105 protein-coding genes and 1 riboswitch (1 of these 106 running past the window's edge) are annotated in these 115,343 nt (G+C 46.6%); of the genes, 81 read left to right on the top strand and 24 right to left on the bottom strand.

What is annotated here, in order from left to right:
• The 28 genes from HFD99_RS18710 to HFD99_RS18575 all read left to right on the top strand — a co-directional run.
• Nucleotides 1-537 carry the 3' portion of a DUF1836 domain-containing protein gene (locus tag HFD99_RS18710; protein WP_025365859.1) on the top strand. 264 nt of this gene lie to the left of the window's left edge, so the window shows 537 of its 801 coding nt (coding positions 265-801); its start codon lies off the left edge, out of view; the stop codon is at nt 535-537.
• A 204-nt stretch (nt 538-741) separates the two neighbouring features.
• Nucleotides 742-1,683: a glycosyltransferase family 2 protein gene (locus tag HFD99_RS18705; protein WP_017425545.1), complete on the top strand. Its 942-nt coding sequence runs from the start codon at nt 742-744 to the stop codon at nt 1,681-1,683.
• A 39-nt stretch (nt 1,684-1,722) separates the two neighbouring features.
• Nucleotides 1,723-2,676, top strand: coding sequence for a glycosyltransferase family 2 protein (locus tag HFD99_RS18700; protein WP_019688637.1), 954 nt, complete (start codon nt 1,723-1,725; stop codon nt 2,674-2,676).
• 73 nt (nt 2,677-2,749) lie between these two features.
• A complete protein-coding gene (locus tag HFD99_RS18695) occupies nt 2,750-4,129 on the top strand; it encodes a lipopolysaccharide biosynthesis protein (protein ID WP_013373123.1) in 1,380 nt (459 codons plus the stop codon).
• Nucleotides 4,104-5,078, top strand: a complete 975-nt coding sequence (locus HFD99_RS18690) for a polysaccharide pyruvyl transferase family protein (protein WP_025365858.1) — start codon at nt 4,104-4,106, stop codon at nt 5,076-5,078. Before HFD99_RS18695 ends, HFD99_RS18690 begins: the two co-directional genes overlap by 26 nt.
• Nucleotides 5,079-5,378: 300 nt before the next feature.
• Nucleotides 5,379-5,960: a peptide deformylase gene (def, locus tag HFD99_RS18685; RefSeq protein ID WP_016820341.1), complete on the top strand. Its 582-nt coding sequence runs from the start codon at nt 5,379-5,381 to the stop codon at nt 5,958-5,960.
• A gap of 125 nt (nt 5,961-6,085) precedes the next feature.
• Nucleotides 6,086-7,876, top strand: coding sequence for a cache domain-containing sensor histidine kinase (locus HFD99_RS18680; protein ID WP_031462255.1), 1,791 nt, complete (start codon nt 6,086-6,088; stop codon nt 7,874-7,876).
• Nucleotides 7,869-9,518, top strand: a complete 1,650-nt coding sequence (locus tag HFD99_RS18675) for a response regulator transcription factor (RefSeq protein ID WP_031462254.1) — start codon at nt 7,869-7,871, stop codon at nt 9,516-9,518. Before HFD99_RS18680 ends, HFD99_RS18675 begins: the two co-directional genes overlap by 8 nt.
• 404 nt (nt 9,519-9,922) lie before the next feature.
• A complete protein-coding gene (locus tag HFD99_RS18670) occupies nt 9,923-11,329 on the top strand; it encodes a cytochrome ubiquinol oxidase subunit I (protein WP_103042585.1) in 1,407 nt (468 codons plus the stop codon).
• Nucleotides 11,316-12,329, top strand: coding sequence for a cytochrome d ubiquinol oxidase subunit II (cydB, locus tag HFD99_RS18665; protein WP_016820336.1), 1,014 nt, complete (start codon nt 11,316-11,318; stop codon nt 12,327-12,329). The genes HFD99_RS18670 and cydB overlap by 14 nt, the downstream gene beginning before the upstream one ends.
• Complete coding sequence (gene cydD, locus HFD99_RS18660) at nt 12,329-14,089, top strand: thiol reductant ABC exporter subunit CydD (RefSeq protein ID WP_103042584.1); 1,761 nt, start codon at nt 12,329-12,331, stop codon at nt 14,087-14,089. Before cydB ends, cydD begins: the two co-directional genes overlap by 1 nt.
• The gene (gene cydC / locus HFD99_RS18655) at nt 14,070-15,872 is read left to right on the top strand and encodes a thiol reductant ABC exporter subunit CydC (protein WP_103042583.1); all 1,803 of its coding nucleotides are present in this window, start codon (nt 14,070-14,072) and stop codon (nt 15,870-15,872) included. Before cydD ends, cydC begins: the two co-directional genes overlap by 20 nt.
• Before the next feature lie 141 nt (nt 15,873-16,013).
• A complete protein-coding gene (locus tag HFD99_RS18650; protein WP_016820333.1) occupies nt 16,014-16,430 on the top strand; it encodes a cupredoxin domain-containing protein in 417 nt (138 codons plus the stop codon).
• A 462-nt stretch (nt 16,431-16,892) separates the two neighbouring features.
• On the top strand, nt 16,893-17,906 hold the full coding sequence (locus HFD99_RS18645; protein ID WP_025365852.1) for an ABC transporter permease: 1,014 nt from the start codon (nt 16,893-16,895) through the stop codon (nt 17,904-17,906).
• A 15-nt stretch (nt 17,907-17,921) separates the two neighbouring features.
• Nucleotides 17,922-18,824, top strand: a complete 903-nt coding sequence (locus HFD99_RS18640; RefSeq protein WP_016820331.1) for a carbohydrate ABC transporter permease — start codon at nt 17,922-17,924, stop codon at nt 18,822-18,824.
• Between the two features lie 62 nt (nt 18,825-18,886).
• Nucleotides 18,887-20,581, top strand: a complete 1,695-nt coding sequence (locus HFD99_RS18635) for an ABC transporter substrate-binding protein (RefSeq protein ID WP_117290018.1) — start codon at nt 18,887-18,889, stop codon at nt 20,579-20,581.
• A gap of 106 nt (nt 20,582-20,687) precedes the next feature.
• Nucleotides 20,688-23,159 (top strand): glycoside hydrolase family 95 protein, encoded by a 2,472-nt coding sequence (locus HFD99_RS18630; RefSeq protein WP_167440974.1) that lies wholly within the window; start codon nt 20,688-20,690, stop codon nt 23,157-23,159.
• A complete protein-coding gene (locus HFD99_RS18625; protein ID WP_123797660.1) occupies nt 23,156-24,502 on the top strand; it encodes a GH1 family beta-glucosidase in 1,347 nt (448 codons plus the stop codon). Before HFD99_RS18630 ends, HFD99_RS18625 begins: the two co-directional genes overlap by 4 nt.
• A gap of 220 nt (nt 24,503-24,722) precedes the next feature.
• Nucleotides 24,723-24,971, top strand: coding sequence for a hypothetical protein (locus HFD99_RS18620; protein WP_016820327.1), 249 nt, complete (start codon nt 24,723-24,725; stop codon nt 24,969-24,971).
• Between the two features lie 352 nt (nt 24,972-25,323).
• Nucleotides 25,324-26,307: a ubiquinol oxidase subunit II gene (gene cyoA, locus HFD99_RS18615; RefSeq protein ID WP_016820326.1), complete on the top strand. Its 984-nt coding sequence runs from the start codon at nt 25,324-25,326 to the stop codon at nt 26,305-26,307.
• 26 nt (nt 26,308-26,333) lie between these two features.
• A complete protein-coding gene (locus tag HFD99_RS18610) occupies nt 26,334-28,310 on the top strand; it encodes a cbb3-type cytochrome c oxidase subunit I (RefSeq protein WP_123797659.1) in 1,977 nt (658 codons plus the stop codon).
• Nucleotides 28,310-28,918 (top strand): cytochrome o ubiquinol oxidase subunit III, encoded by a 609-nt coding sequence (gene cyoC / locus HFD99_RS18605; protein ID WP_016820325.1) that lies wholly within the window; start codon nt 28,310-28,312, stop codon nt 28,916-28,918. Before HFD99_RS18610 ends, cyoC begins: the two co-directional genes overlap by 1 nt.
• Nucleotides 28,919-29,254 carry a cytochrome o ubiquinol oxidase subunit IV gene (gene cyoD, locus HFD99_RS18600; protein ID WP_016820324.1) on the top strand — a complete coding sequence of 112 codons (336 nt, stop codon included), beginning with the start codon at nt 28,919-28,921 and terminating at the stop codon, nt 29,252-29,254.
• A 167-nt stretch (nt 29,255-29,421) separates the two neighbouring features.
• On the top strand, nt 29,422-30,546 hold the full coding sequence (locus HFD99_RS18595; protein ID WP_185094047.1) for an NADH:flavin oxidoreductase: 1,125 nt from the start codon (nt 29,422-29,424) through the stop codon (nt 30,544-30,546).
• 101 nt (nt 30,547-30,647) lie between these two features.
• Nucleotides 30,648-31,016, top strand: a complete 369-nt coding sequence (locus HFD99_RS18590; RefSeq protein ID WP_007432172.1) for an ArsR/SmtB family transcription factor — start codon at nt 30,648-30,650, stop codon at nt 31,014-31,016.
• 186 nt (nt 31,017-31,202) lie between these two features.
• Nucleotides 31,203-33,632 carry a heavy metal translocating P-type ATPase gene (locus tag HFD99_RS18585; protein WP_016820322.1) on the top strand — a complete coding sequence of 810 codons (2,430 nt, stop codon included), beginning with the start codon at nt 31,203-31,205 and terminating at the stop codon, nt 33,630-33,632.
• 305 nt (nt 33,633-33,937) lie between these two features.
• Nucleotides 33,938-35,386, top strand: coding sequence for a hypothetical protein (locus HFD99_RS18580; RefSeq protein WP_016820321.1), 1,449 nt, complete (start codon nt 33,938-33,940; stop codon nt 35,384-35,386).
• Nucleotides 35,387-35,821: 435 nt separating this feature from the next.
• Nucleotides 35,822-37,804: a heavy metal translocating P-type ATPase gene (locus HFD99_RS18575; protein ID WP_039269306.1), complete on the top strand. Its 1,983-nt coding sequence runs from the start codon at nt 35,822-35,824 to the stop codon at nt 37,802-37,804.
• Between the two features lie 163 nt (nt 37,805-37,967).
• Here HFD99_RS18575 and HFD99_RS18570 read toward each other — a convergent pair whose 3' ends face one another.
• Nucleotides 37,968-39,491, bottom strand: coding sequence for a DHA2 family efflux MFS transporter permease subunit (locus HFD99_RS18570; protein ID WP_016820319.1), 1,524 nt, complete (start codon nt 39,489-39,491; stop codon nt 37,968-37,970).
• Nucleotides 39,492-39,500: 9 nt separating this feature from the next.
• Nucleotides 39,501-40,136 carry an HlyD family secretion protein gene (locus tag HFD99_RS18565; RefSeq protein ID WP_016820318.1) on the bottom strand — a complete coding sequence of 212 codons (636 nt, stop codon included), beginning with the start codon at nt 40,134-40,136 and terminating at the stop codon, nt 39,501-39,503.
• 135 nt (nt 40,137-40,271) lie between these two features.
• On the opposite strand from HFD99_RS18565, the gene HFD99_RS18560 reads away from it, so the two are divergent.
• Complete coding sequence (locus HFD99_RS18560; protein ID WP_019688620.1) at nt 40,272-40,826, top strand: NAD(P)H-dependent oxidoreductase; 555 nt, start codon at nt 40,272-40,274, stop codon at nt 40,824-40,826.
• Nucleotides 40,827-40,836: 10 nt separating this feature from the next.
• Nucleotides 40,837-41,298, top strand: coding sequence for a hypothetical protein (locus HFD99_RS18555; RefSeq protein WP_017425975.1), 462 nt, complete (start codon nt 40,837-40,839; stop codon nt 41,296-41,298).
• An 81-nt stretch (nt 41,299-41,379) separates the two neighbouring features.
• Here the strand turns inward: HFD99_RS18555 and HFD99_RS18550 are convergent, their stop codons facing one another.
• Nucleotides 41,380-42,111 (bottom strand): ZIP family metal transporter, encoded by a 732-nt coding sequence (locus HFD99_RS18550; RefSeq protein WP_013373094.1) that lies wholly within the window; start codon nt 42,109-42,111, stop codon nt 41,380-41,382.
• A 281-nt stretch (nt 42,112-42,392) separates the two neighbouring features.
• Here HFD99_RS18550 and trxB point away from each other — a divergent pair, with 281 nt between their 5' ends.
• Complete coding sequence (gene trxB, locus HFD99_RS18545; RefSeq protein WP_016820315.1) at nt 42,393-43,334, top strand: thioredoxin-disulfide reductase; 942 nt, start codon at nt 42,393-42,395, stop codon at nt 43,332-43,334.
• Nucleotides 43,335-43,389: 55 nt separating this feature from the next.
• Entirely contained in the window at nt 43,390-43,620 is a 231-nt protein-coding gene (locus tag HFD99_RS18540) for a glutaredoxin family protein (RefSeq protein ID WP_013373091.1), read from the top strand.
• 89 nt (nt 43,621-43,709) lie between these two features.
• Here HFD99_RS18540 and HFD99_RS18535 read toward each other — a convergent pair whose 3' ends face one another.
• Nucleotides 43,710-44,882 carry an ROK family transcriptional regulator gene (locus tag HFD99_RS18535; RefSeq protein WP_025365847.1) on the bottom strand — a complete coding sequence of 391 codons (1,173 nt, stop codon included), beginning with the start codon at nt 44,880-44,882 and terminating at the stop codon, nt 43,710-43,712.
• 135 nt (nt 44,883-45,017) lie between these two features.
• Between HFD99_RS18535 and xylA the strand changes: the two genes are divergently transcribed.
• A complete protein-coding gene (gene xylA, locus HFD99_RS18530) occupies nt 45,018-46,334 on the top strand; it encodes a xylose isomerase (RefSeq protein WP_025365846.1) in 1,317 nt (438 codons plus the stop codon).
• Between the two features lie 56 nt (nt 46,335-46,390).
• Nucleotides 46,391-47,914, top strand: coding sequence for a xylulokinase (gene xylB / locus HFD99_RS18525; protein ID WP_025365845.1), 1,524 nt, complete (start codon nt 46,391-46,393; stop codon nt 47,912-47,914).
• 85 nt (nt 47,915-47,999) lie between these two features.
• On the opposite strand, the gene HFD99_RS18520 is transcribed toward xylB, so the two are convergent.
• Genes HFD99_RS18520 through HFD99_RS18510 form a run of 3 tightly spaced genes read right to left on the bottom strand, consistent with a single transcriptional unit; the run spans nt 48,000 to nt 50,458 of the window.
• Nucleotides 48,000-48,176: a FeoB-associated Cys-rich membrane protein gene (locus HFD99_RS18520; RefSeq protein ID WP_080690751.1), complete on the bottom strand. Its 177-nt coding sequence runs from the start codon at nt 48,174-48,176 to the stop codon at nt 48,000-48,002.
• A 36-nt stretch (nt 48,177-48,212) separates the two neighbouring features.
• On the bottom strand, nt 48,213-50,222 hold the full coding sequence (gene feoB / locus HFD99_RS18515; RefSeq protein ID WP_123797658.1) for a ferrous iron transport protein B: 2,010 nt from the start codon (nt 50,220-50,222) through the stop codon (nt 48,213-48,215).
• The gene (locus HFD99_RS18510; RefSeq protein ID WP_016820309.1) at nt 50,213-50,458 is read right to left on the bottom strand and encodes a FeoA family protein; all 246 of its coding nucleotides are present in this window, start codon (nt 50,456-50,458) and stop codon (nt 50,213-50,215) included. The genes feoB and HFD99_RS18510 overlap by 10 nt, the downstream gene beginning before the upstream one ends.
• Before the next feature lie 280 nt (nt 50,459-50,738).
• Here HFD99_RS18510 and HFD99_RS18505 point away from each other — a divergent pair, with 280 nt between their 5' ends.
• Both HFD99_RS18505 and HFD99_RS18500 read left to right on the top strand, forming a co-directional pair.
• Nucleotides 50,739-51,866, top strand: a complete 1,128-nt coding sequence (locus HFD99_RS18505; RefSeq protein WP_017425971.1) for a transglutaminase domain-containing protein — start codon at nt 50,739-50,741, stop codon at nt 51,864-51,866.
• 48 nt (nt 51,867-51,914) lie between these two features.
• Nucleotides 51,915-53,291, top strand: a complete 1,377-nt coding sequence (locus HFD99_RS18500) for an MFS transporter (RefSeq protein ID WP_025365843.1) — start codon at nt 51,915-51,917, stop codon at nt 53,289-53,291.
• Between the two features lie 122 nt (nt 53,292-53,413).
• Here HFD99_RS18500 and HFD99_RS18495 read toward each other — a convergent pair whose 3' ends face one another.
• From HFD99_RS18495 to HFD99_RS18480, 4 genes are all read right to left on the bottom strand, one after another.
• Nucleotides 53,414-54,880 (bottom strand): amino acid permease, encoded by a 1,467-nt coding sequence (locus HFD99_RS18495; protein ID WP_016820306.1) that lies wholly within the window; start codon nt 54,878-54,880, stop codon nt 53,414-53,416.
• Nucleotides 54,881-55,014: 134 nt separating this feature from the next.
• Nucleotides 55,015-55,217, bottom strand: a riboswitch (Lysine riboswitch).
• A gap of 121 nt (nt 55,218-55,338) precedes the next feature.
• Complete coding sequence (locus tag HFD99_RS18490; RefSeq protein WP_016820305.1) at nt 55,339-56,472, bottom strand: virulence factor; 1,134 nt, start codon at nt 56,470-56,472, stop codon at nt 55,339-55,341.
• Nucleotides 56,473-56,867: 395 nt separating this feature from the next.
• Nucleotides 56,868-58,100, bottom strand: a complete 1,233-nt coding sequence (locus HFD99_RS18485) for an MFS transporter (RefSeq protein ID WP_025365842.1) — start codon at nt 58,098-58,100, stop codon at nt 56,868-56,870.
• 89 nt (nt 58,101-58,189) lie between these two features.
• Entirely contained in the window at nt 58,190-58,738 is a 549-nt protein-coding gene (locus tag HFD99_RS18480) for a MarR family winged helix-turn-helix transcriptional regulator (protein ID WP_025365841.1), read from the bottom strand.
• A gap of 359 nt (nt 58,739-59,097) precedes the next feature.
• Here HFD99_RS18480 and HFD99_RS18475 point away from each other — a divergent pair, with 359 nt between their 5' ends.
• The 4 genes from HFD99_RS18475 (at nt 59,098) to HFD99_RS18465 (ending at nt 62,809) form a co-directional block, all read left to right on the top strand.
• Entirely contained in the window at nt 59,098-60,444 is a 1,347-nt protein-coding gene (locus tag HFD99_RS18475; RefSeq protein WP_025365840.1) for a cytochrome ubiquinol oxidase subunit I, read from the top strand.
• Nucleotides 60,441-61,472 carry a cytochrome d ubiquinol oxidase subunit II gene (locus HFD99_RS18470; protein ID WP_025365839.1) on the top strand — a complete coding sequence of 344 codons (1,032 nt, stop codon included), beginning with the start codon at nt 60,441-60,443 and terminating at the stop codon, nt 61,470-61,472. The genes HFD99_RS18475 and HFD99_RS18470 overlap by 4 nt, the downstream gene beginning before the upstream one ends.
• A 6-nt stretch (nt 61,473-61,478) precedes the next feature.
• A complete protein-coding gene (gene cydS, locus HFD99_RS26095) occupies nt 61,479-61,589 on the top strand; it encodes a cytochrome bd oxidase small subunit CydS (protein ID WP_014278118.1) in 111 nt (36 codons plus the stop codon).
• A gap of 209 nt (nt 61,590-61,798) precedes the next feature.
• The gene (locus tag HFD99_RS18465) at nt 61,799-62,809 is read left to right on the top strand and encodes an MBL fold metallo-hydrolase (protein WP_019688607.1); all 1,011 of its coding nucleotides are present in this window, start codon (nt 61,799-61,801) and stop codon (nt 62,807-62,809) included.
• Between the two features lie 92 nt (nt 62,810-62,901).
• On the opposite strand, the gene isdG is transcribed toward HFD99_RS18465, so the two are convergent.
• Genes isdG through HFD99_RS18445 form a run of 4 tightly spaced genes read right to left on the bottom strand, consistent with a single transcriptional unit; the run spans nt 62,902 to nt 66,027 of the window.
• Nucleotides 62,902-63,252: a heme oxygenase gene (gene isdG / locus HFD99_RS18460; RefSeq protein WP_016820299.1), complete on the bottom strand. Its 351-nt coding sequence runs from the start codon at nt 63,250-63,252 to the stop codon at nt 62,902-62,904.
• Nucleotide 63,253: 1 nt separating this feature from the next.
• Nucleotides 63,254-64,045, bottom strand: coding sequence for an ABC transporter ATP-binding protein (locus HFD99_RS18455; protein WP_016820298.1), 792 nt, complete (start codon nt 64,043-64,045; stop codon nt 63,254-63,256).
• Nucleotides 64,042-65,040 (bottom strand): FecCD family ABC transporter permease, encoded by a 999-nt coding sequence (locus HFD99_RS18450; RefSeq protein WP_025365838.1) that lies wholly within the window; start codon nt 65,038-65,040, stop codon nt 64,042-64,044. Before HFD99_RS18450 ends, HFD99_RS18455 begins: the two co-directional genes overlap by 4 nt.
• A 9-nt stretch (nt 65,041-65,049) precedes the next feature.
• Nucleotides 65,050-66,027, bottom strand: coding sequence for an ABC transporter substrate-binding protein (locus tag HFD99_RS18445; protein WP_025365837.1), 978 nt, complete (start codon nt 66,025-66,027; stop codon nt 65,050-65,052).
• 398 nt (nt 66,028-66,425) lie between these two features.
• Between HFD99_RS18445 and isdC the strand changes: the two genes are divergently transcribed.
• From isdC to HFD99_RS18405, 8 genes are all read left to right on the top strand, one after another.
• A complete protein-coding gene (gene isdC, locus HFD99_RS18440) occupies nt 66,426-66,941 on the top strand; it encodes a heme uptake protein IsdC (protein WP_025365836.1) in 516 nt (171 codons plus the stop codon).
• Between the two features lie 72 nt (nt 66,942-67,013).
• Nucleotides 67,014-67,481, top strand: coding sequence for an NEAT domain-containing protein (locus HFD99_RS18435; protein WP_025365835.1), 468 nt, complete (start codon nt 67,014-67,016; stop codon nt 67,479-67,481).
• Nucleotides 67,482-67,512: 31 nt separating this feature from the next.
• Nucleotides 67,513-68,010, top strand: coding sequence for an NEAT domain-containing protein (locus HFD99_RS18430; protein ID WP_167440973.1), 498 nt, complete (start codon nt 67,513-67,515; stop codon nt 68,008-68,010).
• 99 nt (nt 68,011-68,109) lie between these two features.
• Nucleotides 68,110-72,477, top strand: coding sequence for an NEAT domain-containing protein (locus HFD99_RS18425; RefSeq protein WP_123797657.1), 4,368 nt, complete (start codon nt 68,110-68,112; stop codon nt 72,475-72,477).
• Nucleotides 72,478-72,634: 157 nt separating this feature from the next.
• Entirely contained in the window at nt 72,635-73,594 is a 960-nt protein-coding gene (isdE, locus tag HFD99_RS18420; protein ID WP_025365833.1) for a heme ABC transporter substrate-binding protein IsdE, read from the top strand.
• 14 nt (nt 73,595-73,608) lie between these two features.
• Nucleotides 73,609-74,592: a FecCD family ABC transporter permease gene (locus HFD99_RS18415; RefSeq protein ID WP_025365832.1), complete on the top strand. Its 984-nt coding sequence runs from the start codon at nt 73,609-73,611 to the stop codon at nt 74,590-74,592.
• A complete protein-coding gene (locus tag HFD99_RS18410; protein WP_025365831.1) occupies nt 74,582-75,415 on the top strand; it encodes an ABC transporter ATP-binding protein in 834 nt (277 codons plus the stop codon). The genes HFD99_RS18415 and HFD99_RS18410 overlap by 11 nt, the downstream gene beginning before the upstream one ends.
• 214 nt (nt 75,416-75,629) lie before the next feature.
• Nucleotides 75,630-77,258 (top strand): ABC-F family ATP-binding cassette domain-containing protein, encoded by a 1,629-nt coding sequence (locus HFD99_RS18405; RefSeq protein WP_016820289.1) that lies wholly within the window; start codon nt 75,630-75,632, stop codon nt 77,256-77,258.
• A 181-nt stretch (nt 77,259-77,439) separates the two neighbouring features.
• On the opposite strand, the gene HFD99_RS18400 is transcribed toward HFD99_RS18405, so the two are convergent.
• Entirely contained in the window at nt 77,440-77,625 is a 186-nt protein-coding gene (locus HFD99_RS18400) for a hypothetical protein (protein ID WP_016820288.1), read from the bottom strand.
• A 509-nt stretch (nt 77,626-78,134) separates the two neighbouring features.
• Here HFD99_RS18400 and HFD99_RS18395 point away from each other — a divergent pair.
• Both HFD99_RS18395 and HFD99_RS18390 read left to right on the top strand, forming a co-directional pair.
• Nucleotides 78,135-79,004 (top strand): cation diffusion facilitator family transporter, encoded by an 870-nt coding sequence (locus HFD99_RS18395; RefSeq protein WP_025365830.1) that lies wholly within the window; start codon nt 78,135-78,137, stop codon nt 79,002-79,004.
• A gap of 188 nt (nt 79,005-79,192) precedes the next feature.
• Nucleotides 79,193-80,380, top strand: a complete 1,188-nt coding sequence (locus HFD99_RS18390; protein WP_025365829.1) for a C40 family peptidase — start codon at nt 79,193-79,195, stop codon at nt 80,378-80,380.
• Between the two features lie 129 nt (nt 80,381-80,509).
• On the opposite strand, the gene HFD99_RS18385 is transcribed toward HFD99_RS18390, so the two are convergent.
• The gene (locus tag HFD99_RS18385) at nt 80,510-80,677 is read right to left on the bottom strand and encodes a DUF1328 domain-containing protein (protein WP_013373051.1); all 168 of its coding nucleotides are present in this window, start codon (nt 80,675-80,677) and stop codon (nt 80,510-80,512) included.
• A 261-nt stretch (nt 80,678-80,938) separates the two neighbouring features.
• On the opposite strand from HFD99_RS18385, the gene HFD99_RS18380 reads away from it, so the two are divergent.
• The 11 genes from HFD99_RS18380 to HFD99_RS18330 all read left to right on the top strand — a co-directional run bounded on the left by HFD99_RS18380 (nt 80,939) and on the right by HFD99_RS18330 (nt 92,981).
• Nucleotides 80,939-81,460, top strand: a complete 522-nt coding sequence (locus tag HFD99_RS18380) for a DUF948 domain-containing protein (RefSeq protein ID WP_016820285.1) — start codon at nt 80,939-80,941, stop codon at nt 81,458-81,460.
• Between the two features lie 50 nt (nt 81,461-81,510).
• A complete protein-coding gene (locus HFD99_RS18375) occupies nt 81,511-82,029 on the top strand; it encodes a hypothetical protein (RefSeq protein WP_016820284.1) in 519 nt (172 codons plus the stop codon).
• Between the two features lie 96 nt (nt 82,030-82,125).
• Nucleotides 82,126-82,467 (top strand): general stress protein, encoded by a 342-nt coding sequence (locus HFD99_RS18370; RefSeq protein WP_013373048.1) that lies wholly within the window; start codon nt 82,126-82,128, stop codon nt 82,465-82,467.
• A 234-nt stretch (nt 82,468-82,701) separates the two neighbouring features.
• Nucleotides 82,702-83,883, top strand: coding sequence for a PP2C family protein-serine/threonine phosphatase (locus HFD99_RS18365; protein WP_016820282.1), 1,182 nt, complete (start codon nt 82,702-82,704; stop codon nt 83,881-83,883).
• Entirely contained in the window at nt 83,867-87,583 is a 3,717-nt protein-coding gene (locus HFD99_RS18360; protein WP_123797656.1) for a response regulator, read from the top strand. The genes HFD99_RS18365 and HFD99_RS18360 overlap by 17 nt, the downstream gene beginning before the upstream one ends.
• 80 nt (nt 87,584-87,663) lie before the next feature.
• On the top strand, nt 87,664-88,533 hold the full coding sequence (locus HFD99_RS18355) for a CheR family methyltransferase (protein WP_016820280.1): 870 nt from the start codon (nt 87,664-87,666) through the stop codon (nt 88,531-88,533).
• Nucleotides 88,534-88,552: 19 nt separating this feature from the next.
• Complete coding sequence (locus HFD99_RS18350) at nt 88,553-90,223, top strand: response regulator (RefSeq protein WP_123797655.1); 1,671 nt, start codon at nt 88,553-88,555, stop codon at nt 90,221-90,223.
• 100 nt (nt 90,224-90,323) lie between these two features.
• Complete coding sequence (locus HFD99_RS18345) at nt 90,324-90,662, top strand: STAS domain-containing protein (RefSeq protein WP_013373043.1); 339 nt, start codon at nt 90,324-90,326, stop codon at nt 90,660-90,662.
• Between the two features lie 18 nt (nt 90,663-90,680).
• Nucleotides 90,681-91,133, top strand: a complete 453-nt coding sequence (gene rsbW / locus HFD99_RS18340) for an anti-sigma B factor RsbW (protein WP_016820278.1) — start codon at nt 90,681-90,683, stop codon at nt 91,131-91,133.
• A complete protein-coding gene (locus tag HFD99_RS18335) occupies nt 91,130-91,903 on the top strand; it encodes a sigma-70 family RNA polymerase sigma factor (RefSeq protein WP_013373041.1) in 774 nt (257 codons plus the stop codon). The genes rsbW and HFD99_RS18335 overlap by 4 nt, the downstream gene beginning before the upstream one ends.
• A gap of 118 nt (nt 91,904-92,021) precedes the next feature.
• On the top strand, nt 92,022-92,981 hold the full coding sequence (locus HFD99_RS18330; RefSeq protein ID WP_016820277.1) for a magnesium transporter CorA family protein: 960 nt from the start codon (nt 92,022-92,024) through the stop codon (nt 92,979-92,981).
• Nucleotides 92,982-93,095: 114 nt separating this feature from the next.
• Here HFD99_RS18330 and HFD99_RS18325 read toward each other — a convergent pair whose 3' ends face one another.
• The 4 genes from HFD99_RS18325 to HFD99_RS18310 all read right to left on the bottom strand — a co-directional run bounded on the left by HFD99_RS18325 (nt 93,096) and on the right by HFD99_RS18310 (nt 95,216).
• Nucleotides 93,096-93,566 carry a DUF5665 domain-containing protein gene (locus tag HFD99_RS18325; protein WP_017425948.1) on the bottom strand — a complete coding sequence of 157 codons (471 nt, stop codon included), beginning with the start codon at nt 93,564-93,566 and terminating at the stop codon, nt 93,096-93,098.
• A gap of 95 nt (nt 93,567-93,661) precedes the next feature.
• Complete coding sequence (locus HFD99_RS18320; RefSeq protein WP_016820275.1) at nt 93,662-94,063, bottom strand: YtxH domain-containing protein; 402 nt, start codon at nt 94,061-94,063, stop codon at nt 93,662-93,664.
• Between the two features lie 42 nt (nt 94,064-94,105).
• Nucleotides 94,106-94,363, bottom strand: coding sequence for a GlsB/YeaQ/YmgE family stress response membrane protein (locus tag HFD99_RS18315; RefSeq protein WP_016820274.1), 258 nt, complete (start codon nt 94,361-94,363; stop codon nt 94,106-94,108).
• Nucleotides 94,364-94,502: 139 nt separating this feature from the next.
• Nucleotides 94,503-95,216: a phosphatase PAP2 family protein gene (locus HFD99_RS18310; protein ID WP_016820273.1), complete on the bottom strand. Its 714-nt coding sequence runs from the start codon at nt 95,214-95,216 to the stop codon at nt 94,503-94,505.
• Between the two features lie 232 nt (nt 95,217-95,448).
• On the opposite strand from HFD99_RS18310, the gene HFD99_RS18305 reads away from it, so the two are divergent.
• On the top strand, nt 95,449-96,168 hold the full coding sequence (locus tag HFD99_RS18305) for a pirin family protein (protein ID WP_016820272.1): 720 nt from the start codon (nt 95,449-95,451) through the stop codon (nt 96,166-96,168).
• A gap of 158 nt (nt 96,169-96,326) precedes the next feature.
• On the opposite strand, the gene HFD99_RS18300 is transcribed toward HFD99_RS18305, so the two are convergent.
• Complete coding sequence (locus tag HFD99_RS18300; RefSeq protein ID WP_013373034.1) at nt 96,327-96,554, bottom strand: DUF1128 domain-containing protein; 228 nt, start codon at nt 96,552-96,554, stop codon at nt 96,327-96,329.
• Between the two features lie 96 nt (nt 96,555-96,650).
• On the opposite strand from HFD99_RS18300, the gene yyaC reads away from it, so the two are divergent.
• Nucleotides 96,651-97,265 (top strand): spore protease YyaC, encoded by a 615-nt coding sequence (gene yyaC / locus HFD99_RS18295; RefSeq protein ID WP_225164915.1) that lies wholly within the window; start codon nt 96,651-96,653, stop codon nt 97,263-97,265.
• Between the two features lie 88 nt (nt 97,266-97,353).
• A complete protein-coding gene (locus HFD99_RS18290; RefSeq protein ID WP_123797654.1) occupies nt 97,354-98,148 on the top strand; it encodes an alpha/beta fold hydrolase in 795 nt (264 codons plus the stop codon).
• A 100-nt stretch (nt 98,149-98,248) separates the two neighbouring features.
• On the opposite strand, the gene HFD99_RS18285 is transcribed toward HFD99_RS18290, so the two are convergent.
• A complete protein-coding gene (locus tag HFD99_RS18285) occupies nt 98,249-98,815 on the bottom strand; it encodes a pyridoxamine 5'-phosphate oxidase family protein (RefSeq protein ID WP_031462227.1) in 567 nt (188 codons plus the stop codon).
• Between the two features lie 393 nt (nt 98,816-99,208).
• On the opposite strand from HFD99_RS18285, the gene HFD99_RS18280 reads away from it, so the two are divergent.
• Complete coding sequence (locus tag HFD99_RS18280) at nt 99,209-99,865, top strand: DUF6483 family protein (RefSeq protein WP_016820268.1); 657 nt, start codon at nt 99,209-99,211, stop codon at nt 99,863-99,865.
• Complete coding sequence (locus HFD99_RS18275; protein WP_019688593.1) at nt 99,852-101,066, top strand: class I SAM-dependent methyltransferase; 1,215 nt, start codon at nt 99,852-99,854, stop codon at nt 101,064-101,066. Before HFD99_RS18280 ends, HFD99_RS18275 begins: the two co-directional genes overlap by 14 nt.
• Nucleotides 101,067-101,146: 80 nt before the next feature.
• Here HFD99_RS18275 and HFD99_RS18270 read toward each other — a convergent pair whose 3' ends face one another.
• Complete coding sequence (locus tag HFD99_RS18270; RefSeq protein WP_016820266.1) at nt 101,147-101,470, bottom strand: hypothetical protein; 324 nt, start codon at nt 101,468-101,470, stop codon at nt 101,147-101,149.
• A gap of 145 nt (nt 101,471-101,615) precedes the next feature.
• Between HFD99_RS18270 and HFD99_RS18265 the strand changes: the two genes are divergently transcribed.
• From HFD99_RS18265 to HFD99_RS18195, 15 genes are all read left to right on the top strand, one after another.
• Nucleotides 101,616-102,230 (top strand): DedA family protein, encoded by a 615-nt coding sequence (locus HFD99_RS18265; protein ID WP_013373027.1) that lies wholly within the window; start codon nt 101,616-101,618, stop codon nt 102,228-102,230.
• Between the two features lies 1 nt (nt 102,231).
• Complete coding sequence (locus HFD99_RS18260) at nt 102,232-102,801, top strand: thioredoxin family protein (RefSeq protein WP_017425942.1); 570 nt, start codon at nt 102,232-102,234, stop codon at nt 102,799-102,801.
• Between the two features lie 3 nt (nt 102,802-102,804).
• Nucleotides 102,805-103,434 carry an MBL fold metallo-hydrolase gene (locus HFD99_RS18255; RefSeq protein WP_016820263.1) on the top strand — a complete coding sequence of 210 codons (630 nt, stop codon included), beginning with the start codon at nt 102,805-102,807 and terminating at the stop codon, nt 103,432-103,434.
• Between the two features lie 243 nt (nt 103,435-103,677).
• Nucleotides 103,678-103,887 carry a hypothetical protein gene (locus tag HFD99_RS18250; protein ID WP_031462226.1) on the top strand — a complete coding sequence of 70 codons (210 nt, stop codon included), beginning with the start codon at nt 103,678-103,680 and terminating at the stop codon, nt 103,885-103,887.
• An 80-nt stretch (nt 103,888-103,967) separates the two neighbouring features.
• Nucleotides 103,968-104,354: a hypothetical protein gene (locus tag HFD99_RS18245; RefSeq protein WP_016324719.1), complete on the top strand. Its 387-nt coding sequence runs from the start codon at nt 103,968-103,970 to the stop codon at nt 104,352-104,354.
• A gap of 292 nt (nt 104,355-104,646) precedes the next feature.
• Nucleotides 104,647-104,934: an Asp-tRNA(Asn)/Glu-tRNA(Gln) amidotransferase subunit GatC gene (gene gatC, locus HFD99_RS18240; RefSeq protein ID WP_016820261.1), complete on the top strand. Its 288-nt coding sequence runs from the start codon at nt 104,647-104,649 to the stop codon at nt 104,932-104,934.
• A 27-nt stretch (nt 104,935-104,961) separates the two neighbouring features.
• Complete coding sequence (gatA, locus tag HFD99_RS18235) at nt 104,962-106,419, top strand: Asp-tRNA(Asn)/Glu-tRNA(Gln) amidotransferase subunit GatA (RefSeq protein WP_039276213.1); 1,458 nt, start codon at nt 104,962-104,964, stop codon at nt 106,417-106,419.
• A 26-nt stretch (nt 106,420-106,445) separates the two neighbouring features.
• Complete coding sequence (gatB, locus tag HFD99_RS18230; protein WP_025365821.1) at nt 106,446-107,891, top strand: Asp-tRNA(Asn)/Glu-tRNA(Gln) amidotransferase subunit GatB; 1,446 nt, start codon at nt 106,446-106,448, stop codon at nt 107,889-107,891.
• Between the two features lie 134 nt (nt 107,892-108,025).
• Entirely contained in the window at nt 108,026-108,487 is a 462-nt protein-coding gene (locus tag HFD99_RS18225) for a GNAT family N-acetyltransferase (protein ID WP_017425940.1), read from the top strand.
• Between the two features lie 59 nt (nt 108,488-108,546).
• Nucleotides 108,547-109,260 carry an MgtC/SapB family protein gene (locus HFD99_RS18220; protein WP_016820257.1) on the top strand — a complete coding sequence of 238 codons (714 nt, stop codon included), beginning with the start codon at nt 108,547-108,549 and terminating at the stop codon, nt 109,258-109,260.
• A gap of 83 nt (nt 109,261-109,343) precedes the next feature.
• Nucleotides 109,344-109,988 carry a hypothetical protein gene (locus HFD99_RS18215; RefSeq protein ID WP_025365819.1) on the top strand — a complete coding sequence of 215 codons (645 nt, stop codon included), beginning with the start codon at nt 109,344-109,346 and terminating at the stop codon, nt 109,986-109,988.
• A 7-nt stretch (nt 109,989-109,995) separates the two neighbouring features.
• Nucleotides 109,996-111,399 (top strand): DUF4097 family beta strand repeat-containing protein, encoded by a 1,404-nt coding sequence (locus HFD99_RS18210; protein ID WP_031462223.1) that lies wholly within the window; start codon nt 109,996-109,998, stop codon nt 111,397-111,399.
• 108 nt (nt 111,400-111,507) lie between these two features.
• Nucleotides 111,508-111,939, top strand: a complete 432-nt coding sequence (locus HFD99_RS18205; protein ID WP_013373015.1) for a Fur family transcriptional regulator — start codon at nt 111,508-111,510, stop codon at nt 111,937-111,939.
• A 186-nt stretch (nt 111,940-112,125) separates the two neighbouring features.
• The gene (locus tag HFD99_RS18200; RefSeq protein WP_031462222.1) at nt 112,126-113,844 is read left to right on the top strand and encodes a glycosyl hydrolase family 18 protein; all 1,719 of its coding nucleotides are present in this window, start codon (nt 112,126-112,128) and stop codon (nt 113,842-113,844) included.
• 56 nt (nt 113,845-113,900) lie between these two features.
• Complete coding sequence (locus HFD99_RS18195; RefSeq protein ID WP_167440972.1) at nt 113,901-114,836, top strand: nucleotidyltransferase-like protein; 936 nt, start codon at nt 113,901-113,903, stop codon at nt 114,834-114,836.
• Nucleotides 114,837-115,343: the final 507 nt, after the last annotated feature.

The raw sequence follows: 115,343 nt of genomic DNA, 5'->3' as shown, positions 1-115,343 counted from the left end.
GTCTCACTGGCCTCTATGCAAAATTGGGTCAAACGTGATTTCAAGGAGTTCCTCGGCGCTCCGAAAATCGGCAAAAAATACTCAGTCAACCAGGCTGCTATATTGCTCATCGTGGAAGATTTAAAATCATGTCTTGATTTTGAATCTATCCGTCAGCTATTTTATATCCTGTTCCAACAGCCAGAAGATGATACGGATGATCTGATTCAGCCGGTCGATTTGTACGCTGCATATTCAACTTTATTTGAAGAGCTGGATGCGAACGGAGACCAACTGCTTGATGTGGCAGGAGCAGGGTATGCAAAAGACAACGGAAATTCTGCTACAGGACAGAAACGTCAGGAAGCTGCGACAGAAGAACTGCTGGTACAAGCCGCAGATCAATATACTTGTCGTTTGCAGCATTTGACCCCTAACCAGTGTGAAGCAGTGCGTAATACTTTGCTGGTGGCAGCGGTATCGGTGCAAAATAGTTATTTTTTGTCGATGGCACGTCGATATGTGAATGCCACATTATTTTTGGATTTTCAAGGGTAGATTAGGATTGGCATAAGAAGCCGATCCTATTTTTTTGCTCTTTTTTGAGGATTGTCTACCCTTTTGGAGACTGAAAAAGTATACAAAAGAGGTATATACACTCAAACGCTGTCAAAGATACAATAAACATATATAATCCAGCAATTGGAAAAACTTTGAATATCTCTTCCAAAGCATCTGGATACACACACAGGAGGTAATGGCATGTCCGATGTCTCCATCATCATTTGTACCCGCAACCGGATCGAAGACCTGACACGCTGTATACAATCTATTGCTGCACAGCAACAATTGGAGCATACAGCTGTAGAACTGCTGATTGTTGATGACGGCGATATTTCCGACCAACAGATTGAACAGTACCGTCACATGGTGTCCGGATTGCCTCAAGGTGTTCTCAAATATTATAAAAAAAGTCGTCCCGGCGTTTGGTTATCCCGCTATGAGGCCTTGTCTCTCGTACGGTATGATATTGTGCTGTATTTTGACGATGATGCCGAACTGGACGATAAACTCTATATCCGGCGCTTGCTCGATACCTACGAACAGGATGACACGATTGTAGGTGTTGGAGGGATTGCAAAGGGACTACATTCAAGCCGGGCAGGAAAGCTGCTTGGCGTTTTGACTTTTCAGATGTCTTCTTCCCTTGGCAAGCTCTCGCCCAGTAGTCTGGCAGGTTCTTTGCTGCGTTGGAGCGAAGCAACCGAGACTTTTGACACTGAATTTTTCCATGGCTGCAATATGTCATTTCGGAGGGATGCGCTTCGGGACATGAAGCCGTATCCGTGGATGACCAGCTATGCGGTGGCTGACGATTTGTACATGTGCCAGTTAGCGAGTCGTTACGGCAAACTGGTGATTAATCCCGACTTAATGATCATCCATCATGAATCTCCAAGCTCGCGCGATAAGGCGGGCAAAGTAGCCAAGGCCACAGCGATTAACCACTATTATTTTCTTGCCCTGAAAAAGGCAGGATTTATCCAGTATGGAGCTCTTTTATGGACCTTAACCTACTTGATGCTCAAAGAAACGCTGCGCCGTAATTTTAACGCAGCAGATGGATACAAGCAGGGGGTGTTGTTCATTCTGAACCCGCGTAAGCAAAAATATAACGAATATTTAGGCCCGGCGGTTCAGTAATCTGCTTAATACACATTGACAGGATAAAGGGGGAGTATGATGTTAAGCTTGTCCATTGCTCTGTGCACCCGCAATCGGGTTGACGATCTGACCCGATGCATCAATTCAATTGCCATGGGGGGAGCACCAGAGGCATGTGAAACCGAGCTGTGGATTATTGATGACGGAAAACTGCCAAAGCATGTGCTGGAACGTTATGAGCATCAGTTGAGCAGAGCGGGAATTGCCTACCGATATCATCGTAAGGAGCAGCCCGGACTATGGTTATCACGTGTAAAGACGGTGGAGCTTGCGCAAGGTGACATCATTTTGTTCCTTGACGATGATGTTGAGCTGCCGAGTAACTACTTGAATGAGTTAATACGCACCTATGAGGCGTACCCGCAGGCAGTTGGTGTTGGCGGCATAGCACAGGGAATGAGTAACAGCTTCATGGGTACAATTCGCTGCTTGCTTTCGTTCCAGCAATCTTTGTCCAAAGGGAGATTGTCCCTCAGCGGTCAATCCGGCTCGATGTACAACTGGCATAAGGCCAAGAAGACGTTTAAGACCCAGTTTTTTCATGGTTGTAATATGTCATTTCGCCGTGATGCGATTCTAAGTCTGGAGCCGGTACCTTGGTTGCAAAGCTATAGCGTCGGCGAGGATTTATTACTTTCCCGTATCGCCATGAAAAGCGGTCCATTGTATATTAATCCGGCCCTTACGCTGCTTCACCATGAATCGCCGTCCTCGCGCGACAATATGGAACAGGTTACTTATATGCGGGTGATGAATCATATTCATCTACTACGTGACGAGGGATCTGGGCCGATCGGTTATGCAGCACTATATTGGACGACGTTGTATCAGATTTTAAGGGAGAGACCCAAAAAAAATCATAAAGCCATTCAAGGCTATAGAAGAGCACTGAAAGAGATTTTCTCAAGTACGAAGGAGCCTGTTAGCGGAGGACAGTTGTCTGAACGCAATTCCAAAAAAACGGTAGGCTGATGGAGGTGCGTCAAAAGACGCGATGTGAGCATAGAGACGAGAGGCTTAATAAGGAACAGGAGTTGGACGTAACATGAGCACATGGACAGCAGCAAGGAAAGTATTCACGGGTGACAGTCTCGCCAAAACGATCATGCGCACGAGCTTTAACAATTTTTTTGTGCTAATCGTCACGACCCTGACTTCCATCCTGACCGCACGTATGCTCGGAGTAGAGGGGAAAGGTGAACTGGCGGCTGTTCTGTTCTGGCCTACGCTGATCGGCAGTGTATTGAGCTTCGGCTTGCCAACCTCGTTAATTTATAACCTTAAGAAGAAAACAGGCACGACGGAAGAACTGCTGGCGTTGTCGCTCTGGATTCAGTTGCCTGCCAGTCTGTTGGCGGGAGCGGTGGCCTGGATATGTATGCCGCTGTGGCTGAATGGCTATGGTGCAGACATTATCCAACTGTCGCAGATTTATTGTGCGGCAGCAGTACCGTTAGCTGTGCTTACAGCACTTACGACGGCATTATCGCAAGGACTGGATCGGTTTAGCGTATATAACGGCCTGCTGTTTTACTATCCGTTACTGAATTTCATCGGTCTAGTGACCCTGTGGCTGATGGGCTTACTCAATGTGCAACTGGCGGGGGCAGTGAATTTTGCCGCGAGTTTCCTTGCGCTCATGTGGGCGTTCCTCCGATTGCGCAAGCATATGAACCTACGCGCATTTCGTCCGTTGACCAGCCGCCAAGTGCTGCGCCCTTATTATAGCTATGGAGCGCGGGTGTATGGGATGGAGTTGATGGGAACGCTGTCCACACAAACGGACAAAATCGTCATTGTGGCGCTGCTGTCACCCAAAGCGTTCGGTCTGTACTCTGTTGTCTACGCCTTGTCCCGTGTGTTCAATGTGGTGCAAAATGCCGTCACTAATGTAACCTTCCCGAAAGTGACAGGGATGGAACACAGCAAAATTGTCGAAACGGTGGGTCGTGCTTTTCGCATCTCCATGGCTGCGATGCTCATCGTCATTGTGCCAGCTCTCTTTATTGGTCGATACATGCTGGGTTTGCTGTACGGGCCCGCTTTTCTGGAAGCATCGCTAACGTTCTACCTGCTATCACTGGAATGTATTATCGGTGGTGGCTCATGGATTCTGGCTTCGGCTTTTAACGCACTCGGTCGTCCGGGACTGGTATTGTTCCGGCAAATTGTGGCCTATGCGATCACCGTCGGTCTGTTTTTTATTTGTACACCGATCTTCGGTCTGGACGGCATTGCTATTGCTTTGCTTGTAGGTGCTTGTGTACGGTTGGCGTTCTCGCTGTTCTCGTTCCCAATGTTTTTCAATGTTCCGCTATCCCGGATCATTTTTGATAAAAGTGATATTACATTTGTCTTGCAGACTATACAAAAGAAGCGCAGGAAGGGAGAACTGAAAGATGCCGAATTCGCATCCCATGGCTAAACTGAAAAATAAGCTGAGCGTCATTCTCGACGTAGTCCCTCAAGGTTCGAACATTATTTATGTCGATTATCCCGTCTATAATAACGGTGGGGACGTACTGATCATGAAAGGCACCGAAGCGTTCTTTAAGGATAATGGCATTCGTGTCCGTGCCCGTTATAGCGCCATGGATATTCCCGATCAGCTTCATATTCCGGGCGACTGGATTATCGTATGCCACGGCGGTGGCAACTTTGGCGATCTATATTCAAATCACCAAAATTTGCGGGAACGCATCGTTCGTGATTTCCCTAACCACCGAATTGTAATCATGCCGCAGACGATCCACTTCCAGTCTGAACAGAAGGCTAATGAGGTGGCGGCTCTGTTTAATGCCCACCCGGATCTACATATGTTTGTGCGGGATACACGCTCTTATCAGTGGGCTAAGGATAAACTGAACCAGTGCAGTATCACATTATGTCCAGATATGGCACACCAGCTTTGGCCATTGAAGCCGACTACGGAAACCGTGAAGGACGTATTGTACTTCCTGCGTACAGATATTGAAACGGTAGGAGGACAAAAGAAATTCGATGACGAGGCTGATGCCTCTCACCGTCTGGACTGGGATACTTTATTCACTCCGCTGGAAGTGAAGGGGATTGTCTATTTCCAAAAGTTTTACCGTCTGAATAAGAAAATCGGCGGCCCGTTGCCTACGCGTACATTCTGGTACAAGTACACCGACCATCTCATGAACAAGGCGGTTACGCTGTTCAGCTCTTACCGCGAGGTTCGCACTTCACGGCTGCATGGTCATATTCTGGCCTGCCTGCTTGATATGCCGCATGTTGTCATCGATAATTCTTACGGCAAGAATTCGCAATATTATAATACCTGGACACAGCCGAATCCGAAGGCGAAGCTGTTCAGTGAAGCACCCGAAGCATTAGAGCAACCGTCTTAATCGTAAGAAAAGCTATGTAAAAACCTCCTGAACACTTCAGTTTAGGAGGTTTTTGGTTCAGTGCTATAAGAACATAAGTATAATTTAATTAGATAAACAATTAAGGCAGTGAATATTTAATGGCTTTATATAGAGAGGGCGCATCATGGCTTCTCTCTCCCATACCGCTCTATTTTGACAATTCATTTCATGAATAGATATAATTTATGGGATAAAACTTGCAGAAAAGCGGGGAATTCTCCAGCTTTTGCTGTACATCACATGATCGTAATATTTATTTAAATGAATCGAGGCTGACGAATGAGCAATCAATCGATGGACATGCTTCTCACGAAGGATATCGTGCGTGAAGGGGAACCGATTTTGCGCACAAAGGTTGATCCGGTATGTCTGCCGCTGTCTGAAGAGGATCTTCAACAGATGCAATGGATGCTGGATTACCTGAAAAATAGCCAAAATGAAGAGCTGGCCACCCGCTATGAGCTGCGCCCGGGTGTAGGGCTATCCGCCAACCAGGTTGGGTTGAATAAAAGAATGTGTGCTATTTATTATGAAGATGGAGACAAAACGGTAGAATATGGCCTATTTAATCCGAAGCTGGTCAGTCACTCTACATCCATGATTTACTTGGAACAGGGTGAGGGATGCTTGTCTGTAGATCGGTACATACCCGGATATGTACCACGTTACGAGAAGATTCGCATCAAGGCCAATTTACCGGACGGAACTCAGGAACTGTTAACGTTTAAGGGTTATGCAGCGATTGTCGTGCAGCATGAAATGGACCATCTGGATGGCATTATGTTCTATGACCGTATCAACCCGGAAGATCCGTATAAGCTGCCACAGGGAGTGCATATCGAACCTTTTGTACGTAAATAGTTCGTGATCCGTAAAGTGTGGTGACTCCGTTCACCACCTTTTTATTTGGCAAGAAAATATGGATATAAATGTTGTGAAGCTTTAAACTGAAAACATGTAAGCGCTTATCTCACAGGAGGGATGGCATGTATCGTGGAGTAAGGCATCTGATGAATAATATGCGTATGCGGAATAAGTTGCTCTTCTCCTACGTACTGATTGTCATGATCCCAGTGCTGTTGGTGGGCGGCTGCGTTATTTTTTATTTGCGGGAGCAGGCACTGGACAGTGCGATTGCCCAGACGGTAAATAATGTGGAAAAGATTAAGAGCCAGACAGCAAATTTATTACGTGTACCAACAGATATTTCAAATGGGCTAATGTTCGATAAAAGGCTAAAGGAGATGGCGAACCGCCGTTATCCCGGCATGGTGGAGCTCATGAATGCGTACCATCAGTACAAGGATTTTAATGAGTACACCCAGCAATATAGAGAGGTTGCTACTATCCGGTTCTATTCTTACAATCCGACGTTGGTCAACAATCTGGAGTTTATTCCTGTGGACGCTAACATTGAGCGGCAGCCGTGGTTCCAGGAGGCTTTGAAGGGGACGGCGATTAACTGGTTTTACATTCAGGATAAGGAGGATAACCCAGTTAATCGCCTCAGCCTGGTACGGCAAATTCCTTTTCCCGAATACAATTCTAAGGGAGTTCTGATGATTGCACTGAGTCAGACCGAGTTGAATCATATGCTGAGCAAGGAGCCCTTTGAAACCTTGATTACGGATCGTAACGGAATTGTGGTCGCAGCTACCCATCCGCAGTCAGTAGGTCGGACGTTGACGGATTTACATTTAGGCTTTGATGTCCAGCGTGCAGGTAAGGGGATATATGAAGCAAAAATTAACGGAACCCCCTCGAACATTATTGTGGATGAGCTGCTGCCAACCTCAAGTGTGAGCGGATTGACGATTATTTCGGTGTTTTCAACGGAACATATCGTGCAGGGGGCAAACCGGGTCAGCCTGATTGGTGCATTATGTGTACTAGCGGTACTCATCATGGCGCTGATTCTGATTACCATCATTTCCTGGCTTATTACCAAACGGCTTCAGCGGCTGAGCTATGAGCTGGGTCAGGTAGCTGCGGGTGATTTTCATGTGGTATCAAGTGTGGAGGGAAGGGACGAGATCGGTGATTTATCCCGCCGTTTCAACTATATGGTGAGCAGTATCCGCCAGCTTATGGCCCAGGTCTATGAGACGAGTGAGCATAATAATAAGCTTGAATTGGCACAAAAGGATATCAAGTTAAAAATGATGGCAAGCCAAATTAATCCGCATTTTCTGTTTAACGCCTTAGAATCCATTCGAATGAAAGCACACCTGAATGGGGAAGCGGAGATAGCAACGACGGTTCGTTTGCTTGGCAGGCTGATGCGCAGGAATCTGGAGATTGGCAGTGGTAAAACAACCGTATTACAGGAGCTGGATATGGTGCGATCCTATTTGCAAATTCAGCAGTTCAGGTTTGGAAATCGTTTGGTCTATGAAGTGAATTTGGAAGAAAGCGCGAAGGACATGTCGATTCCTCCCTTAATCATACAACCGTTAGTGGAAAATGCAGTCATTCATGGCCTAGAAAATAAGGAAGAACCAGTTACCGTAAAGGTAGATATCACAATAGAACAAAGAGAGCTGCACATTAAAGTGGCTGATGATGGAATTGGCATGGAGGAAGAGCAACTGACCCGTCTGTTGGATCGGATCACGGGTGCGGAGGAGCCGGAAGGGAGCAGTATTGGTCTACGCAATGTTCATCAACGTCTGACATTGATGTATGGTGAACGTTATGGTCTGCATATTGAAAGCGCATTACAGGTAGGAACAACCGTATACTTTTCCATACCAAGGGAGGAAGCGCCGAATGTATAAAGCGATGATTGTAGATGATGAGCCTGCGATCCGTGAAGGACTGTCTTCCATTATTGACTGGGGAGATTGTGGCTTTCGCATCGTCGATACGGCTGAGAACGGACGCGAGGCTTTGGAAAAGTTCGGAGAGCATCGACCGGAACTGGTCATTGTAGATATTCGTATGCCTGGGATGAGTGGGTTGGAGGTTATACAAAGCATACGCCAAATGAATGGGGAGCCGTATCACTTTCTCATTTTAAGCGGATATGCAGACTTTAATTATGCTAGGCAAGCCATGGGATTCGGGGTGGATGGTTATTTATTGAAGCCCGTTGATGAGGAAGAAATGACGCTGGAGCTAAAGCGAGTACGGCAAAGCATTGAAAACGAAAAGGGAGATGGAAAGTGGGGGAGTCCGTCTTCGCATGAGCGCGATTGGATCGAAGCATTGCTGTTTCCGGTTCATGGAGAACATGCTCGTAATGCTGTAGAACCCAGCCATCGTGCATCCAAGCAGGCTGAACACCAAAACGGCGGTGGAAAACACGGACAACAGCCAGCGTTACCAGCCTTGGACTGGAGTAGCTATCAGGTGATTCTGCTGGATTTGCGTATACCTGACTGGGATCGGCAAGCCCGGCAGTTGGCAGCAAAGCAGCGGCTGGCCGAATTGTGTCGTGAGCAGGGTAGAGGCATTGTGTTTGAGGCTGGAATATATACGGGCCTATTGCTTCCCGCCATGTTAAAAACGGAAAAAGATGCTGTTCAGTTGCTGGCTGCATGGCGACAGGAGCTAAAACCGTGGGTAAATGAAATCTATGGGGCTGCCGGCGCTCCGGTAGACATTCTTAAGGAGATCCCCAAATCTTTTGAGCAGGCGTTACGATTATTGGAGCGTACGTTTTTGTTCCGGGCAGAAAGAGTCATGCTTCCCGGCGACCTACATGAATGGGAGACAGTCCCTGCTGAAATGGATGAAGCGTCTGACAGAGCATCAGATGATCCCATGCGTTATGCAGAAAAGCTGTACTACGCGCTGGATATGGCTAATGGTAAAGCGGCGACCCGTGTCATTAAGGACATGGAAGTCCAATTTCCCCAGATTTATCGTACAGAATCTGCAATTAAGGCGGCCTTCGCTCAGACGTTCACACTCGCACTGAACAAATATGCAGCTGGACAGGAACACAGCCGGACCGTGCTGGAGGAGCATTCCAACTTGATTACCAATGTATATGCCTATTCAACATTGGGCGAGCTGGTGGATCACTCGCTCGAACATGTGTTGCAGTGGATTGGCCAGACTGATACGGGTGGCAAGGAGATCATCATGAAGCAAATGATTGACTTTATACATGGTCATTATGATGAAAATTTGCGACTGGAGTTACTGGCAGATATGTTCAATTACAATAGTGGGTATTTGGGCAAACTGTTCAAAAGTCATACAGGCGAGGCTTTTAATGCCTACCTGGATAAGGTAAGGATTGAGCGAGCAAGGGAATTGCTTGCACAGGGGATTAAGGTACACCAAGTGGCGGGCCGTGTGGGATATGCGAATGCAGATTATTTTCATAGTAAATTTAAAAAGTATGTTGGAATGTCACCTTCCTCCTACCGTAATCAGGTCCAAAAGAACGGAGGAACAGATGGCTGTTGATCGATTCCCTAGGTTTAACGTTATGAAGTCTCTCTTGCAGATGTCGGAGGTATATCCTCCGCATGAAGAGAGGCTCTTTTTTTATATATTGAAAAAAGACGAATCAATAGAAAATGTCACATTGATTATGGATTTTAGGGCATTTTCATAAAAATGCCATCGTTATGACACAACTTTGACACGATGTTCACATTTTTGATTCTATTTCATTTAAATTTATTCTATATAATGGGGATAATCTGAAGCCCGGTTATGGCAACCATGGGGAAGTTAGCTAAGTGAGTCATTTCCTAAAAAAGTGACGGTTTCATATGTAACAATGTGAATACAATCACAAATATAAAAGACTTCAGATCACAAACATTAAATCATTGTTAAGGGAAGTACAGAGGAGGAGCAGCATCATGGACGTATTGGATTTGGCACGGTTGCAGTTTGCAACCACTACGATTCTTCATTTTGTTTATGTGCCAATCTCCATTGGATTGTCATTGTTGGTGGCAATTATGGAGACTATGTATGTTATCAAGAAAAAAGACTTGTACAAAAAAATGGCTCAATTCTGGGGAACGTTTCTGCTGATTAACTTTGCGCTGGGCGTAGTTACCGGAATTTTGCAGGAGTTCCAGTTCGGAATGAATTGGTCGGACTTTTCCCGTTTTGTCGGTGATGTATTTGGTACACCGCTAGCGATTGAAGCATTGCTTGCATTTTTTCTGGAATCAACCTTTATCGGCCTATGGGTATTCGGCTGGGAAAGACTATCCAAAACTGTCCATTTAGTTTGCATGTGGCTAGTAGCGATTGGTACGATGCTCTCGGCTTTGTGGATTTTGGCTGCTAATTCATTCATGCAACGTCCCGTAGGATATGGGGTTGTAAATGGCCGTGCAGAAATGCAAGATTTTGCTGCTTTGTTAACGAACGAGCAGCTTTTGTGGGAGTATCCTCACACCATCTTTGCTGCTATTGCAACTGGAGCTTTCCTCGTAGCTGGGATTAGTGCTTGGAAGCTGATGCATAAAAAGAATATGGACTTCTTTAAACCTTCTTTTAAATTGAGCATTATTGTTGCATTAATCTGTGCCATTGCTATTCCTTTGTTTGGTCATGGACAGGCTCAATATTTGATCAAAACACAGCCCATGAAGATGGCAGCCAGTGAAGCTCTGTGGGGAGACAGTGGCGATCCAGCGCCTTGGACGATTATTGCCAATATTGATCCTGATAAGCAGGAAAATACCTTTGAGATTAAGGTTCCGTTTGCACTGAGCTTTCTGTCGTATAGCAAGTTTTCCGGCTCTGTGCCTGGTATGAAGGAGCTTCAAGCACAGTATGAAAAGACCTACGGTCCGGGTGATTATATTCCGCCTGTCCGTACGACCTTCTGGAGCTTCCGCATTATGATTGCGGCAGGCTGTGCCATGATTGCACTTGCTCTGTACGGAGCTTATCTGAGTTTTCGACAAAAATTGGAGGGCTCCCATCGTTGGTTCTTCCATCTTATGCTGTGGGGGATATCGCTCCCATTCATTGGCAATACCGCGGGCTGGATCATGACAGAAATGGGACGTCAGCCGTGGACTGTATTTGGTTTGCTGCAAACAAAAGATTCTGTTTCACCTACCGTTGTAGCAGGAGAAGTGTTGTTCTCACTGATTGCATTTACGACGTTGTATCTCATTTTAACGGGTGTATTGGCATTCCTGTTTGCTCGTACCGCTCGTAAAGGCCCAGATATGGAGCCGCATCAGCATACGGTAATTCATGATCCATTTGCTCAAGGGGGTGACAGCATTGTCGTTAAATGATTTATGGTTCTTATTGATCGCTGTGCTGTTTACAGGCTTCTTTTTTCTAGAGGGCTTTGATTTTGGCGTAGGGATGGCTACGGGATTAGTGCCGCGTAATGACCAACAAAAACGTTTGATGATCAATACGATTGGTCCATTCTGGGATGCCAACGAAGTGTGGCTGATTACAGCAGCAGGTGCGATGTTTGCCGCTTTTCCGCATTTTTATGCAACGATGTTTAGCGGATATTATCTGGTATTTGTATTTATTTTGCTAGGTTTGATCTTGCGAGGAGTCTCCTTTGAGTTCCGTGGCAAGGCCGAAGGGAAAGGGTGGACAGGAACGTGGGATGCTTGCATTCTGATTGGCAGCTTCCTGCCGCCGATGCTGTTTGGCATGGCCTTTGCGGCTTTGGTGAAGGGTGTACCTATTCAGCAAAACATGGATCTGAAAGCCGGATTCTTGGATGTGTTCAATGGATACACCGTATGGATTGGACTGACCGTGGTCGGAATGTGCCTTATGCACGGGCTGACGTTCATTTCTCTGCGGACGATTGGTGAAGTAAGGGATCGTGCTCGTGTGATCGCGTCCAAATTTCTTCCGGTGTTGGGGATTTTGCTTGCTGGTATGGTGGTATGGACTTATTTTGCAACGGATTTATTTGCACGTCGCGGTCCCTTTATGTATGTTGCGGTTGCAGTGGGGATGGTTGCCTATGTGCTAACATGGTATTTCCTGAAGCAGCGCCGTGAAGGATGGGCTTTCGGGATGACCGGTGTCATCATTTTGCTAAGCTTCGTTTCGTTATTCGTTGGCTTGTTCCCAAGATTTATGGTGAGCTCGATCAACAGTGCTTTTGATTTGACGATATATAATGCAAGCTCCAGTCATTACACACTGAAAGCCATGACGATTGTTGCAGCAACGCTTTTACCCTTTGTGTTGGCTTATCAGGCGTGGAGCTATTTTGTTTTCCATAAGCGTCTCAGTGAAAAGGATCATCTGGAATACTAATGGATAAAGCCTGGTTTGAATTAAAGGGCATTCGGCCAGTAATGCTGCTGCTGGCCGCCCTTTCCCTGCTCCAGGGAGCAGCGGTAATTGCACAAGCCATCTTTTTGGCAAAGGCTATTACGATTTTATTTAAACAAAATCCCCTAGTAATGGCTTGGCCATCGCTGGCGTTGTTTTTCGCGGCTTTTGCAGTGAGGCATACGATGATCTGGCTGCAACGCCGGACAGCCGGTTGTTTCGCCGAAGCAGCAGGCGCTTCCTTACGGGAGCGTCTGCTTGCGCGTTTGTTTGAGCGAGGCCCGGGTTTTGCTGCGCGGGAAGGAAGCGGCAAGTTGGTGACGCTAGCGCTGGATGGCGTGGATCGGGTTCGCAATTATTTGGAAATATCCATTCCTCGTATGATAGACATGATGGCTGTAACCTTACTTGTACTTGTGTATGTTTTCACATTAGATCTGATTTCAGGTGTGATTTTGACGACTACGATGCCGATTTTGGTGGGCTTCTTTATTTTGCTCGGCTTGGCGGCGCGCAAGCAGGCAGACAAGCAGTGGCGTTCCTATCGTCTGTTATCACATCATTTTACGGATTCGTTGCGTGGACTACAGACACTAAGGTTTTTGGGACGCAGTCGGGCGCATGGGGAAACCGTAGGGAAGGTCAGCGACCAGTATCGTACAGCCACGATGCGTACGCTGCGGGTAGCGTTTCTTTCTTCATTTGCCCTCGATTTTTTCAGTATGCTGTCGGTCGCTTTTGTAGCGGTAGGCTTGGGTCTGCGTCTGATTAGTGGTTCAGTGGGACTGGAGGCAGCGCTTGCGGTGCTTATTCTGGCACCGGAATATTTTATGCCTATACGCCAGTTGGGATCAGACTATCACGCCTCATTGGATGGTAAAGAGGCTTGGGGAGCGATTCGCTCGATTCTCGGTGCAGAAGAAGAAGCGACGGAGACGAATGCACAGACAGCTAATGATAAAGGATTAGACATCACGGGGCAGGACATCCTTATGCTGTCTGATGTGTGTTTACTGAATGAAGACGGCTCTACCCGGCTTGAACATGTGTCTGCAAGTGTTGAACCGCACATGAACATGATCGGCATCGTCGGAGCGAGTGGTGCAGGCAAAACGACATTGCTTAGTCTGCTTGGCGGCTTTTCTGACCCGACTTCAGGTGAGGTGATCCTTAATGGATGCCGATTATCTGCGGATACCAAAGCTGAATGGCAGCGGCATATTGCCTATATTCCACAGCATCCTTACCTGTTTAGCGCTACTTTGGCAGATAATATTCGCTTTTATGAGCCGGAGGCATCCAACCAGCAGGTAGAGTGGGCGATTGACGCGGTTGGACTGCGTGAGCTGGTGGACGGTCTTCCGAGTGGGTTGAATGAGCCTATTGGTGAAGCAGGCCGGACATTGAGCGGAGGACAGGCGCAGCGGATTGCCTTGGCGCGCGCTTTGCTCAGTGACCGTCCGATTATTTTATTGGATGAGCCTACGGCACATTTGGATATTGAGACAGAATGGGAATTAAAACAGACCATTTTGTCCGTATTGAAACACAAGAGGATGTTTCTTGCCACCCATCGACTGCATTGGATGCCGGATATGGACTGTGTCTGGATGATGAATCAAGGTCGTCTGGAAGAGGTAGGTTCCCATCAGCAACTGGTTGCCCAGAAGGGAGAATATTATAGATTGCTGACGGGAATGTCGGAAGGAGGGGGCGGGCGATATGAGAGCAACGGACAATAGTAGCCAAGGCTGGTTTTTACCTTATCTGAAACACTATTTTTGGGTCTTTCTAGCAGCAGCTCTTTTGGGGGCGCTGTCCATTGGGTGTGCAGGCGCGCTGCTCTTTACGTCCGGCCATCTGATTACTCGTTCGGCCTTAAAGCCTGAAAATATATTAATGGTGTATGTGCCCATTGTGCTTGTGCGAACGTTTGGTTTTAGTAAAGCCGTTATTCAGTATCTGGAACGCTTGGTAGGTCATGATGCTGCGCTGCGGCTTGTGTCTCGTATGCGGGTACGCTTGTATCGGGCAGTGGAACCGCAGGCGCTGATGATTCGCAGCAAATTTCGTACAGGGGATCTATTGGGATTGCTGGCAGAGGATATTGAGCAGCTTCAAAATATCTATCTGAAGCTGGTTCTGCCTGCGTTATCGGCTTTGCTGATATATGCAACAGGCATCTTGGCGCTTGGCTGGATGGATGGAACATTTGCCTTGCTGATGGCGCTATATGGGGGATTTTTGCTTTTTATCGCCCCAGCTATCTCACTTTGGACCTCACTCGCCAAACGGCGTACGTTCAAGCAGGAACGGAGTAAATCTTATCAGGAACTGACGGATGCTTTGTTCGGCATGAGTGATCTGGTGCTGAGCGGACGAACTGGGCATTTCCTTAGCACCTTTACACAACGGCACAAGAGGGCTGCCATGGTGGAAAATTCACTTCGCCGGAACGAGTGGTGTTCTCATTGGATCGCACAATGCTTTGTAGGTGGAGGAATTGTAATTATGACTGTGTGGGCCGGAGGACTGGTAGCACAGGGTCGCATTGAAGCGACATGGCTGGCATCCTTTGCGCTAGTAACTTTTCCGTTGCTGGATGCTTTCGTTCGCGCTGGGGAAGCGGTGGTTCATGCGCCGGAGTATCAGGATTCACTTCGACGGCTAAAGGATTCCGAGAAAGGTACATCTGCACTTGCAGCAGGATCAGATGCAGGACAACCAGCAGTAGACGATGTAGCAGATACTAAAAAGGAACAGGCTACCGCTCAGCGATTAAGCCACGGGGGAGACCTTCTGCTGAACAACGTAAGCTACCGCTATGCGGCAACGCAGGAATGGAGTGTGCGTAATATCTCCCTACACGTACCACAGGGGGGCAAGGTTGCATTGCTTGGCCGCAGTGGTGCGGGTAAGTCTACGCTGCTGAATCTGATTCAAGGAGCATTGCAGCCTGATGAAGGCAGCGTCACTGTCGCAGGAGTGCCTGTATTTACAGGTGGAGCATACTCCAGTCTATTTGCGGTGCTAAACCAGCAACCGTATTTGTTCGATACGACGGTAGCAAACAATATTCGATTGGGACGACCCGACGCCACGCTGGATGAGGTTCGTGCAGTGACGGAGCAGGTAGGGCTTGGAACCCTGATTGATTCTTTACCAGAGGGTTACGATACAAGAATGCAGGAGACGGGTCTTCGCTTTTCCGGTGGAGAAAGACAGCGCATTGCACTGGCGCGGATTTTGTTGCAAAATCACCCGATTGTTTTGCTGGATGAGCCGACCGTGGGGCTTGATCCGCTGACGGAGCATGAACTTATGCAGACGATGTTTCGCGTGCTGGAAGGCAAAACATTGATCTGGATCACTCATCATCTCACAGGAATGAAGCATATGGATGAGGTGATCTTTATGGAACAAGGCACCATCTCCATGCGAGGCAGTCATGATGAGCTGTGGCGAGATCATACCCGATACCGTAATCTGTATAAGCTGGATCATCCGGGTCTGGAAAAACAGTAATGATCACCGTGTCGGATAATATGGTTCATCTGCTATAAGCTTTGAAACAAGGTATTTAAAATTTCGATTAACTTTTATATACTGGTTAGAGTTGATGCGTCACATGCTCATTAGACATTCAACTGGAGGGGGCTGAAAGAAATGAAAACACTCATCTCTAAACATTGGCATTTGATGCTGATTGGTTTTGTAGCCCTGATCATGGGCGGGTTTGTCTTGTTTTATTTTCAAGGGAGCGTGTCGTCGTTTCCGGCCAATCAATCTCAACAAGCTCAGGAAGAGCCAGATAAAACCAAATACGAGATTGTTACAGTGGGTGTAAAAGGGGACGGTTTCTATCCTAAAAATATTGAAGTGAAAGCCGGCGTTCCAACCAAGATCAATTTCAAAAAAATGACATCCTTTACTTGCATCGATGAAGTACAGTCGTTGAAGATCGGAATGGACGTTTACCTGGATCACGAAAATAATTATTTTACCGTCAAGGATTTAAAACCGGGGGTATATGAGTACAATTGCGGCATGTATATGTACTACGGGACGATCACGGTAAAATAAATCAAAAAAGCTTTCTGGCACATGGGGACTGACCCCATGGATGCTAGAAAGCTTTTTTCTTCCAACTAGGTGAATTGCGACAGTAAGTGTATATATACCATCACCCACCTGTGGTGCAATAAGCATTATCCTTTACCTCTGATCAGCTTACATTGCTGATCTTTTGTTTTTTACAAGACTTCTCTCAGAGAATTTACATGAGAACGGAGCAGGCGGAATGGTGCTGGACAAGCGATAGCGGTCGCCTTTGTCCCTGGATTTCTACCTTTGTCTGCTTATTCAAGAAATCCGGGGACAACAGCGATGGGAAGCACCATCCGCATGTGTAGTGGCACGAGTGTAATTCTTAATCCACTCCCCATATATCTAATTTTGAACTGATTTTTCTCCTAATTCGTCGGGTACCCGCTTTTGAGCCAGCAAAGTATGATAATAGTATCTAGAGATGAGGAGGAGCTTGTTATGGGATCTTCAACTGAAACCGCTTCCAATGCTGATGCTGTGATTCCTGAATCCAATCGGGGAAGACCGCGTAAGGCTCGCGGATCGAAGCCCGAACGCGGTGAAAAAGGCCTGTGGAACAGTGTGAAACAGCAAAAGTACCTTTATTTTATGTCCATTCCTTTCGTCATATGGGTGTTTGTTTTCAGTTATTTTCCACTATGGGGATGGACAATGGCGTTTCAAAAATATAAGCCAGCCAAATCGTTTTGGGATCAAAAGTGGGTAGGGTTAGACAACTTTATTGAGCTTTTTCAGGATGAACGTTTTTATCTGGTATTACGAAATACGCTGGCAATGAGCCTGATGGGTATTGTTTTTGGTTTTGTTGTACCGATCTTTTTTGCAATTCTGCTAAATGAGTTGCGTGGTATGCTGTTCAAGCGAGTTGTGCAGACAGTATCCTACCTCCCGCATTTTGTATCCTGGGTAGTTGTGGCCGGATTGGTGACGAAAATGCTGTCCATTGACGGTGGAATTGTTAACGATATTTTGGTAGCGCTTCATATTGTGGATGAACCGATTCAGTTTATGGCTAAGGGGAGTTGGTTTTGGTACATTGTAACCGCTTCCGACATATGGAAAGAGACAGGTTGGAATACGATTATTTATTTAGCTGCCATCACCGGAATTGACCAGGAACAATATGAAGCTTCACGTGTGGATGGGGCCAGCCGCTGGAGACAGATGTGGCATATTACATTGCCAGGTATCCGCTCGACCATCGCCATTCTGTTTATTATGGCGATTGGACATCTGGTCAGCAATGGTTTTGAAAAGCAGTTCTTACTTGGCAACAGTCTCGTAACGGATTATTCGGAAGTGCTGGATTTGTATGCACTGAATTACGGGATTAATCTGGGCCGCTTCTCTTACGGGACGGCAATAGGCATTTTCAACTCACTGGTTAGCATTCTGTTGTTGTTTACGGCGAACGGTATATTCAAAAAACTGACCAAAGAAAGCATCATGTAGGGAGGGAGAAGCGAAATGACGAATAAGGCATTTAATGCTACACGGTCAGAAAAGCTGTTTGACCTGTTCAACTATATCCTCATGGCTCTGATCGTGGTGTTGACGCTGTACCCGTTTCTGAACGTACTAGCGATTTCCCTGAACAATTCGACGGACACGGTTCGTGGCGGTATTTATATATGGCCTCGTCAGTTTACACTCGAAAATTACAAAACGATTTTCCAGTACGATGGCCTGCTTCGGGGTCTGCAGGTATCGATTTTACGTACAGTAGTTGGAACGGTGCTGGGACTCATCTGTGCTTCTATGCTTGCATTTACGCTGAGTCGGGTCGATTTCCGCGCGCGCAAGTTCATATCCACGTTTCTGGCGTTGACGATGTATTTTTCCGGCGGAATGGTGCCTGTGTTTATTTTGATGCGTGATTTGCATTTGCTGGGCACGTTCTGGGTGTATATTTTTCCGGGGCTGATCAGCGCGTTTAATGTTTTTGTCATTCGTTCCTTTATGGATGGTTTGCCGTATGCGCTACAAGAGTCTGCCAAGCTGGATGGAGCCAATGACTTTACAATATATTGGAAGATTATTTTACCGCTGTGCAAGCCTGTGCTGGCGACAATTGCCCTTTTTTTAGCGGTAAATCAATGGAACGCATGGTTTGATACGTACTTGTACAATGGAACCGCCGCGCAGTGGACAACGCTGCAATTTGAGCTGATGAAGATACTGCAAAGTACGCAGCAAGGCGGCGCCAATATGGCGAATAGCAACGATATGGCTAAGCAAATGGCTCAAATTTCGCCAGAGTCGATTAAAATGGCAATCACGATTACCGTCACGCTTCCTATTTTGCTCGTATATCCATTCCTACAAAAGTATTTTGTAGGCGGTATGACACTGGGAGCTGTTAAATCATAACAATCAAATCGTTACAGTCCATTCACAACGGTAAAATCCTACAAATGCAGGAGGTCTTGAACATGAAAAAACACTGGTCCAGATTTGCACTGATTCCCTTGCTCGCCGTATCGCTTGCAGCACTCGCAGGTTGCGGTGGAAGCGATAAAGCAGCAAAGGAAGGCTCATCCAGCGGCACAGATCCGATTACGTTTAGCTTCTTCGGAGCAGATACAAGCCCGCAATGGAATGGAATGAAAGATGAAATAGGCAAGGAAATCACCAAGAAAACAGGTGTAACTTTGAATGCGGAATTTGATGTCAGCGGCGGAGGTGGAGATGACCGAATTGCTTTGATGGCAGCAAGTGGGGAATACCCAGACCTGGTCTCTCCTAAAGCAAATATTAACAAGCTTGTGGATGCGGGGGCCATGATTGATCTGACCGATCTGATCAACGATCACGCACCCAATCTCAAAAAGCTATACGGCCCCTATATGGATCGGCTGAAATACAGCAATAAGGATCAAGCCATCTATGTTATTCCTACGTATGCAGGGGTGGGACAGGAGAGTTTTGACGCGACGGGGGGATTTGAAATTCAGCATAAGGTGCTCAAGGAACTGGGATATCCCAAGGTAAGAACATTGCAGGATTTTGAAAACGTGCTCAAAACCTATGTAGCCAAACATCCGACGATTAATGGCAAAAAAACGATCCCTCTCACGCTGGATGCGGACGACTGGAGAATTATGATTACCGTAACGAACCCTGCCTTCCAGACAACTGGAGCGCCGGATGATGGTGAATATTTTATTGATCCCAAAACTTTTGAAGCCAAGCTTCATTACAAACGTCCGGAAGAAAAAGAATATTTCCGTTGGTTAAACCACATGTACAATGAAGGGCTGCTCGATAAAGATTCGTTTGTGCAAAAAAGCGATCAATACAAATCCAAAATTGCCAGCGGTCGTGTTCTGGGTCTGATCGACCAGGAGTGGGGTTATCAGGATGCCGAAAATGCATTAAAAGCGTCAGGCAAGGCTGATGCCAGCTACGCGCATTTTCCAGTTACACTCTCAGAGGAGTACAAGGATCATTCCTTTCAGGATACGGGCTTCGCGTCCGGTTATGGTGTAGGTATTACGGAAAGTTGCAAGGACCCGGTGCGGGCTATTAAATTCCTGGATTATTTAGCTTCCGATGAAGGACAGGTGCTAGTGAACTGGGGGATTGAAGGCAAGCACTATGAAATCAAAGACGGCAAACGCGTCATTCCTGCCGATGTATTGGATCAAAAAACGAACAATACAACCAGCTTCAATAAATCCACTGGAATAGACTTGTACACATTAATGAGCGGACACTATGGGGACGGAGTGAAGGACTCTACGGGTAACTACTACACTGCCAAATTCCCGGAACAAATTATCGCGGCTTATTCGAAGCCGGAGAAAGAATCACTGAAAGCGTATGGCGTAAAAACGTGGAAGGAACTGTTTCCAGGAAAAGAAGAATTTGATGTGAAGCCTTGGGGCGCAGCCTATAACCTGACGACAGACAATGAATCCAACTATAACGTTACATTTAAAAAGACGACAGACATAATCCGCAAACGTATACCGGAAGCCATTTTAACACCAGTTTCCAATTTTGATACGGTATACGACAACATGATTAAAGAACTGGATGCCGCCGGAGCTGTCCAAATGGAACAGCAATACACGCAACTGGTAAAGGACAGAGTGGAGTTATGGAGCGGGAAGGCTGCTAAATAACGAGTCCATATTTTCCAAACTTTGAAATCTCGGAGTGACAGAGCGCATGCGCCATGGGCAATATGGGTTCAGCGCTTTGTCTGACCTTGATGAGGGAGGGTTTGAGTTGACGAAAGGCGAAAGACCACAGTCCCTACGGTTATGGTATCGCCAGCCTGCTGAGGTATGGGAGGAAGCATTGCCAGTCGGCAATGGACGGCTGGGAGCTATGGTATTTGGCGGAATCAGAGAGGAGCATTTGCAATTAAACGAGGATACGCTCTGGTCCGGATTTCCCAGAGATGGCGTTCAGTATGATGCATTGCGATATTTAGAGCCTGCCAGAAAGCTGATTGCAGATGGAAAATACAAGGAAGCAGAGCAGCTGATTACTTCGAACATGCTGGGTCGAGATACAGAAGCCTACCAGCCTTTAGGAGATTTGTGGATTACACAGGAGAACCTAGGGGAGATTGCGCATTATGAACGGGAACTGGATATGCAGACCGGAACGGCAGTGGTCACTTTTCAGAGTGATGGAGTCCACTATACTCGTGAAGTTATCGCTAGTGCACCTGATGGAGTCATAATGGTGTCACTGACTGCGAATAAGGTCGGAAAAATCCATGCATCTGTGCGTATGACTACCCCCCATCCTTGTGAGGATGAAGTTGGAGAGGATGCGCTTGGTGATTCCTCCAAAGGGGCCAACGATAACGATCCATCCGAGGAACCGACCAGGGACTTCATTACGTTGACTGGACGAGCGCCCAGTCATGTGGAATCTAATTATCACGGTGATCATCCACAGTCTGTCGTTTACGAAAATGATTTGGGGATGGCTTTTGCAGTTCAGGCGAGGGTTATTCCCGAGGGAGGAACCTTGACGACGAGGGATGACGGAGCGTTGATCATCTCGGACGCGGATAAAATCACGGTGTATTTGGCAGCGGCTACCGGATTTCGGGGATTTCAGGCTATGCCGAATAGTGATGCAACAGAGTCGGCAGAAGCATGCAAAGTCATTCTAGACGGAGCGATTTCGCTAGGAAGTGAGCAGGTGCGGCAACGCCATGAGCAGGATCACCGGAAGCTGTTTGACCGTGTTGCATTAGAACTGGGAAGTGACACGCTAACTGACGAGTCCGTTCTCCCGACGGATCTGCGATTAGAACGCTATCAGAAAGGTCAGGCAGACCAGGGGCTGGAAGTGCTGTTATTCCAATATGGACGTTATTTGCTAATGGGCAGTTCACGTCCGGGCAGTCAGCCCGCCAATCTTCAGGGCATCTGGAATGACCGGGTACAGCCGCCGTGGAACAGTAACTATACAACCAATATTAATACACAGATGAACTATTGGCCCGCAGAGGTGTGTAATCTTGCCGAGTGCCATGAGCCATTGCTGCACATGATTGGAGAAGTCGGTCGTACGGGACGCAGGGTCGCTTCCATCAATTATGGGGCTCAAGGATGGACAGCTCACCACAATATTGATGTGTGGCGAAACGCCGGACCGTCAGGTGGCCATGCCAGTTGGGCATTTTGGCCGCTTGGGGGTGTATGGCTAACCGCTCACCTATGGGAGCGTTATCTGTTCACCTTGGATACAACCTATTTGGCAGAACAGGCTTATCCGCTTATGAAGGGGGCGGCGGCCTTTTGCTTAGACTGGCTTGTGGAGGGCCCGGATGGTCGGCTTGTAACGTCCCCCTCCACTTCGCCTGAAAATAAATTCATCACGCCCGAAGGCGAGGATTGCAGTATATCCATGGGCTCTACGATGGACATGACGCTGATTCGGGAGCTATTGAGCAACTGTATTCAGGCCGCGGAACTGTTGGAGTTAGACGATGAGTTCCGTAGACGCTGCGAAGAGACACGGGAACGATTAATACCCTATCAAATCGGCCGTCACGGTCAGTTACAGGAGTGGATGGTCGATTTTGAGGAAGCGGAGCCTGGGCATCGACATGTTTCGCATCTTTTCGGGCTTTACCCCGGCCGACAGATCCATATCCGCGATACTCCAGAGCTGGCTGAGGCGGCTCGCATATCGCTACGCCGCCGGCTCGATCATGGTGGCGGTCATACCGGGTGGAGCTGTGCCTGGTTGATTAACCTGTACGCCCGGCTGGAAGATGGCGACACTGCGCATCGGTATGTTCGCACGTTGCTGTCGCGATCGACCTACCCTAATTTATTCGACGCTCACCCGCCTTTTCAGATCGACGGTAACTTTGGTGCGACGGCAGGCATCGCAGAAATGCTGCTGCAAAGCCGCCCGGGCGAGCTGACGCTATTGCCTGCCCTGCCATCGGCATGGCCTGAAGGACGGGTCAGCGGCTTGAAAGGGCGTGGCGGAATTACGGTCAGCATGGAATGGTCCGGTTCGCGGCTCGTCCGTGCGGAGCTTACCACATCGGTCCAGACGGGAAGCTGTACGATTCGCAGTGCACATCCGTTTAGCGTTGATGATCGTCGGGCTCAGCCTGATCCCAAGCACGGAGGATTTATTTTGTCATGGACTTTTACCAAAAAGCAGGAAACAACCAATGAATATACGATTATAATTGAGGGAGAGGAAGAGACACAATGACTATTTTTCAATTTCCGCAGGACTTTATGTGGGGTACCGCAACGGCCGCCTACCAAATCGAGGGGGCTTACCAGGAGGATGGAAGAGGGTTGTCGATCTGGGATACCTTTGCCCATACGCCTGGCAAAGTGTTCAACGGTGATAACGGCAATGTAGCTTGTGACAGCTATCATCGTTACGAAGAAGATATCCGTCTCATGAAGGAGCTGGGCATTCGTACATATCGTTTCTCGGTGTCCTGGCCACGTATATTCCCTAGTGGTGATGGTGAAGTCAATCAAGAGGGATTGGACTATTATCATCGTGTAGTTGATTTGTTGAATGACAACGGAATTGAACCGTTTTGTACACTGTATCACTGGGATCTGCCTCAGGCGCTACAGGATGCCGGAGGATGGGGAAATCGTCGCACAATTCAGGCATTTGTCCAGTTTGCGGAAACGATGTTCCGTGAGTTTCACGGTAAAATACAGCATTGGCTGACATTCAATGAACCGTGGTGTATCGCCTTTTTATCCAATATGCTGGGAGTTCATGCCCCGGGTCTGACGAATCTCCAGACTGCGATTGATGTAGGACATCATCTGCTGGTTGCGCATGGCCTATCTGTACGCCGATTCCGCGAGCTTGGCACCAGTGGCCAGATCGGTATCGCCCCAAATGTCTCCTGGGCTGTTCCTTACAGCACTTCTGAGGAAGATAAAGCGGCTTGTGCACGCACGATTTCCCTGCACAGTGACTGGTTTCTCCAGCCTATTTATCAAGGCTCGTATCCTCAGTTTTTGGTAGACTGGTTTGCGGAGCAGGGAGCCACCGTACCTATACAAGATGGAGATATGGACATTATCGGTGAGCCAATTGATATGATTGGTATCAATTATTATAGTATGTCGGTTAATCGATTTAATCCGGAGGCAGGATTTCTTCAATCTGAAGAAATCAATATGGGACTACCTGTAACAGATATCGGCTGGCCGGTGGAGTCACGTGGGCTGTATGAGGTACTACATTATTTGCAAAAATACGGTAACATCGATATTTACATCACAGAGAACGGGGCTTGTATCAATGATGAGGTCGTAAACGGAAAGGTGCAAGATGATCGTCGAATTTCCTACATGCAGCAGCATTTGGTGCAGGTGCACCGGGCAATTCATGATGGTCTTCATGTTAAAGGCTATATGGCATGGTCACTTTTGGACAATTTTGAGTGGGCAGAGGGGTATAATATGAGATTTGGCATGATTCATGTCGATTTTCGCACACAGGTCCGCACCCCCAAGGAAAGTTACTATTGGTATCGAAATGTAGTAAGTAATAACTGGTTGGAGACTAGACGCTAAACAAAGAGAAATGATCTGAATATAAAGCAAATTTAGGTCTGCCTCCGCTCCCGTTTGTTTAAATAGGAGGTCCTCTGGGGTAATAATAGCCAAGATGAATTACAGATGGTTCTAGTATATAGAGACCGGCAGGAATAAAAAAATAAAAAATGTGCATACTGAAAAAAATACCTGACGAGGGCACTTTTTAAACCATTTTAGACTAGAGGGAGTGGAGGGTATGGCTTCGAATTTTAGAAAATCAGGATCAAGGGATAACCAAATGAGCCGCACGGTATCTGTTATTTCTTTGATCGCTTGCATTGTAGGTATTATTCTTATTTTGCTTGATATAGGGAATTTAACTGATCGTAATATCTATCTAATGACAGGCATTGGCGCCTTTGCTGCCGGAATTTTCATTTTTCTAATCGGGAAATCATTTGTCATTGCCCGCAAGAAGGAAGACCAAGAGAACGGACATCGTTAATACAATTGAAAAGATGATGTAAAACTGATAACGAAAACAACAGCGCGGGGCTTCGAGCAGTGTAGCATGATAACTGTAAGGAGTCCCGATTTTTGCTTTAGTATAGCTTTTTTAAGATACTTCAAGATGCATAATTAACGTTTTTATATGTCATTTTTGAATTAAAAAGAAATTTTGAATTTGCAAGAGAAATTTTATTTTTAGAGATGTTTTTCACAAAAATCGGACAAATAATCGACAATTCTGTTAACAATAAAAAAAGTGGCCGCTTTTCTGCTATCTTATATAAGGGCAACATTACAGGAGTTCGTTAGTTTTGAGTAATTTACTATTTTAAGGAGAGGGGAACAACATGAACAAAAAACCAAAAGCGATTATTGCGTTGGTTTTGACCGTGCTCACGGTAGCATTGCTCATCTGGACGTGTTTTTATGCTGGCGGAAAATACGTTGTTTTCGATCCGAAAGGACCAATTGGGCAAGCACAAAAAGAGCTGATCATTCTTACAACTGCATTGTCTGCGCTTATAATTGTACCGGTTATGATTTTGACCTTCTTCATCGTTTGGCGGTATCGCGACACCCCAACAAACAAGGTGAAGTATCAACCCCATTGGGATGACAGCAAAAAGCTGGAAACCACATGGTGGGCTATTCCGATTATCGTTATCTGTATTATTGCGGTCATCACTGCGAGATATACCTACATGCTAGAGCCTTCCAAGCCGATTGCAAGCACGCAAAAGCCAGTAACGATTCAAGTAACCTCATTGGACTGGAAATGGCTCTTTATGTACCCAGAGGAAGGTATAGCTACAGTTAACCAAGTTCACATTCCTAAAGGTGTTCCAGTCCGTTTTGAACTGACTGCTGACGCTCCGATGAACTCGTTCTGGATTCCGCAATTGGGCGGTCAAATCTACACCATGTCAGGCATGGCCATGAAACTGCATTTGCAGGCCGATCACGAAGGAACTTACTTTGGCTCGGGTGCAAACTTTAGCGGTGAGCATTTTGGACAAATGCGTTTTGATGTAGAAGTCCAGTCGGATGAAGAGTATAAAAACTGGGTCGCTGACATCAAGAAGCAGTCTAAGCCGCTGACGAAAGACGGCTATTTGGCGCTTGCAAAACCAGGTTTGTCCCAGCCTGATGAGTATTCTTCGATTCCAGACGGCTTGTTCAAAGAGATTGTCAACAAGTATGTAGTGGAAGGCTCTTCTAACCCCCATGCTGGACATGGTGAAGCTACATCCACAGAAGATTCATCCAAGACCGGCACAGAAGAGCATGCCGAAATGGATATGAGTCATATGAATATGAGCGGACACAATTAAAATGATTATAGGGAAGGAGGCCCCCAATGCTTGACAAAATAAAAGAGTTTGCATCCACTTTCTTCGTTACTGGAGACCCGATGATCTATGGAGCGGACGTTTCCATCGCACTAGCAACGATCGGGATCGTGTTTGTGCTCACTTATTTCAAAAAATGGGGCTGGCTTTGGAAAAACTGGTTGACTACGGTTGACCATAAAAAAGTCGGTATTATGTATATTCTTGCGGCCATCTTGATGTTATTCCGCGGAGGCGTGGATGCATTATTGATGCGTATTCAACTTGCTACACCTGATGTGACACTCTTACATCCTGAGCATTACAACCAGATTTTTACAACTCACGGCACAATCATGATCTTGTTTATGGCGATGCCGTTGATGTTTGGTTTGTTTAACATCGCCGTACCCCTTCAAATTGGTGCGCGCGACGTTGCGTTTCCTTTCCTGAACGCATTGAGCTTCTGGCTTTTCTTTATGGGTGCGATGTTGTTCAACTTGTCCTTCGTTATTGGCGGTTCGCCAGATGCAGGCTGGTTGAGTTATCCACCGCTCTCAGAACTGCAATTTAGTCCTGGCGTCGGTCAGAACTTCTATATCTGGGGTATTCAGATTTCCGGTATAGGTTCATTGGCTACAGGGATCAACTTTATTGTTACCATCATTAAAATGCGCGCACCTGGTATGACTTGGATGAAAATGCCTGTCTTTACGTGGTCCGTATTTTCATCATGTGTTATTATCATTTTCGCGTTCCCGATTCTGACGGTTACTTTAGCTTTGCTATTCCTTGACCGCTTTGGAGGAGGACACTTCTTTACCCTTGATTTCGGCGGTAACCCGATGATGTATATCAACTTGATCTGGATGTGGGGTCACCCTGAGGTATACATTGTAGTATTGCCAGCCTTCGGTATTTATTCCGAGGTTATCAGCGTATTCTCTAAAAAGAAATTGTTTGGTTACAAATCCATGGTTTACGCCATGTTCATTATTGCGATCCTGTCCTTCTTCACGTGGGCGCATCACTTCTTCACAATGGGATCAGGCGCAGATGTTAATGCATTTTTTGCGATTTCGACGATGGTTATCGCAATACCGACAGGGGTTAAAGTATTTAACTGGCTGTTCACGATGTACCGGGGTAAACTCGAATTTAAAACTCCGATGATGTGGTCTATTGCATTTATTCCGAACTTCCTGATTGCAGGTTTGACGGGCGTCATGTTATCTGTAGCGCCTGCGGACTTCCAGTTCCATAACAGTTACTTCCTGATCGCTCACTTTCACTCTGCTCTGATTGGTGGGGTAGTGTTCGGTTACCTGGCAGGTCTGTACTACTGGTGGCCAAAAATGTTCGGTTTCACATTGCCTGAAGCGCCTGGTAAATGGGCTTTCTGGTTCTGGAATATCGGGTTCTATGTATGTTTCATTCCGCAATATTCCCTCGGTCTGATGGGTATGACACGTCGTCTGAGCACTTACGGCTGGGATACTGGCTGGCAGCCGCTTAACATGGTGTCAACCGTTGGGGCATTCCTGATGGGGATTGGTTTCTTGTTCCAGGTTCTTCAAATTCTTCTGGGTATCAAAAATTACCGCAAGCTGAAGGATACAACTGGCGACCCTTGGGGTGGTCACACGTTGGAATGGTCAATTCCTTCACCTGCACCGGAATACAATTTTGCTACCATTCCGCAAGTAGAAGAACGCGATGACTGGTGGGCAGAAAAAGATAAACGTGCAAAAGGTATCTTCAGAAAGCAACCGCCAATTGAAGCGATTCATATGCCGAAAAACTCGGCGATTCCATTCATTATGTCGGTATTCTTTTTCATTGCAGGTTTCGGTTTCGTATTTGGATGGTCGTTCTTCTATATTCCAGGGCTGATCGGCGTAGCAATTTGTATGATTTGCCGTTCGTTCTTCTCTTATGATGGCGACTACTATATCCCTGCGGATGAAGTAAAACGCACGGAAGCGGCAATAAGGGGGTCTGTATAATGGCACAAGCAGCAGCACATCACAGCCATGATCATGACCACGGGCATCACGATCCGCAAGAATTGAAGATGCTTGGTTTTTGGATCTTCCTCGTAACGGACGTAATCCTGTTCAGTACCTTGTTCGCAACCTTCGTCGTCCTTCGGAACAACACAGCCGGAGGACCAGGTGGCGCAGAGCTGTTTAACATGACGGGCGTTATTATTGAAACGTTCCTCTTGCTCACAAGCAGCTTCACAAGTGGTCTGGCTGTGTTGGCTATGAACAAAGGAAGCATGAAGGGATTAATCAACTGGTTAATCGTGACGGCAATCCTGGGTCTTGGTTTTATCGGTTTTGAAGTTTACGAGTTTGTTGAAATCGTACATGAAGGTGCTAATTTTGGAACCAGTGCGTTCTTGTCGGCATTCTTCACCTTGGTCGGAACACACGGACTTCACGTTTCGTTAGGTCTGGTTTGGATGATTGGACTTATGTTCCAGTTGAAAAAACGCGGACTTACTCCAGAGACGAAGGGCAAAGTTTCGGCATTGAGCTTGTACTGGCACTTTTTGGACGCTGTCTGGATCTTCTTGCTGACAGTTGTCTATTTGATGGGGGTGATGTAGATGGCACAGCATCAATCAGGAGCAGGTTCGCATGGTCATGATGATTCTCACGGTTCAGTGAAATCCTATGTTATCGGATTTATTCTGTCCATCGTACTGACCATCATTCCTCTCGGCGTGGTTATGAATCATATGTTGAGCCGCACTTCGACGATGGTTGTTATTTTAGCCGCGGCAGTGCTGCAATTTCTGGTTCAGCTATTCTTCTTTATGCACATCCGTGAAAGCAATGGACCACGTTGGAATGTGATGACTTTAATCTTTGGTATAGTGATCCTGTTGACCGTCGTTGGCGGTTCTGTATGGATTATGGAATACAACATGGTAGCACACTAATAAATAACACAAAGAGGAAGCGGCTCTATGCCGCTTCTTCTTTTTTTGTAAAGGGCCTGCTGAAATTAAACTGTGGCTTCTTGAACTCAAGTTTGCATGTGTGTAAAATGGAATTGTATAACAGAAGAGTGAAAAAGATAATACTAATGGAGAGTGAGGAAAACGTCATGAACACCGAAATATTGTTTAAACCTTTTAAGATAGGTAACTTATCGCTTCCCAATCGGATCGTTATGGCTCCCATGACACGAAATTTTTCTCCCCAAGGTGTTCCAGGACCTGAGGTTGCTGCGTATTATCGTCGTCGTGCGGAAAATGCTGTTGGATTGATTATTACGGAGGGAACGGCTATCAATCATCCCGCAGCTGTGGAGCACACAGGCATCCCTAACTTTTATGGTGAAGGGTTAAAGGGGTGGGCCAAGGTAGTAGAGGAGGTCCATGCGGCAGGTGGAAAAATTATACCGCAGCTTTGGCATGTGGGTACGGCCCGGAAAATAGGTGCGGATAACCAACCGAATCCCGAGGCATTGCCTGTCGGTCCTTCGGGTATTTCTCCCGCCGGTGAAAAGGTAGTTGAGCCATTGACGGAGGCGGAAATTGCGGATATCATCGCAGCCTTTGCTCAGGCCGCTACCGATGCCAAGCAGGTGGGGTTTGACGGCATTGAACTTCATGGAGCGCATGGCTATTTAATAGATCAATTTTTTTGGGATAAAACCAATAAGCGTACCGATCAATATGGAGGCGATTTGGTTCAGCGGACCCGGTTTGCGGTCGAGGTTATTGAAGCTTGTCGCCGTGCAGTGGGTCCGGATTTTCCAATTGTACTGCGATTCTCCCAGTGGAAGATGTACCATTATGGAGAAAAGCTGGCACAGACACCACAGGAACTTGAACAGTTTCTTGCACCATTGGTACGAGCCGGGGTGGATGTATTCCATTGCTCAAGCCGCCGTTTCTGGGAACCAGAATTTGAAGGATCAGATCTAAACCTAGCAGCTTGGACCAAAAAGATAACCGGCAAGCCAGTGATTACAGTGGGATCAATTGGCTTGGAGAAGGCCTTTTTAAGTGATTTGGAGAAAAATGATAATCGTCAGACTGAGCAATCCAGTAATGTAGAGGCCAGATTAGAGCAGCTCGTGGAGTTACTAGAACGAGAGGAATTTGATTTGGTTGCAGTTGGACGTGCATTGCTGGTTGATCCGGCATTTGCAGTAAAATTGCGTGATCAACAGATAAAAGAAATAATTCCTTACAGTGATGAAGTATTAAAAACGTTGAAATAAGAAAATTTCCGTTACAGGGCAAGCTGTAATATAAGCTATTCGTAAATTCTACGAATTTGCTATAATAGAAGCATCAAGTCGAAATACACGGGGTGAAAAGGATGAATTCTGAAACGGAAGCTTTGGATTGCGAGCCGGCTTGTCACGGTTCAGATCAGGAAATTGAGCGCATAAAATCTTCCCTTGTTGAGGATTCCATCGCATACAAAATGTCGGAGCTGTTTAAGGCGCTAGGTGACCCGACACGGATTAAGCTGATTTATGCCCTGGCCCAAAAGGAACTGTGTGTTCATGATTTAACACAGGTGTTGAACATGGGCCAATCTGCGGTATCCCACCAGCTTCGTTATTTGCGCAACCTGCGTATTGTCAAACGACGCAAGGAAGGCAAGACAGTGTTTTATTCATTGGATGATAATCATGTGGAGCAGATTTTTTTGCAAACCCATCAGCACATATCACATCAATGATTTTTGACAAACCAACAGCAGGGCGCCAAGCAATTGGCGCTCTTTTGGTGCTTGTCCATTGAAGTCGATTTTTTTTGTTAATAAGGGCTATGATCATTGACTTTTACCCCTAAACCTGAATATAATGACCTTAACAAATAATATATGAACAGTTGCTCATATATAGCTAATTGGAGGCCAATTATTATGGATGCTCTAAAAAGAAATGAACGGCATGAATGGATTTTGGAAGGTTTGGATTGCGCCAACTGTGCTCTTAAGATTGAAAATGGAGTCAGTAAAATAGAAGGGGTCTTGGATTGCTCGGTCAATTTTGTAACAAAAACGTTGACGATGACCACAACTTCGGATCAAAAAGAAGAGGTTTTTCGCCAAACGGAACGGAAGGTTCATAGACTTGAGCCTCATGTTCGGATGGTTGCCAAAAGTGCCGGTGGACGCCTGCGCGAAGACAGCCGAAGCAGCGTTGGTGCCGCACAGGCAAGCTGCACAGAGGATTGCGCATGTGGTCATGAGCATGATGGTGAAGGACATAATCACAATGATGGACAGCATGGTGCTCACAGTCATGGTGGCCACAGCCATGAAGCGCATGGCGCGCACGATGGGCACGACCACGGTAATCATACACACGTACATCACAATCACCATGCAGTGCACGATCATGGTGAAGCTACCCATGCTCACTCACATTCGCACTCGCATGATGATGATAGCCATGCCGGGCATACGCATGATCATGGTACGGACGGTATGCGCCGTATGATTGCGCGTCTGTCCATAGGAGCGGTTATTGCAGCTGTTGCCTGGTGGTTACCTGTTGAAGGTGTGGGCAAGCTGGCTCTATTTTTAGTGGCATATATCATCGTTGGCGGTGATGTTGTCTTGCAGGCTGCACGTAGCTTGGTGCGTGGAATGGCCTTTGACGAGTATTTCCTGATGACGCTGGCTACGGTGGGTGCATTTGCTATTGGGGAATACCCCGAAGGCGTAGCTGTCATGTTCTTTTATCAAATCGGAGAGCTATTCCAAGGCATTGCGGTTAACCGTTCACGCAAGTCCATCAGTGATCTGATGGATATTAGACCAGACTATGCCAACCTGAAGACCGCTGAGTCCGTACGGAGGGTGTCTCCAGAAGAGGTCCGTATTGGAGATTTGATAGTGATCAAGCCGGGTGAGAAGATCCCGCTGGATGGTAAGGTTGTAGAAGGTAAATCGCATGTTGATACCTCGGCGTTGACCGGTGAATCTGTGCCTCGTACCGTTGAGCCGGGAAGCAGTGTGATGAGTGGATTTGTGAACACGAATGGACTTCTGACGGTAGAGGTCAGCAAGGAATTTAGTGAATCTGCGGTCTCCAAAATTTTGGAACTGGTGCAAAATGCGAGTGCCAAAAAAGCGCCGACTGAAAAGTTTATCACGAAATTTTCCAGATATTATACTCCTGTAGTAGTTATTGTAGCGTTGTTGTTGGCAGTTGTTCCTCCGCTTGTTGTGCCGGGTGCACAGTTTGCAGATTGGTTATATCGTGCGCTTGTCTTCCTCGTTATTTCTTGTCCGTGTGCGCTGGTGGTGTCCATTCCACTGGGCTTCTTTGGCGGAATCGGGGCAGCCTCCCGTTCAGGTGTGCTGATCAAGGGCGGTAATTATCTTGAAGCCCTGAATCATGTAAAATACGCTGTTTTTGATAAAACAGGTACGCTCACCAAAGGTGTGTTCCACGTGACCGGGATTTATCCTGCCGAAGCTTTTGCGAAGGAAAGTCTGCTGGAGACTGCTGCATTGGCCGAGATGCACTCCACGCATCCTATCGCAGCTTCCTTGCGTGAAGCTTATGGCAATGAACTTCTAACGGAGCGAGTGCAGCAATATAGCGAAATATCCGGCCACGGGATTCAGGCCCAGATCGACGGGCACAAGGTATTGGCCGGAAACGCTAAGCTGATGGAGCGGGAGCGTATTGCTTTTAATGTGGCGCAGCAAGCAGGGCCAATGGATGAAGGAACGGTCGTACATGTGGCTGTAGACGGAACGTATGCTGGCTGCATTCTGATATCGGATGAGGTTAAGGAGGATGCGGCCAAAACGATTGCTTCGCTGAAAAAGCTGGGGGTGGTCAAAACCATCATGCTAACAGGTGACAATCGGACAGTTGCCGAGGCTGTAGGACGTCAGTTAGGTCTGGATGAAGTACGGGCAGAACTGTTGCCTCAGCATAAAGCCGAAGCCATTGAGCAGTTGTCTGCAAGTAAAAAACCGAGCGATAAAATCTTGTTTGTAGGCGATGGAATTAATGATACACCTGTACTTGCCTTGGCAGATGTTGGTGTAGCGATGGGCGGTTTGGGTTCGGACGCTGCGATTGAAGCAGCAGATATCGTAATCATGAACGACGAGCCTTCAAGGCTGGTGACGGCGATTCATATTGCCCAACGCACACGCTGTATCGTATGGCAAAACATTATATTTGCGCTAGGTGTCAAAGCAGTATTTCTCACATTGGGCGCGTTTGGTATTGCTACTATGTGGGAGGCTGTATTCTCCGACGTAGGTGTAACATTGCTAGCCGTATTAAATGTGATGCGTGTGCTGAAGGTTGGTTCTGACGAATAAAAAGGGAACACCCCCGTTAACATTGGATGTAGACATCCTATGAAAACAGGGGGTGTTTTTATAGCAGCCTTTTTTGTGTAGACATGTGCTTTCAGCAGTATAGAGACCTATTTTTCTCATATATCGTAGTTGTGCAGAGATGTATAAATGTGGGGAGGGTCTAATACGTTTAAGGTAGGGACTTTATAAGTAAGACCCATGTAACATTCGGTTGGTCAGTAATTAGTAAGCGTTTTCTTTATTTGGAGGGGTACTCGAATTCGTGTGTGCCAACTTGCTGACGAAAGAAAGGATGGATTACTAGCATGGAGGCTAAACTGATGCATGTATTCGCAGAGCTGTTGGGTGGCATAAACAGCCGGGATTGCAACGTTCCAGAGCCAGGTATGGAGTCTACTACACGGAGATTGGCTATGGAGACGCTAAGAGCAGGAAGCCATCAAGTATCTGCTGCACAGGAGGAAGATCCATTGGGCTGGCTTGTTAGTTTAGCCGAGCAGGGTGCAATCAGTCGAGCGGAGGCATTGCTGGCTGCAAACCCGGAATTACTTGGAGAACCGATGCTGAGTAACGGCAATGATACAGTGCAAGCCATGGACACACTACTAAAATGGAGCGATGAATACAGCGATACCTCCATACGGCTTTATGCGGATGCTCCTGCAAGTGTGAGTCGTAAAAGTACAGAAGAAGCATCAGGAATAGGCAGTCTTGACGGTTATAGTCTGCTGCATGGTCCATTGTCACTGGCATCCGGCCGCGTGAGGGAATTATGCTATGCCTATTTGGAAGCGGCAGAGTCTGGACAAAAGGTTTATGCCCCTGATGGTGAGCCCGATCCCATCCTTGTCCCCGGTTCCCGTGCATCCGAGACGTACACATCATTTAATAAAGCATCTGGTTTGCCTGGATTGTGTGAGCATCTGTCCCGACGAATCATTGGCCTGCTGGAAACAGAGTACGAGGGCTTGTTTGAGTTGCTGGGCGGATTGCCGCTGACTATAGCTTTGACTGAGCAGAATAATACAGTGGGCATCGGAAGCCTGCAGGATATGCAGCTGGAGGCATTACTGCGTGCAGCGTTGCGGAGTATGCGACAAGGGGGAGAACCACGGCTGGAGATTATGGTGCGCAATCCGGCTGACGTAAACCAGTTTCAGACTATCCGAGACTGGATTGACGGCGTTGCCGAGCAAACGTTGTGTGGGCGCCTGCGGTGCGTTCCATATCGGGTAGGCGTACTTTTGACGATTGATGCAAGTTTGGTGCCTGATGCAGGCCATACATGGAGTGAGCAATCCGCACAGTCCGAGAAGTCGGCCAACGCCGATAACATGTTCGAAGTGAGCGTACGACAGACCAAGCAGGCGGCTCAAGCTGCAGATTTGGCACGCTTTGCCGATATGATCATTTTAGAAGTCATACCAGTTCCATCTGATGACAACAGAGCTGGGGATTCGCTGATTCCATCCGTTGTTGATGGTCATGAGAATGCTAATGATACGATAAAACGCATAATGGAAGCTGTTCGGCGTGTAAAGCCCGAGCTTCCTATATGGGTGGCGATAGATGAAATTCACCAGTCCCTGGATGGGAATTGGATTTGGGAGAACAAACTGACGGGGGTCATTTGCTCGGATTCAACAGTTCCTGTTGTACGCCTCGCGGCTGCGCGTTGGAGACTGCAACAGCAAGCCAATCGTCAACACACTTCAGAAACTGCACACACCCATGCGTGGAAGTTTCCACTATAGTCTGAAGATAACCTGAATTCATGTAATAGAGGATTTTGCAAAGATCCAGTAAGCGACTTTCAATGAACAATATATAGATCGAAATGGTCTAGTTCGTCTATATATTACACTTTGGAGCGACTGGAATCGAATTTTGCAAATCCTGAATAAAACGCTTTGTAATATAGAGGATACCTGCGTTGTTTGCGCGGGTATCTTTTTTTATTTAGGCTATTAGCAGTTTACAAGTGGAAAAGAAAGGGTATATAATAAAACAAAAGTTTCTCTAAAGCAAAATAATTGTATAGATGCAAAAATGATTATCATTCTCATTGCCAAACATGCTGCTTCGGGCTTCCCGAAGCAGCATGTGCTATTTTAGGGCACTTAACAATGGATATCATTCTCAATGAGATGCAAGTACAAGGAACCAAAAATGGAAAGGAACGTGACAAGATGCAAGCAGTTCAACGATTACAAGATACGTTGTCTCCCTCTAACCGAACACTTTCAAAAAACAGTGGCAGCGGACGACCCGGTCCCAATCGCAAACCGCAATTTCAGCTCAAAAGCATGCTGAAAAATAAGGAGATGCAGGCTGCTCTAGGCAGTGGAATGCTAATGCTGATGGCATGGGGAGTCTCACATTGGTGGCAATGGCTATCCATCATTCTCTATGTAGTGTCTTATGCCCTTGGAGGCTGGTCCAAAGCCAGAGAAGGGATTGAAACCCTGATCCGAGAACATGATCTGGATGTTAATTTACTTATGATCGCTGCGTCTTTAGGAGCTGCGGCCATTGGCTACTGGAATGAAGGAGCCATGCTGATCTTTATTTTTGCACTCAGCGGTGCGCTTGAGAGCTATACCACCGAGCGCAGCAGTAAGGATATTTCCGAGCTCATGGCGTTGAAACCGGAAACGGCTTTGCGCTTGTCTCACGACGGAACAGAAACGGTTGGCATTGAGCAGCTGTTACCAGGCGACCTGCTGCTGGTTAAGCCCGGCGAACTAATTCCGGCGGACGGTCGAATCTCCAAGGGCGTGTCAGCCGTGAATCAGGCATCCATTACCGGGGAATCTGTTCCGGTAAACAAAGAGGCAGGTGACGAAGTATATGCAGGCACCATTAATGGAGAAGGCGTGCTATATGTAGAGGTCAGCCAGTCCTCGGAAGATACTTTATTTTCAAAAATCATTCGTATGGTAGAAGAGGCCCGGACCGAGGTTCCCGATTCCCAGCGGTTTATTAAAACATTCGAATCGGTATACGCCCGAATTGTTGTTGCCGTCACGCTGATCGTCATTGTGGGTGCACCCCTAGCATTAGGCTGGACGTGGGCAGCGGCTTTTTACAAGGCGATGGTGTTCCTTGTCGTAGCCTCACCTTGTGCGCTCGTGTCATCCATTATGCCGGTGATGCTATCGGCCATTTCCAATCGTGCCCGGCGGGGCATCCTGTTCAAAGGTGGCGCGCATGTGGAGAATATGGCATTAACTTCGGTTGTTGCTTTTGACAAAACGGGCACGTTAACGAAGGGCTCACCTGTGGTCACGGATTGGATTGTCGCCCCAGATTACGATGCTGATGAGCTATTGCACATTGTCGCGACAATCGAAAGCTATTCCTTACATCCGCTGGCGCGAGCGATTGTAGCCAAAGCCGAAGCTGAATTGGGACAGAGAGAGCTGCTCACAGCCGAGCAAGTGCAGGCCCTTACCGGATGGGGGATGGAAGGCATTATAGGTGGGGTAAAATGGAAAATCGGTCGCACGAACGTGCTGGATGAACCTGGTCTTCTGACTGAGCCAGAGTGGGTGGAGAGTCGAGCACGACTGGAAGCCGAGGGCAAAACCGTATCCATCATTCTCGCGGATGATCGGATTGTCGGAATGCTGGCGCTACGTGACGAGCTGCGTCCACAGGCACGAGAATCTGTGAAACGCCTGCAAGCACAGGGGATTCGGGTCGTCATGTTGACCGGAGACCGCCCGGAAACGGCAGCCGTGATCGCGGCACAGGCTGGAGTCGACGCCGTATATGCCGGCTTAATGCCGGAGGGCAAAGTCAGTCATATTCGCATGTTGCGGGAGCAATACGGGCATGTCGTCATGGTCGGCGACGGTGTGAACGACGCTCCGGCCTTGACCGCAGCAACCGTAGGGCTAGGCATGGGGATGCATGGCAGTGGAGCAGCGCTAGAGGTTGCAGACGTGGTGCTAATGAACGACGGAATTGAGGAGATTGCTCCGACGATATCACTGGCGCGCAAGGCGCAGCGAGTGATCAAACAAAATATGATCTTCGCGGTAAGTGTCATTGTGCTGCTGGTGATCAGTAATTTTGTGCAAAATATAGCCCTGCCATTTGGGGTCATTGGGCATGAAGGTAGTACACTGCTTGTCATTTTGAACGGCCTGCGCTTATTGCGGTCATAAGACTATAAACCAATTCACAAATCACAAGATTACAAACAGTCAGGAGCATTCAACCCTCTTACATCCAAGGGGGATGAATGCTCCTTCTTTCTTTGGTAGTGTTAGTCTATTTTGTATGCAAGGCAAAGTTTATCTCATACTTCTAATCGCGACTGCTGTACGCCTATCTACGACGCGGTGTAGACCGCCGCAAGAACAGGGAAAACAGTAATCCCGCCAGTGCAATTCCGGTTGCAATGATGAAGGCATCATTAATACCATGGATCGTCGATTCTGTAACAGCCCTTCCGTATACCTGTTGTATCGCGAGTGCAGAGCCGCTTTCCGCAGAAATACCCGCTGTTTGTGCGAGGGTTTGTCCCAGTTGTGATACGCCTTCCGTTACAGAGGCATTGGCTGTGGTAGCGACATTCGCATAATCTGCCATATGAACCGTAGTCCGGCTGCTCATTACAGTAATGAGCCAAGCGGTACCGATAGATCCGGCGATTTGCCGTACTGTATTGGACATGGCAGTACCATGGCTGCCGAGATGTGGAGGCAACTGGTTGAGCCCTTCCGTCTGGACGGACATCATCAGCAGTGACATCCCGAAGCTGCGAATCGTATAGATGATCATAATATGTCCATAGGTGGTGGCATCGGTCAGCAGACTGAATTCCCATGTCGTGACTGCCGTAATGATTAGCCCGATGATCGCCAACGGTCTCGCGCCAATACGATCGAATACTGCCCCTGATATCGGTGACATCACACCCATCAGCAGTGCACCCGGCAACAGCAGCAGACCGGATTGCAGCGGTGTAAAGGCGCGTATATTTTGCAAATAGATCGGCAGTAGCAGCATCCCGCCGAACATGGTCATATTGACCGTAGCCCCAACCAGCGTAGATACGGTAAAAATATCATATTTAAATACACGGAATTCCAGCATAGGCTCCAACATGTTCAGCTCACGCACGACAAAAAACACAATAAATACGATCCCAAAAGCGAGCGAGAGTATAACTGTATTGCTGCTCCAGCCCTTGTCTCCAGCTGAACTAAAGCCATACAACAGAAGGCCAAAACCAAGGGTGGAAAAAATGGTTCCCAGCAGGTCAAAATGCGGTTTTGTCAGCTTGGACACATTTTTGAGCCAGCGCACAGCAAACAGAATATCAATGATCGCCAGCGGAATTACTAACAAAAATAGCAGCCGCCAACTGTAGTGCTCCACAATCCAGCCAGATAAAGTGGGTCCTACCGCCGGAGCAAACATCATGGCGATCCCCATGGTTCCCATAGCAGCCCCCCGTTTTTCGGGAGGAAATACAGTCAGGAACACGTTCATCACCACAGGCATGATGATGCCCGCACCGCTGGCTTGAATCACGCGTCCAACCAGCATAGGCGCGAAGCCGGTGCTGGCAGCGCAGACGACAGACCCGGCAGTAAATAACCCCATCGCGGATATGAACAGGGCACGTGTCCCGAATGACTCAATGAGAAAAGCGGTGATTGGAATCAAAATCCCGTTGGTCAGCATATATCCGGTGGATAGCCATTGAACGGTTGTGGCAGACACATTGAAGTCATTCATCAAGTGCGGAATCGCCACGTTTAGCAACGTTTGATTCAAAATCGAAATGAAGGCGCCTAGCAGCAGCACGGACAGAATGCGTCCGACGGACATTTTTTGATCCATGACAGCCTCCTACTTGTGAACTCTGATCGTCGCACTCATTCCCGGGATAATTCCCAGCCCCTTGTAACCTTGAATGGAAATGGTAACAGGCACGACCTGCGTCACCTTGGTATAGTTGGCAGTGGTATTGGAAGTAGGCAGCAGTGAAAAGGTGGAGGCGGTCGCCAGACCGATCTTTTCGAGCTTACCGCTCAGGGACGTATCCGGGTAAGCATCAATATACACGTCTACGGTCTGACCTACCTGGAGATCCTGCACGGCCGTTTCGTCTATATTGGCAGTAATCCAAAGATTGTTCAGATCAAAGGCTTTCGCTAAAGGTGTACCCGCCCCGACTATCGAGTTGTTGACAGCCGTTTGCTGCACAACGGTACCATCAGTTGGAATCGTAACGCTAATTCGGCTTCCGCCTCCTTCAACACTGCCCAGCGTGCTGCCAGCGGTGTACGTCTTACCAACTTCAGCATTCCAACCTGTGAGCTTGCCTGCGCTTGGAGAGGCAACGGTAACCGCTTGTCCGCTCACTTGGGCATTATCGGTTTTTATGTAGTTGGCGGACTGATTGTAGTAATAGGCGGCGGCTCCACCTCCTGCCAGAATAATGATGATTACCAGCAGGTTAACTAATATGGCGCGCGAATTCATATTGTGCATGCCTCCCTAGTATTTTTGGATGTTCAAAGTATGCGTCAAACGATTCATAATATTCAGATGGGTTTTGGGAAAGGTTAAGAGCGTATGCCAAAAGGATGATCTTGCTGACAAAGGATGATGTGCATAATGACGACCAGAATTATGATTGTATATGACAGTGAAAATGGACATACCGAACGTCTTGCTCGCTCGATCGCAGAAGGGGCACGCCTGGATCACACAGAAGTGATGCTAAAACATGTGAATGAGGCCGATGTGAATGAGCTTGTAAGCGTAGATGCGATCATATGGGGGTGCCCGGGTCATTTTGGTACCATCAGTAGCGGTCTGAAGAGCTGGATTGATAGGCTGGGGTATCTGTGGGCGCAGGGCAAGCTAGTGGACAAAATCGGGGCTGTGTTTTGCACAACCGCTACCGTCCATGGTGGATTGGAATCAACGCTACTGAATTTGATTACTCCAATGCTTCATCAAGGTATGATTATTGTAGGCCTGCCCGCTAGCATCACAGAGAATGCGCTCTACGGCTCCTATTACGGCGTAGGGGTAACATGTCCGGTGGAGACAGACCCCGATGGGCCGCCCAACCTTCCAACGGGGGATGATCTTGCGTTAGGTCGCTCTTTGGGCAAACGGGTCGCTGAGATGGCGGGACGGTACCGTAACGCCGAAAGAGAATAGGAGGCCGCCGATGACCATTGCTTTTATTGTAGTAGCTGTGGTTGCCTTTATCTTTTTGCTGGTATTTAATACGAAGATGACGCGCAAGTCCTCGGCCAAGAATCGCCCCAACCAAGAGGAATCCCGGCAAAGAAGCAAACGTCCTTATCCTGTGCAGGTGGAACCCAAGGCGCATGAATTGACGGAGCATACGGGAGAGATCCAGCCTAAGAATTCGAGCGTTGAAGAACATCGTGCAGAGGAGCAGCACAAATTGCCTGATATCCAAACGGATATAAAGGTGGAGAAAGATCGCGAGAATACAGAAGGTGCCTACGGGGACCAGGATTATCGTGCGGCTTTGCGTGGTTTTGCTGGAAAGGACGAAGAAAAGGATGGACATTCCCGACTCTCTAATGGAGAGAAGGAGAATTCCAAAAGTGAGGACGAGCAGTATCGTGAAGCACTGCGTTCCATGAACCGAAAAAAATGAGATCCCTTCATTTGAACATGACGAAAAGGCTGCTTTACTGTCTGGAATACAGGCAGAAGACAGCCTTTTTGTGTTGCACGGCTATAGCCATTCGGTTAGCCCGATCATCGTAATCAAGCCGAGAATAAAGGAGAATGTAGCGATTCGCTGATTACCGTCCCCGTGACTTTCGGGAATCAGTTCCTTGTAAACGATAAACATCATAGCCCCGGCGGCAAAAGCAAGGCCATACGGCACCAGTCCGTTCACCCAGCTGCTCAAGTAAAAACCGATCAGACTGGTGATGATTTCCACAGCCCCGGTTAGGGTAGCAATGCCCAATGCCTTGAAACGCCCAATGTTTTGATTCACCAGGAATAACGCTACAATAAAGCCTTCCGGGGCATTTTGCAGACCGATAGAGAAGGCAATGAGATTGCCTAGATTCTGAGTCTCACTCGCGTAGCTGACCCCAACAGAGAGCCCTTCCGGCAAGTTGTGCAACGTAATAGCTGCGATGATGAGAAAAGATTTGGACTCCAATTGAAAAGTTTTGGAATCCGGGTCCTCCAAATCGGCATGGGGGATATACATTTCCATCACCAGTAATACGAGGCAACCGAGCAAAATCCCCGCAGTCAGCACGAACCAATTGGAATGCTGTATCGCTTCTGGAATCAGGTTATACACCGATGCAGAGGTCATAATTCCTGCGGCATAAGCCAGCAGAACATCACGAAGCCGGTGTGTGATATTACGCATAAACAGAATAGGCACGGCGCCGAGTCCAGTGGACAAGGCAGAAATTAAGCTACCTACGAAAACGTCATTCATAATCGGGATAATCCCTCCATACCTCATTTATCTTTAAGCTTCGCTTCATGAAAACTTCATTTGACTGTTTACAGCTCTTTCCGCATAATGAAATTAGGATTTAGAATCAGTCTAAGTCATAAAAAGCTATAAAACAAGTGATTCGTTTTTACAACATCCGGGTGTCCACTTTTTGGGATGAGCTTCTGCCAGCAGTACTTTTAGAGTATATGCAGCAGCCCAGCGCCCGGTACCGAAAACTCGCTATATAATACTTATGATATTTTAGGAGGAACCAAGATATGTACAAGTCCATTATTATAGGTACCGGCCCTGCCGGTTTGACCGCCGCTATTTACCTGGCACGTGCTAATATGAACCCGCTGGTGATCGAAGGACCGCAGCCAGGCGGACAATTAACCACGACTACAGAAGTTGAGAATTTTCCAGGCTTTCCTGAAGGAATCATGGGACCCGATTTGATGGATAATATGCGTAAGCAAGCGGAGCGTTTTGGCGCTGAATTCCGCACAGGCTGGGTGAACAAGGTAGACACAACTGCTCGTCCATTTACACTGGATGTAGAAGGTTTGGGTGAACTGGTTACCGATACGCTGATTATTTCCACAGGGGCGACTGCCAAATACCTGGGGATTCCCGGTGAACAGGATAACATCGGACGCGGCGTGAGCACTTGCGCTACCTGTGACGGGTTCTTCTTCCGTGGCAAAGAAATCGTTGTTATCGGTGGTGGGGACTCTGCACTGGAAGAAGCTAATTTCCTGACTCGTTTTGCCTCCAAAGTAACGTTGGTACATCGTCGTGAAGAATTGAGAGCTTCTAAAATTATGCAGGATCGTGCTCGTGCGAACAGCAAAATTGAATGGGCGCTCAATCGTACTCCTGTAGAAGTAGTTGCAGACGAAAACGGAGTAACTGGCTTGAAAGTGCTGAACAATGCAACAGGTGAAGAGGAAATCATTACAGTGAGCGGCGTATTCGTGGCGATTGGACATCATCCGAATACAGGCTTCCTTGAGGGACAAATTACAACGGATGCGAACGGTTATATCGTCGTTAATCCGGGTACTTCCGAAACAAACGTGCCTGGCGTATTCGCTTGTGGCGACGTACAGGATACACGCTACAGACAAGCGATTACCGCAGCAGGTAGTGGTTGTATGGCTGCTATGGACAGCGAGAAATACATTGAAAGTCTGGAGCACAGTGCACTGGCCCTGTAATACTTGCAAGTGTGTATAAATATGATGTAACAAAATAAATGATGAGGTGATATTCATGGAAAAAGCAATAGTTTACACATCTACAAACTGCCCGCATTGTCGTCAAGTAAAAAGCTACCTGGCTGAAAAAGGCGTCGAATACGAAGAACGCAACATTGAAACCAATGAAGCTTTTGCGCAAGAGGTTTGGGATATGGGCATTCGTGCCGTTCCATTGACTCTGATTGGGGAAGAACGTATTTCCGGTATGAACAAAACCAAGTTTGAAAAAGTGTTGAACGCTTAATCCAGCCTAACAGCATGTGATTTTCATATGGTTTAAACAAGGCCCTCGCCGCAGTTGCATACTGCGACGGGGGCCTGTTTTTTGGTCTTTTACAAAGATACACGTACACGCCCGAGAAAAGGAGCCGTTGCAGCATAGGCAGCACCTAGCATCGTCGAACGGCTGCCAAGCGTGGAGAAACGAATCTGTAATTGCCGACGGTGATAGGGCAGGGCCCGCTCTTCGATCACTGTACGCATACTTTGCTCCAACCAAGGTCTGGCTTCCGCAAGTGGACCGCCAATGATAAGCATGCCGGGGTTGAGGCTGTTCACAATATTGGTAATACCTACACCTAAATAGCGCCCTATTTCACCAAGGACGCTTAATGTACTCGCATCACCTTGCCGGGCAAACGGGAGTAATTCCGCTGTATTATGTGCAGGCAATTTCAATGCGGATGCTACATACGCTTTCTCCGAAGCATACAGCTCCCAGCAGCCTCGGCTGCCGCACGAGCAGAGGCGCCCGTTCCAGTCTATGGACATATGTCCACTCTCGCCCGCGTATCCCCAAGCCCCTTGATACGGCTTGCCATCAATAATAATTCCGGCCCCGATCCCAGAGCCTGCACTGATGTAGACCAGATCCCGCACAAGCTGCCGATGATCGGCGTCCATACCATAGTACAATTCACCTTGTGCACCGACGTTGGCCTCATTATCCACCACTACGGGAAGACCCAGCTCTGTCTCAAGCTGTTGACGCAGCGGAACCTCTTCCCAGCCCAGATTGGGTGCGAATAAAACATTTCCGGTTTCATCCACCATACCCGGTACCCCCAACCCAATGCCAACAATACCGTGAGGGGAGGGAGGAGTGACCTGCATGAGCTTCTGAACGAGCTTACGGATTTGTTCGATGACAAAGTCAGGATCATGCTGGGTTAGAGAAAGGGTAAGCTCTGTTTCAATGGTACCTGCCAGATCGGTCAGAGCACCCTTGATGTACTGTACGCTAACTTCGATACCGAGCACAAAGCCTGCACGGCTGTTGAACAGCAGCATTAAAGGTTTACGCCCACCGCTGGATTCTCCTAATCCTGTCTCATACACCAATCCATCGGTGATAAGCTCTGCAACCAGGTTGGACACGGTGGCCTTGTTTAATCCGGTTTGACTGGATAACTGTGCCCGGGATAGAGGGGCATGAAGGCGGATTCGCTCCAATACAATGGATTTATTCAGCTTTTTGACAAGCGCCTGATCGCCAGTAACATTCACGGTTATTTTCACTTCCTGTTGATGTAATTCCCGTTATTATATCATAAAAATAAACTTAGTTTAAGCAATAGACAAAGTTTCTTGGCTGTGCTAGAATCGTTTTTGTAAACGTTTACTATAAAGGAGGAACTTATAATGGCTTATTTCGAACAAGTATCTAAAATTAAATTCGAGGGCAAGCAATCCGATAATCCTTTTGCATTTAAATTTTATAATCCTCAGGAAATGGTAGCGGGAAAAACGATGGAGGAGCATCTGCGTTTTAGTATGGCTTATTGGCATACGCTGGTTGCAGGTGGCTCTGATCCTTTTGGAGTAGAGACTGCGGAACGTCCATGGTCCAAGTTTACCGGACTAGATTTGGCGAAGGCACGTGTGGAAGCTGCCTTTGAACTGCTGGATAAGCTGAATTTACCTTATTTCGCCTTCCACGATGTGGATATTGCACCTGAAGGCGCGTCACTGAAGGAATTTTACAGCAATCTGGATACCATCGTGGATCTGATTGAGGAGCACATGAAGGCTACGGGGAAAAAGCTGCTGTGGAACACGGCGAACATGTTTAGCCATCCACGTTATTTGCATGGAGCTGCGACAACTTGCAATGCAGATGTATACGCACACGCAGCTGCTCAAATTAAAAAAGGACTGGAAGTGGGCAAACGTCTGGGCGCAGATAACTATGTATTCTGGGGAGGCCGTGAAGGCTACGAAACACTGCTGAATACAGATTTGAAGTTGGAACAGGACAATCTGGGACGGATGTTCCATATGGCTGTGGACTACGCGCGTGAAATCGGTTTTGACGCTCAGTTCCTGATTGAGCCAAAACCGAAGGAGCCAACCAAGCATCAGTATGACTTTGATGCAGCGACGACGATTGCCTTCCTGCAAAAATATGATCTGGATCAGCATTTCAAGCTGAATCTGGAAGCTAACCACGCAACCTTGGCGGGTCATACTTTTGATCATGAAGTACGTGTAGCACGGGTTAACGGCATGTTGGGTTCCCTAGATGCCAACCAAGGCGATTTGCTGCTGGGCTGGGATACGGATGAATTCCCGGTTGATCTGTATGATGCCACACTAACCATGTATGAAGTGTTGCAAAATGAAGGTCTGGGCCGTGGCGGTATCAACTTTGATGCCAAGGTGCGCAGAGCATCGTTTGAGCCAGAAGACTTGTTCCTCGCTCACATCGCAGGTATGGATACGTATGCGAAAGGGCTAAAGGTAGCCGCCAAACTGATCGAGGATCGTGTGTTTGAGGACTTTATTGAGAAGCGGTATAGCAGCTTTAAGGAAGGCATTGGAGCAGATATCGTATCTGGAAAAGCAACGCTTGCTTCCTTGGCTGAATATGCTCTGGCGAACGAAGCACCACGCAAAAACGTATCCGGTCGTCAGGAATATCTGAAAGCAACATTAAATCAATACATTTTGGCTGATTAATGCCAGAGCTTATATATGAAATAAGGATTTCACGATAAAGGGAAGGAGGAACTCCAATGCAGGAGAAGCTAAATCAGGAGCAGGAGCGTTATGTCATCGGCGTGGATTTGGGTACCAGCGCAGTTAAAACGGTGCTGGTCAACCGCAAGGGGCAAGTGGCTTATGAAACCTCACAGTCCTATCCTCTCCATCAGCCGAAAGCAGGGTATAGCGAACAGCATCCTGAGGACTGGGTCAGTGGCACGTTAGCATCACTGAAACAGCTTGTGGAGAAGGCTGGAATCGCCGGAACAGATGCTGTGGACGGCATTAGCTTTTCGGGGCAGATGCACGGGCTTGTGCTGACTGACAAGGAAGGCCAAGTGCTTCGTCCGGCTATTCTGTGGAATGACACGCGCACAACGGCACAATGCCGCCGTATTGAAGAACAGCTCGGGCCAGCGCTGCTAAGTATTGCGCGCAACCGCGCGCTGGAAGGCTTCACGCTGCCCAAGCTGCTGTGGGTGCAGGAGCATGAGCCAGACGTGCTGGCTCGTGCGGCCCATTTTATGCTGCCCAAAGATTATGTACGCTACTGTCTCACAGGAGAACTGGCGATGGAGTATTCGGATGCGGCGGGCACATTACTGCTGGACATCGCGAACAAGCAGTGGAGCGAAGAGATCGCTGCTGCGTTTGATCTGCCGCTGTCGCTGTTCCCGCCACTGGTGGAATCCTTTGACCAGACGGGTACACTATTGCCGGAGATTGCGGAGCAGAGCGGGCTTTCGTCTGAGACCAAGGTCTATGCAGGTGGAGCAGACAACGCATGTGGCGCGATTGGCGCTGGCATTTTGAGCGAAGGCCGCACCTTGTGCAGCATCGGCACCTCAGGAGTTGTGCTTTCCTATGAGGAACGCAAGGATATCGACGTTCAGGGGCGAGCCCATTTTTTTAATCATAGTGAGCAGGATGCTTATTATATCATGGGAGTTACACTCGCGGCTGGATACAGCTTGACCTGGTTTAAGGATACCTTTGCGCCAGAACATTCCTTTGACGCATTGTTGGAAGATGTGAACTCGGTCGAGCCGGGCAGCCGCGGGCTGCTGTTCACGCCTTATATCGTAGGCGAACGTACGCCTCATCCGGATGCAACTATTCGAGGCAGCTTTATCGGGATGGATGCAGGGCATAAGCTTGCGCATTTTACACGAGCGGTACTGGAGGGAATTACGTTTTCACTCAAGGAATCCATTGATATTCTTAGAGGCACAGGCAAAACGGTGAATGAAGTGATTTCCATCGGCGGCGGAGCGCGTAATGAGGCATGGCTGCAAATGCAGGCCGATATTTTTAACACGGATATCGTCAAGCTGGAAAGTGAGCAGGGACCTGCCTTGGGAGCAGCTATGCTGGCTGCCTATGGTAGCGGGTGGTTTGAATCGCTGCAAGCGTGCGCTCAAGCTTTTCTGCGTGAAGCAGCAAGATATTCGCCGAACCCAGAACGTGTGGCACAATATGAAGGCTTATACGAGCTATACCGTGAAGTGTATCTACACACACGGGAGCTAAGTGAGCATTTGGCGGTCTATCGGTAATATGGTAAGCTTTGAGCGTAAATGAGAAGCGGCTTCGGGTGTAGAAATCCCCGAAGCCGCTTTTTACATGTAATGATGTTATGAATTAAATACTTTTCTTCGTTATCGCATGATCCTCATTCACTGAACTCACGGCACAGCCCGGACATGACTTGCTTGATGAACAGCCGGCACAGGCGCCTTGGCGGCTTTTTCGCAAAAATCGTACCAACACCCACGCACTATAACCGAGGATCGCCAATAAAATAATTACATTGATCATGGAATCCACTTCCTTCTATATACTGTAGGGCCTGAATTAACCCCAACCTAATAATCTGCCACACTGATAGATCAAGACGGCGATGATATATGCCACGGTCAAAGGATAGATCACAGAAAATGCAGTCCATCGCCAAGAGAGTGTCTCTTTGCGAATAACCGCTACCGTGGCCAGACACGGCACATACAACAGAATGAACACCATAAAGCTAAATGAGGCAAGCGGTGTAAAAGCATGACTGACTTGCAGTTCCAATCCCTGCATATCGGGAACGTGGTAAATGATATTCATAGTCGATACGACTACCTCCTTGGCCATAAAACCTGTGAGCAGGGACGCGCCTGCTTGCCAGGTACCAAAACCAAGAGGGGCCAATAGAGGTGCAAACCATCCTCCAATTGTAGCGAGCAGGCTGTCATCCATTTCTACCCCGAAGCCCTGCGGACCGAAATTGGACAAGAGCCAGATGCAAACGGAGCCTGCAAGAATAATCGTTCCGGCTTTACGGACGAAGCCTTTGACCTTTTCCCATGTGCTGCGAAATAAGGTAAGAGCCTGCGGTACCCGATAGGGAGGGAGCTCCACGATGAAGAGGGAAGGCTCACCTGATAAAATAGATACTTTGGAAAAAATTTTGGCAAGTACAAGCGATACGGTGATCCCTAGCACATACATCAGCATGATAATGCTTGCCGCATGTGACGGGAAAAACACACCTGCAAACAACGCATAGACTGGCAAGCGGGCCGAGCATGACATAAAGGGTACCAGCAACGTTGTAATGAGGCGTTCTCTTGGTTGTTCGATGGTGCGTGCCGCCATAATGGCCGGAACATTACAACCAAATCCAATAATGAAGGGAATGAAGCTTTTCCCGTTCAAGCCAACAGCCTGCATCAAGCGATCCATGAGTATCGTGACCCGTGCCATATACCCAGAGTCTTCAATCACCGAGATAATCAGAAATAAAATAGCAATTTGAGGCAGAAAAACTAGCACACCCCCGACTCCAGCCACGATGCCGTCCACGACTAGACTTTGCGTAAAAGCGGACGCGTTCAGGTGAACGAGTAATTCAGAAATCCAGCTGCTGAGTGTCCCTGAAAAAAATTCATCTAGCATATCTGAAAGAATTGTACCCGCCCAATCGAAGGTAAACTTGAAAGTAGCGTACATCAGCAGTAAAAAGATCGGTATCCCCAAGTACCGATGAGTTAGCAGTGCATCCAGCTTATCAGTCAGACTGTGAGGTCTGAGTTTGGATGTATCAATTGCCTTGCTGCACAGATCAGCAATCCATGCTGTTCGTACAGAACGAATATGCTGAGCAGGGGGGATGGCATACCCTTCCCTGAGAAGCTCTTGTTCGCAACGCTGGATGCGTGCCATTACTTGTTCACGCTGTGTCTCATTCGTCATCCATTCCATGACGACCGGATTGTTTTCCAAACATTGTAATGCGGCCCAACGGAGCTGAGGCACAGATGTATTCGGCAGCAAGTTGCAAATATCCTTAATAGCAGCTTCGACGGCAGGGCCGTAATCCAGTTGAAAAGCATTGGATGTATGTCTGACCTCTCGAAGGGAAGCAAGCATTTGCTTACTTCCGCTACCTGTACGTGCCACCATAGGAATAATGGGAACGTTCAATTGATCAGCCAACAGTTCCTTGTTTACCCGAAGACCGGTGGCATCGGCTACATCAGTCATGTTTAAACCGAGTACAAGCGGACGACCGTATTCCAATAGCTGTACAGTCAGATAAAGATTGCGCTGGAGTTGGGAGGCATCCACGATGTTAATCAGCGCCGCAGGCGGCTCCTCCAGCAAATAACGAGTAGCGACGCCTTCATCCAGCGACAGAGGGAGTAAAGAGTAGGCACCTGGCAAATCCACCAATACGGCAGACTTGTCACGCAGAATTCCTGTTTTCTTTTCCACAGTGACGCCGGACCAGTTGCCTACTTCTGCATACGTACGAGTCAGCTTGTTGAATAATGAGGTTTTCCCTGTATTGGGATTGCCAAAAAGAGCGATCATGTCCATGTCGGAACAACCTCCAGTTGTTTCACTTGATTTTGACGGAGACCGACCAGCTGTCCGTTGCATTCAATAACAATAGGACCGCCCAATAGACTGATCTTTTTTAAGCGTATGATGGAGCCTTCGTTGATGCCCATGTCTGTTAAGCGTCGGCGCAATGAGGGATGAAGAGGGGCAAGAGATTGCAAACGCACAGTTTGGCCTAATGGCGTACGAAGGAGCGAGATACATTCTGGCATGGTGCTCAGCCTTTCTGATCTAGAATGAGAATCAATATCATTTACTTCCGATGCCAGTACCATATCATGAGGAGTACTAGATTGCTGTGATAAAATTCTCTGCGAACGACATGTTTGCCTAAGGTCCCAACTGTTATATAGCAGAGCATGGTGTCACAACCTGCCTTTAAATGCACTCTTACTCGCCTGTAACCGACAAAACTAGAGCGTTTGGGGCAACTGTTTTTATGGTAAGATAGAGCTGTTTACAACTATGCTAAGAAGGGCAGGAACGCTCTGTATGAACAGAAAAATCGGGGTTAGGCTTGTAAAATGTCTGGTTGCAGGTGCGGCGCTGGCTGTGTTGCTGCCGCAGGCTGTAGAGTGGGGCAGCAATGTGTATGCGTCGTCGGTCAAGCCGACTTCCTCCGTATCCTCGCAGCAGCTTCAGAACAAGCTTTTACAGGCAATGGCTACGCGGAGTGAAACGCTGACCTTTACATATCAAGGGCGAGTGAACGGTCTCAAGCAGCAGCTACAGACAGCCATCCAACAGGCGATGGAGAGCGATCCGTATGTGAATTATACGATCAAAAGCTACGCATTCAGCTATACAGGCACAACCACCTCCGCCCAGGTTACGATTCGTTTAAGCTACCGGGAGACGAAGGAACAGACGGCATATGTGGATAGCACAGTTCAAGCTGTGTTGGGGGATATCATTACGAAGGGAATGACGGATCACGAAAAGGTGAAGGCCATTCATGATTGGATCGTCGTTCGCCTGAAGTATGATGAAGCACAGCAAAAGTACACAGCCTACGATGGCCTGAAAACGGGCAGCACAGTGTGTCAGGGTTATTCGCTGTTGGCCTATAAAATGCTCGAACGAGCAGGGATTACGAATCGGATTGTGGAGGGTAGAGCAGGGGGACAGCTGCATGCATGGAATCTTGTTTTATTAGATGGCCGATGGTATCACATGGATACGACATGGGATGACCCGACCCCCGATCGCGCGAACGAGGTAAGCACTTCATATTATCTGCTGACGGATTCAGAAATGCGGCGGGATCACTCATGGGTGAAACAATACCCTCAGGCGAATACATCGTATCGGGAAACCTTATCGGCATTGATAGCTACTGGAGGATCAAAGGCTACCGTGTATCAAAAACTGTACAATAACCTGGAGTATCCATTGCAAGACGGCAAGGGGCTGGTCAAATCATCCGCCGATATCAAGGAGCAGGTTCATAAGGTGATAAATAAGGGAGGAACGTCACTTACCTTCGGCTATCAGGGGACGGAACGAAGTCTCAAGGAGGATTTGCAATCCTTATATCAACTTGGCTTGAAGTCCATTTCCTATCAGATTACGGATCTTGGAAGTACCGGCAATCTTCGTGTAACCCTAAAATGGACCTGATGATTTTGCTGTAAAAAGCTACATTAACAAAGGAGTATTCTAATTTATATGCACAAGCGTTCCTTTACCTATTTGCTTGGCACGCAGACGATGTCCAATGCGGCCGACATTCTTTATATTATGGCACTTGTGTCTCTGGTTTTTCATGAAACGGATTCGATCTTCTCTTCGGTGCTCGTTCCGTTGCTGCGAATGGGTGCACAGATGATCAGCGGCTTTTTGGCACCGCTCATTTTGGCCCGGTTCCAGCTTCCATTTATTTTATTCGTTTCCCAGTTCGGACAACTGGCCTTCTTCGCTGTACTGCTGGGCCACTTGTGGTCAGCGGGCACGGAGCCCGTATGGGTGATTGTGTTTGCGTTGGTGACAGCCATGTCCTTTCTGGACGGCTGGACTACACCTGCGCGCAACGCGCTGATTCCCCGCCTTGCTTCCGGGGAAGGGCTCATGCGGGCAAACAGTCTGGTATCGGTCAGCGATCAGACGGTGCAATTAGCGGGGTGGGGGCTTAGTGGGGTGCTCGTAGCTATGCTGGGCTCGGAAAAAACATTGCTGGTGGCTGGCGGTCTGTATATGATAGCGCTGATCTTCACCAGCTTGATTCGAGATCCCCTAGAAGGCAAAGCCCATTATTTGCTTCAGCCTGGAACAAGGGTGCAAAATGGAGATGTCTCAGCTTATGAGGCTGTAACCGAGCCGGGACAAGGGCACCATGACTTGCCTCCCGCACAGTTGGAAGATAAGCTGTATGGTCCGGAATCAGAGAGTCCGTCGGTGCCTCCTAAACGTAAAAAGGAAATACTGCGAGAAGGTTGGAGTCTCATCGGAGCCAGTCGCAGACTGAAGGCTCTTATTTTTATGGATATGATTGACCTGCTGGGGGGATCGGTTTGGGTAGGCGCGTTCACGCTTGCCTTCGCTCAGCAGGTCTTGCACAAGAGCGAGGCATGGTGGGGATACATCAATGCCGCGTATTTTGCAGGGGCGATTGGTGGCGGCATCGTAGTTCTTGCCTGCGTCAAGCTGTTGCAGCGCAGACTGCTGCCCGCCATGCTGGCAGGAATGGCAGGCTATGGACTGCTGACAGCTTGGTATGCACTGAACACATTACCGCCACTAACGCTGCTTATCGTGCTGTTGATGGGGCTACCTGCGGAAATGTCGGTCGTCTCCCGCCGCACGATGATGCAAATGAGTGTGTCGATACATGATTTGCCTAAGGTGCTGTCCGCCCAGGCTACGCTGACAAGCCTGACGTTTTGTATTTCGCTGCTTTTAATGGGCTGGATTGCAGATCATCTGGGTATCGTTAATTTGTACTTGTTTTCAGCAGTCTTGACACTGATTGCTGTCATATACGGTATTTTTAGTCGTCGTGCCTTATCTATGTCTTTATCAGCTGAAGTAGCTGCTTCTTCCAAATAAACAGAAAAAGCCCGTCTCCGGGCATATACAGGGGAACATGCGGATAACGGTCTTGGGACCAGGTGTATCAGCGTGTTTCCCTGATATGTGGAGACGGGCTTTTTATCACACACGGTATTCTATTATTTATCCGAAGGCGGATTTGAACTCAAATCACATTCTTTTAATGGAACGATTTTAGTACGTTTAATCCATTTGTAGCCAAGCCACAGCAGAAGGAACAGCGGCACACTCATATACGTAGCGATCATCGTTTTCCAGTCAATCTCCTGTCCGGTGAAAGCATCCGTCCCTTGCCCAATAATGACAATGATACATAGAGCAAAGGCGAACAACGGTCCAAACGGGAACCAGCGGGCTTTGTAGGGAAGTTCACTCAGACTGTGACCCTGTGCAGTAAAGGCACGGCGGAAACGATAGTGGCTGACTGCAATCCCAACCCACGTAATGAATCCGCACATTCCAGAGGCATTGAGCAGCCAGTTATAGACTACACCGTCTCCATACAGGGAGGCGAGAAAAGCCAGCATACCAACAGCAGTCGTAATCAGAAGTGCATTCATAGGAATGCCGCGTCGATTGATACGCCCAAGGAAACGGGGGGCTTTACCTTCCCGCGCCAAAGCGTACAGTACCCGAGTCGCTGCATACATACCCGAGTTGCCTGCCGACAATACGGAAGTCAAAATAACGGCGTTCATGACTGAGGCAGCAATGGCAAGCCCCGCTTTTTCAAATACGAGCGTGAACGGACTGACTCCGATATCACTGATATCTCCTCGCAACAGATTCGGATTCGTATACGGAATGATCAAACCAATAACGAGAATCGCGAGAATATAAAAGAACAAGATACGCCAGAAGATCTGGCGGATAGCACGTGGCACATTGTCACGCGGATTTTCGCTTTCGCCAGCGGCTACCCCAATTAGCTCGGTTCCCTGAAAGGAAAAGCCCGCAGCCATAAATACGCCCAATACAGCGAAGAATCCACCATGGAACGGGGCATCTCCTACCGTGAAGTTGGCAAAGCCCACCGCAGGACCACCCATGATGCCGAAAATCATCAGCACCCCTACGGCCAAAAAGATGATTACAGTCACAATTTTAATCATCGCGAACCAGTATTCGGACTCACCGTAGCCTTTGACCGTCAACGCGTTCAGCAAGAAGATTATGGCCAAGAATAACAGACTCCACCAGGCAGAGTGACTTTCTGGAAACCAGTATTTGATGAGCACGGTTGCTGCTGCCAATTCGGCAGCAATCGTTACTGCCCAGTTGTACCAGAAGTTCCAACCCATGGCAAAACCAAAAGCCGGATCGACGAAGCGACCTGCATAGGTATTAAAAGAGCCGGATTCAGGCATAAACGTAGCCAACTCACCGAGGCTGGTCATTAAGAAGTAGACCATAAGGCCAACTGCTGCATAAGCCAGCAGGGCACCGCCGGGTCCAGCTTCGGCGACCGCGCCTCCACTGGCGAGGAATAGCCCTGTTCCGATCGAGCCGCCGAGGGCGATCATCGTCATATGACGGGCTTTAAGACTTTTACGCAAGGTTGCGTCAGGTGTTGCTTTGTGTTGCACGTTCAAACACTCCTTCATGAAATTGTATTTCATGTCAGGGCAAGAGCCAGAAGGAGGGGGAGTATATAAATCAAAAGACCGCAGGGAATACGCCTGCGGTCTTGTCTATGCATTCCGCACCATACCTTCTTCTATAACAAGATAGCTCAACACACGTGTCTGTGTTAGGACATCGCGTGACAGTTCTGCTCCTTTCGGTTAGCAGCCCCAGCATACGGAGTATTTACAAAGAGTCAGCTCCGCATACTTCGGCGGGTGTACCTTTCTACTGGAATCTCAGACGGCTCTTGGCGTCTCCTCCAGTGTACTGATTACATCCGCGACCTCTACCTCATCATAAAACAGGTTGATGAGGTGTATGACATGATATTATATTGTATAGCGAACTACAGTATATCGTACCTGTACACCTTCTGACAATCGACAATTTTTTGAAAATCCACTTATCGATTCTTAAATCAGGAGTTCCGTTTGGCCATCTGCTGCCAAACCGTACCTGCGGCTTGCTCGCCTGATTCGATGCGCTCCAGCGCCATTTTAGCTTGTAGACTGACCTCGAATTCGGGGTCATCGACGGCCTTCTCCAGCGCATCACGCGCATCCTCGGTTCCAACCTCGTATAGAAAACGGGCTGCACGCCAGCGAACCAGCTTGCTGCTGTCCGATAGGGCTCCGATCATAGCACTGGTAGCGACGGGATCGCCAATGTCCGACAACGTGTCGCCAGCAGTGCGGCGTACTGCCGCTGAAGGATCGCGCAGCGCCTCGAACAGCAGTTCCATCGCCTCCGGTGTACGAATATCGCCCAGATAGACGACTCCCAGCCGCCGCAGCTGCATTTTGTCGTCATGCAGCGCTTGCCGGATCAGGGGCAAATGCTCGGGCGTCGGCTCCAGCCGATCCAGCGCAGCGTAGCGTGTGCGCCAGTCTTCGTGTTGCAGGGCCTGCTTCAGTTCGGCATCGCTCCACTCGCGGCGTTCCTCCACGAATTCGCTGTTGTCCGCGCCGTGGGCAATCGCCTGCTGGATAATTTGTTCCAGCCGATCCTGCGGAAAGGCTGCCTCCAATTCCTGCTCAACCTCGCGGGCAATATCCGGCAGTTCACCGTAGCGGACGCCGTAATCACTCAGCTTACGTTCCTTGATCAGCGTTGCACTTGCTACACGGGTAACGGCTTGCACGAAACGGTCGGACAAGGAAATTCGTTCCTCCTGCTGACCCGCTTTAACTCGAATTTGCATGGGAAGGCCGCGAAAAAATTGTACAAAAACCTGTGCTTCGCCAAACGCTTCCCCAGAGGTTTCCTCTGGTAAATCCCAATTAGCGTCAGCACCTTCCTCGCCTAGCTGATCCCGGACCTGACCCAGAATAGTAGACCAATCGGCATTTCCTTTACGGTCAAGGGCTACAAAATCAGTCGTGTGAAACACGCTTTTGACCCCTTCAATGGCCAGCATACGCCGGATAAATGGGGGAGCCGAACGCTCATTGTCCCGTGTATATGTTCTGCGGATACCCGCTTCCAGCCGCTCATCCAGATGCAGCATCATGGTGTTCGGACTGGGAGTTGGCTCGATAGATGTTATCTTCATAGCTCGGTACAGCCTCCTGTTCAAAAGTTCTCCATATATCATATATAGCTTATCTGTATTGTACCTCATTCTGCGTAGGTCTCCAAAGAGAGAGTTTTCGTTTATAGAGAAAACACAATGACATATATCACATGATTTAGATGAGTATACCTGTTAAATAGGAGTATTTTTGAATGAAAACAGGATGCTATATAAGCCAAACTCGAAAAAATGAACATGAAAACGGAGTAGGCGGAATGGTGCTGTACAAGCGTAGCGGTCGCTTTTGTCCCCGGATTTTTACCCTATTCATAGTTTTATTCTAGAAATCCGGGGACGGTGCGGTGGGAAGTAACATCCGATTGCGCAGTGGCACTATAGGTAACTTTTAAGTTCGGTTTTAGTCGGATGTTGTATTATGCATCCCGCTTCAGTGGATCGTTTTGACGGCGGCGAATGAGCAGGGAGGCGATAAGTCCCACAGACAGAACAGCCGCCAGCAGCATAAATGTAGTCATCTGATTGCCGCCATTCCCCATCAAACGAATGGAAAGCATAGGGGCTATACTCGTACCGGCAAACAGGATGAAGGTATATAGTGAGACCGCTATGGCCCTTGCTGCCCCGCCGAGCTGACCAACTATTGTAATGAGTGAAGGGACACTCAGGGCAATGCCGCTGACAAAACATACACTTAATACCACGATAGCTATTAGAGAATGTGTCATTCCCATCAGCGCCAAGCTAAGGATGGAAAGAAGAAGAGCTGTACGTAATACAAGGTGTACATCGAATTTCAGGGCCAATTTTCCGGCGAAGGGTGAGAGAAGCATGCCGATGATGCCAGCCGACCTGACATATAGCATCTGTCTACTATTCAGGCCAAATTCGGGACTGCCAAGGTAGCTTCCCAAAACCGTATACATGCTCACAAATGACATCAGAAGAACAAAAGCAATCGTGTAGCTTAACCATAAAGGATACGAACGCAGAACGGTCCCCAACTGACCGAAGGCTGCCAAAATACGAACCCCTCGTTGCGGGGAGGGAGCTTTAGGCAGGAAAAAAAGAACGATCAGGAAGGTGATTGCGTACAAAACACCTAGCATCCGAAATACCATATTCCATCCGATTTGTTCGCTGATGATAATACTAAATACCTGTCCGGCAATACCTGCCACTAGAAAACCGGTGCTGATAAAGCCGATGGCCGTTACCCGTTTTTCGGTTGGAAACATGTCTACGGCGTATGCGAGAGCAACGGGGGAAAAGGTGGCTGCCGCCAAGCCCTGAAGCAAGCGCAGTGCAACTAATACAGAATACTGACTGGTTAAGCTGAGGGATAACGAAAGGATCGTCAATGCGAGCAATCCAGCGACGATAATCTGCTTGCGTCCAAAGCGATCAGACAATCCTCCATAAATAAGACATCCCGCTGCAAAGCCTAAGGAAAAGATACTTCCCGGCAGAGCTGCTTCAGCTAGCGTTTTTCCAAATACTTTAGCAAAGAGAGGGACCAAAGGGATCGTCACATACAGGCTGGACATGACGACAACCGCTGACCAGCATAGGATTACAGTCATCCATGCATAAGGGAGAGCAACATTTTCCTTCTGGATAACGGTATCTTTTGTTCGTAGTTTACTCATCAATAGAACACTCCTTCATCATCAAATAAGTAATTTGAAATACAAACAATTAAATATATTAGATAACCTAATTATATGTTCAAAAAAAATTACCTGCCCACCCCCAGTTTGTCTTCCATATGATGATGGATTTTTTCTATAATCCGTGAAAAAACGATCTGCTCCTCGGGCTCCAAAATACTCGCTAGGGAAGCACAGGAAGACCAAAATACAGGGAGCACTTGCTGTACAAGGTGAGAACCCGCTTCTGTAATGCGTACATGAATTTTGCGCCGGTCTGTAGAACTATGTTCTCTGATAATCCAGCCTCGTTGCTCTGTCCAATCCAGGAGGGATGTTACAGATGCACGTCGGATGCCTAGACGGTCAGCAATCATAGAGGGGCTCATCTGAGCCTGGGATTGGTGCAATCTCAATAGCAACAATAAATCTAGCTTACTCTCTGTCAGGCCGTAAGCAGCTAGATCCAAATCTACCGCGTCGAGCACATTATCACCTGTCCATAGCAAGAAGAGACCAATACGAGCAAGTCGTCGGTCTGTTTCTGCAAGGGCAGTTTGATCCATTAACTCTAGATAAGGTTCTGGTCCCAGACGAGGAAGAGATTGCTGGATGAAGTTCCTTTGTTTTGGCGGCATAAGTTCACTCTTTTCATATAATTAGGTTATCTAACTATATATCAATATAACGTATTGTCATGAATAAAACAATATCTAGAAAGAAATACTGCTACATTCAATACAGAAGCAGGGTTAAAAATCAGCTGAATGAACCAAACTGTAAATAGGTTACCAAAATGCGCCAAAAGATAAGTGAAGGAGGCGTTCCTATGTTCCGCAAGCAGGAAAGAACGCTCATTATTGTATGTATAGTAATTGCGGCCATTATGCTATATGCCGTAATTAAAAGCATAGCTCGCTTGACTCCCTAGTTGGTAATCAAGAGTGAATTCGAAGTTTTCCCTATTAAAAATGTGAAATGAAGGAGTGAAACCCATTTGTCTTCACTGGACCCTGTATTGCTAAGCCGGATGCTGACCGGAATTACCCTGTTTGTTCATATCGTATTTGCATCCATCGGCGTTGGCGTACCCTTAATGATTGCACTTGCAGAATGGCGCGGGCTGCGAACTGGTGATCCGCATTATACACTGCTGGCACGGCGGTGGGCTCGGGGGTTTGTCATTACTGTCGCCGTGGGCGTCGTGACAGGCACCTCCATTGGTCTACAGCTCAGTTTGCTGTGGCCTACCTTTATGCGGGTGGCCGGACAAGCGATTGCGCTGCCCCTGTTTTTAGAGACGTTTGCTTTCTTTATCGAAGCAATATTCCTAGGCATCTATTTGTATACCTGGGATCGGTTTAAAAGTAAATATTTTCACTTGATGCTGCTCATCCCGGTAGCGATTGCCTCGTCTGCCTCAGCGGTTTTTATTACGACTGTGAACTCGTTCATGAACCAACCTCAAGGCTTTACACTCAAAAATGGAGTCATGACCAATATTCATCCCATCGAGGCTATGCTAAACCCGGCCACGCCGACCAAAGTGTCCCATGTACTGGCTTCCTCGTATACATTGAGCGCAGGGGTGCTGATGGGGCTGGCTGCTTACAGCATGCTGCGGGGGCGTAATCACCCTTATTTTAAAAAGGCGCTGAAGCTGACGGCCACCTGTACCATTGTATTTGCCATCAGTACAGTGCTGATAGGAGACGCATCCGGTAAATTTCTGGCCAAATATCAGCCGGAGAAGTTGGCTGCCGCCGAATGGCATTTTGATACGATGACACACGCCCCCTTTGTATATGGCGGCTTTATGGACGAAAACGGTGAAATCAAATATGCCCTGAAAGTGCCTTATGCACTTAGTATCCTGGCTGGTAATTTGCCTAGTACAGAGGTTAAGGGGTTAAATGACTATCCGGTGGAGGAGCGTCCGCCGCTGTCTATTCATTATATGTTTGACCTCAAGATCACCACAGGAGTGCTGATTCTCGTCATCCCACTGCTGTATCTGATCCGTAAGCGTTTGCCAGGTCGCAAACCCTACCCCAAATGGCTACTGTTAGCGCTCATTTTGGTCGGACCGATGGCTATGGTAGCTATTGAACTGGGCTGGATGTTTGCAGAGGTCGGCAGACAGCCGTGGATTCTACGCGGATATATGAAGGTGTCCGAAGCAGCAACCACTTCTACAAGTGTTGGGTGGATGCTGGTGTTGTTTGTTATTTTGTATCTGGTGTTGTGTTTCTCGGCCATCAAGGTACTCAGCAAGCTATTCCGTAATAAGGATGCCGTGGAAGAGATAAGACAGCTGGGCCTGGAAGGGGCTGAAGGCAATTGAGCTATGAAATTGTAGGTATCGCCATATTGTGGACCTTCCTGTTTGGATATTTGCTTGTGGCATCCATTGATTTTGGTGCAGGCTTTTTCAGCTTTTACAGTGTGCTGACAGGCCACCAGAACAAAATCCACAATATCATTCAACGATATCTGTCTCCGGTATGGGAGGTAACGAACGTATTTCTCATCTTTTTTGTGGTGGGATTAAACGGGTTTTTCCCGGATGCCGCCTATTACTATGGTACAGCGTTACTCGTTCCGGGCAGTATTGCGATTGTGCTGCTTGCGATCCGGGGAGTATATTATGCTTACAATACGTATGGACATTCGGGTAAAAATAATATCGTCTACATGGCATTGTACGGTGCGACTGGGCTGCTGATTCCCGCAGCACTGTCGACGGTCCTCGCTATTTCAGAAGGTGGCATTATTGTAGAGAACAGCACAGGTGTTCATCTGCAATGGGGCCAGCTATTAAGCAACCCTTACACGTGGGCAGTTATTATTCTGGCGCTGGTGAGTGTATTGTATATATCGGCGATGTTTTTGTCCTTTTATGCCAAAAGGGCAGGGGACAAGGTAGCTTTTGAAATCGTACGAGGGTACGCGTTACTCTGGAGTGCTCCTACGATTTTGGCGAGTTTGTTCGCATTTTTCCAGATTAACAAACAAAATCCAGACCATTTTGCCAATATGCTTAGTATGGCCTGGATGTTTGTCGCATCCTTCATATGCTTTGTGGGAGCAGTGTATCTGGTCTGGCAGCGGCGGCATTTGGGTATCTCCTTCATCCTGGTGATGCTGCAATTTGCATTTGCCTGGTATGGCTATGGCCGCTCACATCTTCCGTATGTTCTGTATCCCTACATTAATGTATATAACAGCTTTACGAACTCTACGATGGCGTATGCATTGATTACGGCGTTTGTTGCGGGTCTGCTGGTGCTGATTCCTTCGCTGATCCTGATATTGAGATTGTTTCTGTTCGATGCAAAGTATGTACGAGGACAAGCGGGAAAGAAGGGGTGAGTTAGAGTGGTTGCTTTCGAGCATTTTACGATCATGTATGAGTCGCCGATCATTATCGTGGTGGCGATTGTGTTTTTGTTTATTTATTCGGCACGCTTTAAAAATCCACAGGACTGACAATAACATGTGGAGCAGGCCTTCTGATAGATCCGGGAGGTCTGTTTTTGCTGTATTATCGCAGAATTTCCTTTACAGATGTGATTGAATTATACTTTACATAGTTCAGGATGTTGCATCATTTCATGATCACATTTGAGTGACAATATATAGTTAAATTGAACCGTTGTGTTTTTTGGAGAACGGGTCTGTCAGGGAGGGGCTGCATCATGCCTAAAGTGCGTTTTAACAATATGGATCATGTAAATACCGATAAAACCATCAAGCAATTCAGACAATGGCGGCAGGAGCGACGCAGCAAAATAAAGGATTACACGTTCGTTGTGCCCAACCATCTCCCGGAGCTGGAGTTTCTGCATAGTAATCGGGAAATGGCGACGGCGACCTGGGTGGGCCATTCCACCTTTTTCATTCAGTACCTTGGGCTGAATATGGTCACCGATCCGGTGTGGGCAGAGCGTATGGCTTTTGATAAAAGATTGGCTCCGCCCGGCATTCGCATTCAGGATGTGCCACCGCTGGATATCATTCTGCTGTCACATTCGCATTATGATCATTTACATTTGGCATCGTTGCGGAAGTTATATCGTGCAGATACATTGATACTCGTCCCCTCGGGGTTAAAGTCGAAAATGATCCGCAAAGGCTTTCGCAACTGCCATGAGCTGCAATGGTGGGAGCATTTTACGGTAGGTGGAGTGCGGATTACATTTGTTCCGGCACAGCACTGGACACGGCGTACGCCGTTTGATACCAATACTTCACATTGGGGTGGATACGTTTTGCAAAGTGAGCAGCAGGTGATCGGTTCTGCCACGTCTGTTGCAGGCTCAGATGCTCACGCAGAATCAGATTCAGCGGAGGCACCTACGTTGTATTTTGTGGGAGACACGGGATATTTCCGTGGGTTTAAGGAGATTGGCGAGCGCTTTGCTATTGATCTGACCTTTATGCCGATTGGTGCGTATGAACCGGAATGGTTCATGACCTCACAGCATGTGACACCGGAGGAGGCGTTGCAGGGCTTTGTGGATTGCGGCGCAGATCAGATGATCCCGATGCACTATGGAGCCTTTAAGCTGGCGGACGATACGCCGAGAGAGGCGCTGGATCGTCTTGAAGTGGAGCGAGAGCGCTTGGGGATTGCAAAGGAACGCATCCATGTACTGGGGCACGGAGAGACGCTGAAAATTGGGCGCCGTTGCTCAACTAGAATCTGAAGGGTTCAGTAACGTATATAAAATAAGCGACTCGGTGGACAATGAATTTGCCTGCCGAGCCGCTTTTTCTAGTTTTAGGCTACCGTCCAGAATTAAACGGCTTCGATATCACTCGCCAAAGAGGAATCATTGTTCGAGATGGGATGACGAACGATTTTAACCTCATAAAATGTAATTTTGTTTTCAATAATATAGTCTGGAATTTGACGGTGGTTGTGGGATTCGCGGAACGCTTCACTTTTCGTCCAGCCTTGGAAGTTCTCTTTTTCCTGCCAGCGTGTGCTAATCGTTACTTCCTCATAATCCTTCGTGTTTTCCGTCAGCAGCACTTCCAGACCGAGGAAGCCTTCCATTTTTTCAACCTGTCCTTCTTTGTTAAATCTTTCGATGAGCAGGTGGGCATTGCCCGGTGTAATTTTAGATGTATTTGTAACGATAACCATATTAAATTCCTCCTGAATGATGTGGTATGGTCGGTATAATAACCGGATAGCCATCCTCAAATTTGATGGTAGCGTTCATTTCATAAATGTCGCGAAGAAAAGCAGACGTCAAAATCTGACGGGGTTCGCCAGCGACGGCGATTCGTCCCTTTTTAAGCGCAATCATATGATGACAATAGGCCGCAGCTTGCTGCAAATCATGCAGTACCATAACAATCGTCAAGCCGGACTCGTGATTGATACGCCGCAGCATATCCATAACTTCAAATTGATGGGCGATATCCAGAAAAGTGGTTGGTTCATCGAGTAAAAGAATACCCGTTTGTTGGGCCAAGGCCATTGCAATTCGCGCTTTTTGTTGTTCACCTCCCGATAGAGTATGGAACATCCGATCTGCATAGGGCTTGATGCCTGTGATTCCCATGACATGGTCGATAATATGCTGGTCTTGCCTGGTAGGACTTGTCCTCAAACCCTTGGTATGAGGGGATCTTCCGTAAGCGACCAGCTCACGGACTGTTAATAACGGCAGCATGTCCTTCATTTGCGGCAGCATGGTAATCGTCTGGGCAAAATCACGCCGTTTATATTCCTCTACGGGCCTGCCCAGTACGGAAACCTTGCCCTGATCCTGCTTGAGCAGCCGGGTCAAAATCCGCAAAAGCGTAGACTTGCCTGAGCCGTTGGGACCGACAATGGCAGTGAGTTGTCCGGCGGGCAAGGTAATGTTCACATCGTCCAGCTGGAAATACCCGCGTTGTAAGGAAAGATGCTTACCCTGAATGGCTGTCATCCGAAATTCCCCCGTTTCTTGAGCAGGATTAAGAAGAACGGTGCCCCAATGACGGCCAGCAAAATACCGACAGGCAGCTCAATCGGATCAAACCAAGAGCGTGCCACTGTATCGGCTAGGACAACCAGTGTCCCACCGCCCACAATGGAAAGGGGGAGGAGGAAACGATAATCTTCCCCGATGAGCAGCCTTATAACATGGGGAACGACCAGTCCTACGAACCCGATCAGCCCGGCTACACTGACCGCCGTGCCGGCGAGCAGGGCAGAGAGCAAGATAATGAGCATCCGTTGAAGCTCTACCCGCTGGCCCAGCAGCTGTGCTGAATCATCACCCAATAGCAACAAATTCGCAGGCTTAATGGCAAACAAAGAGGCGATTAAGCCAATGATAGCGTAAGGAGCCATGAACTCCAGATGATGCCAGCTTCGTCCATTTAACCCGCCGGATAGCCAAGGAAGTACAGCCTGTACGCGGTCGCTGTACATGACCATTACTCCGTTGGTGAGCGCGCCCAGCAACGCGTTGATTGCAACACCAGCCAGTACAATTTTGACAGGGGAAGCCCCTCGGTCCCAAGCCAGCAGGTAAATGACGATCGCACTCAGAAAGGCTCCCAAAAAGGCGGTTACCGGAAGAAGGTAACTAAGCTGTGGAAGCATCACCATCGTAATGACGGCTGCAAGCCCACCTCCAGCCGATACACCAATAATGCCTGGGTCAGCCAATGGATTTTTCATGACGCCTTGAAGAAGTGCTCCTGAAGCTGCGAGACAAGCGCCTACCAGTAAACCCACCAACACTCTGGGTAGTCGGAGATCCATTAGGATCGTGCGATATGTGGATTCATCATTATGTAGCAAAACCTGATTGATTTCTTGAAGTGGAATCGACACCGAACCGTAGGCTAGACCGTACACAGAGACAGCTAGCAGTAAGATCGGAAGGGTAATCCAGGCGATGGTGCGTCTTCTGGTGCGCTGTAGTTTGTTCATCGTCATCGCCTATTTCGCCGGATACAGCTTTTGGTGCATCAAATCCAGCGCTTTAGTGACCCGTGTCCCCGGATTCGTCCCGAACAAATCTGAAGGTAAAACTTCGACCTGATTGTTTTGGACTGCCCTGATTCCGTTCCAAGCTGCATTTTCCTGCATTTCCTTTATAAATGCGGCTTTAACCTCTTCCGTATTACCATGGGTCATGATGAAAATGTAATCAGGGTCAGCCTGTACGATGCGTTCTGTGTTCAACTGCGCATATTGCGGGAAATTTTGCAGGCCCGGAAAATCAGCGGCGATATTGGAGCCACCTGCAACCTCCAAAATATTCCCGCCTAGAGAATTCGGCAGCGCCGCCATGTACGTGGCCGGGGCTCCGTAAACCAGCAACACCTTCGGTTTGGAGGTAGAGGCTGTTTCTTTTTGCAGTTTGACTACCTGTTGGTCAATTTGTTGGTTCAGCTTTACGGCCCCGGCCTGCTTTTGCAGTAATTGTCCGAACAGCGTAATTTGTGACTGGATATCCTGAACTGAATTGGCCCCAGTCAGCAGCAGTTGTGAACCGACTCCTTCAATAGCTGGAATGTCTTTTTCATTCATAGGATAATTGCCTAGCACGACATCCGGTTTGAGCATCGTAATTTTCTCCAGATCCACTTCATGGGTGGAGCCTATTTGCTGAACGTTTTCAGCAGCAGGTACGACGGAAGGTCCATTGGAGTTGGGTCTTCCCACGGCTGTCCCGCCTAATGCGTAAATAATATCCAGATCGCCATTGCTGAGCGCAACGATATGTTGAGGGATCTTTTGAAACGCCAACGTCCGTTTTGAAAAATCAGTAACTTGAATCGTCGCGCCGCTTGTCGTGCTTGAAGCGGTAGATACGGAAACGCTGGCTGGTTTCTGATCTGCGGAGGTACCATTACTACATCCGGTAACTGCCAATAAAAGCGCTGCGGACGACCACAACACATAAGATTTCATGTTATTCCTCCTGCAATTTTCAAGTTAAACAATAATGATAATCATTTTCATTTATGTATAAGAGAATGATAATGAATATCACTGAGTATTGTCAATTGAAAAAAGCAATTTTTTAAATAAATTTTGAACTAAAAACAAAAGAGAGTCATTCTAATTATAGAAGAAGGAACTACAAATTTTTATTAAAAAATAGCATATATCAAGGGATTACGTACACACAAATACATATTGACATTTTCGAAAAGTGTAAGATATATTGGTGATGGGTTTACTTGATTTTGCGAAATTATGGAATAGAGAGGTGGGGAGACAAGCTCGAAAAGAGCTATTTTTTTTAAATTATCAATTGAGAATGATAATCAATTAGTTTATTCTCGTGGGGAGGGACTGCTGTCAAAATGAAGAAGGGGTATTCTGCAATTATTGCTGTGTTTCTGCTGGTGAGTGTGCTGAGCTTTTGGCCAACTTCGTTATCTGTAGGAGCCGCTGCGGCTTCTCCAAAATTGGCGGATGGTACATACACGCTCAAATACAATATTCTCAAGGCAGAAAATGATTCGGTGTCCATGGCTAATGATTATTTTGAAAAACCAGCTAAGTTGTATGTAAAAAAAGGTCAAATGACCATGCAAATTAAGCTGAATCATAGCGAATGGACAACCGGGTTTAAAGTGGATTACAAAGGTAAAATCATCGATACCAAGGTCATCCAAAAGGATGCCAAAGCCGATACTCGCACCGTGCAATTTCCCATTGCGAGTGTCAACAGCCCGTTGATCTCTAAAATCCATGTTACTGTCCCTGCTTACAATTACGATCATGACTATACGATCCGCTTCGCTTTTGATTCCAAAAGCATCAAAAAAGTGGCAGCCGTCCAGTCAGCGAAATCAGCCAATTCTTCCAAAAAGTAAATTGAAGCCATCTTTATCGTTCATAAAATCAACATAAATTCAAGCATAAAAAATTGAGGAGTGTGTGTAGATATGAATATGGTAATGAATCGCTTTGAGCAATTTTCTTTCAAGAAGGCATTCGTAGCACTGATCATGACAGCACTTGTTTTTGCACTGATGGCTCCACTTTCTGCTAAAGCAGCAGCAGCCGACGGCACGTATAACGTAGATTATACCGTTCTGAAGGATCAAACCAATGAAACTTCTCGATTGGACAGCTATCTGACGAAGCCTGCTCAGGTTACGGTAGCTAATGGCAAAAATGTTGTTCGTCTGACTGTGAAAAGCAGCAATCTGATTACGGCGTTCAAAGTAGAGCAAAATGGCGTATTGCAAGATGCGACTGTAGTAAGCACAAATCCGGCGAACAACACTCGTGTCGTGGAATTCGAAGTGGCTGACCTGAATGCCAAAGTAAATGCTTACGCTGAAATTACCATCCCAGTGATTGGCTACACAGGCAAGTACGATGTACAACTGCAATTCGACGAAATCTAATCCAAAATAAAACGTAAAAGGAGATTAAAACATGAACATGATTATGAATCGTATGGAGAAATTGTCTCTAAAAAAAGTAATGCTCACTGTATTGATGGCTGCGCTTGTTTTTGTGGTACTAGCCCCATTCTCAGCTAATCAAGCGAACGCGGCTTTGCCTAATGGAACGTATCAATTGCCTTATACCGTTTATAAAGATGGAACCACTGAGCCTTCTTACATGGATACCAATGGTTATGTAAAAAAACCAGCCACACTGATTGTTACGAATGGTCAATACAAAGTGCGAGTAGCTATTACTAAAAGTGCTTGGGTTACTGAATTCAAAACGCAACAAAACGGCCAGTATGTGAATGCGACTGTGGTAAGTACATCAGGTGATACAAGAATAGTAGAGTATCCTGTAAGTAATTTTGCTCAAAAATTGAACGTTAAGTTGCATGTAAGTGTACCAAAAGAATACACTGGCGGCATTCCTTACGATCACGACTATGTTGTTCAATTCCAATTCGACGACAGTGATATCTAAGGGTTTCTTTTTGAGATAATGATTTTGAACTGAATGCTCATTTGGAGCTTAGTTCCAAAGCTCCAAATGAGTATATTTTAAGTAGGGGGATACATCACCTTGAAAAGCCGATTGAACAAATATATTACGACATTCGCTGCTATTCTAATGTTGTTTTCTTTATTTTCACCATACGCAGGAGCAACACCCGAGGATGAATCCACTTCGTCGAATTTGCCTGACTCAAGCACTACAGTGACTAGTGCTACGTATGCTACTTATGAGTATCCGGTAGAACTGCCCGGTCCATATGTTGAGCCTACGAATGCTATAACAACAACTGAAGCGACTTATGCAGATGGAGAATACCTGATTGATTATAAGCCTTTGCGCAAGACAGTCAGTGGAAGCACCAAGGATTCAAGTTTTAAAACAAATTATACCTACCCTGGAGATTTGATTATTAAAGATGGAAAATACCATTTTTCATTTAAATTTGCAGAGGCTCAAGGGCTTTCGAAATTTCTAGTTGAACAAAACGGGGAAACGGTTCCCGCCAAAATAGAAGTAGATTCCGGAAAAGCTTCGGGAACGGTAAGCTTCGATGTTTATGATTTTCATCAAAATGTAAATACGGAGTTTGGATTTAACAGCAGTTCTCCATGGTATGTAGATACCGATCCGGACCGTTCAGTGAAGGAATGGATTGAGTTTGATCCTTCCAGTTTGAGACTTAAAAACTCAACCGAGAATCCAACCGTTCCACCAGTGACACCACCGGTAACGCCTCCTGGCACAGGAGAAAAGTTAGCTGATTTGGACTTTACCCTCTTGAAAGATGGAACAGAGGAAAAGTCCATGATGGATGGGTATACGGAGAAGCCAGGCTCGCTAATTGAGCGTGGAGGCAAACAATATGCCCAGTTTACGTTAAAGAATAGTAAGCAAATTGATGGCTTTAAGGTAGAGCAAAATGGAGTGTTAACTGACACCTCTATTGTAAGTGAAGACCAGAATGCGAATACACGAGTTATCGAGTTTGAAGTAAAAGAACTACCAGCCAAGCTGAATGCATGGGTGAGCATCAACTGGCCTGAGTTGGGCTACGTGCATACTTATAATGTAGATCTGCAGTTGGCTTCTGTACCTGTACCAACAACTTTGGCGGATGGAACGTACTCTATTAACTTTGATACTTTGCATGCAACCAAAGATCAGCCATCGGCCATGGCCCAATATCTGTTGTCTCCGGCGACTTTGACGGTATTGAAGGGACAAAAAGAAGTTTCCTTCACCATTAAAGACAGCACTACCGTAACAGAATTCAAAACAGAGCAAAACGGGACACTTACGGATGCAGATATTGTAAGTGAGGACAAGACAGCCAACACGCGTGTTGTGAAATTCAAGGTAGCTGATTTGGACGCAATTTTGAATGCACAGGTCCATGTGAGCACGACTTATCCAGGTGGGGTTTATGAGATGGACCATAAACTTCGTCTTCAGTTCGATAAAAGTAGTATCACAGAGAATGGAAGCTCTCCAGAAACGACATCCAATCTGGACTTCACTCTTTTGAAGGATGGAACGAATGAAGTTTCTATGATGGATGGGTATACAGAGAAACCAGGCACCTTGATTGAACGTAATGGCAAGAAGTATGTTCGTTTTACCTTGAAAAAGAGTGAGCAGATTGATGGTTTTAAGGTAGAACAAAACGGAGTATTAACTAATGTTGCTACAGTAAGTGAAGACAAAACTGCGAATACACGAGTTATTGAATTCGAGGTTAAAGAAATACCTGCTAAGTTAAGCGCATGGGTAAGTATCAACTGGCCTGAACTGGGCTACGTGCATACCTATAATGTAGATCTTCAATTGGCTTCTGCACCTACATCACCTAGCTTGGCAGATGGAACGTATGCTATTAACTTTAATACCCTGCATGCAACCAAAGATCTGCCATCCGCAATGGCGCAATATCTGTTATCTCCAGCGACTTTAACGGTAGCAAAAGGACAAAAAGAGGTTTCCTTTACCATTAAAGACAGCACTACCGTAACAGAGTTCAAGACAGAACAAAACGGGACATTAACGGATGCAGACATTGTAAGCGAGGACAAGACAGCCAATACGCGTGTTGTGAAATTCAAAGTAGCCGATTTGGACGCGATTTTGAATGCACAGGTCCATGTAAGCACGACCTACCCAGGTGGGGTTTATGAGATGGATCATAAACTTCGACTTCAATTTGACAAAAACAGCATTACAAATGCTCCAACCCCGGTTGATCCTGGGACGCCAGGTACACCAGGCACGCCTGGAAAGAATTTAGCTGATGGAACGTATTCAATCAATTTCGATGCGTTGCATGCAACCAAAGATCAAAAATCGGCCATGGCGCAATATTTATTGTCTCCGGCTACGCTGACGGTATCGAAGGGCAAGTATGAAGCCTCCTTTACGATTAAAGACAGCACCACCGTGACAGAGTTCAAAACAGAACAAAACGGGACGTTGACAGATGCAGATATCGTTAGTGAGGATAAGAATGCGAATACACGTGTTGTGAAATTCAAGGTGGCCGATTTGGACGCTATTCTGAATGCACAGGTACATGTGAGCACGACCTATCCAGGTGGGGTTTATGAGATGGATCATAAGCTTCGTCTTCAATTTGATCGCAGTAGCGTTACGGCTAAAGGTCCGGATAACGGAACCACAACTCCAGTGGAAAATGGCAGATACAGCATTGATTTCTCCGTATTCAAAAACGGAAGCAATGAAATATCTGTGATGGATGGATATATGCAAAAGCCAGCCACACTGTTAAAACAGTCTGGTAAAAATATCATTCAAATTAAAATGGACAAGAGCAGCTGGATTAAAACGTTTAAAGTAAATGGTTCTGAAGCTCAGGTGGTTGAACAGTCCACCTCTGCAGACACAAGAACAGTACAATTTGAAGTACCTAATCTGTCAGATAAAGTTACAGTGAACACGCATGTCATCGTACCTGGATTAGATTTGGGTGGCATCCCATATGACCACGTATATGATGTGCAGTTCCAATTCGAGCCTGCCACCATTCGCAGCTTTGTTGAGCCTACCTCTTCAGGGGCGGCTGATCCTATCGTTAAACTGGATTTTGACAAGCTTGCCAATGGGAAATATGCATTGAAATTCACCATTGTGCTGCCAGATGGCATCACAGGATCTGAATCTCCGGCTCAACGCTTCATCACTAATGAACCAGCGCAATTGGTCGTGGAAGGCGACAAACGGTTTGTAGGTCTGAAGCTGCAAAACAGCAATGAAGTTAAGGCGCTGCGCATTTGGGATAACGCAAGTGGAGGTTATCAGGATGCAGAAGTGACCCGGGAAGATGCAGCAAGTAATACGAAGGACGTTCGTTTCAGTGTAAGTGACTTTAAGAACAACGTAAAAGGTCAACTGGTTGTCTACGAAGCTCCAAAAGTGGCAAGTAGCGCTCTGATGGTTTTCAAGGCGGAGGATCGAGTAGAAAAGGTATATGATTTTGAATTTAAATTCGATACCAGTAATGTATCTTATCACAACGAAACCAAAGCAGACGAAGTAGAACAGGGGAAAAATAACTTAGCCGATGGAGAGTACACGGCGAACTTCCGTGTGCTTGCAAACGGAACGGACAAGGATTCTTTGGTGGCTCCATTTGTACAGAGTCTGGCGAAGTTGATTGTGAAAAATGGTAAGGTCCAGGCCCATGTAACCGTAACAGACAATCAGGCTTTGAAATTATTCCAAACGGACTTTGAGGGCCGCTATGCGAATCCGACGATTGTGGGTACCGACACAAAAGGTGATACACACACAATTGCCTTCGAAGTACCCGATCTGGATAAAAAGCTGAGTGTGTACACACAGGTATATCTGCCTGAGAAATACATTTTTAATGAGAAATTCGGCGGACAGATTCAATTTGACCGTGCATCGCTCAAAGGTGAGGGAGTCAATGCAGCTACAACCGCAACCGCTACTGAATCAACAGCAGTTTCTACGGACAAAGCAGCAGAAACGACCACCTCGGTAGCTGAAGCAAAACCAGCAGTTGAACAGTCGGTTCAAACGGCTTCCGAGAAGCAATACACGATCAATTACAACGTATTTAAAGACAAAACGAATGAAGCGTCCGTTATGGATGGTTATCTCGATAAACCAGCCACATTGATTGAAAAGGGAGACAAGCGCTATATCCAAATCACTTTGAAAAACAGCTCTTGGATGCCGACTCTACAAGTGGAGCAAAACGGTATCCTAAAAGATGTGGAAGTGATCTCGACATCCGGTGATACACGTATCGTTCAATTTGAGGTAGGGGACTTGTCTCAGAAAATCAGTGCTTACACACACGTTATTGTGCCTGGTTTGGTCCTAGGCGGAGTACCGTATGATCACTGGTATACGGTTCAGTTCCAATTTGATGAAGCAAGCCTAAAGGTGAAATAATCTCAGGTTATGGCATCAATAAAGCCTGAATAACAGCAAAGTTTGTATGCGAGCAAGTCTTGGTGTCCCGGCATCAAGACTTGTCAGCATTTACATACCCGAAAAAGTGGGACTCACGCTGTTGCTCTATATTTTGAATTGAGGTGATTGGATTTTCATGAAACAGTATGCAGCTTTGGCTCAAAGGAAAGCGTTTGGTTTCTATATGTTAATCGGCATCATGATCTTATTGCTGGCCGGATGCTCCGGGGGAGCACAGGCTGGACAGGATCATAGCGATGGTTCGACTTCAACGGCAGCATCAAATGCAAGCGGAAAGTCGTCTGATGATAAAACAGCAACTCCACGTATTGTGGCGACTACAGTAGCTATTTCTGAAATTACAGATGCGCTGGGCTTGGATTTGGCTGGCAAGCCGACAAGCACCAAAGTATTGCCTGATCGTTACAAGGATGTCCCTGATGTGGGAAATCCGATGAGTCCTGATATGGAAAAAGTAATGTCCTTGAAACCTACAGATGTGCTTTCGGTGACCACACTCAAATATGATTTGGAGCCTAAGTTTAAGGATCTGAACATTAATGCTGAGTTTTTGAATTTTGAAAGCCTTGCGAATATGCAAAAGGAAATTCAAAAGCTGGGAGACCGATTTGATAAAGCTGAAAAGGCGAAAGAGATTAATGGGGCCTTGGATGCCAAAGTTACTGAGATTCAGCAAAAAATTAAAGGCAAGAAGTCTCCTAAAGTACTAATTCTACTGGGTGTTCCGGGAAGCTATCTGGTGGCTACCGAACATTCCTACATTGGGGATCTGGTTAAAATTGCAGGCGGAACAAATGTGGTTCAGGGCGAGAAGGTGGAGTTCATAGCCCACAATACCGAAGCCTTGCAGCAATCCAATCCTGATATCATTTTGCGTGCTGCACACGGGATGCCGGATGAGGTTGTAAAAATGTTCGATGAAGAGTTCAAAACTAACGATATCTGGAAGCATTTCAACGCTGTGAAAAAAGGGCATGTTTATGATTTGCCTGAACCGTTGTTTGGCACCACAGGGAATTTAGCGGCAAGCTCTGCGCTGGATGAGCTGATGAAAATGCTGTATCCTTCGAATTAAAGGAAGCTGATGACATGTCCAAAAAGTTATGGAGCCTGATTGTTGTAATTGTCTTACTTGTCGGTGTCATGCTGTACTCAGCGATGACAGGCAGCCTCAAGGTGAATTTGAGTCAGTTGGTGACCGGATTGTGGACAGGCACAGATGATCAGGTGAATGTGGTCAAGGATCTTAGACTACCGAGAATTATCGTAGCTGTGATGGCGGGTGCAGCCCTTGCAGTGGCGGGCGTTTTGCTGCAAGCCGTCATGAAAAACCCGCTGGCAGATTCCGGGGTGATCGGCATTTCTTCGGGAGCGGCTTTGGTCTCGCTGATCGCGGTGACCCTCTTTCCGGCGCTTTATTTCTGGATGCCGTTCTTTTCATTTATTGGCGGTGCGTTGGCCTGCCTAATGGTCTATGGATTTTCATGGAAATCTGGCTTGCATCCTATTCGACTTATTTTGATTGGGGTGGCAGTAAACGCCATCTTTTCCGGCCTAGGTCAGTCGTTTAACTATCGGGGCAGTTATGCGGTCACCAGCATTAATCAGGTCACCACCTCAACCTTGTCTATGAAAAAATGGGTAGATGTCGAGGTGATTGTGACTTATGGCGGAATTGGTTTAATTTTGGCCATGCTCGTCTTCTCTTGGTGTAATTTCTTGTCCCTTCAAGATAAAACGGCTAAAAATTTGGGCCTTAACGTGACACGTGCACGACTTTTAATTTCTGTGATAGCAGTGCTGCTTGCAGCAACGGCTACAGCTATAGCAGGAGTAATTGCTTTTATCGGCCTGCTCGTTCCGCATTGTGCCCGCTATCTGGTTGGCTCGGATCATAAGTGGCTGATTCCGTTTTCTGCCTTATGCGGCGGTTTGCTGCTGTTGCTTGCGGATACGCTGGGGCGAACGGTGCTTGCTCCCAATGAAATTCCGGCCTCTATTATTATGGCAGTCATTGGCGGACCATTCCTGATATTCCTGATCAGAAAGGCGGATCGCACCTATGGACATTAAAAATATAACCTTCTCCTATGATCGGAAAACAGATCGTCTACATGCGATCAATGCTGTTATTGAACGGGGACGAATTACTACGATTATTGGGCCCAATGGATGCGGCAAATCGACACTGCTCAGTGTGATGTCCAACAATGCCGTTCCTCGCAAGGGCCAGGTGGTTCTGGATGGCAAGGAGATAGCCCACTACAAGCCCAAGGAACTGGCCCGTCAATTGGCGGTAGTTCATCAGCAGAACGAAGCGCCCTCTGACCTGACAGTAGAAAAACTCGTCAGCTTCGGAAGACTGCCTCATAAGAGCATGTTCACATCCAGCCGGGACGAGGACGAGGAAGCAGTCGAATGGGCTATAGCCTGCACCAATCTGGAGGAACGCAGGACACATACACTGGATCAGCTCTCAGGAGGAGAACGGCAGCGTGTGTGGATTGCAATGGCCTTGGCACAGCGAACGCCGATTTTATTTTTAGATGAGCCGACCACCTATCTGGATATGTATTACCAGCTTGAGATTTTGGAGCTTATTCGGCAGCTCAATCAGGAGCACGGACTGACCATCGTGATGGTGCTGCATGATATTAATCAGGCTATTCGGTATAGTGATGTGATGATCGCTATGAAAGAAGGACGCATAATAGCGAATGGTTCGCCTATAGAGGTCGTTACATCCGAACTGATTCAGGCAGTCTATGGTGTGAAGGTAGTCATAAGACAGGACGAGGAGGCGGGCATGTATCTTATTCCGATTGGCGTCGGAGATTCCGAACATTTACACGCACAGAGAGAGTGTAAGGTATCTGTCCTTGAGTTATCTCATTGAATTTAAAACATAAAAATGGTTCTGATCCAGGTGTTTGTCAGGTGACAATCGTGAGGACAGAAGCATTTTTTTATTTTATTTATAAGATATTGGATGAGATTCAGGGGCAGTTCTGCTTAGACTACGGTTCGAATCCGATCTTTTGTGTGTTATACTATTGCCGTCGGTAATTTTGTGTTTAGCACTTTACTAATGATAAGGATGGTATGCTTATATGATCAGTACAAGCGGCGTAACGCTTCGTTATGGTAAACGCCCACTTTTTGAAGACGTAAATATCAAATTTACTCCTGGGAACTGCTATGGCCTGATTGGGGCGAATGGCGCGGGTAAATCCACCTTTTTGAAAATTCTTTCCGGTGAAATTGAAGCCAATTCAGGTGAGGTTCACATGACACCGGGCGAACGGATGGCTGTCCTCAAGCAGAACCATTATGAATACGATGAATTTCCGGTTCTGGAAACCGTTATTATGGGTCATACGCGTCTGTATGAAATCATGAAGGAAAAGGATGCACTGTACGCCAAAGCGGAGTTTTCCGAAGCAGACGGTTTACGTGCTGGTGAATTGGAAGGCGAATTTGCAGAGCTGAACGGTTGGGATGCCGAGCCGGATGCGGCTGCATTGTTGATCGGTCTGGGGATTCCGCGTGATCTTCATGACAAAAAAATGGCTGAAATGAGCGGCAATGACAAAGTGCGCGTTCTGTTGGCACAAGCGTTGTTTGGTCGTCCGAACAATTTGCTGCTTGATGAGCCTACCAACCATTTGGATCTCGAATCCATTCAGTGGCTGGAGAACTTCCTGATGGACTATGAAGGCACTGTCATTGTTGTATCCCATGATCGTCACTTCCTGAACAAGGTATGTACGCATATTGCGGATATTGATTTTGGTAAAATCCAGATGTATGTCGGAAACTATGACTTCTGGTACGAGTCCAGCCAGCTTGCACTTACACTGGCTCGCGATGCGAACAAGAAAAAGGAAGAAAAAATCAAAGAACTGCAAGCCTTTATTCAGCGCTTTTCTGCGAATGCTTCCAAGTCCAAACAGGCAACTTCACGTAAAAAGCAACTGGATAAAATTACGCTGGATGACATCCGTCCATCGAACCGTAAATATCCGTTCATTAACTTCAAGCCTGAGCGTGAAGCGGGCAAACAATTGCTGACTGTAGATAGTCTCAGTAAAACCGTGGAAGGCGAGCAAGTACTGAACGAGTTCAGTCTGGTCGTGAACAAAGGCGATAAAATTGCGTTTGTAGGTCCGAACGGTCTCCCTAAAACAACGCTCTTCCAGATCTTGATGAACGAACTGGAAGCGGATAACGGTGAATTTTCCTGGGGGATTACAACGAGCCAAGCGTATTTCCCGAAAGATAACTCCACTTATTTTGAAGGTGTGGATCTGAATCTGGTGGACTGGTTGCGTCAATATTCCAAGGATCAGGATGAAACGTTCCTGCGCGGCTTCTTGGGACGTATGCTTTTCTCAGGCGAAGAAGCGCTTAAGAAAGCAAGTGTGCTGTCCGGGGGAGAAAAGGTTCGATGTATGCTGGCAAAAATGATGCTGAACGGTGCTAACGTACTGCTTCTGGAAGAACCGACCAACCACTTGGACTTGGAATCTATCACAGCGCTGAACAATGGTCTGATCGATTTTGACGGGACTATTTTGTTCACTTCTCATGACCATCAGTTCATTCAAACCATCGCCAATCGCATCGTGGAAATTACACCAAACGGCGTAATCGACCGTACGATGAGCTATGATGAATACTTGGAAAATGAAGAAATCGCTCAATTGCGTGAACGCATGTATCCGGTAGAAATCGGCTAACATCCGAACCGCTAATTTCAGCAAATAGATAAACGAAAGAGGAGCTCCATCAGGCCATTGCCTTGGCCGGGAGACTCCTCTTTTTTCGTTTTGTGCCATGACCCTTAGCTTACTTGGTTCCGAGAGTGAGTCAAGATAGATCCCGCCTGATCTCGGTACCCTATAAAGTCAATGGAGTGGCTTATGATCCGCCTGTACGACGGCGTTGGTTGTTCGGCTTCTTCGTATTTTGGCTTTTCAGTGTTTTGGTGGAACCGCCTTGAAAGCCGCCCTGCTGTGAAGCGCCGGACTGCTGTTTTTTTTGTGCCAGCTTTTCGCGAATGGCATCTGCGAGATTAATTTTACGTGGTTCCTTAGCATCGCTCATGAATAAATTCCTCCTGTTGCCGCCAGATTCATGTCAATCATGCTGGATTGAAGAAAAACGCGGCTGTGTCCTCATTTTATACGTTTTTAAAAGAAGGGACAAGGGCAACAATGATAACACATCGCTGGAGTGAGGTAAGAGGAGAAATGTCTGTTTTTTGCATGAAGGAAAAATTGTTTTGTGTAACCTACAGGGATGGGGCCTGGCAATACTTTTTCATTGTTCCTACAGCGATGTAGAGTGGAAAGACTGTTTCTCTAGACCCACACAAAGTTCGTCTGTTATCCTGAAAATAACAGTTAACCACAGGCAAATTGTTATTTTTAAGGCAGCTGTGCTGCTTGTTTGAGGGGTAGTGTAAGGGCAGCTATGCTGCTTGTTTGAGGGGTAGTGTAAGGGCAGTTGTGCTGCTTGTTTAAGAGGGAGTGTAAGGGCAGCTATGCTGCTATTTTTATTTCTAGGCAGATCTTTACGCTGCGAACTATCTATTTGAAGGAGTGTCCTCCGTTGTGGTAAATGTCTATGATGAAATACGAAAAGGTGAGCGAGGGGCGTGGGTAAGCATTGCTGCTTATCTTTTGCTGTCCGCTTTTAAGCTGATTAGCGGATATATATTTGCCTCTAGCGCGTTGCTGGCTGATGGATTCAACAATGTCACCGATATTGTGGTGTCGGTTGCTGTATTAATTGGTCTGAGAATTTCGCAAAAACCACCAGATTCCGACCATGCCTATGGACATTTTCGGGCCGAAACGATTGCGGCGCTGCTGGCGTCCTTTATTATGGCTGTCGTTGGTTTGCAGGTGCTGATTGATGGAATCGGAAGCATTTTCAAGGGAGGAAAGCAAATACCGGATATTACCTCAGCGGGTGTGGCTGTGATTTGCGCAGTGATTATGTTCGGGGTGTACCTGTACAATAACAGGCTGGCTCGGCAAATCAACAACAAGGCGTTGCTGGCAGCGGCCAAGGATAATCTATCAGATGCACTCGTCAGTGTTGGAGCAGCAGTGGGCATTATTGGCGCACAGTTCGGGCTGCCGTGGTTGGATACTGTGGCGGCGATCGTGGTAGGATTCATTATTTGTAAAACGGCGTGGGAGATTTTTAGGGATTCCACACATAGCTTGACTGATGGATTTGATGAGCAAGAACTGAACGACTTACGGAGTACGATTGCTCTTATACCTGGAGTAGAGGGAATTCGAGACGTTAAAGCACGGGTACACGGTAACCATGCGCTGGTGGATGTGGTCATTGAGGTGAATCCGCAACTCAGTCTGATTGAAGGACATCGGATCAGCGACCGGGTTGAGGAACGTCTACAAGAGGTTCATAATACGATGCACGTTCATGTCCATGTAGAACCTAAATTATAGATTAATTATTAAATAATTAGTGTTAAAAGTGACTTTAGACCTATATGAAAAAAGGTGTACACGCTATCTTTTGTGACGTTTGGATTATATCTCTCTTCCTGCTGCTTTTACTATAATGAAGGCATGTCCGGCTATATTCGTCGGAATTATGCTCTTCAAATTCGTAAAAACAGCCAGGAGGTGCAACATTGAGAAGACGCGTGATGGGAATGCTCATGACGTCAGCCGCGCTGTTGGCAGCAATTCATGTGGCGCCGGGTCAGGTTGACGCAGCGGCATCGACAGCATCCACAGGACAGAAGGCGGTTATTCAGGCGGCTGTAAAGCTTAGATCCGATCCTTCGACTACGGGCGATGTAGTCAGCTTTATGAAGCAGGGAGAGGCCGTAACGGTATTGGAGAAAACGAATAGCTATTGGTATAAGATCAAGACCTCTGATGGAGTAACCGGCTACACAAGCAGCTCCGACAAGTACATAAAAGTTGGCGCTACCAGCGTCGCTGCTGCTGTCACCCCGTCTGCCAGCCGTAAAACGGAAGCCTCAGAGTCAGCTAAAACTGTTTCAGCTTCAGTTAAAAATGTTTCAACTAAAGAGGCTCCGGCTTCAGTGAATAGTTCTGCCGGTCAAACGAAAGCTACGATTCAAACGTCCGTTCGTTTGCGGGCGGAGGCATCCACTTCTTCCGAGGTTCTGGGCTATATGAATACAGGGGATGTCGTTACGATTACCGATTCCAGTAACGCGTATTGGTTTAAGATCACCACTGCTGATGGTACAGTAGGCTATGTCAGCTCATCTCCACAATATATTCGTATTGGTGAGGGGGTTGTTGTGCAGCAGCCTGTGGCATCTTCGGCTGCACCCGCTTCAGATACTACTGCTCTACCTGCGGTAGCGTCTCCTGCTTCGACGGTTAGCTTGCCTTCTGGTGATGCAGCGGCTGCAATCGAACAGGTTATTGACACAGGTATGACTTACCTTGGAACACCTTATGAATATGGTTCTGATCGCAACAGTACGGCTACTTTTGATTGCTCGGCATTTACTCGCCAAATTTTCCGTCAGGCTGTAGGGATCCAGCTCCCGGCAGATTCTCGTTCACAGGGTGAGTGGATCAAGCAGAACAGTCAGCCGAATACAGATATGACTACACTGAAGCGTGGCGATCTGCTCTTTTTTACAAATTATAATGCATCTTCCGGGGCGTACACGTCCTTGGATAATTCCTCCCAAACGATTACGCATGTAGCTGTATACTTGGGAGACAACAAGCTTCTCCATACGTTTTCTGTAGCGGCCGGTGGTGTAAAAGTTACGGATTTCAGCAAGCCTTGGCAGGATCGTTTCCTGTTTGGGGGCAGCGTGATCCAATAAAAACGCCGTTCACTGTTAAAAGCTGCATCAAAAAAGGATGTTCCACATCTCTGTTGACCAGGGTGGGAACATCCTTTTTTGATAAGCATATGATACATATCACGTTTGGGTGTAGCTATCATCCAACGTCTATGAAGCTCGTTTTCTTCCGGTAAAAAGTGAAATAACGAATAAGACCAAAAATAGCACAAATAACATTTTGGCTATTGTAGCTGCTACGGAGACGACGATACCAAAAAAACCTAAAATCCCGGCGATCACAGCAAAAACTAAGAATAAAGCCGACCATTTCAGCATGTTCTGTATCCTCCTTTGATTGTATATAATGTGGCATACTCGCGCCCCGATAGAGCGTGGTAGCAGATGATGGTGACTTCTACAGATTAAGTGTGGCTGTGCCATCATTATACGTTGTTTTAAACGGTGCGAGGGCCCGTGAATCATAACCTTTGGAGCACAAGAAGATACCAGTCTGGACGTTGTTTCGTGTCCGAATGTAGAGGGTAACTATGCAGTAATCATAAACATCATCGTGAAAGACGAAAGAGAGGTTACGCTATGTTAACACAGGTCAGCATTTTTATTATTGCTATCGCATTTGCCGTACTCGTTATTTACCTTATTAAGACATTGAAAGCAGCTCAAGGTTCTCTAGATAAGGTAACTCAAACCTTGCAGGAAGTACAAAAGACAGTCGATGAACTAAGTTATGAAGTAAAACAAACGGTTCGACATGCAAATGACATCACCGCAGACGTTGATCATAAATTGAAGCAAGTGGAACCTGTGATGGAGTCGGTTAAAAACCTGGGGGAGGTACTCAGCGAAGTGACGCTGGCCGCCAAGCAGGCTTCAACAGCGTTAATGACACGCCTTCAGAAGTCACGTAGCACTGCGAGCAGCACTTCCGGAACGGAGAAGGCGATCAAGTCAACGGGATCGAACAGACCTTTGACTGCAACAGAGCGGACGGTTCAGAGCTACAATGCCACTTATGGGGAACCTGCGGGCAAGCCGGCTAAGAACTGGCTGGGTTATGTAGACATCGCTGCTGGGGTGTGGCAGAAAATGCGTCAGTAGTATAGTGCTGAACCGTAAACTATAGGAAATTCATTGAAAGGGTGAGAATTATGATGAAGACATTATTACTAGCCGCTGGTTTGCTCACTCCCTTTTCCGGACAGGATACGGTTCAGCAAACCGTCTCCCCGCAGACAGCGGGGCATATGGTAAGGGCTGTTCAGACGATAACTGATCCACATGCTGTGCCAACTGATTTTCATACCTTAAATGGCATATCTCTGGATGATACTCGTGCGGATGTATTGAAAAAACTGGGCAAGCCACTTCGAATTAAGAAGGATAAGCTGCTGCTTTCTACAGAATATCAATACCCGGATGTCACCGTAGGTATGCGTGAGGACGTCGTCTCCTATGTGCATGTAGATCCTGCTGCCGGTCGAATCAAAGTGAATGATAAGTGGCTGCCACTGCAACGGAAAACGCTGGATCAAGAGCTAGGCGGCTCGCAATTTACGGCAGAAGACGGAGAGGTGTATGTGCGCGGGCAGCGGGCGATCAAAGTATTTACGGATAAGACGTCTGACAAGCCAAAGTATGTTGAGTTTTTTGATGAAACGGAGTGGTAATCGATTTTTTCGAGGCGTGACATCATATGGAAGTTTCAAATGGATGAATGAAGTGTAATAGTCAGAGAAGTCAATCCTTAAAGGAGCGTGAGAAACATGAATCAGACCAATCATAAATCTTATGCCAAGGTGGTAGAGAACGGTGTACAAGCCGTTGAAGCTGTGAATGAGTTGCGTAACACGGGCTATCGTTATGAGGATGTGTTCGTGCTCGCTCATGATCAGGATCGGACGGATCGTATCGCAGATACGGTAGCTGCCAAGGAAATCGGGATTAAAGAAGAGGGCGTTTTTGACTCCTTAGCGAATTTGTTCCGTTCTCGTGGCGATGAGCTTCGTGCTAAAATCACTTCCTTAGGTTTTACCGATACGGAAGCAGATTTTTATGAAAAAGAATTGGATCAGGGTAAAGTGCTGGTTATTGCGAAAAAAGCGTGATTTTCCAGCTCATCATAGGATTAAGCAAACTTAGATTTGAAAAAGAGGATGTTGGCCGCAGCCCAAGTGTTTTGCGGGTCCTCCAAAAACATAGATAAGGAATGGGGTTTTAGCCTCATTCCTTATCTATGTTTTTGGAATGCCTGCTTACGGAAACGCTATTTCTAATTAACAAGGGTGTTGCCCCATAAGCAGGTATAGTATAATACATGGGTTACAGATAAGGAGAGAGCAATGAGAATTCTAATTGTTGATGATAATCCAACGAATGTCATTATTATTCGTGAAATACTAAAAAAAGAAAATTATCGCGATGTGATCTCTGCCAGCTCGGCCGCAGAAATGCTGGAGCATCTGGGAATCGGCGACCGTACCATTAGTCTTCGCCCCCGTCCTTCGGATATTGATTTGGTGCTGCTCGATATGATGATGCCTGAAATGGATGGCATTGAAGCTTGCAGTATTGTACAGGAATATGAACATTTAAAAGATATTCCGATTATTATGGTCACCGCTGTAGGCGATTCTAAAAAATTGGCCGAAGCTCTGGATGTGGGAGCCGTCGATTATGTCACAAAGCCGATCAACAAGGTAGAGCTAATGGCGCGAATTCGATCTGCCTTGCGTCTTAAGCAGGAAAAAGACTGGCATAAGGACCGGGATCAGCGAATTCAGGATGAATTGAAACTGGCTGCGATGGTACAGCAGGCGGTGCTAAGTCCTGCCATTCAGGACCCTATGCTGCAAGCGAATGCACTGTACCAGCCTTCCTTTGAACTGGCGGGAGATTTATATTCATGGTATCCGCTAGGAGAAGGGAGATATGCCATCATTTTGCTCGATATGATGGGGCATGGCATTTCTTCTTCTTTGTTTTGCATGTTCATTGCGTCTGTACTCAAGGATACGGTGACCACGTATGTGGAGCCGGAGAAGGTCATACAAGAGCTGAATCGTCGTTTTAATCAACTGGACCTGGGCAAGCAGCTGGTACAGTATTATTTTACGGCGATTTATATGGTGATTGATACTCGTTCACGGCGAATTGACTATGTAAATGCAGGGCATCCTCCCGGCTTGCTGTTCAATCAGGACGGTAGCATAACCAAATTAGACCGTGCGTGTAGTCCGGTCGGATTGTTTGATAAAATTGATGCAGAGATGCACACGATTTATTACGAAGGAACTGGGCATATCGCTTTGTATACAGATGGCTTGCTGGAGACGGTAGAAGGTGAATATGAGGAACAATTGGAGTATCTGACTGCCTGTCTGCGCAAGTATGAGGAATGGAATGAAGAAGCGATGCTGGATGCGTTTTTTCGTAACGAGGGGCCGCAGGATCGCGATGATGATAAGTGCCTGATCTGGATTTCATTGAAAGAGGGAGAGAGCTTGCATGAAAATCAGAAATAAACTGCTGATTGGCTTTGGATCGCTTATGGCGATCCTCCTTGTGCTGACGCTAATCAGCTATGACCGGATGGGGAGCTTGAATGAACAGCTGAACCAGGTTTACCAAGAACGATATGTGAAGGTCCGGAAAACAACGGCTATACGCGGACAGGTGAACGATATGGCTAAAGTCATGGCCAATCTGATCTTGAATCCAGGCTCCTCTGTCAGCGAGGCCAAGCGCGAGATGGATGATATTTCTGCTACTGGAACAAAAGTGCTGGCTAGTCTGCAAACGGATTCCGGTACGAGTGAAGAGCAACAGCAGATTGACCGGGTGGCTGTCGCCTGGAAAGATTATCTAAACTATGAAGAGAGACTCGTTTCCTTATTGGAGCAAGATCGTATTGAGGAAGCTAATGCTTTCCGTAATAGCACGGGTCTGCCTGCTCAAGAGGAGGCAATGGACAGCATTAATACCCTAGCTGTTTTCCAAGACCGGGAAATTGATAACGATATGAAGCAGGCCAATCAGGCTTATGAGGAATCTGTGCAGATTACCACAATCCTGATGGCGGCCGGTCTGATGATGGGCTTGCTGGTTATTTTGTGGGTGCTTCCTAGCATTGCCAAAGGTCTAAATACCGTTAACCTCATGATGAACGGTTTTGGCAAGGGAAAGTACAGGGCTATCAGCCGGATGAGTGTGGCCTCCAAAGATGAAATCGGAGAGGTTGCTCGTGTGTTTCAACAATTGGCTGGAGACCTGGATGAAAAAAGGAAATTCGAGCATTCCGTCCTTCAAACGCAGAAGGACCAAACTTGGCTTAATGCCAATACTGCTCGATTGACTGAGCTGTTTCGCGGTGTGAATTCACTGGAGCAGGTTGCTCAGATGTTCATTAGTGAGTTTACACCCATTTTGGGGGGCAGTTATGGAGCCATCTACCTGCAAGGAAAAGAGGTAGAAGACAATCGGTTCAAGTTATACGGCTCCTATGCAAAGGTGACTGGCGAAGGCTCGATCAGAGACGCTATCCAGGTGGGCGAAGGTTTGCTTGGACAGTGTGTTCTGGATCGTAAGCCAATCTTGATCACAGAGGCACCTGAAGGATACTTGTCCATTGGCTCCGCCTTAGGAGAAAGTAAGCCAGTTGGAATTATGATTTTCCCTATTATGTTCGATGATGAATGCATTGGTGCCGTGGAAATAGCGTCACTGGACCGCTTCAGTGATCTGGAAACGAAGCTGTTTGCTCAGTTAGTGGAGAGTTTGGGAATCATTTTGAACAATATCAAGGGACGGATGCGGGTTGAGCAACTGTTGCGCGAATCACAAGCACTTACCGAGGAATTGCAATGCCAGTCCGAAGAGTTGCAAACTCAGCAAGAAGAGCTCAAGCGTTCTAACGAGAATTTGGAGCAGCAAACAGAGGAGCTTAAGCGTTCCGAGGAATTATTACAGCGTCAACAGGAAGAATTGGAGCATTTTAATACTGAACTGATTGCTAAAACGAGAGCACTGGAAGAACAGGTTCGAGAAGTGGAAGAAAAGAACGATGAGATCGAACGTGCACGAGCCCAGTTGGAGCAACAGGCGATGCAGCTTGGGATCACAAGCAAATATAAATCCGAGTTTTTGGCCAATATGTCGCATGAATTGCGTACTCCGCTAAATAGCTTGCTTATTCTTTCTCAGCTGCTGTCTGAGAACAAGGAAGGCAATCTCAAGCCCAAACAAGTTGAATATGCACAAACCATCTATATGTCGGGCGCGGATTTGTTGAAAATGATTGATGAAATTCTGGATTTATCCAAAGTGGATGCTGGAAAAATGGATATTAACCATGAAACGGTCCATTTGAAGGAACTGGAGCTGTTTGTAGAACAGAATTTTGCTCCAGTCGCAGCCAAACGAGAGCTTCAACTGCATACCGAAATCGACGAGAATTTGCCAGATGCTATTATAAGTGACGGTTATCGTCTCAAACAAATTTTACGTAACTTACTGTCCAATGCGTTCAAGTTCACCACGGAAGGTTCTATAAGTTTCAAGGTATCTCGGGCAAATGGAGAGCAGCTTCCGGGTATGCTAAATCCACGAAAATCCTATCTGGCTCTATCTGTGCGTGATACCGGCATCGGGATTGCTTCAGATAAGACAGATCTGATCTTCGAAGCCTTCCAGCAGGTAGACGGTACGACTAGCCGAAAATACGGGGGAACAGGGCTGGGGCTGTCGATCAGCCGTGAGCTTTCCAAATTGTTGGGCGGTGCCATTACAGTCGAATCCGAGCAGGGACAGGGCAGTTGCTTTACACTGTATTTGCCGGAACAAACGCCTACCGAAAAGAATATGGATTCTCATTCGAGAGAGGCGCTTAACAGTGCAGATGTGCCTCCGGCTTTTGAAGGCGCCGCTGCTTCAGCGGAAACAGATCTTCCAATGATTATGCCAGCTGAACGCTTACCTGTGTATCAGATACCTGCGAAGAGCGGAGCGGAGGACATACATCCGGGTGACGACCGAAACGAGATTACCCCGCAGGATAAAGTGCTGCTGATTATTGAGGATGATATTAATTTTGCTAATATTTTGTACGACATGGCCCGTAGTCGGGGCTTTAAGGCGTTGATTGCTCTCAAAGGAGACGATGGGCTGAACATGGCTCATTCCTATTTGCCCGACGCCATTATATTAGATATTCAGTTACCTGTGATGGATGGCTGGTCCATTTTGGGCGAGCTGAAAGGCAATTCGTCGACACGTCATATTCCAGTACATGTTATCTCAGTCATAGATGATGTGAAACAGGGCTTGATGATGGGCGCAATTGCTTATCTCAAAAAGCCTTCCTCGAAGGAGAGTCTGGATAAGGCATTTTCACATATAAAGTCGTATACGGACCAAATGGTAAAACGCCTCCTTGTGGTTGAGGATGACGATAATCAACGCAAATCCATTATTGAGCTCATCGACCATGATGATGTGGCCATTACGGCGGTATCGACAGGTAAAGAAGCACTAAACGAGCTGGCCACCCAGCGGTATGACTGCATGGTACTGGATCTGATGTTGAGTGACATGACAGGCTTTGAATTGCTGGACCGCATTCGGGAAAATGAGCAGCTCACCGATCTGCCGATCATTATTTATACAGGCAAAGATCTGGATAGTAAGGAAGAAACACAACTTCGAAAATATGCAGAGTCCATTATTATTAAGGATGTCAAATCACCGGAACGACTTTTGGATGAGACTACATTGTTCTTGCATCGGGTGGAGGCAAATCTTCCTGAGGACAAACGTAAAATTTTGCAGAAGCTTTATAACAAGGAAGAGCTGTTTGAAGGCAAAAAAATATTGTTGGTAGACGATGATATTCGTAATGTATTTGCTCTGTCCAGTGTGCTGGAAAGCTATCGTATGGAGGTTACCTTTGCTGAAAATGGAAGGGAAGCACTGGAAATGCTCGAACAGACACCTGATTTTGATCTGGTGCTGATGGATATGATGATGCCGGAAATGGATGGATATGAAGCGATGCGACGTATCCGGTTAATGCCACAATTCGAGAAGTTGCCTATTATTGCCCTGACAGCCAAGGCGATGAAAGATGATCGTTCCAAGTGTATTGAGGCAGGCGCTTCCGATTATGTAAAAAAACCGATTCAAACCGAACAGCTTTTATCATTAATGCGAGTGTGGTTGTATTCGTAACCCAAAAAAATGGGTAATATAAAACGACACATGATTGAGAGCGGTGCAGGCAAAACCTATTTAGGAATTGGAGAGAGATTATGACATCGAAGGATATGGCGGATAATGCTGCTAATGAAGTGAAATCGAATGACAATGAGCGGGAAATGATTGAGATTGAGCTGTTGCTGGAAGGTATACATCGGCTGTACGGCTACGATTTTCGTAATTACGCTCTGCCTTCGATCAAGCGGCGTATTTATTATCATGCGCAGTCCGAGAATGTAAGTACGATATCAGGACTTCAGGAGAAGGTGCTGCATGATCGCAGTGCCTTCGATAGACTGGTACAGAGTCTTTCTATTCCGGTGACCGAGATGTTTCGCGATCCGGAGCTGTTTCTAATTTTTAGGCAAAAAATTATTCCTATTTTACGAACGTATCCGTATATCCGAATCTGGCATGCAGGTTGCTCCACAGGTGAGGAAGTATACTCTATGGCAATCTTGCTGCATGAGGAAGGCTTATATGACAAGGCCCGTATTTATGCAACAGATATGAATAACCTGTCTTTACAGCAAGCGAAAGAGGGCGTATATGGGATCGACCGAATGAAGCTGTATACCAAAAATTATTTGGAATCTGGGGGCACACAATCGTTCTCTGAATATTATACAGCTAAGTATGATTCGGTGATGTTTCATCCCTTTTTACGAAAAAATATCATTTTTGCTGAGCACAATTTAGCGACAGACCGGTCTTTTAACGAGTTCAATGTGATTTTTTGCCGGAATGTTATGATCTACTTCAACGATGAACTTCGCAACCATGTACATGGGTTGTTTTATGATAGCTTGAGTCATTTTGGTGTGTTAGTGCTTGGGGCCAAGGAATCCATACATTTCACCGATTATAGTGATTCCTACGAGCCGCTGGACCGGGTAGAAAAAATATACCGGAAGATTAAATAGAGATGCTTAGGAGGATTCCATGGGGCTTCATGAACCGATTCATATATTGCTGGTAGATGACAGACCTGAGAACCTGCTCGCTCTTGAGGCAGTGCTGGAGAGTGAACAATATAATCTGGTAAAGGCCACATCAGGGGAAGAAGCGTTGCGATGTCTATTAAAAGATGAATTTGCACTCGTTGTCCTCGATGTGCAAATGCCGGGTATGGATGGAATTGAGACCGCCAAGCTAATCAAGGCCAGAGAGAAGACGAAGGATATTCCGATTATCTTCATTTCAGCTAACAGCAAGGAAGCGGAGCATTTGTTTGCGGGATATTCAGCGGGCGGTATTGATTATATGGTGAAGCCGTTCATCCCTCAAATTCTCAAGTCCAAAATTGAAGGCTTTGTACAAATGTATCTGACAAACAAGCGCTTGAAAACACAGTCCATGCTGCTTCATCAGAAGACACAGGAGCTGGAAAAGATGAACAGCGAACTGATTGCCGCCAAGGAGGCGGCAGAGATTGCTGCCAATGCCAAAACCGAATTTTTGGCAATGATGAGCCATGAGATTCGCACACCTATGAACGGTGTCATTGGTATGATTGATCTGCTGATGGAGACAGAGCTGCAAAACGATCAACAGGAATATGCCGATATCATCCGCCGCAGTGCAGACGCGCTGGTCGCGGTCATTAATGATATTCTGGACTTTACCAAGCTGGAGTCAGGCAAAATGGAGGTTGAGGAATATCCATTTGATTTGGTTTCCTGTATCAAGGAAGTTTTCAGCCTGTTTACGGTAGAGGTGAACCGCAAGAATTTGGAACTGGTTTATTTTCTTGATGAACAGCTGCCTCCCGTGTTATATGGTGATATGGGAAGGTTGCGCCAAGTACTGATTAACTTGGTTTCCAATGCTGTCAAATTTACAGACCAAGGCGGGGTATATGTCTTCGCATCGGTTAAAGAGCGTATCGACAATGGGCTTACGGTTGAGTTTTCTGTAAAGGATACAGGGATTGGTATTGATCCTGCCAAGGTTGGAAGGCTATTTCACCCTTTTTCCCAACTGGATTCTTCAATGACACGCAAATATGGTGGAACAGGTCTAGGACTCGCTATTTGCAAAACCTTAGTGAATATGATGGGCGGAGATATCCGTGTGGATACGAGTGGAGAACAGGGTGTGACGTTTCATTTTACAATGAAGCTTGGCTTTGCCAAGGAAAATGAACTGGAGGGGGAGTCCAGCCACGATTGGGAAATTCCACAACAGGAGCCCCCAACCCGTAGACCTGTACTGGTTGTGGATGACCATCCCATCAACCAGAAGCTGATGGTCAATATACTGGATAAGCTTGGCTTGGCTTCAGACGTGGCAGCAGATGGGCAACAGGCGCTTGATATGGTCACTGCGAATCAGGATTACGACTATATCTTTATGGACTTGCAGATGCCTGTAATGGACGGCCTGGAGTGTACGGGTAGAGTACGTGAACAGTTGGCGGGGAGATCTCAACCTGCGATTATCGCTATGACGGCTAACGTCATGGAGGGAATTCAGCCCCGATGTATTGAGGCTGGAATGAACGATTACATTAGTAAGCCCGTTAAAATCAGCAGTGTAAAACAGGCGTTGCTCCGGCATTCTCCAGACCATTTTCCAATGCAGCCAGGTAAAGATCGAATCAATGAAGCTTAGCTGGTGTTATTTGACAGGTGTATAAAAAGTTATAACGTGATTCAAACGCTCGTATATTGGGTTAGTATGTAGGGAAATCTTTTTTTGGGAGAGTAGGCCTATGAATACAAATAAAAATGAGAAGTTCAATGCGATCACAGAAACAGCTGATGGTGTAAATACCGTTTATCTGAGTGGAGAATTAGACCTTTCGGTAGCACCTGATTTCCGTCTGGTCATGGAGCCTTTAGTGGGGGAATCCAGCCAGGATTTGATTGTTAACTTGAGAGACCTTAAATACATTGACAGCACAGGCATTGGTATTTTGCTATCCATTTTAAAAGCAAGGCATGGGATGGAGTCCCGGTTTACGGTTCAAGAGGTACCGCCTCAGATTCAAAAACTGTTTGATATGACCGGTATTGCCAAATTCTTTGCCCCCCAGGAGAATTCCCAATAGGAAAGGAAAGAAAAAGAAATGAATGCTCAAATTCAAAAAGTAGTTCTTAATTTGCCGGCCACAGCTGACTTTGTTGATATTGTAAGATTAAATTTATATGGTATTGCCGCTAAAATGGGATTCTCTTATGAAGATATCGAAGACATGAAAGTGGCTGTATCGGAAGCCTGTAATAACTCTGTCCTTTATGCATATGGTCATGAGGGAGGAGTCGTGGAAGTAACATTCGAATTTGACGAAGCTTCGTTGTCCATTCGTGTCAAAGATGAAGGGGAGAGCTTTGAACGTGTGGAGGACCCGTCTCGTATCGCATCCTTGCATGACAAGGAGTTAAATGATGCGCAAATCGGCGGATTAGGCTTTTATCTCATGCAGGCGCTTATGGACGATGTTCAAATCTTGAATGAGACAGGAAAAGGTACCGAAGTGGTGTTGGTAAAGCGTCTGACCAGAAGTGAGGAAAGAGTATGAATGAAAAGGTAACTCCCCCGGAGTCGATGGATGAAGCCGTTGGTCTAATCTGGGAGTACCAGCAAACCAAAGATAACGAAATTGCTACCGTGCTGATCCGCAAGTATGAGCCTATGGTCAAGATGGCTGCCGGGAAGATATCCCGTAACCGCCCGGACTTATACGAGGATTTATATCAGACCGGTCAGATGGCTTTGATACGTCTGCTCCAGCAATACGATATCAGCTTGGGTATCCCATTTGAGCCGTACGCTATGAAAAGTATGCTGGGACATATGAAGAATTATTTACGCGATAAATCCTGGTACATACAGGTCCCTCGCCGTATCAAGGAAAAGGGAGCGCTTGTTCAACATGCGATTGATGAGCTGACCGTCAAATTAGAACGCTCACCCAATGTGAACGAGATTGCGGAGTATTTGGACCTTACCGTTGAGGAAACGATCGAGGTGCTTGCAGGTCGCGAATGCTACCACTATGTTTCACTGGACTCGCCATTGTCCCAGGAAGAGAGTGCAGCTACGTTAGGTGAGCTTATTAGTTCAGATGCTAACGATTTTGACACGGTGGAAAAACGGATGGATCTTCAGCAGGCCTTAAGCCAACTGAAAGAGCAGGAACAGAAAGTGCTTCTTCTGGCATTTCAGGATGGTCAATCTCAACGTGCGATTGCGCAGACGTTGGGCGTATCGCAGATGAGCGTTTCCCGTATTCAGAAGCGGGCAACAGAAAAGTTGAAGCAGATTATGTCTAATTCCTCTATTTCATGACAAGATCGCTGAATTCATGGCTTATAATATTTGACGTCCCATCGTAAGGACACGTTATTCCAATTAGGGAAGCGTGTCCTTTTTATAAAGCGGAAAAAACAAAGAAAGGATGGAATCCATGACAGCATTTGAACAGATTTCTACCTTTCGTGGAGGATGGGAATGGTGGGACATCTGTGCTGCGGACTGGCAGGATTCGGTCATACAGCACTTGAAGGAGAAGCTCCCAGAGGCCGCAGAGTGGCTGGATAAGGTAGAGGACATTCCATCCAGCTTTATTTCTGTACGCTTTCCAGATGGTAATCAGCCGTTGATGTGCGGATCGTTGATCTACTCCGTTCAAGAGGAGATCGACAGTCAGCGCAATTGCAACAAGTTTTATTTTCTAGTTCTAAACCAGAAGCTAGTGACCTTAAATTTGGACCAAAATACCCGCGAAATTATGCATACCCCAGAACGCCAAACCATGCTGCAACAGTGTGAGGATGCGGCTGATGGCATGTTCGTATTGGCGAGAGCTGTGCTTCATTATTTTCATACGGGAATGGATAAGTTTGAGATCAACCTGAGAAGACTGGAAGAGGACATGGAGAAAAGGAACGCACGTACGCTGATGGATTCTATATTGAATGCGCGTTTCGAGCTGTTGTATTGGAGCAATATGTTCATCCCTTTTTCAGAGCTGGTCACGGCTTCCCGCGAAGCCTATCTGGATAAGCTGGAGGAAAATCGCTTTTTTAAGCAGTTACTGTACCGTGTCACTCGGATGGAGGGACTATTCCGCCATTATGAGAAGGAAATCGACACACTAATCTCCATTGATGACGCCATTTCCGCATTTAGGGGCAATGAGATTACGAAGACACTCACGATCGTGACCGCTGTATTTACGCCGGCCACTGTAGTGGGCGCTATCTGGGGCATGAACTTTGAAAATCTGCCTTGGATCAAAACAGGCTGGGGTTTTACCTTCGTGATTATGGCTACTCTGTTAAGTATGGCGGGGATGTACGGCTGGCTGATGATGAAGGGATGGACAGGAGATTTATTAAAAACAAACAAGCGTAACAAATTGTAGCGGCTGCTTACGGCAGTTACAATGTGCATTCAAAAAACGATCCATCACAACCGGGGGCATTTTAGGAGCTCATTACCGGTTAGATGGATCGTTTTTATATGAGATAGAAGACAATCACTTAGTACCTTGGCTCATTTTGATATATCCTAACAACTCGGCGATAAAATCTCCGATGACTGGAAGATTTAACTGCACCAGGAAGCTAAGCAACCAAGCGAGTAAGGCGAGTACGACCACTGTACCCAGTGTAAGGCCAAGACCCCTTGAAATCCCAGCCGTCAGATTACTAATAATTCTTCTTTTCGTACTGGAGTAGTTCTCTATAATATCTTTGAATTCTGCTTTTTCTAATGTATCTGCGATTTGATCTAGACGTTTGTTAAGCCGCTTGACCTCATGGCGTAGCTCAAAAGGATGTTCATCCACATCAAAATCTCTTTCATGATCATGCTTTTTAACATGAGTAGGTGAGGTCTGCTTGGATGAAACCTTGTCTGGTTGATCTTGTGTCTGTAGGGGGTGAAAGGTTCTCTTGTTGTTCCGAGCAAGATCATCTCCATAGGAGCTTGGTTTGTTCATTGTCATCCCAGCCTTTCTATCATTTAAAAACAGCCAGCTTCTTGCATGCTGGCTGTTCAGTGTTTGGAGCTCATTTTGGTTGTAATCGGAATGTATTCGTATTAGGAATTTGCATTTAATTGCTTCTGAGTGTCCTTGGCTGCCTGAGCAGTTGCATCCATAACTTCTTTATCTGCTTTAGCCGCTTCATTAGCAACATCAGCAGAGGCTTTAGTTACGCTGGATACGATGTTGTCTTTGCTCTCGGCCACCGTTTTGGCTACATCTGCTGTTTTGGTAGAAACGGTTTTGGCCAAATCCGTCGCTTTACTGCTGACTACGGATGCAACATCCTTGGTTTTATCAGAGACAACAGTCATTTTTTCGGACAGATCGCTACGCAAATCACGGCCTGGCTTTGGAGCGAACAGCAGGGCTGCCGCAGCACCAATCAAACCTCCAATGAATAAACCCTTTGCAAAACCTGAAGTGCTTGCCATATTCTGATTGTCAATGTTACTCATGATATATCACTCCTTTTATAGAATAAAAAATATATATAAATGTTAGGTAGCCCTTCTTAATAGCCTGGACACAAGTCCGAGCAAGAACACGAACAATGCGGTTCCAAGTATGGCTGGAATGACTGCAAAATCTCCGATGACTGGACCCCAGTCTCCTAGAATCATGGCACCGAGCCAAGCTCCTACAAAGCCAGCAATCATAGAGCCCGCAATGCCGCCAGGCATTTCATGACCAGCCAGTGCATCGCCAATCAATCCGATAATAATAGCCATTACAATACTTAGGACAATTCCCCACACAAGGATCGCCTCCTTTATCCTGACTTCACACAACGATAATATTTTTGATGAATGCTGAGCTTTCGTTATTTCTTCGCCTTGCTTACTTCGTATATAAACGTTGTGACCCTGAGTGAAACAAAAAACCATCTTAAAGCGCTTATGGTCGGGGAGGAAATGAAGGGAAGGAACGCCACAGACGCGCTCGCCAATAGACCACGGGAACGGTAAATACCAGCCAGATCATACCTGCAATATAGCCACCTACAATGTCGGTAGGAAAATGAACTCCTAAATATACACGGCTGAGGCCAATCAAGAGAATGAGCAATGCACCAAGAACACACGGAAGGAAGAATGTACGCTTATGAACCTTTCGTTCTATAGCCCAAATGGCAAATATCATTCCGTAAAATCCCATGGAAATCATCGCATGACCGCTGGGAAAACTGTAACCTCCTGCTTCAACCAAATGTTGAAGAGACGGACGTTCCCGTTGTAAAAATTCTTTTATGATCGTATTTAGCACCCACATCGCCGTAAAGCTGCTTAGGATGGCAAAGGAATACGCTTTTGAGCGGAGATAGACCCAGCACAAGATTGCGGTACCGATTGCTATCAGTAATGATATGCGGAATGAGCCTAACGATGTAATGAATATAGCGACGGGTAGCAGTCGGTAATGAGCAGCAGCCGTGTTCGGAAAGACAATATCCTGAATGCGCTCATCCCAATATAGAAAAGGAGCTGTGCCAATCCATCTTATTGAATAGGCAATGAGAAGTAGGACGGTGATCATGATCATAGATGCAGACAGACTGCGACGCAAAAAGCTTGGTAAGAATCGGAATCGTTGAGGTTCATGGGATAGCATATGTAGTAAATCGCCTCCTTATGGCTGTGATAGATTCATTTTGTGTACTATTAACTTAACGAATAATGAACGGGAGAGCAAAACCAGACAGAGACAATAGGCTGATTGACGCATATAAGTGCGGGGTAAAGGGATCGTATTACAGCGTTTGTCAATGCCAGGGCCGGAAGTGGATTAGGAATCACGAAGTAAGGGCTGCTTTACGGAACTGGAATCCATGGAGGTGTTAAGGATGATTAAAATAGTGACATCAGCAGAGAGACATACCTCAAATAAGGGATGGATTCATAGTGAGTTTAGCTTTTCGTTTGCAGATTATGAAGATCCGAGCAATGCCCATTTTGGATGTATGCTAGCCCATAATGATAATGAGCTTAAACCGCAGCAAGGGTTCAAAAGACATCCGCATCATGATTTGGAAATCGTCACCTATGTAATTGAAGGCCTTCTGCATCATAGCGACAGCTTGGGTCACGAACAGGATCTGAAAAGCGGCTCGATTCAGGTTATGAGTGCAGGCACTGGGATTGAACATGAGGAGCGAAATCCTGGGGATGAAAAACCGGTTCGTTTTTTGCAAATGTGGTTTCTACCCGAGAGTCCTGGCCTTCAGCCTTCTTATCAGGTACAGAGATTCAAGCACAGTGAACGCCTAAATCGACTTCAGCCCGTAGTGTCTGGTTCAGAGGTGGAGGGAGCCCTATCGATTGCACAGGATATAAATCTGTATCTGAGCAGATTGGAAAAGGGACAGCAGCTTGAGTATCCGCAGCAAGAGGAGCGCCGCACTCACATTTATATCATTAGCGGTCATGTTGAAGTTACGTGTCAGGATGGGGAATTTCAGTTAAAACCTGGCGATGCCGCGCGAATTCAGAATAACTGTACATTAAAGATACTAGCTACAGGGAATGAGGAAGTATCTGAACTGGTATTAGTAGATTTGCCTTGAAGCTTCTATAGGTAAAGGAAGAAGTGGATGAAAATACGTATATGCATCAAAAAAATAAAGCTCGTATCCCTTGCGCGTCTGTTAAGACGACCGGAGATACGAGCTTTATTTGTGGTGACACACTTAAAATAGCCAAGCTGTCTGTCCTACAAGCTGATTTACGAGGACTTACGCAATCTACCCAGTTCGGAGACAATGGCTTCAACCTCTGAAATGCTGAGGTTAGGCTTGCTGATCACCATATCGTAGACATCATGGATGTCCTCGTATTGCTCTAGCGAGAAAGCGGAAGCCTGCATAGCAGCACCACTCGCCATACGAAGCTTGGTTTTAATGCCCTCAATCATATACTCAATATTGGCATGAGACGGTACAGACAAATCCATCGTTAATGTTCCATCCTTTCATAACAGGGGAAGTTGCCTGTATTGTATCATGTTTTTGTTGTAGAATGTACTGATAGCCAGATTACCGATATATAACTGAATGAAGGAGGATGGACAAAGTTGTCTTTGTATAATCGAGCTTCCACATCTGGTCGCTCGCCCGTAGAATCTAATGTAGAGAAAACAGATCGCGACGGACTCGCACCGTTTTTTCGAGAAATTCAACATCAGCATGCTATAGATAAGTTGACTTTTGTATGTATCGGTACAGATCGCTCGTCGGGTGACTCACTCGGGCCTCTGGTAGGCACCATGCTCAAGGAGCAAGGCTTTCCGCATGTGATTGGCACAATGACGGAGCCTTGCGATGCGGATCATCTGGTTTCATACTTGGAGCGTATTCCCCAAGATCATCATGTGATCGCCATCGATGCTTGTCTTGGACAGCATGGCTCAACCGGAATGTTCCTTGTTGCCCGTGAACCGCTAACCCCTGCGCGATCGGTCGGGCTGTCTCTGCCGTCCGTTGGGCATTATAGCGTTGCAGCGATTGTGAATGAGCGCAGTCCCAAACCGTACTGGACACTCCAGATGACGTCGCTTCACCTGGTTATGACAATGGCCGCATATATTGCAGATGCAGCGGCTTGTGAATTTGGTTTAAAAACAGCTTCGCAAGATTTTCCAGCGGGCTACCGTTTCAGATATTGATGGTCTGCTTAATAATATACATCAGCATGTTCTACTCACTAATATATTCAGAACCAATAGATTATATACAGAGAAGGAAGGGTTCCACATGGAAAAGGTATTATGCGAAGGAACGACGATCTGCTATGCCGAACAAGGAAAAGGAGATCCGATCATTCTGTTGCACGGATTTTGCGGAAGCTCCTCCTATTGGGATGAGGTTGTTCCCTTGCTATCCCCAAGCTATCGTTGTATTGTTCCAGACTTGCGTGGACACGGACGCAGCGATGCTCCACTCGGAGCCTATACGATTGATCAAATGGCAGGCGATGTGCTTAAACTTCAGGAACAATTGGACATTCCTCAGGCTGCATGGTTTGGTCACTCCCTAGGAGGCTACTTAGCCCTTTCCGCAGCCCAGAGACATGCAGAGCGTCTTACGGCCTTTGGATTGATTCATTCGACGGCTTATGCAGATACGGACGAAGGTAAAGAAAAGCGGAACAAGGCTGTATCCACCATTCAAACGGAAGGAATTACAACCTTTGTAGATGGGCTCGTACCGGGGTTGTTTGCTCCTGAACATGTGGAGTCGATGCCAAACCAACTACTCAAAGTCAAAGAAATTGGTTACAAAACACCTCCACAAGGAGCCGTAGGAGCATCACTGGCTATGCGCGAGCGCCCGGACCGTCGGGATGTGCTGTCGGCTTCTGCATTGCCAGCTCTTTTAGTAGCAGGCGAGCAGGATCAGGCGGTTCCTCCAGCCCGGACGTTTACAACAGATCGGGCCGGAGTAACTCAGGTTACCCTACCGCAGTCTGGACATATGAGCTTGTTCGAAGCACCACAGTTATTAGCGAATGCCATCTTGTCATTTTTGGACCAGAACTTGAAAAAGTAGAGTAGGGTAAGTCTAAAAACCGGAACCTTCTGATGTGGTAACAGAAGAGATCCGGTTTTTTGCTGACTTGTTGCTTCATATCGGTTGATGTGTAAAATGCCTAAGTCATATTGTTTTTGTTCAAGGCAAACGCTGTCGGCAAACCGTCAATACTTTCTAAATTTTTTTCGTATGCATACTTTTTAAGTGCTTCTTCGCCCATCTGAATCGCTACGTCCTTCAGCTTTTCCCGTTCGCTCGTGTAAGTCATGAAGGGAACTGCAAAACCACATGAATGTTGCACCATATGAACATCTAGAACAATGATTTGTCTTGCTCCAGGCAGTGGATTGAAGAGAGGATACAGCTCATTCCAACGCTTTGTGTTGGGCAGCACGACTGTGCCAGTACCAAAGAGCCTTAATACACAGGGCTCGCCTTCAAATGCACAGAACATGATGGTTACCCGTCCGTTCTCTATAATGTGTGCGCTTGTCTCGTTGCCACTTCCCGACAAGTCGAGATAGGCTACCTTATGATCTGACAATATACGAAAAGAATTATATCCCTTGGGGGAAATATTCACATGCCCCGTCTCAGATACAGGTGCTGATCCTACAAAGAAAATATGCTGTCGCTGTATGAACTCCTTATATTCCGGTAGTATCGAACTAAATTGTTTTCCCATACTTCAACATCCTTCCTGTAATTAATGCACAATTGTTTCTTAAGAAAATAAATATTATATTTTATTTTGTGATTTAATGCATTACAACGATTATTTTTGTTTCTTATGAAACAAAAATAACATGAGACTAACGGAGAATCAATATTAAATTTTCGAATACTTGTATTTGAAGTTGATTACATGACCGGCTACAAAACATTGTGCTACCCAAATGTTACGTGTCATACGTGATTTTCTGAGTGCCGGATCATTGATGCTATAAATGATTTGTAATTGTACTAAATAGAATTACGCCATGATGGCGGCATTTGGCTTTTAGACAAGGATGTCTTACAATCAGAAGGGACAGGGTTGCTGGTTCTCTAGGCATCAGGATGAAAGGAAGGGAACGGCTTGCTTAGAAAAGATTATTTGCTTAGTATGATGGAAGAATTGACATCAGCAGTAGCATCAGTGCTCGGTCTGAGGCGTGAAAATAAACACGTCGAAGCGCTAAAACAGCTAGATGACCTACTCAACAAGCAGTTTCGCCTTCGTTCAGATTTGCTCAGACGATTGCCGCCAGAACAAATTATTGAGCTTTTCCGAATGGGCCCTGGGATGGAAGCGGATGAGCTTCAGCAAGTGGCTCGCATTCTGGAAGAAGAAGCTGTTATATACATGGAGACCAGCAGAATAGACGAGGGCATACGAATTTTAATGAAATCTCTTCATTTATATTTGTACAGCGATCTGAATGGCGCAAATCGTGATCTACAGGTCCTGCCTGAACGAATAGCGTGTATCGTACAACTGGTTCATGAATATGAGCTTTCTCCTGAAACCAGCAAGCTACTGGCTGTTCATTATGAGCGGGAAAACAGACTGGACCAGGCCGCCGATGTCTGGTTTGGATTGGCATGGGAGCAGCCAGAGCTGGGATCGGAAGCAGAGGCATTTTACAGTCAGTTACTGGATAAGACCGATGCAGAGCTAGAGCGGGGTGGAATTTCACGCCGGGAAATCATCGAGGGTTTGTCCGAGATCACCCAATTACATGAAAGAAAGTGAGATGTACCTTTTGGATTCACTGCGCGAACTTGTATACCAATTGACCACGGGAGGCTCCCTCATAACAGCAACGCTGAGTCAGCTGCGCAAACGTGAGGATGCTTCTTTTACTAAAGTGCAAATCAAACCTGTGGAATTGAAAAACAAACTGCATTACCAGTTTGCCTTTCATTACAGCAACAAAGTCATTCATGAAAATCTGACCCCTGATGAAGCTAATGAGCGCATGACTGCCTTGTTTGAGGACACATTCCGCCAAGGACTTCTATGTGCCAAGGATGCAGACTATCAGGTGCTGATCAGTAAAAAATATAAAGTATCCATTCTGACAAAGTCACCGAGCAAAAGTAAAGCCGATTTGTCTCATAATCGTAAAAAGCAATATGTGCTTGAGGAAGGAGAACGTATTCCTTTCCTGATTGAGCTGGGGATTATGAATGAGGACGGTAAGGTACTGGCCCGCAAATACGATAAATTCCGTCAAATCAACCGTTTTCTCGAAATGGTGCAGGATGTATTGCCCAGCCTTCCGGTAGGCCGTCCATTGACGATTGTGGATTTTGGCTGTGGCAAGTCTTATTTGACCTTTGCCTTGTATCACTATTTGGCGGTACAGCAAAAACGACCTTTGCAGATTGTCGGTTTGGACTTAAAGGCAGATGTTATTGAAACCTGTAATGTTCTGGCGCAAAAGCTGCAATATCGACAGTTGGAGTTTCTGGTCGGAGATATCGCAGACTACAATGAATTGGAGCAGGTGGATATGGTCGTTACCTTGCATGCATGCGATACAGCAACAGATGCAGCGCTGGAAAAGGCTGTCCGCTGGGGAGCGTCTGTCATTTTATCAGTTCCGTGCTGCCAGCATGAGCTGTTTAGCCAACTGGAAAACCCGGTCTTGGAGCCTTTGCTCTCCCATGGCATTTTAAAGGAGCGTTTTTCTGCACTGGCAACGGATGGAATCCGGGCCAAGCTGCTGGATATGATGGGGTATCGGACACAGCTCTTGGAATTTATCGACATGGAGCACACACCTAAAAATATTCTGATTCGTGCTGTCAAAGGCCAAGCGGGAGAACGATCCGTTCTGTGGCGTGAGTACACAGCATTTCGGGATTTTATACATGCTGATCCTTATTTGGAACGTGCTTGTGCGGATTTGCTTCCCGAAGGAGCGGGGCAGAAACAGACACATAGCTAAGAATATAGTAAAAGTGGAGCCACTGCGGGGTGGCTCCACTTTTTTGTAAATTACAGTTCATGGTTGCTATACGCAAACCTCTACCCGCCATAGGCACTTCTAAAAGCGGTGCACAAGACATCGCGATCCACCTTCCACAATGCCGCGAGCTCCTCGCTGACATCTTCGTCCCACCAGTCGCACAGTAGTTTGCGATTGCTATGGTTTTCCGCAATCCAGATGAGGTGTCCGACGACCTTGCGGCAGTATAGCTCCTCGCCCTGCTTGACCAGATCAGGAGCAATGTGAACAGGCAGACGTTTGCAGGTTCGGTACAGCTCTTTGCAGCATGCGCGGCGGATCCCGCGAGCCGTGGGTAAACGGGATTGTGGATTGTCATGTTTGGGGAATTTGCCGGGAGGCATATTGTACCCCCTCCTCTCTCTCTCAACTTATGCGGGCAGAGGAGCTGGGGTCACTGACCGCCCTAATGGAGCGAAGTGGCGACTTGTTCTGCCGCTGTGATACACTAATGAAAATAGAGAAACAGGCAGGGAGTGGGAAGAAAAAATGGACCATATATCTAGTATCATTAATTATTTGTTTGAAATCATTCGTAGTCTTGGGTATTTTGGTATTATGCTAGGCTTGATGGTGGAGGTCATTCCAAGTGAAATTGTCCTCGCTTACGGCGGCTTTTTAGTATCCTCAGGTCATATTAATTTTTTTGGCGCAGTCGTGTTCGGAACGATTGGCGGGGTGCTGGCCCAACTGTTCATTTACTGGATTGGACGCTATGGTGGCAGACCCGTATTAGATAAGTATGGGAAATACATACTCATCAAAAAAAGCCATGTTGACCACGCTGAAGCCTGGTTCAATAAATATGGCACGGGGGTCATTTTTACAGCTCGCTTCATCCCTGTTGTTCGTCACGCGATCTCAATCCCTGCCGGGTTGGCTCGAATGAACGTATGGCGCTTTATTATTTTGACGACGCTAGCGATTATACCTTGGTCTGTTTTGTTTATATATTTAGGTATGCTGCTGGGAGACAAGTGGGAGCAAATTGACGAAGTGGCAGCACCTTACATCAAACCCATTTTGCTAGTTGCTCTTGCGCTCTTGATCATTTATTTTGTCATCAAATGGATTGTAGCCAAAAACAAAAAAGGAAGTGTATAACATGAGCCGTACTAACGTATCGCAATATTTCGGCAAGGGCCTGAGTCCTGAACAATTTATGGAGGGCATGGAAAAGAACAAAGAAGCCTTCCGCTCCGGATACGATCAGTTTGTGTGGAGCAGCGAAGAGGATCGGGAGTTTTTTGAAAGCCTGAACCATCGTGATGATCTGCGTGTGCTTATATTGGCTGCCGACTGGTGTGGGGATGTCGTACGCAATGTGCCAGTTGTGTTCCGTGCGCTGGAGAATAGCGGTATCCCAACCGAAGTATTGATTCTGGAAAATCATCAGGCGCTGATGGACGACTTCCTGACGATGGGCGGACGTGCTGTGCCGATTGTGATTTTTGCGGATACTGGGGGCCACGTACTGGGTCACTGGGGACCACGTCCTGCACATGTCCAACAAATTATGATCGAATTCAAACGTGAAAATCCAGATCGGGAAGCCGATGACTATCAAGAAAAAATCGCAGTTGCTCGCAAAGAAATGGCTGCAAAATATGGGGAGGGAACCGAGGTTCATCCTGTGATTGTTCAGGAATTACGCGAGCTGATCTCGGGATTTTAACTTATGACCTTATCCATTCGCAGCTTTAATCTGGGTCCACTTCAAACGAATGCTTATTTGCTTCAAGGGGATGATCCACAGCGCGCCGTTATTATTGATCCAGGAATGAATCCGGGACCTTTGCTGAGAGCGATTGAATCCCTGACCATTGAAGCTATCCTGCTGACCCATGCCCATTTTGACCATATTGGAGGAGTGGAGGAGATTCGCAATGCGAAAGGATGCCCGGTGTATCTGCACGCCTTGGAGCAAGACTGGCTCACATCTCCTAAGCTGAATGGCTCCCTGATGTGGCCAGAGGCTTCTCCACCGATCTCGACAGGACCTGCCGAATATGATTTGGCGGAAGGTCAGCAATTAAATCTAATCGGGCACACGTTCAAGGTGTTCCATACACCGGGGCATTCACCCGGAAGTGTTAGCTTCTTGTGTGGCAAAGATCTTTTCTCCGGGGATGTGCTATTCCGTCAGGGTGTCGGACGTACCGACCTGCCGGGGGGGCGGGAACGGGATTTGTACGATTCCATTCAGAATAAATTGTTTCCGCTTGGAGATGACGTTACGGTCTATTGTGGTCACGGACCCAAAACATCCATTGGTTATGAGAAAGCCAACAATCCGTATATCCGGTAAATTTGATAAACGTTAATTAATTGAGGCAAAATCAAAGAAGTGACAGGTTTTGCCTCAATTCGACAACAAAATATAAATTATGTATAGACAAAGGTTTTTATTTTTGTTAACATAAATTTATTGAAGTTACATACTAAACTCGCGAAGCACGCAAGCTGTGGATGAATCCCGGTTTGCGTTCTTTTTTTGCCCATTAAGAGGATAAAGAGGCATGAAGCCGTCAGATCACAAGGGGGAGCAAGAATGAAAAGAAAACATATATATGAGGTACACCGTGAGAAAGAAGGTAGTTTCCGTCTTCCCAAAATAGTAGATATTGAAGATGTTGTGGTAGGTTCCGAACCGAAGATCATAACTTGGAAAAAGGTGAAACGGCAGGGCGGAACCCCTACGCAAAACTGGCATATACGGCTTAATGAGCATAGATTTGGACGTGGAGACGGTCGATTATGAAGATACATAGATGATATAGACAAGCTACCTTTTTTTTAGTAGACTTAGCAGATAAGTTCAGACAAACGGGGGGGCTAACGATGCATCATTTAGGAGCTAGAATTATGATCGTCGCGGATGCTTTTGAGCAGAATCTTCCTGTGGGCGAACATGGTTATATCATTGCTTACGACCGTAATGCGGACAATGCTTTTGACTATGTCATTCGCGTACCGAAGGTAAATCGCAATTTTTTCGTACCATCCGGGGACATTGAGCTGGAAGAAAGTATTCTCAAGCTGGAAGCCGAGCGGATTGAGCGTGAAGCGCTGATAGATTACGCCCTTGCTACTCATAATGAGAAGCTGTTCAGACATGTGATGAACGGTGGTCATGATTCAGTAGAGACTGAGGAAGAAGAAACCGCGGCAGAATTGTTGTCACAGGCTGATTTTATTAAACAAGTTAATTTGCGTGCTTGGATATAGGACCGGCTGTTGCCGACTCTTTTTAACAATATATAATGGGCACGATTTCAGCTGCTATAGTTTTCTTGAAAGAGCACCGAGAGGTGCTTTTTTTATATTCTTTTAGTAACATTTACCTCATTGATGTACAGTCTGCTTCTGTACCGCGTCAAAGATTGAATTGTATAGGGTTCTATCCTATAATTAAAAACGTTATTTCAAAGTTCGGTGTAACATTTTTGATACCAGGATTTTGCAAAATCCGATTCCAGTCGCTTATTGGATTTTTATATATACATGAGGAGGGTTTAGAATGAACATTTCCAAGGAAGATGTCCGTCACGTAGCCAGGCTGTCCCGATTGAATTTGACCGAGACTGAGGAAGAAACCATGACAGGGCAATTAAACGCCATTCTCCATTATGCGGAGAAGCTGAATGAGCTGGATACGGAGCAGGTAAAACCGACCACTCATGTGCTGCACGTCAGCAATGTCATGCGAGACGACGAAGTTCGCGAAAGTTTGACGCATGAGCAAGTGATGCGTAATGCACCTGAAGAAGAAGATGGACAGTTTAAAGTTCCTGCTGTTCTGGAATAGATTTCACATTTGAAAGGAGGATGCAAATTGAGCTTGTTTAATAACACATTGCCGGAAATACATAATAAGCTGCATCAAAAGGAAATTTCCGTGAGTGATCTAGTGGGGCACGCTCTGGAGACAATTGATGCGCGGGAAGAGAAGATCAGGGCCTATATTACTGTCGACGAGGAACGGGCTCGGGCATCCGCACGTCAGCTGGATGATCAGCTGGTTTCGGGAGAGGAACGAGGGTTGTTGTTTGGTCTGCCGGTCGGTATTAAGGATAATATCGTGACGGAAGGGCTGCGCACAACATGTGGCAGTCAGTTTTTGAAAAATTTTGATCCTGTTTACGATGCCACAGTTGTCGGTAAGTTACGCGCAGCGCAAACGGTGACACTTGGTAAAATGAACATGGACGAATTCGCCATGGGTGGTTCTAACGAGAACTCCAGCTTTTTCCCTGCACGTAATCCTTGGGATTTAGAACGTGTTCCCGGCGGTTCCAGTGGCGGCTCGGCTGCAGCTGTTGCGGCAGGTGAAGCTTATTTCACGCTCGGTTCCGATACAGGTGGCTCCATTCGCCAGCCCGCTTCTTATTGCGGCGTAGTTGGCTTAAAACCAACCTATGGTCTGGTATCCCGTTTTGGACTGGTGGCTTTTGCTTCATCTTTAGACCAAATCGGACCAATTACAAAAAATGTTCAGGATTCAGCCTATGTCCTGCAAGCCATTGCAGGCTATGACCAGAAGGACTCCACTTCTGCGAAGGTAGACATTCCTGATTATTTGAACGCTTTAACCGGAGATGTGAAGGGACTTCGTATCGCTGTGCCTAAAGAGTATCTTGGTGAAGGCGTAGATCCACAGGTCAAGGAAAAGGTGCTTGATGCACTGAAAACACTGGAAGGATTGGGCGCTGTATGGGAAGAGGTATCTCTTCCGCACACGGAATATGCAGTTGCAACGTACTACCTACTGGCTTCATCTGAAGCATCGTCCAATCTGGCCCGCTTTGACGGCGTGCGCTATGGTGTACGCGCTGACAATCCTGATAACCTGCTCGATCTGTACCATCAGTCCCGTACGCAAGGGTTTGGTCCTGAGGTGAAGCGTCGGATTATGCTCGGTACCTATGCACTCAGCTCCGGGTACTACGATGCTTATTATTTGAAAGCTCAAAAAGTGCGCACACTGATCAAACAAGATTTTGATCGTGTATTTGAACAATATGATGTGATTATCGGGCCTACTGCACCGACTACCGCGTTCAAAATCGGCTCCCAAGTAGACGACCCATTGACAATGTATTTGAACGATATTTTGACGATTCCAGTGAGTTTGGCTGGCGTGCCGGCGATCAGTATTCCTTGTGGTCTTGCAGATGGAATGCCAGTCGGACTACAAATTATCGGGAAAGCATTTGACGAGTCTTCTGTACTGCGCGTAGCGCATGCATTCGAACAAAATACTGAATTTCACAAGCAGCGTCCGCAGCTGTAATTTGCCAAAAAGGAGGGAACCTATTCATGTCTACAACTACATCTAAGTATGAGACGGTCATTGGACTTGAAGTCCATGTGGAATTGCATACGAAGTCCAAAATATTTTGTGGATGCTCGACATCCTTCGGAGCACCGCCAAACTCTCATACGTGTCCGGTCTGTCTAGGACATCCGGGGGTATTGCCGGTATTGAACCGTCAAGCCGTTGATTATGCGATGAAAGCGGCAATGGCGCTCAATTGCACCATCGCTGATATCAGCAAATTTGACCGCAAAAACTATTTCTACCCCGATTCACCGAAGGCTTACCAAATTTCGCAATATGACCAACCGATCGGTGAGCATGGCTGGATTGATATTGAAGTGAACGGTGAAACCAAGCGTATCGGCATTACCCGGTTGCATCTGGAAGAGGACGCGGGGAAATTAACCCACGTTGATGGTGGCTATGCGTCTTTGGTTGATTTTAACCGGGTCGGCACACCGTTGGTTGAAATCGTTTCGGAACCGGATATATCTTCGCCGGAAGAAGCCAAGGCTTATCTGGAAAAAATACGTGCCATTATGCAGTATTGTGACGTATCCGATGTGAAGATGGAGGAAGGCTCGCTTCGTTGCGATGCGAATATCAGTCTTCGTCCGCATGGACAAAAAGAGCTGGGAACCAAAGCGGAACTGAAAAACATGAACTCCTTCCGTGGCGTACAGCGCGGACTGGAATATGAGCAGTTCCGGCAAGAACAGACGCTGGACGAAGGTGGAACGATCGTACAGGAAACACGTCGCTGGGATGAGGCACAGGGTAAAACACTGTCCATGCGTGGCAAGGAACAGGCGCACGACTATCGTTATTTCCCGGACCCGGATCTCGTTACACTGCATATTGATGAGGAGTGGAAAGAGCGTATCCGTGCTTCGATTCCTGAATTACCCGACCAGCGTAAAGCACGTTACACTTCGGAATATGGATTACCTGAGTATGATGCACAGGTAATTACGTCCTCCAAGCCATTGGCTGATTTGTTCGAGGATAGTCTTCAGTACACCAAGGATGCCAAAGCCGTATCCAACTGGATTATGGGGGATTTACTCGGCTATTTGAACAGTGCCAATGTAGAATTGTCGCAGGTTAAATTGACAGGTCGGGGCTTGGGTGAAATGATCGGACTACTGGAGAAGGGTACGATCAATAGTAAAATTGCCAAAACGGTCTTCAAGGAAATGCTGGAAAGTGATAAACTGCCACAGCAAATTGTTGAAGAAAAAGGGCTTGTGCAAATCAGTGATGAAGGTGCAATTCTGACAATTGTCGAACAAGTTGTAGCAGCCAACCCGCAATCGGTCGAGGATTACAAAGCTGGCAAGCAAAAGGCCATCGGCTTCTTGGTCGGTCAAGTGATGAAGGAGAGCAAGGGCAAAGCTAACCCTGGCCTCGCTAATAAGTTGCTGACAGAAGTGTTGAACCGTTAATGGCATAGTTATGACAGGGGCTTGTCTTTTAGGGACAGGCCCCTTTTGCATAGGTGCAAAGACACGAATGGGGCATCAAACACGTATTAGAAGCGTGATGACATATGATGAGTTTCCTTAGGAGGGCAAACAGCATGGTTACCCTATGTTCATTGGAAGATGATAATATTGTCAGTCAGATATGGCGTCTTCAGCATGTCGCTTATAGACTGGAAGCTGAACTGATTGGATTTGATGAGATTCCTCCACTGATGGATACATTGGAGACGCTGAGAAGCTGCGGGGAGTCTTTTTATGGGTGGCTGGAGGATGATGAACTGCTAGGAGCACTAGCTGTGCAGTCTGAGTCATCTGGCTCGCTTACCCTTACACGTATGATGGTTCATCCAGATCATTTTCGCAAAGGGATTGCGGACTCCTTAATGAAGCATGTTTTGAATGAATATCGGAATGTCCCCCTGTTTATCGTCACCACTGGAACTTTAAACACTCCTGCGGTGACGCTTTATCGAAAACATGGTTTTCGCCCCGTTTCCGCGGCAGAAGTGGCCCCAGGCGTGGAATTAACCACCTACCATTTGCATAACGTGGAATAATACTCACAAACCGCGTGCCCGGACAGGGAAGCACGACATAACCGGGAGGAGAGACTCGAATGAATAATCCGTGGATTATAGATGATTCACATATCATTTTACGGCTATTACTGTCCATGCTTCTCGGTGGATTCATTGGCTTTGAGCGAGAACGTTCCAATCATGCTGCTGGTTTGCGGACTCACATTATGGTCAGTCTTGGATCGGCGCTGATTATGCTACTCTCCATTTACGGCTTTGCTGATTTTATTAAAGAAGCTAATGTGCGTATAGATCCAGCTCGTTTGGCTACGGCGGTGATTACTGGCGTAGGCTTTTTGGGCGCAGGTACGATTATGTTCACAGGTAAATCCATTACTGGACTCACAACGGCGGCTTCCATTTGGGTCGTAGCTGCCATTGGCCTTGGGGTCGGAGCAGGCTTCTATTTACCCTCTATAGCGGCAACTGTGCTCGTATTTTTAAATTTATGGGTGTTCAACAAATTAGAACTTCGGTATATGCGTGGACGCAAGCCTCATCTTATTACACTGTACGGATTGTCCTCTCACGGATTGCTCGATCAAATTTCGACTTATTTAGAGCAGGAAAAAGTGGAAATACGTAAAATCATGATTAAAGAACATGAAAATGTTCCATTTCATGAATTGCACCCGGATCGTCAGAGTATGGAGGTTTCCCTGGAGGTGCTGGCCCGACATGACTTTAATCCGGTGCGTATTGCAGCTGATTTACGACAATGGGAAGATATAGCTGCCGTCTCCGTTGAGTGATCATAACCCTTTTTTTTACAGTTACTATCAAATCTGATTGGGGTACTATGTAACCATCAAAGTATTTTACAGCGGAGCTACGTATGGAATTCAAAGGGGAGGATGGCATGAACTCGGAACAACCGTTACCGTCGGGAGAGTCCGGACAGGCTGAACAGCCACATGGACAGAAACAGCGGGGGCGTCTGCAATACGCTAAATTTCGCAAAGTAATTGCCATTATCATGGCAGCACTGATACCTGGAATGGGACATCTTTTTTTAGGACTATTTATTAGGGGGCTTACATTTATTGTATTGCTCCTGCTAGATATTTTTGCGATGCTGTATGTTTCCTCCGATGGATTGAGGATTAACATCCCATTACTAATTTTGCTGGGCTTGTTCATACCCGTTTTATATTTTTATAATGTATATGATGTCTTACAGTCAGCGGATTACATGGTTCGTTATCGGCGCAAGCCAGATCAATATGCACGAATGGATGCTAGAGGTCAGCAAAGTAGTCCATTTTATGCGTGGGAAAGAGGCTTTGCTTTTGCTGTGCTATTGGTGGCAGGCGGTGGACTTATGATTCTGTTCCGCATGAAACCTCGCTGGTTAAGCATTTTCTTTGAAGATTATGGGTTCCTGACGCTGGCCATTATATTAATGATAATCGGTTTATTCCTTTTTCTAAGGGAAGCCTTTCTATCCTTTAAACGTAAAAAGTTGAAAGAAAGAGGGTGAAGCAGGCGTGCACCGCAAAATAAGAGTCGGCCGCTACACCTCTTCGCTTCTGTTGATGGCTGTAGGCATTTTGCTGATTGTAGATGTGCTTCAGAACACGGAATATATGCTCCAGCTCCTTGTGTGGTGGCCTGTAATCTTTGTGCTTTGGGGTCTGGAGTATTTGATTTTTTTTGGCGTGTATTATCGCAAAGAGGGCAAGCCTGACAACGGACGACGTTTCAGACCTGACTTGAAGGGGATTCTGTCCGCTTTGGTAGTGGCTGCTTCGGTTTTTATCGTGACCCAGCAAAACCATTATATGTACCTGTGGAACCGGGTTAGTCTCAATCTGACATCGGCGTCTATGGATTTTAGCCAGGCTAAAGAGAATCGGTATGATATGGGCGGTGTGCTGGTACCTGTAACTATGCAGACATCCGATTTAGTAGTTGATTCAGTGAATGGGGATATAACACTGATCAGAAGGCCGGTGTCCAATATTGAGGTACGCGGGACTCTATGGGTGGATCAAGCGCCTGCTGCCGAAGCGGACAAGATTGCTCAAGCTTCTTCACTGACTTCTACCGACGGCAAGACCATCCAGATTCGTCCGGAGGTACAGTCATACGGAGCATCAAGTAAACGTCAGCCTCGAATGAACATGTTGATCACCGTGCCAGAGGATCGGCGCTTCAATATGCAGATTAGAACCTCCAACGGGAATATTACCTTGAATGGAGTAGACGCTATCGACAGCATCCGGCTTGAGAGTGGTAATGGGAATCTCACAGTTAATGACGCTATCGGCAATGTCAAAGGAGGCACCCTGAACGGTCAGATTAAATTGCATCGGATTTCTGGAGATGTGGATGTACGCACGAACCGTGGCGATATGCAGGCAGGGGATATTGAAGGGGCCTTGTCACTCCACACTATGGTAGGTGACATTCAGGTCGCTCGTTCGGAAGGGGATATTACCGTTGATACTCAAAATGGTGACATGAATGTGCTGGATTCTACAGCCAAGCTGAATGCAAATTCGCTTAATGGCGCTATCAAAGTGCATAGCGAGAGGGTGGGCGGAGATTGGAAAATATACAGTGCTGTCGGTGATATCGTATTGGATCTTCCATCAAATGGAGATTTTCAGTTAGAGGGTTCAAGCAGTTATGGTAATCTTCAGTCTGATTTTCCATTTAAGATAGACAGTAAAAGCATTTCAGGTCAAAACGGGGATGGCAAATATGTGATTAACGTAGAGGGGAACAGCAATTTAACCATTAAAAAGTTACTGATGCCGTCATTACCCGACTTGGATGATTCCGGAGGATCGACTGCTCCCGATGCAACTGTAAGTTCTCCGGGTGAACCTGAAGTTCCTGCGACCGATACTTCTGTACGGACATCCGGCGACAATACGGCGCGTTGACAAGATTCTTGAGTAGACCGTACAATGTGAGTAGCTTTAGAAGTGAATTGTAAATAGATGCGTGGTAATTGATAGGATTGCAAGTAAGGGATAAGGCGGTGGACATATATGGCAGCACGCGTCCAGCATGCTTTGGAACTTCTGAAGAAGACAGGTGTACGCATAACACCCCAGCGCCATGCCATATTAAACTATTTAATGGAATCTATGGGGCATCCGACTGCAGATGAAATATATCGTGCGCTTGAGTCCAAGTTTCCAAGTATGAGTGTGGCTACGGTTTATAATAACTTAAAGATGTTTATAGAAGCGGGTATGGTACATGAGTTGACCTATGGAGATAACGCCAGTCGTTATGATGCCAATATTTCGGAGCACTATCACATCATTTGTGAAAAATGCGGAAAGATTGAAGATTTCAGTTATCCGTATTTGGCAGATGTGGAACGCCATGCCGCGTTGGAAACAGGCTTCGAGGTGCATGGACATCGTATGGAGTTACACGGAGTATGCAAAGCTTGTAGTAACAAACAATCGTAGCGAAACAAGGGATAAAAGTTTTTAGTGCGGTATGTATATATTGTAATGGATTGGAAACGTGAGGAATTCCCCATAAGTGGGGATTTACCGCGTTTTTTTGTTTAAATCACTTTGTTTTTTGTCTCAGGTAATCTGTTAAAGTTACAAAATACAGAAATCAAAATTTCTTACAATGGAGGTTCAATATTGGCCAGAAATCATTCCAGACGCCGCCGTAAACGTTCTCGATTCAAAGGAGCGGCAAGCCTGCTATTATTCGCAGCGATTATATGCGCAATTACTGTCGTATGGTATGGTAATCCTCTTCACGAGAAACCCGATTGGCAGGGGAGTGTCCGACCTATTTTTATGAAGGGCAAGTTGACCGGATATGAAGCTCAAAGCTCCGGCAAGAACATGCTGATGCCGCTTAAATTGATACAAGGTCAAATTGACCCTGCCATTCGTTATGAGGATGACAGCCAAACCGTCATTATGGCAACGAGACAAAGCTTGCTCCATATGAATGTTGCAAAGACACAAGGCGAACTGAATGGTAAAACATATGCACTTAGCGCCGCCCCTCAGATAATCAGTGGAGAGGTGTATATCCCCATTGAGGCTGTACGTGAAGTATATGGTATATCCATCCACGAAGACCCTGTAACAGGGGCTGTCATTCTGATGAAAGCCGGAGAGAAAGTCAGGCTAGGTAGTGTAGAAAAGAAAGATGGGCAACAGGATGCTAGAATTGCTTTACGCAAAGAAGCCTCTAGTCTATCTTTTATTTTGGCAGATGTATCACAGCAGACGAAAGTACGCATCTGGTCTCAACAGGGCGATTGGTATTTTGTGCAGTTAGACAATGGTTATGCAGGATACATGAAGTCAGACTGTATCTCTGAAGGAGAAGAACTTGTGATACCTTCGGTTAAGGACGATTTGTCAATCTCGGAGAAGCATTGGCAGGGTAAACCTGTGAATCTCGCTTGGGAAGCCGTCTATAATCGTAAGCCTGATCCTTCCAAATTTGACCCTATGCCTGGAGTAAATGTGGTGAGCCCTACATGGTTCAGCGTCGTTGATCATGAGGGTACTGTAGAAAGCAAAGCGGACCCGGCATATGTCAGCTGGGCGCATCGTAAGGGCATGGAGGTATGGGGCTTGTTGAGCAACAGCTTTAACCCCGAAATAACAACAGAGGCACTATCTACCTTTGAACGTCGAAAATCGATTGTAGATCAGATGATCTCACTTGCCCAAGAAAATGATCTGGATGGTATTAATATTGACTTTGAAAATGTCCATACGAAGGATGGCCCCAATGTCACCCAATTTTTGCGGGAACTTAAACCGTTGGCCCGGGAACATGATTTGATACTGTCCATTGATGTTACGCCTAAATCTCAAAGTGAGATGTGGTCTGTTTTCTTGGATCGAAAGGCATTGGGTGCTATAACAGATTATCTCATGGTAATGGCGTATGATGAGCATTGGGCGGCTAGTCCAAAAGCTGGTTCCGTCGCCTCATTACCATGGACAGAAGCATCAATTCAGCGGATTGTTCAGGAAGACGAAGTGCCGCCTCAAAAAGTGGTTTTAGGTATTCCGTTATATACCCGCGTTTGGTCCGAGACTCCCAAAGAAGGGAAAATTAAGGTCACCTCCAAATCAATTGGTATGGAGTCAGCAGCGGATATCTTAGCCCAATTTAAGTTGAAGCCCAAATTTAGAGCTTCTGAAGGTCAGAATTATGTCGAATATACCGAAGACGGTGTTGTCAAAAAGATTTGGCTAGAGGATCAGATATCCCTGAAGGCAAGAGTAGAACTTGCCAAATCACTGAACCTGGGCGGAATTGGTGTGTGGAGTCGGAGCTTTGCAGATGAAGACGCTTGGATAACACTGAAAGAAATAATTAAATAAGATAAAAAATTATACAATTGAAGAAGGAAGTTTCTTATTTATGTAGAAATGATCACATGTATCCAAATATCCAATTTAGCGGTTATAGCCGCCTTGCAGGTATGGAGGGTGAAGTGCAGCTAACCAAATTAAACCTGATGCATGATGAATTGTTGCAGGAAGATTCAATAGGTGTTATTTCGTACAGAAAGCCGGGAGAATATTTTCACGGTTCGATGTTGTATGACTTTGATGAACTCATTCTAATTATTGGAGAAGGCCGGGAGCCAGTTCAATCTATACAACACTTATTTATTAATGGACTAAAATGCCAAGTGTTGTACACAACGCTTAGTTGTCTGAAGGGTTGGATTATCGCAGGTGAACAAGCCAACATTATAGATTATGTGCTAGAAGGTCGTATGGTCTGGGAACGGGATGACAGGGTACGTCTTTTAAGACAGGAAATTATTGAATTTAACGATCCACTGCGGGAGCAGAAGCGATTTCATGAGTTCTCCCGCTTTCTGGTCAATTACGTTCAGGGTAAGAAAGCAGTGCGAGAAGGGCGGATCATTGACGCTTATCAAAGTGTTCTGAAGGCACTGGATCATTGGGCGTCTATTGAACTCATTGAACGTGGGATTTATCCAAAGGTTCACTTATGGGTTCAGATGCAGCCGCTGGATCGAACAATTGAGAAGCTGTATAACGAGCTCGCATTAAGTACGGAGACTCTGGAGCAACGGGTTGAACTGGTACTACTCGCTTGTGAATTTTCAGTCATGTCAAAAATGGAGGAGTGCTCCTCTCCGCTATTCCGTATATTAGGCAGCAGACGGGAACCTTGGTCTATAGATGAACTTATGAATCATCCTGAGCTCAAGAATCTACAATTAGATCTTACCGTCGTGCTCCGTAAACTGGTTTATCGTTCGCTTATTAGAGAATCAGCCGTCGGGGAATTTAGGGATCGCGGACAAAATCGTGAACTGCGCTACTCCCTTCTTTGATGAGCGGAGGTTATTTTATCAGGAAGAAAGGTCGATAAATGATCTTTTCTTCCTTTTTTCTTATGTGATTTAGAATTTACAGGAGATTAAAAGATATAAATGATTATTTTAGCTTGACGAGTATGTAAATTATGTGCTAAGTTATAACTCGCCCCATTAAGCAACACGAATAATTTAGAACTGTCTAAAGCAGGATAAAGGGTGTTGCATCAAGCAAGGAAATAAATTTTTAAAAAAATGCTTGACGAAAAATGAGGTTATGTGTTACATTATTTAAGTCGCCGCTGAGACGCGGTGGTGAAACAAAGTGAGAGAAAATAAAGTTTGATCTTTGAAAACTGAACAACGAGTGAGTACGGATTTTATTTATAAAATCCAATGCTGAAATTTTGGTACATGCCATCTGGCTGTATGAAATGGAAGCAAAAAAGAGATATTTTATCTCGTCAGTTTCAAAATGAGCTAATCGCTCTTTCTATAACCAACTTCGGTTGGTCTTTAATGGAG

The organism is Paenibacillus sp. EKM301P (genome assembly GCF_011800295.1).
GTDB classification, from domain to species: domain Bacteria; phylum Bacillota; class Bacilli; order Paenibacillales; family Paenibacillaceae; genus Paenibacillus; species Paenibacillus polymyxa.
The sequence above is the reverse complement of the archived record's forward strand: the minus strand, read 5'-3'. Positions and strand labels throughout refer to the sequence as shown.

Bases quoted from the DNA above. Each gene is read 5' to 3' on its own strand.
- HFD99_RS18705 (WP_017425545.1), top strand. From the start codon at position 742: ATGTCCGATGTCTCCATCATCATTTGTACCCGCAACCGGATCGAAGAC.
- HFD99_RS18700 (WP_019688637.1), top strand. From the start codon at position 1,723: ATGTTAAGCTTGTCCATTGCTCTGTGCACCCGCAATCGGGTTGACGAT.
- HFD99_RS18695 (WP_013373123.1), top strand. From the start codon at position 2,750: ATGAGCACATGGACAGCAGCAAGGAAAGTATTCACGGGTGACAGTCTC.
- HFD99_RS18690 (WP_025365858.1), top strand. From the start codon at position 4,104: ATGCCGAATTCGCATCCCATGGCTAAACTGAAAAATAAGCTGAGCGTC.
- def (WP_016820341.1), top strand. From the start codon at position 5,379: ATGAGCAATCAATCGATGGACATGCTTCTCACGAAGGATATCGTGCGT.
- HFD99_RS18680 (WP_031462255.1), top strand. From the start codon at position 6,086: ATGTATCGTGGAGTAAGGCATCTGATGAATAATATGCGTATGCGGAAT.
- HFD99_RS18675 (WP_031462254.1), top strand. From the start codon at position 7,869: ATGTATAAAGCGATGATTGTAGATGATGAGCCTGCGATCCGTGAAGGA.
- HFD99_RS18670 (WP_103042585.1), top strand. From the start codon at position 9,923: ATGGACGTATTGGATTTGGCACGGTTGCAGTTTGCAACCACTACGATT.
- cydD (WP_103042584.1), top strand. From the start codon at position 12,329: ATGGATAAAGCCTGGTTTGAATTAAAGGGCATTCGGCCAGTAATGCTG.
- cydC (WP_103042583.1), top strand. From the start codon at position 14,070: ATGAGAGCAACGGACAATAGTAGCCAAGGCTGGTTTTTACCTTATCTG.
- HFD99_RS18650 (WP_016820333.1), top strand. From the start codon at position 16,014: ATGAAAACACTCATCTCTAAACATTGGCATTTGATGCTGATTGGTTTT.
- HFD99_RS18645 (WP_025365852.1), top strand. From the start codon at position 16,893: ATGGGATCTTCAACTGAAACCGCTTCCAATGCTGATGCTGTGATTCCT.
- HFD99_RS18640 (WP_016820331.1), top strand. From the start codon at position 17,922: ATGACGAATAAGGCATTTAATGCTACACGGTCAGAAAAGCTGTTTGAC.
- HFD99_RS18635 (WP_117290018.1), top strand. From the start codon at position 18,887: ATGAAAAAACACTGGTCCAGATTTGCACTGATTCCCTTGCTCGCCGTA.
- HFD99_RS18625 (WP_123797660.1), top strand. From the start codon at position 23,156: ATGACTATTTTTCAATTTCCGCAGGACTTTATGTGGGGTACCGCAACG.
- HFD99_RS18620 (WP_016820327.1), top strand. From the start codon at position 24,723: ATGGCTTCGAATTTTAGAAAATCAGGATCAAGGGATAACCAAATGAGC.
- cyoA (WP_016820326.1), top strand. From the start codon at position 25,324: ATGAACAAAAAACCAAAAGCGATTATTGCGTTGGTTTTGACCGTGCTC.
- HFD99_RS18610 (WP_123797659.1), top strand. From the start codon at position 26,334: ATGCTTGACAAAATAAAAGAGTTTGCATCCACTTTCTTCGTTACTGGA.
- cyoC (WP_016820325.1), top strand. From the start codon at position 28,310: ATGGCACAAGCAGCAGCACATCACAGCCATGATCATGACCACGGGCAT.
- cyoD (WP_016820324.1), top strand. From the start codon at position 28,919: ATGGCACAGCATCAATCAGGAGCAGGTTCGCATGGTCATGATGATTCT.
- HFD99_RS18595 (WP_185094047.1), top strand. From the start codon at position 29,422: ATGAACACCGAAATATTGTTTAAACCTTTTAAGATAGGTAACTTATCG.
- HFD99_RS18590 (WP_007432172.1), top strand. From the start codon at position 30,648: ATGAATTCTGAAACGGAAGCTTTGGATTGCGAGCCGGCTTGTCACGGT.
- HFD99_RS18585 (WP_016820322.1), top strand. From the start codon at position 31,203: ATGGATGCTCTAAAAAGAAATGAACGGCATGAATGGATTTTGGAAGGT.
- HFD99_RS18580 (WP_016820321.1), top strand. From the start codon at position 33,938: ATGGAGGCTAAACTGATGCATGTATTCGCAGAGCTGTTGGGTGGCATA.
- HFD99_RS18575 (WP_039269306.1), top strand. From the start codon at position 35,822: ATGCAAGCAGTTCAACGATTACAAGATACGTTGTCTCCCTCTAACCGA.
- HFD99_RS18570 (WP_016820319.1), bottom strand. From the start codon at position 39,491: ATGGATCAAAAAATGTCCGTCGGACGCATTCTGTCCGTGCTGCTGCTA.
- HFD99_RS18565 (WP_016820318.1), bottom strand. From the start codon at position 40,136: ATGAATTCGCGCGCCATATTAGTTAACCTGCTGGTAATCATCATTATT.
- HFD99_RS18560 (WP_019688620.1), top strand. From the start codon at position 40,272: ATGACGACCAGAATTATGATTGTATATGACAGTGAAAATGGACATACC.
- HFD99_RS18555 (WP_017425975.1), top strand. From the start codon at position 40,837: ATGACCATTGCTTTTATTGTAGTAGCTGTGGTTGCCTTTATCTTTTTG.
- HFD99_RS18550 (WP_013373094.1), bottom strand. From the start codon at position 42,111: ATGAATGACGTTTTCGTAGGTAGCTTAATTTCTGCCTTGTCCACTGGA.
- trxB (WP_016820315.1), top strand. From the start codon at position 42,393: ATGTACAAGTCCATTATTATAGGTACCGGCCCTGCCGGTTTGACCGCC.
- HFD99_RS18540 (WP_013373091.1), top strand. From the start codon at position 43,390: ATGGAAAAAGCAATAGTTTACACATCTACAAACTGCCCGCATTGTCGT.
- xylA (WP_025365846.1), top strand. From the start codon at position 45,018: ATGGCTTATTTCGAACAAGTATCTAAAATTAAATTCGAGGGCAAGCAA.
- xylB (WP_025365845.1), top strand. From the start codon at position 46,391: ATGCAGGAGAAGCTAAATCAGGAGCAGGAGCGTTATGTCATCGGCGTG.
- HFD99_RS18520 (WP_080690751.1), bottom strand. From the start codon at position 48,176: ATGATCAATGTAATTATTTTATTGGCGATCCTCGGTTATAGTGCGTGG.
- feoB (WP_123797658.1), bottom strand. From the start codon at position 50,222: ATGGACATGATCGCTCTTTTTGGCAATCCCAATACAGGGAAAACCTCA.
- HFD99_RS18510 (WP_016820309.1), bottom strand. From the start codon at position 50,458: ATGCCAGAATGTATCTCGCTCCTTCGTACGCCATTAGGCCAAACTGTG.
- HFD99_RS18505 (WP_017425971.1), top strand. From the start codon at position 50,739: ATGAACAGAAAAATCGGGGTTAGGCTTGTAAAATGTCTGGTTGCAGGT.
- HFD99_RS18500 (WP_025365843.1), top strand. From the start codon at position 51,915: ATGCACAAGCGTTCCTTTACCTATTTGCTTGGCACGCAGACGATGTCC.
- HFD99_RS18490 (WP_016820305.1), bottom strand. From the start codon at position 56,472: ATGAAGATAACATCTATCGAGCCAACTCCCAGTCCGAACACCATGATG.
- HFD99_RS18485 (WP_025365842.1), bottom strand. From the start codon at position 58,100: ATGAGTAAACTACGAACAAAAGATACCGTTATCCAGAAGGAAAATGTT.
- HFD99_RS18480 (WP_025365841.1), bottom strand. From the start codon at position 58,738: ATGCCGCCAAAACAAAGGAACTTCATCCAGCAATCTCTTCCTCGTCTG.
- HFD99_RS18465 (WP_019688607.1), top strand. From the start codon at position 61,799: ATGCCTAAAGTGCGTTTTAACAATATGGATCATGTAAATACCGATAAA.
- isdG (WP_016820299.1), bottom strand. From the start codon at position 63,252: ATGGTTATCGTTACAAATACATCTAAAATTACACCGGGCAATGCCCAC.
- HFD99_RS18455 (WP_016820298.1), bottom strand. From the start codon at position 64,045: ATGACAGCCATTCAGGGTAAGCATCTTTCCTTACAACGCGGGTATTTC.
- HFD99_RS18450 (WP_025365838.1), bottom strand. From the start codon at position 65,040: ATGAACAAACTACAGCGCACCAGAAGACGCACCATCGCCTGGATTACC.
- HFD99_RS18445 (WP_025365837.1), bottom strand. From the start codon at position 66,027: ATGAAATCTTATGTGTTGTGGTCGTCCGCAGCGCTTTTATTGGCAGTT.
- isdC (WP_025365836.1), top strand. From the start codon at position 66,426: ATGAAGAAGGGGTATTCTGCAATTATTGCTGTGTTTCTGCTGGTGAGT.
- HFD99_RS18435 (WP_025365835.1), top strand. From the start codon at position 67,014: ATGAATATGGTAATGAATCGCTTTGAGCAATTTTCTTTCAAGAAGGCA.
- HFD99_RS18430 (WP_167440973.1), top strand. From the start codon at position 67,513: ATGAACATGATTATGAATCGTATGGAGAAATTGTCTCTAAAAAAAGTA.
- isdE (WP_025365833.1), top strand. From the start codon at position 72,635: ATGAAACAGTATGCAGCTTTGGCTCAAAGGAAAGCGTTTGGTTTCTAT.
- HFD99_RS18415 (WP_025365832.1), top strand. From the start codon at position 73,609: ATGTCCAAAAAGTTATGGAGCCTGATTGTTGTAATTGTCTTACTTGTC.
- HFD99_RS18410 (WP_025365831.1), top strand. From the start codon at position 74,582: ATGGACATTAAAAATATAACCTTCTCCTATGATCGGAAAACAGATCGT.
- HFD99_RS18405 (WP_016820289.1), top strand. From the start codon at position 75,630: ATGATCAGTACAAGCGGCGTAACGCTTCGTTATGGTAAACGCCCACTT.
- HFD99_RS18400 (WP_016820288.1), bottom strand. From the start codon at position 77,625: ATGAGCGATGCTAAGGAACCACGTAAAATTAATCTCGCAGATGCCATT.
- HFD99_RS18385 (WP_013373051.1), bottom strand. From the start codon at position 80,677: ATGCTGAAATGGTCGGCTTTATTCTTAGTTTTTGCTGTGATCGCCGGG.
- HFD99_RS18380 (WP_016820285.1), top strand. From the start codon at position 80,939: ATGTTAACACAGGTCAGCATTTTTATTATTGCTATCGCATTTGCCGTA.
- HFD99_RS18375 (WP_016820284.1), top strand. From the start codon at position 81,511: ATGATGAAGACATTATTACTAGCCGCTGGTTTGCTCACTCCCTTTTCC.
- HFD99_RS18370 (WP_013373048.1), top strand. From the start codon at position 82,126: ATGAATCAGACCAATCATAAATCTTATGCCAAGGTGGTAGAGAACGGT.
- HFD99_RS18365 (WP_016820282.1), top strand. From the start codon at position 82,702: ATGAGAATTCTAATTGTTGATGATAATCCAACGAATGTCATTATTATT.
- HFD99_RS18360 (WP_123797656.1), top strand. From the start codon at position 83,867: ATGAAAATCAGAAATAAACTGCTGATTGGCTTTGGATCGCTTATGGCG.
- HFD99_RS18355 (WP_016820280.1), top strand. From the start codon at position 87,664: ATGACATCGAAGGATATGGCGGATAATGCTGCTAATGAAGTGAAATCG.
- HFD99_RS18350 (WP_123797655.1), top strand. From the start codon at position 88,553: ATGGGGCTTCATGAACCGATTCATATATTGCTGGTAGATGACAGACCT.
- HFD99_RS18345 (WP_013373043.1), top strand. From the start codon at position 90,324: ATGAATACAAATAAAAATGAGAAGTTCAATGCGATCACAGAAACAGCT.
- rsbW (WP_016820278.1), top strand. From the start codon at position 90,681: ATGAATGCTCAAATTCAAAAAGTAGTTCTTAATTTGCCGGCCACAGCT.
- HFD99_RS18335 (WP_013373041.1), top strand. From the start codon at position 91,130: ATGAATGAAAAGGTAACTCCCCCGGAGTCGATGGATGAAGCCGTTGGT.
- HFD99_RS18330 (WP_016820277.1), top strand. From the start codon at position 92,022: ATGACAGCATTTGAACAGATTTCTACCTTTCGTGGAGGATGGGAATGG.
- HFD99_RS18325 (WP_017425948.1), bottom strand. From the start codon at position 93,566: ATGACAATGAACAAACCAAGCTCCTATGGAGATGATCTTGCTCGGAAC.
- HFD99_RS18320 (WP_016820275.1), bottom strand. From the start codon at position 94,063: ATGAGTAACATTGACAATCAGAATATGGCAAGCACTTCAGGTTTTGCA.
- HFD99_RS18310 (WP_016820273.1), bottom strand. From the start codon at position 95,216: ATGCTATCCCATGAACCTCAACGATTCCGATTCTTACCAAGCTTTTTG.
- HFD99_RS18305 (WP_016820272.1), top strand. From the start codon at position 95,449: ATGATTAAAATAGTGACATCAGCAGAGAGACATACCTCAAATAAGGGA.
- HFD99_RS18300 (WP_013373034.1), bottom strand. From the start codon at position 96,554: ATGGATTTGTCTGTACCGTCTCATGCCAATATTGAGTATATGATTGAG.
- HFD99_RS18290 (WP_123797654.1), top strand. From the start codon at position 97,354: ATGGAAAAGGTATTATGCGAAGGAACGACGATCTGCTATGCCGAACAA.
- HFD99_RS18285 (WP_031462227.1), bottom strand. From the start codon at position 98,815: ATGGGAAAACAATTTAGTTCGATACTACCGGAATATAAGGAGTTCATA.
- HFD99_RS18275 (WP_019688593.1), top strand. From the start codon at position 99,852: ATGAAAGAAAGTGAGATGTACCTTTTGGATTCACTGCGCGAACTTGTA.
- HFD99_RS18270 (WP_016820266.1), bottom strand. From the start codon at position 101,470: ATGCCTCCCGGCAAATTCCCCAAACATGACAATCCACAATCCCGTTTA.
- HFD99_RS18265 (WP_013373027.1), top strand. From the start codon at position 101,616: ATGGACCATATATCTAGTATCATTAATTATTTGTTTGAAATCATTCGT.
- HFD99_RS18260 (WP_017425942.1), top strand. From the start codon at position 102,232: ATGAGCCGTACTAACGTATCGCAATATTTCGGCAAGGGCCTGAGTCCT.
- HFD99_RS18255 (WP_016820263.1), top strand. From the start codon at position 102,805: ATGACCTTATCCATTCGCAGCTTTAATCTGGGTCCACTTCAAACGAAT.
- HFD99_RS18250 (WP_031462226.1), top strand. From the start codon at position 103,678: ATGAAAAGAAAACATATATATGAGGTACACCGTGAGAAAGAAGGTAGT.
- HFD99_RS18245 (WP_016324719.1), top strand. From the start codon at position 103,968: ATGCATCATTTAGGAGCTAGAATTATGATCGTCGCGGATGCTTTTGAG.
- gatC (WP_016820261.1), top strand. From the start codon at position 104,647: ATGAACATTTCCAAGGAAGATGTCCGTCACGTAGCCAGGCTGTCCCGA.
- gatB (WP_025365821.1), top strand. From the start codon at position 106,446: ATGTCTACAACTACATCTAAGTATGAGACGGTCATTGGACTTGAAGTC.
- HFD99_RS18225 (WP_017425940.1), top strand. From the start codon at position 108,026: ATGGTTACCCTATGTTCATTGGAAGATGATAATATTGTCAGTCAGATA.
- HFD99_RS18220 (WP_016820257.1), top strand. From the start codon at position 108,547: ATGAATAATCCGTGGATTATAGATGATTCACATATCATTTTACGGCTA.
- HFD99_RS18215 (WP_025365819.1), top strand. From the start codon at position 109,344: ATGGAATTCAAAGGGGAGGATGGCATGAACTCGGAACAACCGTTACCG.
- HFD99_RS18205 (WP_013373015.1), top strand. From the start codon at position 111,508: ATGGCAGCACGCGTCCAGCATGCTTTGGAACTTCTGAAGAAGACAGGT.
- HFD99_RS18195 (WP_167440972.1), top strand. From the start codon at position 113,901: ATGTATCCAAATATCCAATTTAGCGGTTATAGCCGCCTTGCAGGTATG.